The sequence below is a fragment of the Xanthomonas translucens pv. undulosa genome (assembly GCF_017301775.1).
GTDB lineage: Bacteria > Pseudomonadota > Gammaproteobacteria > Xanthomonadales > Xanthomonadaceae > Xanthomonas_A > Xanthomonas_A translucens.
On record NZ_CP063993.1, the window covers coordinates 401,804 to 516,647 of the forward strand.

Genomic DNA, 114,844 nt, shown 5'->3' on the forward strand with positions numbered 1-114,844 from the left:
TGTCCTGCTATGCGAATTTGGAGAAGCCGCGTCGGGACCAGAGACCTTAGTATCGAAGCGACGACGTTCTCTGAAAGAGGAATGCCTGATGGATCCCATTCGTTCTCGCACGCCAAGTCCTGCTCGCGAGCTTCAGGCCGGATCTCAGCCGGATGCGGTCCAGCCCATTGCGGATCGGTTGGTGTCTCCGCCTGCTGGCAGCCCGCTGGATGGCTTGCCCGCTCGGCGGACGATGTCCCGGACCCAGCTGCCGTCGCCCCCTGCAAGCGTGCCTGCGTTCTCAGCGGGCAGCTTCAGCGACCTGTTACGTCAGGTTGATTCGTCGCTTTTTGATGCATCGTTTTTTGATTCGATGCCTGCCTTCGGCGCTCATCATGCACAGGCTGCCACAGGCGAGTTGGATGAGGTGCAATCGGCTCTGCGTGCAGCCGATGACCCGCAGCCCCCCGTGCGCGTAGCTGTCACTGCCGCGCGGCCGCCGCGCGCCAAGCCGGCCCAGCGGCCACGGCGTGCTGCGCAAACCTCCGATGCTTCGCCTGCCGCGGATGTGGATCTAAGCACGTTCGGCTACAGCCAGCAGCAACAGGAGAAGATCAAACCGACGGTGCGTTCGACAGTGGCGCAGCACCACGCCGCATTGGTCGGCCATGGGTTTACACACGCGCACATCGTTGAGCTCAGCAAACACCCGGCAGCGTTAGGAACCATAGCGGCCAGGTATTCGGAGATGATTGCGGCATTGCCAGAGGCCGCACACGAAGACATCGTTGGCGTCGGCAAACAGTGGTCGGGCGCACGGGCCCTGGAGGCCTTGCTCATGGTGGCGGAAGAGTTGAGAGCTCCACCGTTACAGTTGGTCACAGGCCAACTCCTCAAGATTGCAAAACGTGGTGGCGTGACCGCGGTGGAGGCCGTGCATGCATCGCGCAATGCGCTGACTGGCGCCCCCCTGCACCTGACCCCGGACCAGGTGGTGGCCATCGTCAGCAATAATGGCGGCAAGCAGGCGCTGGAGACGGTGCAGCGGCTGTTGCCGGTGCTGTGTCAGCCCCCCTATAACCTGACCCCGGAGCAGGTGGTGGCCATCGCCAGCCACGATGGCGCCAAGCCGGCGCTGGAGACGGTGCAGCGGCTGTTGCCGGTGCTGTGCCAGCCCCCCTATGGCCTGACTCCGGAGCAGGTGGTGGCCATCGCCAGCAATGGCGGTGGCAAGCCGGCGCTGGAGGCGGTGCAGCGGCTGTTGCCGGTGCTGTGCAAGGAGTATGGCCTGACCCCGGAGCAGGTGGTGGCCATCGCCAGCCACGATGGCGCCAAGCAGGCGCTGGAAACGGTGCAGCGGCTGTTGCTGGTGCTGTGCCAGGAGTATGGCCTGACCCCGAACCAGGTGGTGGCCATCGCCAGCCACGATGGCGCCAAGCAGGCGCTGGAGACGGTGCAGCGGCTGTTGCCGGTGCTGTGCCAGCCCCCCTATGGCCTGACCCCGAACCAGGTGGTGGCCATCGCCAGCCATAATGGCGGCAAGCAGGCGTTGGAGACGGTGCAGCGGCTGTTGCCGGTGCTGTGCCAGCCCCCCTATGGCCTGACCCCGGAGCAGGTGGTGACCATCGCCAACAATTTTGGCGGCAAGCCGGCGCTGGAGACGGTGCAGCGGCTGTTGCCGGTGCTGTGCCAGCCCCCCTATGGCCTGACCCCGAACCAGGTGGTGGCCATCGCCAACAATATTGGCGCCAAGCCGGCGCTGGAGACGGTGCAGCGGCTGTTGCCGGTGCTGTGCCAGCCCCCCTATGGCCTGACCCCGGAGCAGGTGGTGACCATCGCCAACAATTTTGGCGGCAAGCCGGCGCTGGAGACGGTGCAGCGGCTGTTGCCGGTGCTGTGCCAGCCCCCCTATGGCCTGACCCCGAACCAGGTGGTGGCCATCGCCAGCCACGATGGCGCCAAGCAGGCGCTGGAGACGGTGCAGCGGCTGTTGCCGGTGCTGTGCAAGCCCCCCCATCCCCTGACCCCGAACCAGGTGGTGGCCATCGCCAGCCACGATGGCGCCAAGCAGGCGCTGGAGACGGTGCAGCGGCTGTTGCCAGTGCTGTGCAAGCCCCCCTATGGCCTGACCCCGGACCAGGTGGTGGCCATCGCCAGCCACGATGGCGCCAAGCAGGCGCTGGAGACGGTGCAGCGGCTATTGCCGGTGCTGTGCAAGCCCCCCTATGGCCTGACCCCGGACCAGGTGGTGGCCATCGCCAGCCATAATGGCGGCAAGCAGGCGCTGGAGACGGTGCAGCGGCTGTTGCCGGTGCTGTGCCAGCCCTCCTATGGCCTGACCCGGAACCAGGTGGTGGCCATCGCCAGCCATAATGGCGGTAAGCAGGCGCTGGAGACGGTGCAGCGGCTGTTGCCGGTGCTGTGCAAGGAGTATGGCCTGACCCCGGAGCAGGTGGTGGCCATCGCCAGCCACGATGGCGGCACGCAGGCGCTGGAAAGTATTTTTGCCCAGTTATCCAGCCCTGATCCGGCCTTGGCCGCGTTGACCAACGACCGCCTCGTCGCCTTGGCTTGCATCGGCGGACGTCCTGCGCTGGATGCGGTGAAAAAGGGATTGCCGCACGCGCCGGCATTGATCACAAGAGTCCATAACCGTGTTCCCGAAGGCACGGCCCATCTGGTTGCCGACCTCGCGCAAGTGGTTCGCGTGCTGAGTTTTTTCCAGTGCCACTCTCACCCAGCGCAAGCATTTGATGAAGCGATGAGGCAATTCGGGATGAGCAGGCACGGGTTGTTACAGCTATTTCGCCGTGTGGGCGTCACAGAACTCGAAGCCATCAGTGGAACGCTCCCCCCAGCCTCCCAGCGTTGGGACCGCATGCTTCAAGCATCAGGGAGGAAAGGGGCGAAACCGCCCTCTGCTTCGGCTCAAACTCAGGGCCAGGAGTCCTTGGATGCATTCGCCGATTCCCTGGAACGTGAACTGGACGCGCCCAGCCCAATGCACCAGGCAGGCCAGACTCTGGCAAGCAGCCGCAAACGGTCCCGATCAGAGAGTTCTGTCAACCGCTCCTCCGCACAGCAGGCTGCCGAGGTATTCGTTCCCGAACAGCGCGATGCACCGCCTTTGCTCCCCCTCAGTAGCTGGGGTGTAAAACGCCGGCGTACCAGGATCGGCGGCCTCCCGGATCCTGGCACGCCGACGCACGGCGACCTGGCAGCGTCCAGCGCTGCGTTCTTGGAGCAAGATGCGGACCCCTTCGCAGGCGCAGCGGAAGATTTCCCGGCATTCGACCAAGAGGAGATCGCATGGTTGAAGGAGCTATTGGCTCATTGAGGCTCAGTCGGAGACTACCTGATTGACGTGGAGCCGATCACGGAACCGTATGAGATTGAACTGGCGTTGGCGGTGTAGTTTTGTTGCCAAGAAATGCCCGATAAATCACTGATACAATAGATGAAATCCGATCTTGTGAGTCATTTTTACACGTCTGTCGACTGAACCCCGACAAGGCCTACGACATGGATCGGTGCCGGGACCACCTGAACCGCCCCGGGTTTCCCGGAGACCCCTTGGTTTGAGTCACGCCGACATGGCGGACTCATGGGAGTGAGAATAGTAGTTGGCCTCAGCCTCGGCCGGTGGGATATTCCCGATCGGCTCCAGCAATCGACGGTTGTTGAACCAGTCGATCCAGTTGAGCGTGGCCCACTCGACCTCCTCGCGCGTGCGCCAGGACGACGTGCGATGGATCACCTCGGCCTTGTAGAGGCCGTTGATGGTCTCGGCCAGCGCGTTGTCGTAGGAGTCCCCCACGCTGCCTACCGAGGGCTCCAGGCCGGCTTCCACGAGCCGCTCTGTGTAGCGGATCGACACGTACTGAACGCCTCGGTCGCTGTGGTGAATCAGGCGATCCGGGCCGACCGGCTTGCGCGCGTAGAGTGCCTGTTCGAGCGCGTCGAGCACCAAGTCCGTCTGCATCGAGGACGACGCCTTCCAGCCCACGATGCGACGGGCGAAGACGTCGATGACGAAGGCGACATAGACCCATCCTTGCCACGTCGAGACGTACGTGAAATCGCTGACCCACAGCGCGTTCGGCCGATCGGCCTTGAATCGCCGTTTCACATGATCCAGCGGGCACGGTGCCTTCGGGTCGCTCACCGTCGTCCGCACGGTCTTGCCTCGCATGACGCCGCGCAAGCCTTGCCGCTTCATCAACCGCTGCACGGTGCATCGCGCCACGTCGAACTATTCGCGTCGCAGTTGCCGCCAGACCTTGCGCACACCGTAGACCTTGAAGTTCTTGTCCCACACGCGCTGGACTTGCGCCGTCAACGCCTCGTCGGTCTTCGCGCGTGCGCAGCGCAACTGCGGATCGGCCATCCTGGCCGCGTGCGCGTGGTAGGTCGACGGGGAGATCGGCAGCACCGTGCAGATCGGCTCGACCCCGTGGACATCACGATGCTCATCGATGAACTGCTTCATCGCTTGAAGGGGCGGTCGAGCTCCGCCTGCGCAACATAGGCCGACGCCTTGCGCAGGATTTCGTTGACCTGACGCAGCTCGCGAACCTCGCGCTCAAGCGCCTTGATGCGCTCTTGCTCGGTGCTCGTCATCCCCTCGCGCTTGCCAACGTCGCGCTCGTGCTGCCTCACCCAACCCCGTAGCGTCTCGGCTGTGCAGCCCACCTTGGCCGACACCGACACCATCGCCGCCCATTGCCAGTCGTACTCGCCCTGGTGCTCCAGAACCATCTTCAGCGACCGTTCCCGGATCTCCGGGGAGAACTTGCTTGCTCTGCTCATGGCTCCATCTTCTCAAGTCATGGAGACTCCGGGATTCCCGGGGCGGTTCACTGTACCTGGCCGTGGTGCTGGATCTTTTCTCAAGGAAGATCGTGGGTTGGGCGATGCAATCAACGATGCACACCGACGTGGTGCTGCAAGCCTTGATGATGGCCGTATGGCGACGTAAGCCGCCTGCGGGGCTGCTAGTGCACTCGGATCAAGATACGCAATTCACTGGGCACGACTGGCAAGATTTCCTGAAAGCACATGGCCTGGTCAGCAGCATGAGCCGGCGCGGCAACTGTCACGACAACGCGGTCGCCGAGAGCTTCTTTCAGCCCCTCAAACGCGAGCGCATCAAGCGCAGGATTTACGTGACGCGGGAGGAAGCCAAGTCCGACGTCTTCAACTACATCGAGATGTTCTACAACACCAGACGACAGCACGGACACAACAACGGGCTGTCTCCGGTAGAGTTCGAAAAGCAACGATCAAAATGAGGCTTCGGGGTGTCTACAGAAGCCGGGGCGATTCAACAACGCAAACAGCACGTTCAACTGCGCGTCGTTCTTGGCCAGCCCCCGATAGCGCACCTTCCGGTGGCCGAACTGCCGCTTGATCACCCGGAACGGATGCTCCACCCGCGCCCGCACCTTGGCGATCAGGTGCTCGACGAATTCGCTTAGGGTCTTCAACTCGCCCTCCGGCAGCGCCCTGATCCGGCTCCGCCGCTCGGCAATGTTCCAGCACAGGCGCTTGCCCTTCAGTTCCTCGCGCTTGTCCGCCCCGGTATACCCGGCATCGGCGTAGACCTCGCGCTCCTGGCCGTGCAGCAGCTTCTGCGCCTGCGTCACATCGGCCACGTTCGCCGCGGTCGACACCACCGTGTGCACCAGGCCCGAGTCCCGATCCACCACGACGTGCGCCTTCATCCCGAAGAACCACTGCTGGCCTTTCTTGGTCTGGTGCATCGCCGGATCGCGCGTGCCGCTGCTGTTCTTCGTCGAACTCGGCGCCTCGATGAGCGTGGCGTCCATGATCGTTCCCTGTCGCAGCAACAATCCCTTGCCTTGAAGGTGCCGGTTCACCGCCTCCAGTAGCTTCGGCGCCAATCCATGCCGTTCCAGAAAATGCCGGAAGTTGAGGATCGTCGTCTCATCCGGTATCGCCTCCAGCAACGACACCCGTGCGAACTGACGCATCGAGGCGATCTCGTACAGCGCCTCCTCCATCGCCGGGTCGCTCAACGCATACCACTGCTGCAGGAAGTGGATGCGTAACATCGTCTCCAGCCCATACGGATGGCGGCCCCCACCGGCCTTCGGGTAGTGGGGCGCGATCTGCGACAGCAGCGCGCTCCACGGCACGACCTGGTCCATCTGCGCGAGGAACACCTCGCGGCGGGTTCGCTTGCGCTTACCGGCATGCTCGGCGTCGGAGAAGCTCAGCTGCGTCATGTCTCACGCCCTCGATCACATCCTGATAGTGTCGCCGATATGGGGAGGCTTGTTCAGAGCTTCCTTAGGCTTTTCGAGTCCCGAGTCCCGAGTCCCGAAAACCTTACCGCAACCCCGTCTCATTCCGCGCAATCACCAACCGCTGGATCTCCGAAGTGCCTTCATAGATCTCGGTGATCTTGGCATCGCGGAAGTAGCGCTCCAGCGGCATTTCCTTGGAATAGCCCATGCCGCCGTGGATCTGCACCGCCTGGTGGGTGATCCACATCGCCGCTTCGGAGGCGGTCAGCTTGGCCACCGCGGCCTCGGTGGTGAAGCGCTGGCCCTGCCCCTTCACCCATGCCGCACGCAGGGTCAGCAGCAGCGACGCGTCGAGCTTGCACTTCATGTCGGCGATCTTGGCCTGGGTCATCTGGAACGCGCCGATCGGCGAGCCGAACGCCTTGCGCTCCTTCACGTAGTCCAAGGTGGCCTGGTAGGCGGCGCGGGCGATGCCGATCGCCTGCGAGGCGATGCCGATGCGGCCGGCGTCGAGCACGCTCATCGCGATCTTGAAACCCTCGCCCGGCGCGCCAAGGACCTCGTCCGGGGTCGCCACGTAGTCCTGGAACTCGATCTCGCAAGTGGCCGAGGCGCGGATGCCGAGCTTGGGCTCGGTCTTGCCGCGATGGAAGCCGGGCTTGTCGGTGTCGATCACGAACGCGGTGATACCGCGCGAACCCTGCTCCGGATCGGTGACCGCGAACAGCACGATGTACTTGGCGACCGGGCCGGAGGTGATCCAGCTCTTCTTGCCGTTGATGACGAAGCTGCCGTCGTCCTGGCGCACCGCCCGGCACCGCATCGCGGTGGCGTCGGAGCCGGACTGCGGCTCGGTCAGCGCGAACGCGCCGATGTGGCTGCCGTCGGCGATCGCGCGCACGTACTTCTGCTTCTGCGCCTCGTCGCCGTTGTTCAGGATGCCGGCGCAGAACAGCGAGTTGTTGACCGACACGATGGTGGAATGGGCGGCGTCGCCAGCGGCGATCTCGACCATCGCCAGCACGTAGGCGATCGGATCCATGCCGGCGCCGCCATATTCCTCCGGCACCTCGATGCCCATCAAGCCGTTCTCGCCGAGCAGGCGGATGTTCTCCAGCGGGAACTCGCCGGTGCGGTCGTGATGCTCGGCGCTCGGGGCGATCCGTTCCTGGGCGATGCGTCGCGCCACGTCCTGGATCATCAATTGCTCTTCAGTAAAGCTGAAATCCACGTAGATCCCCTCCCAGGCTGTGTGATGCGCCATTGTAGCCACCCAGACCATACGCTGGCGTGCGCACGACTTGACCCGATCCAGCCTCGGGACCAGAATATCTCTATATCGCGATAGGAAGATATTATGGATCTGGAGGACTGGTCGACCCGGCTGAAGGTGTTCGCCGATGCGACCCGGGTTCGCCTGCTGGCGTTGCTGGAGCAGGAAGAGCTGACCGTGGCCGAGCTGTCGGCGATCACCCGGCTGGCGCAGCCGCGCGTTTCCACCCACCTGGCCAAACTGAAGGAGGCCGGGCTGGTGCGCGACCGCCGCGCCGGCGTGTCGGCCTACTACCGCTTCGACGAAGCGCAACTGGACCCGGCGCAGCGTGCGCTGTGGCTGGCGCTGAGCACCGGCAGCGACGATCCGCTGCTGCGCCAGGACGCCGAACGCGTGGCTGCGGTGCTGGCCAACCGCGCCGCCGACCAGAACTGGGCCGACTCGGTGGCCGGCGACATGGAACGCCACTATTCGCCCGGGCGCACCTGGGAAGCGCTGGCGCGCACCGCGCTGCCGCTGCTGGAGACAGGCGACGTGCTCGACATCGCCTCCGGCGACGGCGTGCTGGCCGAATTGGTGGCCCCGCATGCGCGCCGCTACGTGTGCATCGACACCAGCGCGCGGGTGGTGGCCGCGGCCAGCGAGCGCCTGCGCCGGCTGGGCAACGTGGAAGTGCGCGAAGGCGACATGCACGCGCTGCCGTTCGCCGACGCCAGCTTCGACCTGGTGGTGATGATGCACGCGCTGACCTACGCGGCCAAGCCGGCGCAGGCGGTGGCCGAATCGGCGCGGGTGCTGCGCCCCGGCGGGCGCCTGCTGCTGTGCAGCCTGGCCCGCCACGAGCACAAGGCCGCGGTGCAGGCCTACGGCCACCTCAACCTCGGCTTCGCCTCCAAGGAACTGCGCAAGTTCGTGCAGAAAGCGGGGCTGGACGTGTCCAGCCTGGAAACCGTGACCCGCGAGAAGCGGCCGCCGCATTTCGAGGTGGTGTCGTTGATTGCGGTGAAGCCGGGACTCGGGACTGGGGACTCGGGACTCGGAAAAGCCAGGGCCGAAGCAGGAGCAAGAGCATGAGTACATCCGCCTTTGACCGAGTCCCGAGTCCCGAGTCCCGAGTCCCGGGCCTGCCCTGGCTACACCCCCAGCGCACGCACAAACTCCTGCAGGCCCTGGCCGAACGCATCCTGATCATCGACGGCGCGATGGGCACCATGATCCAGCGCCACGACCTGCAGGAAGCCGACTACCGCGGCGCGCGCTTCGCCGCCGGCTACGACGGCGCGCACGTGCACGGACCCGGCTGCGACCACGCGCCGCAGGACCACGACCTGAAGGGCAACAACGACCTGCTGCTGCTGTCGCGGCCGGAGGTGATCGCCGGCATCCATCGCGCCTACCTCGACGCCGGTGCCGACCTGCTGGAAACCAACACCTTCAACGCCACCTCGATCAGCCAGGCCGACTACCATCTGGAACACCTGGTCTACGAACTCAACAAGGCCGGCGCGCAAGTCGCGCGCGACTGCTGCGACGCGGTCGAGGCGCTCACCCCGAATCAGCCGCGCTTCGTCATCGGCGTGCTCGGCCCGACCAGCCGCACCGCCTCGATCAGCCCCGACGTCAACGATCCCGGCTTCCGCAACACCAGCTTCGACGAACTGCGCGGCACCTACCGCGAAGCGGTCGAAGGCCTGATCGACGGCGGCGCCGACACGCTGATGGTGGAAACCATCTTCGACACGCTCAACGCCAAGGCGGCGCTGTACGCGATCGAGGAAGTGTTCGACGCGCGCGGCGCGCGCCTGCCGGTGATGATCTCCGGCACCATCACCGACGCTTCCGGGCGCACCCTGTCCGGGCAGACCGCCGAAGCGTTCTATGCTTCGGTGGCGCACGGCCGGCCGCTGTCGGTGGGGCTGAACTGCGCGCTCGGCGCCAGCGACCTGCGCCCGCACGTGGAGACCCTGGCGCGGATCGCCGACGGCTACGTCAGCGCGCATCCCAACGCCGGCCTGCCCAACGCCTTCGGCGAGTACGACGAGACCCCGGAGGAAATGGCCGCGACGCTGAAGGAGTTCGCCGAATCCGGCCTGCTCAACCTGGTCGGCGGCTGCTGCGGCACCACCCCGGCGCATATCCAGGCGATCGCCGAGGCGATGCGCGGGCTACGTCCGCGCACACCGCTGGCGGCGCAGGCACAGTCGGCCTGAGATGCGCGCGCATCCGCTGCCGCTTCCTGCATGCGCGCGCGGCGCGGCGAGCGCCGCCCCCGCCGCTGGCGCACGCGCGCCCACCGCAACGATCCTACAAGGCTGACCTATGTCCGTGCGCATTACCCGCCTGTCCGGCCTGGAGCCGCTGCTGCTGACCCCGGACCTGCTGTTCGTCAATGTCGGCGAACGCACTAACGTCACCGGCAGCGCGCAGTTCCGCAAGCTGGTCAAGGAAGAGCGCTACGAGGAAGCGGTGGAGGTGGCGCGCCAGCAGGTCGCTAGCGGCGCGCAGATCCTCGACGTCAACATGGACGAGGGCCTGATCGATTCGGAGAAGGCGATGACCCGCTTTCTCAACCTGATCATGTCCGAGCCGGACATCGCGCGCATCCCGATCATGGTCGATTCCTCCAAGTGGAGCGTGATCGAGGCCGGGCTGAAGTGCCTGCAGGGCAAGAGCGTGGTCAACTCGATCTCGCTGAAGGAAGGCGAGGCGGTGTTCGTCGAGCACGCGCGCAAGGTGCTGCGCTACGGCGCCGCCGCGGTGGTGATGGCGTTCGACGAGCAGGGCCAGGCCGACACCTGCGCGCGCAAGATGGAGATCTGCAGCCGCGCCTACCGGATCCTGACCGAGCAGGTCGGCTTCCCGCCGGAAGACATCATTTTCGACCCGAACATCTTCGCCGTGGCCACCGGCATCGAGGAACACGACAACTACGCGGTGGACTTCATCGAGGCCACCCGCATCATCCGCAAGACCCTGCCGCACTGCCACGTGTCCGGCGGCGTGTCCAACGTGTCGTTCTCGTTCCGCGGCAACGAAACCGTGCGCCAGGCGATCCACTCGGTGTTCCTGTACCACGCCATCGCCGCAGGCATGGACATGGGCATCGTCAACGCCGGCGGCATGCCGATCTACGACGACCTGGACCCGGACCTGCGCGAGCGCGTGGAGGACGTGATCCTCAACCGCCGCCGCGACGGCACCGAGCGCCTGCTGGAGATCGCCGAGCGCTACAAGGGCAAGAAGGGCCAGAGCAGCGTCGAGGACCTGAGCTGGCGCGAAAAGCCGGTACGCGCGCGGCTGGCGCACGCGCTGGTGCACGGCGTGGACGCCTATGTGGAACTGGACACGGAGGAAGCGCGGCAGCTGTCCACGCGCCCGCTGGACGTGATCGAAGGCCCGCTGATGGACGGCATGAACGTGGTCGGCGACCTGTTCGGCGCCGGCAAGATGTTCCTGCCGCAGGTGGTCAAGTCGGCGCGGGTGATGAAGAAGGCGGTGGCCTACCTGCTGCCGTACATCGAGGCGGACAAGCTGCGCACCGGCGACACCGGCAAGTCCAACGGCAAGATCATCATGGCCACGGTCAAGGGCGACGTGCACGACATCGGCAAGAACATCGTCGGCGTGGTCCTGGCCTGCAACAACTTCGACGTGATCGACCTGGGGGTGATGGTGCCGACCCAGACCATCCTCGACCGCGCGCGTGCCGAGAACGCCGACATCATCGGCCTGTCCGGGCTGATCACCCCATCGCTGGAGGAAATGAGCCACGTCGCCCGCGAGATGCAGCGGCAGGGCTTCTCGATGCCGCTGCTGATCGGCGGCGCCACCACCTCGCGCGCGCACACAGCGCTGAAGATCGATCCGCACTACGCCGCGCCGACAGTGTGGGTCAAGGACGCCTCGCGCGCGGTCGGCGTGGCGCAGTCGCTGATCTCCAAGGAGTTGCGCGCCGCGTTCGTGGCCGGCAACGACGCCGACTATGCCGAGATCCGCCAGCGTCACAAAAACCGCGGCGACGCCAAGCGCCTGGTCTCGCTGGAAAAGGCGCGCACGCAGCGCTTCGACGGCGGCTGGGACGCGTACACGCCGCCGGTGCCGAAACAGCCGGGCCTGCACGTGTTCGACGACTATCCGCTGCCCGAGCTGATCGACCTGATCGACTGGACCCCGTTCTTCCAGGCTTGGGAACTGGCCGGCAAGTTCCCGGCGATCCTCAGCGACGCGGTCGTCGGCCAGCAGGCCAGCGACCTGTACCGCGACGCGCGCGCGATGCTCAAGCGCATCGTCGGCGAGAAATGGCTGACTGCCAAGGCGGTGTTCGGGCTGTGGCCGGCGCAGGCGGTGGGGGATGATGTGGAGGTGTTGATGAGGCGGGACTCGGGACTCGGGACTCGGGACTCGGCAGACGCATCCGGTGCCAGTCCGGCCTTGCAGGCAAGCGCTTCCGAGTCCCGAGTCCCGAGTCCCGAGTCCCGACACCTCCTGCACTTCCTCCGCCAACAAGTCGACAAACCCGTCGAACGCCCCGATTTGTGCCTGGCCGATTTCATCGCGCCCAGGGACAGCGGCAAGCAGGACTGGATCGGGGCGTTCGCGGTCACCGCCGGCATCGGCATCGAGCCGCATGTGGCGCGCTTCGAGGCGGCGCACGACGATTACAACGCGATCCTGCTCAAGGCCCTGGCCGATCGCCTGGCCGAGGCCTTGGCCGAGCGCCTGCATCAGCGCGTGCGCCGCGAATTCTGGGGCTATGCGGACAACGAAGCGCTGGACAACGAGGCGCTGATCGCCGAGAAGTACCGCGGCATCCGCCCTGCCCCCGGCTATCCGGCCTGCCCCGAGCACAGCGAGAAGAAAACCTTGTTCGCGCTGCTAGACGCCGAACGCAACGCCGGCATGTCACTGACCGAAAGCTTCGCGATGCTGCCGACCGCGGCGGTATCCGGCTATTACTTCAGCCATCCGCAGAGCCAGTATTTCGTGGTCGGGCGGCTGACCAAGGAACAGGTCGCCGACTACGCGCGACGCAAGGGCGTGCCGCTGCTGCAGGCCGAGCGCTGGCTGGCCTCGAACCTGGACTACGATCCGGAGTGAGGGCGTCCTTCTCCCACCGGGACCATGGCCCCCTTTTTGGGGGAAGGTGGCGCGCAGCGCCGGATGAGGGGACGGGCGCAGCCTCGCGCACCCAAACTCCGCGAGACGCTTCGCGCCGGCCCCTTACCCCACCCCCTTTCTCAGCGGGAGAGGGGCTAACAGCAGCTCAGCGCAACAGCACCGACACGCCCAGCCCGCCCTGCCAATCCGAGGTCGGCGCGGACAGCCCGCGCAGCACCGACAGGTCCAGTTGCACACGCTGCGCGATCAACCAGGTCAGTCCGGTCCCGAGCGCGCGCATCTGGTCCTCGCCGCCGCCGATGCCGGCTTCGGCATAGGCGCTGAGGTTGCCCTGCGCGTAAAACGTATAGCTCGGCGACACGGTCCAGCCGTGGCCGTCATCGCTGTCGCTGAGGTTGGCGTACAACGCGACATTGCGCCCGCCGTCCAGGTCCCAACCGGCGCTGACGCCGAGGTCGTAGCGATGCCCGTCGTCGCCGTACGGCGCACGCCCCACCGGTAACGCGGCGGTACCGAGCAGCGCCCAGGAAAAGCTGTCGCGCGCGCTCGGCAGCGCCCATTTCAGGCCGACGCTGGCATCGCCGCCGCCGTGCCCGCGGAAATCCTCGCCGGTGCCGCGCACGCGCTGCCAGACCTGGCTGTCGAGGGCCAATTGCAGCTCCGCCTGCGCGCTCAGGCCGATCCGCAAGCGGCTGTCGGCCACGTACTCGGTGCTGCGCACGCCGCTGCTGCGGTCGTAGCTCACGTCCGACAGCGCCTGCTCCAAGGCGACGCTACCGGCCGGCAGGGTTTGCGAGGCGAAGCCGATGCCGGGACGATCGAAGGCCGGCGCGTCATCGGCGCAGGCGGCTCCGACCGCGCCCAGGCCACCAAACAGAACCAGCGCGTACCCCGCGCGCCGGATGCGAACGTTCGCTCGCTGCGGGCCAACAGGAATGGCTATGATCATCGTCCGACTCCGGGAAAGTGGGCGACGCCGCCGCTCACGGCGTCGCCCCCGATTGTGCCTGCAGCGCCTTGAAATGTGCGGTGAAGCTCGGCAACAACAGCCGATTGCCGTAGCCGCTGAGGTGATCGGCATCGAAGAACAGCGGATGCCCGTCGCGCATGCCGGCGCAACGCTGCGGCTCGCACAGCACTGGCAACGGATCCCAGACCGAGGCATGCGGCAGCCGCGCGGCGATCCGCTGCAGGCTCTGCAGTACCGGCGCGCGGTAGCGCTCCATCGTGTCGCGCGGGATCTGCGTGGCGCGCGCGCAGATCGCGTTGCCGCGGTTGAACCAGTCCGAACAGCGATACGGCGGCGCGCGCAACAGCGGCTTGGGCGCTTCGAACACGATGCGCACGCCGCGCTGCGCCAGCGGTTGCAGCAGCGCCACCGCCGCGTCCTCGCCAGCTGCGCGTACCGCCTGCGCCTGCGCGCTATCCTGCTCGGACATCACCGCCGCCTCGTCGAACAACTGGGTCTGCTCGGCAAGACGCAGCAGCCGCAGCGCGGGCAGGAACAGCACGTCGCCGGCGCGCGCCTGCGCCTGCACGTCGGCCAGGGTGCTGCGCTCGTACGCCTGACATCCAGCATGCGTCGCCTGCCAGGCCTGCAGGCCGCCGATCGGACACCCACCGACGCCGTACAGGCGCACCGCCACCCCGCTGCCCAAGGCGAAGCGGCGCAGCAGTTCGTTGTAGGCCAGCGCATGCGAATCGCCGGCGACGAACAGCTGCCCGCCATCGCGGTTATGCAAGTCGCAGTCGCCGCGCTCGAACAGCCTGGCGCTGCCGACCTGCAGCTCCGCCCGTCCGGTCTTCAGCGTGCAATGCGGGAACTCCTTGCGCATGCCCTTGGCATACGCGTACCAGTCCAGCCGATGCCGGCTCACCGTGCTCAGCGAGTAATAGCCCTGCGTGTCCAGCAGCAGCGCATGCATGCCGGCCGCGAGCAGGATCAGGCCCAGCCCGGCGGCGATGGTTCGTGCCGGGGTGCGCATCCTGCCGATGCGGCCGCTGCGCCACGGCAATTCCACCCAGCGGTACGAGGCGATCGCCAGCGCCGCCACCAGCAGCAGCGCCAGCGCTTTGGCCAACGCCGACTCCAGGCCCACGGTCCAGCGGAACAGCACGAAGACCGGCCAATGCCACAGGTACAGCGAATACGAGACGCGGCCGATCGCCACCGCCGCGCGCTGCGACAGCGCCCGCTTGATCCAGCCGGCCGGCGCACCGTGCAGCAGCGCCAGCAGGCCCAGCGTGCCGAGCACCGGCCACAGGCCGTCGGGCCACGGCGAGTACCCGGGGCGCGCGCGCCACAACCCGAAGCCGACCAGGCCCAGCGCCAACGCCAGCAACGGCGAACGCCAGTTCCAGGCCGCCCGCGGCGCTGGCGCAGCGCCGCCATCGAAACGCCCGCTCAGCGCCAGCGCCTGATACAGCAGCACGCCGCTGCCCAGTTGCCAGAAGCGCGCGGTGGTCAGATAGAACGCATCGCCGGCCTCGCCGCCGCCGCGGCTGCGCAGCAGCGCATACGCCAGCGAGCCGGCCGAGACCAGCGCCACCAGCAGCAGCGACCACACGCGGCCGCGGCCGCCGCGGTTCCAGGCCAGCAACAGCAGCGGGAACAGCAGGTAGAACTGCTCTTCCACGCCCAGCGACCAGGTATGCGTATACGGATTGAACTCGGCCTTCGGCGAAAAATAATCGCTGCCGGTAGCGGCCAGCACCCAGTTGCTGAGGCCGACGAAGGCCATCCGCCCGGTCTTGGCGCTGGTCTGGCTCAACCAGGAGTCGGGGATGAACAGGCCGCTGGCCAGCGCGGTGACCAGCAGGCAGGCCAGCAGCGCCGGCGCGATGCGGCGCATGCGCCGCGCGTAGAACTGCGCGAACACGCCGCAGCTGCCGGCCGCCGGCAAGCGCTGCAGCGAGGCGCTGACCACGAAACCGGAAATCACGAAGAACACATCGACGCCGGTGAACCCGCCCGGCAGCCAGGCAGGATCCAGGTGGTAGGCGATGACCGACAGCACTGCGAGCGCACGCAGTCCGTCGATATACGGCAGATAGCCGCCCACCGCGTGCACGGGCGATGGCGGGTGCAGGCGCTCGGTGCCTGCGCGCCCCATCCCTGGGAACGCCATGCTTACCAGACCAGATCGTCGGGGATCTGGTACTTCGGATCGGCGTAGGGATCTTCTTCGGCGGTGGCGTTCGGATCCACCCGCAGCGCCACCGACGCTGGGAAGATCGCCTCGGCCTGATCCAGCAGCGCCGCCGTCACCAGCAGATAGCGGCCGTTCTGCTGCAGCACGCCAAGCTCGCCGGCATTGAGCGCCTTGAGCTGTTCGGCGGTGACGTAGATGCGCTTGATCTTGCCGCCATAGGGGAAATGGCGGGCGATGTCGGCCTCGGCGTGGTTCAGCGCCTGGTCCTTGAGCAGGTCGTCGAGCTTGGCCCGCGCCTCGCGGCGCAGCCGTGCCTGTTCCTGCTTGAGCCGCTCGGCCTCGATGCGCTCGTCCTTCTCGCGCTGCGCACGGATCGCATAGGCCTTGGCCAGATCGATGTCCTCGCGCGAGCGCGGCGGCCGTGCCGATTGCGGCCGTGCCGGTTGCTGGCCAGGTGCGCCCTGCGGACGGCCCGCTCCCTGCGGACGGCCACGGCCGTCGCCTGCCGCGTGCGCACGCGCGGCACCGTCGCCACGCGGACGGCCGGCACCGTTATGCGCGCGCGCGCCACCAGGCTTGCCGGCGGCGTGCGGGCGTTCGCCACGCGCGCCTGACGGCTTGTGCGCCTGCCCCGGATGCTGGCCGGGCCGCCCCCGCGCCGGCTGCGCGGGCGTGGCATTGCGCTCTGGGCGTTCGGGTTTCGGCACAGGCTTGAAGCCCAGGCCCAGCAGCTGGTCGCGGAGGGTATCGCTCATCGTGGCAGGATCGGATCGGTATCAATAATGCGGAGGGGGTGGTTCGTCGGCGGCATCGGCATACAGCGTGCTGCGCACCTTGCCCAGGTCTTCGAGCAGGTGGCGCAGCAGCGTGGCGTTGCGCTGGCTTTCGGCTCGCGCCTCGGCCAACGCATCGCTGACTTCCGACAGCGCCTGTTCCTGGAAGGACAGGCGCGTCTCCAGCTCGATCAACCGGTTCTCCAGCAATCGATCCTGGGTGGAGAAGTCATGCTTCACTGATCGAACGCCCGCGGCCGATGCCATAGTAAGCCAGGCCGAAGGTCTCGATTTCCTGCGGATCGTAGAGATTGCGGCCGTCGAACACCACCGCGTCGCCGAGCAGTTCCTTGATCCGGGTGAAATCCGGGCTGCGGAACTGCTTCCATTCGGTGACCACGACCAGCGCATCGGCGCCTTCCAGCGCCGCGAAGGCGTCCTCGCAGAAGCTCAGGTCGCCGCGTTCGCCGAAGATGCGCTTGGCTTCCTCGGTGGCTTCCGGATCGTAGGCCCGCACCGTCGCCCCGGCCTCCCACAGCTGCGCCAGCAGGCGGCGGCTGGACGCGGCGCGCATGTCGTCGGTATTGGGCTTGAATGCCAGGCCCCACACCGCGAAGGTCTTGCCGGCCACGCTCTGGCCGCCGTAGTGGCGCTGGATCAGCTCGTACAGATGGCCCTTCTGCGCCTCGTTGACGGCTTCCACCGCGTCCAGCAGCTTGGCCTCGTGGCCGTACTGCTGCGCGGTGCGCGCCAGCGCCTGCACGTCCTTGGGGAAGCACGAGCCGCCGTAGCCGGCACCCGGGTAGATGAAGTGCCAGCCGATGCGCGGATCCGAACCGATGCCCTGGCGCACCTTCTCCACGTCGGCGCCGACCCGTTCGGCGATGTTGGCGATCTCGTTCATGAAACTGATCTTGGTCGCCAGCATCGCGTTGGCCGCGTACTTAGTCAACTCGGCCGAACGCACGTCCATCTCCACGATGCGGTCGTGGTTGCGGTTGAACGGCGCGTACAGGCGGCGCAGGCGCGCAGCGGTGCCCGGCTTGCTGCTGCCGATCACGATGCGGTCCGGACGCATGCAGTCGGCGACCGCGTCGCCTTCCTTCAGGAATTCCGGATTGGACACCACGTCGAACTCGATCGTCTCGCTGCGCTTGTCCAGCTCGGCGGCGATCGCCGCGCGCACCTTGTCGGCGGTCCCGACCGGCACCGTCGACTTGTTGACCACCACGGTCGGTCCCTGGATGTGCTGGCCGATGGTACGGGCCACCGCCAGCACGTACTGCAGATCGGCGCTACCGTCCTCGTCCGGCGGCGTGCCGACGGCGATGAACACGATATCTCCATGCGCGATGGCGCTGGCCGCATCTGTGGTGAAGAACAGCCTCCGTGCGGCGTGATTGGCCTTGACCATCGGCGAGAGGCCAGGCTCGTAGATCGGGACCACGCCCTTGTTGAGCCCATCCACTTTGGCTTGGTCGATGTCCACGCACACCACGTGATGGCCTACCTCGGCCAGACAGGTTCCGGTGACAAGCCCGACATAGCCGGTGCCGAATATCGCTACGCGCATGTAATCTCCCTTTCGGTTATTGAAGGATGCCCAACAGTTCCACGTCGAAGGTCAACATGGCATCCGGGCCAATCGGGCCGCCCGGCGTGCCCTGCGGGCCGTAGCCCAGGTTTGACGGAATCCAGAAACGGTATTTGGAACCGACCGGCATCAGCGCCACGCCCTCGCTCCAGCCCGGCACCACCTGGCTGAGCGAGAACTCGGCCGGCTGGCCGGTCTTGTACGAGCTGTCGAACACTTCGCCGTTGATCAGCTTGCCTTCGTAGTTCACCCGCACCTTGCTGGTCGGCATCGGCCGTTCGCCGCTGCCCTGGCGCAGCACCATGTACTGCAGGCCCGACGGCGTAGTGACCACGCCCTTCTGGGCCTTGTTCTGGGCCAGGAAGGCGTTGCCCTTCTCGCGGTTCTCGGTGGCCGCGGCGGCCTGCTTGGACGCGATGAACGCCTGCAGCGTGGCGGTCGCCTGCTCCTGGGTCAGCGCGGTGTCGCCCTTGGCGAACACGGTACGCACCGCGCCCATCAAGGTGGCCAGGTCGATCTCGTTCTGGATCCGCGCCAGCGACGGGCCGACCGCGCGGTCGCCCAGCATCAGGCCCACGTTCTGCTTGGACACCGGCGGCGGCTGGCTGCCCGGCGCTATGCCCGGCACCGGCTGCCCGCTGCGCGCGGCCATCTGCGTGCGCAATGCGGTGTCGGTGGCCTGCGCCTGCTCGTCGGACAGCAGCGGCTTGCCGCCCTTGAAGGCGTTCTCGATCGCGCGCTGCATGGCGTCCACATCGATGTCCTGGGCGATAGGCTCGAACGAGCGCGCCACGTCCATGCCCATCGCGTAGCTGACCTTCTGCTTCTCGCTGCCCAACGCCGCCGGCTTGGCCGCCGCCGGCGCCTGCGCGGACGCGCCACCGGCCACCACCGCCATCCCCATCAACAGCGACGCCACTGCGCCGCGCATTCCCATCTTCATTCGCTACGTTCCTGGAAGTGAACTAGAGGCGCCGCGATGGCGCAGAGGCCGCATTGTCGCATGCGCGGCAACGATATCGACCTGGATTCAATGTGATCCCGACGGCGCTTTCAGTTCGCGTTCGATGGCCGCACGCAACGCCGGATCGTCCGGCGCGATCTTGCTGGGGAACTGCGCGACCACGCGTCCGTCGCGCGCGATCAGATACTTGTGGAAGTTCCAGCCCGGCGCCACGCCGGTGGCCTTGGTCAGTTGCTGGTACAGCGGAGTCGCCTCGGCGCCGAGCACATGCACCTTCTCGAACATCGGGAACTTGACCCCGTAGGTCAGCTTGCAGAATTCCTGGATCTGCTGCTCCGAGCCGGGCTCCTGGCCCTTGAAGTCGCTGGACGGGAAACCGAGCACGCTGAAGCCCTGCGCGGCGTAGCGCTGCTGCAGCTGTTCCAGGCCGTCGTACTGCGGGGTGAAGCCGCACTTGCTGGCGGTATTGACCACCAGCAGCACCTTGCCGCCGTAGGCATTGTTCAGATTCACCTTGTCCTTGCCGGCCAGCGGACGGTAGTCCAGGTCCAGCAGCGACGCCGCCCAGGCACTGCCCACAGTGCCGGCAGCGGCCAGGATCGCGAGGAAAAACAAGCGTTTGGATAGTTTCATCAGGGCACCGTAAGGAAGCAAGGGAAACGCGCAGGCACTAGGCCATGCGTTGGGTGGTCGCTTGTTGACATCACGTGTGGCGGTGTTATACTTTAATACAACACCAATCACCCAGAGCAGGACAAACGATGAACCTCCAACGCATGCAGCGCAGCCTTCCGGCCATGGTCGTCGTCGGCGCCCTGTTCTCGGTGAGTTGGGTCGGCGCCCAAGGTAGCCAGGGACGGTCGCCCGATTATGGCGCCAGCGAGCCGCAGGAAGACAGCCACGCCCCTCCCGCCGCGCCTGCGCCGGTGCGGCGGATGCGTGCATCGCTGTCGATGCCCTATTTCTCCTTCGCGCACACGCTGCGCCCACGGAGCTGACCATGAGCGATATCCACTGGAGCGATGGCGCTCCGATCTACCGCCAGCTGAAGGATCGCGTGATCGCGATGATGCTGGACGGCATCATCAAGCCTGGCGACGCGCTGCCCTCGGTGCGCCAGGTCGCCGCCGAATACCAGCTCAACCCGATCACCGTGTCGCGCGCCTACCAGGAACTGGCCGACGAGGCCCTGGTCGAGAAGCGCCGCGGGCTGGGCATGTTCATGACCGAGGAAGCGGCCAGGAAGCTGCGCGGCAGCGAACGCGACCGCTTCCTCAACGAAGAGTGGCCTCTGGTACTGGAACGGATCCAGCGCCTGGGCCTGACATTGGAAGACTTGTTGCCACCGGGGAAAACACCATGACTGCCGCTGTCGCCGCATCCGAATCCGTCGTCTCCGCGCGCTCGCTGCGCAAGACCTACAACCACAAGCCGGCGCTGGCCGATATCTCCTTCGCGATCGCGCCGGGCCGGATCGTCGGCCTGATCGGTCCCAACGGCGCCGGCAAGACCACCGCCTTGAAAGCGGTGCTCGGCCTGACCGCGGTCGAGGGCGAACTGCGCGTGCTGGGCATGGACCCGCGCAAGCAGCGCAACGACCTGATGAACGACGTGTGCTTCATCGCCGACGTGGCGGTGCTGCCGCGCTGGATGCGGGTACGCGAGGCGATCGACTTTGTCGCCGGGGTGCATCCGCGCTTCGACCGCGCCAAGTGCGAGCGCTTCCTGGCCAACACCAAGCTCACCCCGAAGCTGCGCGTGCGCGAAATGTCCAAGGGCATGATCGTGCAGCTGCACCTGGCGCTGGTGATGGCCATCGACGCGCGCCTGCTGGTGCTCGACGAACCCACCCTGGGCCTGGACATCCTGTACCGCAAGGAGTTCTACCAGCGCCTGCTGGAAGACTACTTCGACGAACAGAAGACCATCATCATCACCACCCACCAGGTCGAGGAGATCGAGCACATCCTCACCGACGTGCTGTTCATCCGCGACGGCCGCATCGTGCTCAGCGCCGACATGGAGCACATGGCCACGCGCTACACCGAACTGCTGGTGCCGGCCGAACGCATCGACGCGGCGCGCGCGCTGCAGCCGATCGACGAGCGCGGCCTGCCGTTCGGCAAGACCGTGTTCCTGTACGACGGCGTGCCGCAGGCGCAATTGGCCGCGCTCGGCGAAACCCGCACTCCCGGCCTGGCCGACCTGTTCGTCGCCATCATGAAGGGGACCTACGCATGAACGCACCTGCCAAGCAGATTTCCGCGCTGACCAGCTTCAAGTGGCTGCTCAAGCGCGAGTTCTGGGAACACCGCGGCGGCTTCCTGTGGGCGCCGGTCATCGCCGGCAGCGTGATCACCGTGCTGTACGCGCTGCTCGCGCTGATCGGCACCGTGGCCGGTCGCGGCGACGACAACGGCTTCCATGTCGACGGCGGCCCGGAGAAGCTGCACGAGATCATCGGCGCGGTCGGCGACGGCACCATGCTGGCCGGCGTGGTCCTGGCCTGCGTCGTGCTCGGCTTCGTGGTGTTCTTCTACGCGCTGGGTTCGCTGTACGACGACCGCCGCGACCGCAGCGTGCTGTTCTGGAAATCGCTGCCGCTGTCGGATCTGAACACGGTGCTGTCCAAGGCCGCCTGGGCGCTGCTGCTGGCGCCGATCGTGGCGATCGGCATCGGCCTGCTGATCGGCCTCTGCCTGTGGCTGGTCACCGCGCTGACCCTGTCGGTCAACGGCATCAGCCAGAGCAGCGCGGTGTTCACCCACTCGCATCCGCTGCGCATCATCGGCGGGGTGCTGTCGAACCTGCCGATCTATGTGATGTGGTCGCTGCCGACCATCGGCTGGCTGATGTTCTGCTCGGCCTGGGCGCGCACCAAACCGTTCCTGTGGGCGGTGCTGATCCCGATCCTGGGCTGCGTGATGGCGAGCATGATGGGCATCCTGCCGATGCTGCACGTGAACCACAACGCGATCTGGTACACGGTGGTCTACCGCGGCCTGCTGAGCGTGCTGCCCGGCACCTGGCTGCCGGTGCTCAGCGAAAGCGCGCCGCCGGTGCAGATCGACGGCGCACAGGACCTGGCCAACGCGATCCAGCTCAGCGATGGCTGGCGCATCTTCCAGAGCGCCGACATCTGGATCGGCGCGGCGTTCGGCATGGCCTTCATCGTCGCGGCGATCTACCTGCGCCGCTGGCGCGACGAAGCCTGATCCGCACCGCCATCCCGTCGTCCCTTTCCCGATTCCCTCTTTGCATATGGAGTTCACGATGATGCGCAAGACCTCGCTGCTATCCGCACTGCTGCTGGTCCCTGCCCTCGCCCTGGCCGATGAATGCCGGCATTCCGAGCCGCGCAACCTGAAACTGGACCTGGCAAGCGCCAAGAATGTGATCTTCGATGCGCAGCAGAACAACCTCAAGCTCACCGGCGCTAGCAGTGCCGCATTCGAACTGCACGGCCGCGCCTGCGCCTCCGATGCGGACATGCTCAAGGAATTGACCGTGCGCCAGCGCCGCGAAGGCGACACGCTGATCGTGACCCTGCAGCACGACGGCAAGATCCACGGCATCAGTTCGGGCACCCGCTACGCCTACCTGGACCTGGCCGGCAGCGTGCCGAGTTCCCTGGCGGTGCAGTTGCGGCTGGGCTCCGGCGATGCCGACATCGGCGGCGTGGCCGCGCTCGACGCCACGGTCGGCTCCGGCGACCTGCATGCGCACGGCGTGCGCGGCGCGGTCAGCGTCACGGTGGGATCGGGCGACATCAAGCTGCGCGACATCGGCAGCCTCAGCCTGCCGACGCTGGGCTCGGGCGACGTCAAGGCCAGCCAGGTCGGCGGCGACGTCAAGATCGGCACGGTCGGCTCCGGCGACCTGACCGTGCACGGCGTGCGCGGCGCGCTGCAGATCGGCAGCATCGGCTCCGGCGATGCGCAGCTGAGCGACGTGAGCGGCAACGTGGCGCTGCAATCGATCGGCTCCGGCGACCTGGAAGTCAGCGGCGTCGGCGGCAACCTCAGCGTGGAGCGGGTCGGTAGCGGCGACATCCACCACAGCGGCGTGCGCGGCAGCGTCAACGTGCCCAAGCCGCGCTGAGCTGCGGCCTTCCCTTCTCGCTTCGATCGAGGACACACCCATGCAGCATCGTTCCCTGCCGTTGGCCGGCATTGCCCTGATCGCGCTGTTGGCCCTGGACGCCTGCCAGCCCTCGACGCCGCAGTCCGACCGGACGACCAGCAACACGCCCAGCGCGCGCAGCCTGAGCTTCGACAACGGCGACATCACCCTGAAGGTCTCCGGCCAGCCGCCGGCGACCATCACCCGTAGCGGCGACCTGCTGATCGACGGCAAGCAGGTCGCGCTCAGCGCCGAGCAGCACGCCTTGCTGGTGGCCTACCGCGCGCAGCTCGGCGCGGTCGGCATGCAGGGCCTGGAGGTCGGCAAGCAAGGCGCCGCGCTGGGCGTGAAAGCGGCAGGCGACGCGCTGGCCGGGGTCATCAGCGGCAACACCGAGCATGTCGGCGAGCACATCGAGGCGCAGGCCGAGAAGCTCAAGCAGGAAGCGCTGAAGATCTGCGCGCAGGTGGCGACGCTGCGCCAGGCACAGGACACGCTGGCGCAGCAGCTGCCGGCATTCCGCCCCTATGCCAGCCTCGATGCCAGCGACATCAGCGACTGCGACAAATCGGTCAAGTAATTGCGCCGTTCCCGGCCTAAAATGGCCGGGACCCTCCTGCTTTGAATCGATCAATGAAGAAGACGCTAGTCGCCTGGTTTTCCCTGATCGCGCTGTGCCTGCTGCTGGCGGCGTGCGGCGCGCGCGACGGCGCCGCCGCGTCCTCGCGCGCCGAGCGCGGCAAGCCGCGCGTGTCGGTGGACAGCATGAGCGTGATGCTGCGCCGCGCGCCGGCCGCCAACGCCTCGATCGGCCCCGACGGCAGCCTGCGCATCGACGACATCGAACTGCCGCTGCCGCAGGCGCAGCGCACCCAGCTGCAACAGCTGTTCATGCAATTGCAGATGCAGCGCCAACGCACCCTGGAAACCGCCGCGCCTGATCCGAACATGCGCTCGGTCGGCTTTGCCACCACGCCTGAAATCAGCGCCCTGCAGAGCGCGGTGCTGCACGATATCCCGTCGCTGCAGCCCTACCAGGAAAGCTTCGGCAACCTGCAGGCGGAGCGGCGCTGAAGTAGCTGGCGCCCGCCGCACACACGCCATCGGTCGCGACCTTGGCGGTGACGATGGACGTGCAACGCCGGATCCTGTCGCGGCTGAAGCCGCTCCTACGGTGAACCCGGACATTCCATTGCAGGCTCCCCGGTAGGAGCGGCTTCAGCCGCGACAAGCACGGCGACAAGGGTTCCGGCTTCGGATACCGTCGGGGCTCAAGCCCCTCCCACAGTGCATCTAGGTGGGCGATCCCATAGGGCAATTGTGGGAGCGACTTCAGCCGCGACGCGCGAAGCCATGAAGGTGTACGTTTCGGAACTGTGTTGCGGCTGACTGGCCGATCTGCCGGAAGCTCGTCCAGCGGCTCCGGTTTACGCCTCGGGCGACGGCCTGTCGGCTCCCTAGATCCGCTCCAAACGCGATACGCCTGCCGCGCATGGCACGGCACCGCCGCACCACGCCGGGGCACCACGCCTCAGCCGCCACCGCCCGCACCGGCGTGGATGCCGCCCTTGGTCAGCGCCGCCGGGTCGAGCAGCTTGCGCAGTTCGGCTTCGCCCAGGCCGCTGTCCTCCAGCGCGATCTCCAGCACCGGGCGGTTCTCCTTGTAGGCGCGCTTGGCGATCGCTGCGGCTTTCTCGTAGCCGATGATCGGATTCAGCGCGGTGACCAGGATCGGATTGCGGTGCAGGGTCTGGCGGACCCGATCCTCGCGCACCTTCAGCCCGGCGATCGCCGCATCGGCCAGCAGCCGCGACACGTTGGCCAGCAGCTTGATCGAATCCAGCAGGTTGGCCGCGATCAGCGGCAGCGCCACGTTCAACTGGAAGTTGCCGGTCTGCCCGGCCACGGTGATCGCGGTGTGGTGACCGATGACCTGCGCGCAGACCATCACCGTGGCCTCGGGAATCACCGGATTGACCTTGCCCGGCATGATCGAGCTGCCCGGCTGCAACGCCGGCAATTCGATCTCGCCGAGGCCGGCCAGCGGCCCGGCATTCATCCAGCGCAGGTCGTTGGCGATCTTGATCAGCGCCACCGCCAGTGCATTGAGCTGGCCGGACAGCTCCACCGCATCGTCCTGCGCGGCCAGGCCTTCGAACTTGTTGTCGGCGCTGCCGAACTTGCTGCCGGTCAGCGCCGACAGGGCCTTGGCCACCTTGCCGCCGAAGCGCGGATCGGCGTTGATCCCGGTGCCGATCGCGGTGCCGCCCAACGGCAGCCGGCGCAGCCGCTTGAGACTGTCCTGGAGCCGCTCCTGCGCCGAGGACAATTGCGCCGACCACGCCCCGAATTCCTGGCCGAAGGTCAGCGGCATCGCATCCATCAGGTGCGTGCGGCCGGTCTTGACCACCTTGTCCAGTTGCCTGGCGCGCTTGTCGATGACCTTGCGCAGGTGCTTCAACGCCGGCAGCAGCTGTTCCTGGGTGGCCAGCTGGGCGGAGACGCGGATCGCGGTCGGCACCACGTCGTTGGAACTCTGGCCCAGGTTGACGTGATCGTTCGGATGCACCGCCGGCGCGGCGGGCTTGGCCGCGCGCGAGGCCAGCGTGGCGATGACCTCGTTGGCATTCATGTTGGACGAGGTGCCCGAGCCGGTCTGGTAGACGTCGATCGGGAAGTGCGCGTCGTGCTTGCCGTCGGCCACCTCCAGTGCGGCCGCCTGCACCGCCTTGGCCACGGCCTTGGGCAGCAGTTCCAGGTCGGCATTGACCCCGGCCGCAGCGGCCTTGATCAGACCCAGCGCGCGGATGAAGCCGCGCGGCATCGGCTGCCCGGACACCGGGAAATTCTGCACCGCACGCTGGGTCTGGGCGCCCCACAGCGCCTCGGCCGGCACCTGCAACTCGCCCATGCTGTCGTGCTCGACCCTGAATGTGTCGCTCATTGCGCACTCTCCACATCTGCATAAAAGGAATTCACCCGGCCCTGTCGCGAGGGACGTCCGGGAAGGCAGGCTGGCGGAGCTGCGGCTGGCTTAGACATTATCCGCGGCACAGCGCCCGGCGTCAGCAGTGTGCGCCAAGGGTTGTTAGCAAGGCCTGGAGGGGCGGCGCAGCGCCCGACACGACATCGCCGCGCGGCCGGGTTCCCGATCCAGGCGCAACGGCGGCGGCGTTGCAGCCGGCCGCCGCGACCCGCGGTTACTGGCGGTTGCTCTGGAAGACCAGGTTGTTGTAGGTCTTCAGCAGCCGTCCCGGCGAGCCTTCCGGTGCCAGCGTCGGGTTGTCGAGCCAGCCCTGTTCCATGCGGCTGTACGGGGTCTTTTCGACGACCCGCTTGATCCGCGCCTTGCCTTCCTTGCGGAAGTTCTCCGCGGCGGTCTCGAAGCTGTTCCAGTCCAGCTTGCCCGGTTCCTGCTCGGCGACCTTGGCGTGGGCCTCGTCGGACAGCGTGTTGAAGCGGTCGAGCAAGGCGGTGGCCTTGGCCGTATCGAACGCGTCCTCCTGCAACAGGGCGACGATGTCCTTGGCCTCGAGCATCATCGACAGCCGGTAGAAGTCGCGGGTGCGGCCTTCGGCCTGCTCCATCGCCTTCAACTGCTCGCGCTGCGCGGCGTCGTTCTGCGCATCCAGTTCGGCGCTGAACGCATGGCTCGCCTCGGCGAACTCGGACAGGGCGGCCATCAGCGGCGCATGCAGCTGCTTGCCCTTGGCGAACCCGTCGTCCTGATAGTCCTCGCGCTCGTAGTAATCGCGCACCTGGTTGCCGAGCGGCTGCAGCGTCTTCAACGCAGCCAGATAACGCTTCGCGGCCGCATCCAGGGCCGGCAGCAGCGGTTTGGCGGCGGCTGCCTGCAGCATCGGCGCATCGCAGGCCTTCATGTCGTACTGGTCGATCTTGGCAGGCCCGTAGACGCTGGTTTCCTTGCCGGTCGGGCCGGCGGCGGGCTCCTTCATCCAGCCGACATAGGACTGGGCGCCGCGATGGATGTCCGCATCGACCTTGTTGAAGCACTCGATATATGCGTTGAGCTTGCTGGTCAGCGCCTCGTGCGGATCGCTCGCGGCCTGGTCGGCAGGCGCCTTGCCGTCGGCCGGGGCAGCTGGCGTGGCCGAGGGCTTGCCGCCGCAGGCGACCAGGAAAACGCAAACGGCAGCGGCCAGCGCAGCCAGGCGGAAGCGGGAAGTCATGCGAGTACGTCCTTGTTGAAAACGGTTACAGGCGCACAGTGTAGCAACTCGCGTTACTCCAGCGCCAGCGCGCCCACGGCCGCGCAACAGGGCTTCGGCGCGGCGCGGCGGTCGCGTCCACCTGCCCGTCTGCGCCGCTGCACGCCGACGTCCGGCGGCCGGCGGCACGGCATGGCCGGTGCGCGGCCGGCTAGAATAGCCGCCCCACCGCTGCCGCCCTGCCCCTGCCCATGTCGGATTCCGCCCTGCTCGCCCTGTCCCCGCTCGATGGCCGCTACACCGGCAAGGTCGATGCCCTGCGGCCGATCTTCTCCGAATACGGCCTGATCAAGGCGCGGGTGAAGGTGGAGATCGAATGGCTGCTGGCGCTGGGCGCCGAACCGGGCATCGCCGAGCTGCCCGCGTTTTCGGCCGCGGCCACGCAGCGGCTGCGCGCGCTGGCCGACGGTTTCGGCGTGGAGCACGCGGCGCGGGTCAAGCAGATCGAGCGCACCACCAACCACGACGTCAAGGCGGTGGAGTACTTCATCAAGGAGCAGCTCAAGGACGACGCCGAACTCGGCCCGGCGCTGGAATTCGTGCATTTCGCCTGCACCAGCGAGGACATCAACAACCTCAGCTACGGGCTGATGCTGGAGCAGGCACGGCGCGAGGTGCTGCTGCCGACGCTGGACGGCGTCATCGCCTCGCTGCGCGCGCTGGCGCATGCGCAGGCCGCACAGCCGATGCTGTCGCGCACCCACGGCCAGACCGCCTCGCCGACCACCCTGGGCAAGGAGATCGCCAATGTGGTCGCGCGCCTGCAGCGCCAGCGCCGGCAGATCGCCGCGGTCGAGCTGACCGGCAAGATCAACGGCGCGGTCGGCAACTACAACGCGCATGTCGCCAGCTATGCGGACGTGGACTGGCAGGCGTTCGCGCAGCGCTTCGTCGAGGGCCTGGGCCTGGTGTTCAATCCCTATACCACCCAGATCGAGCCGCACGACAACATCGCCGAACTCGGCGACGCCACGCGCCGCGCCAACACCATCCTGATCGACCTGGCCCGCGACATCTGGGGCTACATCTCGCTGGGCTACTTCAAGCAGAAGCTCAAGGAAGGCGAAGTCGGTTCCTCGACCATGCCGCACAAGGTCAACCCGATCGACTTCGAGAACGCCGAAGGCAACTTCGGCATCGCCAATGCGCTGTTCGAACATTTCAGCGCCAAACTGCCGATCAGCCGCTGGCAGCGCGACCTCACCGACTCCACCGTGCTGCGCGCGCTCGGCACCGCGTTCGGTCACAGCCAGGTGGCGCTGGATTCGCTGGCCAAGGGCCTGGGCAAGCTGACCGTCAATCCCGAGCGCCTGGACGGCGACCTCGACGCGGCCTGGGAAGTGCTGGCCGAAGCGGTGCAGACGGTGATGCGCCGCCACGGCCTGCCCAACCCGTACGAGCAGCTCAAGGCGCTGACCCGCGGCCAGGGCATCACCGCCGCCTCGATGCAGGCCTTCGTCGAAACCCTGGAATTGCCGGAGGACGCCAAGCGACGCCTGCGGGCGCTGACCCCGGGCGGCTACATCGGCCTGGCCGAGCGCCTGGCGCGCGCGATCTGAGCCAGACGCGCCGCCCCCTTCGCCGACGCGGCAACACCGCCTTCGAACCACGACAAGGAGAGATGCGATGACGCCGAATTTGTTTCTCTGCCTGCCGTTGCTAGCGTTGGCAGCCTGTACACAGCAGCCCTCGCCCTCCGGCAGCGATGCCGCCGTTGCGGCCACACCTGCAGCGGCCGCGCCTGCCGCCGCCACGCCCGCCGTGGCACCGATCGCGCCGGTGCCAGCAGTCCCCAGCATGTCGGCACAGGCGACGAGCGACGCGCAGGCCAACGGCCAGCCGGACGGCGAACGTCCGACGCTGATGGTGACCTCGACCAGCGGCACGATCGACTGCGACGGCCACAACCTGGACATCACCGGCCGCGATGCCAGGCTCGTGCTGCGCGGACAGTGCGGCATGATCGCGTTGCTGGGCGCGAACGGCACCTTGCAGATCGAGCACGCCGAAGGCGTGCGCGTGGTCGGCGACAACGTGCAGGTGGTCATGAGCAGCGACACCAAGAATGTCGAGCTGTTCGGCCGCCACGGCAACCTGCAGATGGGCCGCATCGAGACGCTGGCGGTACCGAGCGACGAAAACCAGCTGCGCGCGATCGCCATCGGCTCGGTGACCCTGCACGGCAGCAAGAACCAGCTCACCCAGCAAACCGGCACCGCGCAAGTCCAGGACTACAGCCGCGACAATCAGATCGCCGGCAACTGAGCGTGCCGACGCCACGCGGCCGGCCGCTCGCGGCCGGACCGCGTACCGCGCAGCGCGCACCGCGCTCAGGTTCTGACGAAGATCTCCACGCGCCGGTTCAACTGCCGTCCGGCGGGATTGTCCTGGCCTTGCAACTGGTTCGGCGCCACCGGACGCGATTCGCCGTACCCCTTGGCGGACGCCTGCAGCGCCAGTCCGCGTGCACGTAACGCCTTGGGCACCGCCGCGGCACGGCGTTCGGACAAGGCCTGGTTATAGTCGTCGCCGCCCTTGCTGTCGGTATGCCCGCCCACTTCCAGGTCGCGCGCCTGCACGGTGCCGAGCGCGGTAGCCAGCGTGTCGAGCACCGTTGCGGCATCGGCACGGATCTGCGACTTGTCGAAGTCGAACAGCACGCGGTCGTTCAAGGTGATCAGGTAGCCGCAGGGCGCGCCGGGCGGGGCGAACTTGCGCAACGACGGAAAGCGCCCGGCCGGCGGCACCTTAGGCAGCGGCGCCATCGCCACCTTGCGCCCGGGTGTGCCGATCATGCCGGTGCCGTCACCGTTGTTGCGAATCAAGCCTTGCTCGCCGTTCCAGGTCCCTGAGCCATCGGCATTGATGGTCAGCAGGCCTTCGCGGCCGTTCCAGGTGCCGCTGCCGTCGCCATTGTTCTGGATCAGGCCGCTGCCGCCGTTCCAGGTGCCTGCGCCCCGGCCGTCCAGCGTGATCAGGCCGACCGGGCCGTTGTAGCTGCCCGATCCATCCGCCTGCACGCGCACGATCTCGCCGTCGCCGACGCTGCCGTTGATGGTGCCGCTGCCGTCGGCGTTGATCTTGAACAGGCCGTTCTCACCGTTGCGCAGCAGATTGCCCTGCGCATCGACGCCGGTGATGCCGGCATCGTTGACCAGCACGCCATCTGTGCCGCAGCGCGCCGGCGCGATGCTGCCCCCCTGGATCGGATCCAGCGCGCCCTTCATCGAGGCTTCCAGCGCGCGCTGCGCAGGCGTCACCCCGAGGATTTCCGGGACCACGATCAGCGGAATGGCCGGGAACTCCGGCACGTCCGCCGCAGCGGCGACCGTGGTGTCGCGCGTGGCAGAGGCCTTGGCCGCGGCAACTGTCGGCGCGGACGGCGTACCCGGCGTGTCCGCGGCCCCACACCCTGCCAACAACAACGACGACAGCAAGATCGGCAGTGAACGCATTCCCTTCCCTCCTGGTCCTGAGGCGCGCACTTCAGCCTGCGCGCAGGCCGCTTGTCAAACCGGCGCCGCAGCGGCGGGCGAACTGCAACGGCACGGGCGCGTCGCCCGCCGCGCCCGCAAGCACGCCGCCGGAGCCGCCGCCATGCGCACGGACAACGCAGCGTGCGGCAGGCTAGGCGACAATGGCGGCCATTGCCGGCGCCAGCGTCGGCCTCGCCCCTGCCGGACCGCCCGCCATGAAGAAATTCACCCCGTTCCCGATCGACATCGACGCTACTCGGCAACTGCCGCTGGGCATGCCCGCCGCGCGCTTCCTGCGCGACTACTGGCACAAGCGCCCGCTGCTGATCCGCAACGCCTTCCCCGGCTTCGTCTCGCCAATCGAGCCGGGCGACCTGGCCGGGCTGGCCTGCGAGGAGGCCGCGTTGTCGCGGCTGATCGTGCACGACCGCGGCAACGACCGCTGGAGCGTGCGTACCGGTCCGTTCCAGGAAAGCGAATTCCCCGGCATGCCCGACCACGACTGGACCCTGCTGGTGCAGGACGTGGACAAATGGGACCCGGACATCCGCGCCCTGCTTGAGCAGTTCCGCTTCCTGCCGCGCTGGCGGGTGGACGATGTGATGGTCAGCTTCGCCGCCCCCGGCGGCTCGGTCGGCGCGCACGTGGACCACTACGACGTGTTCCTGCTGCAGGCGCACGGCCAGCGCCGCTGGCAGATCGACGCCAGCGCGTCGATGGGCCGCAAAGCGCCGCCGACCGACTTCCGCGAGGACGTCGAATTGAAACTATTGCGCAGCTTCAGCCCCACCCACGAGTGGGTGCTCGGCCCCGGCGACATGCTGTACCTGCCGCCGCTGGTGCCGCACCACGGCGTCGCCGAAGACGCCTGCCTGACCTTCTCGGTGGGTACGCGCGCGCCATCCTCGGCCGAACTGATCGGCGACTACCTGGACACCCTGATCGACGGCGCCGACGAGGCGCTGCGCTACCACGACGAGGATCTGCAGGTACCGGCCGATCCGTACGAGATCGACGCGGCGGCGATGGGCCGGGTGGTCGAGGCGCTGAACGCGCTGCGCATGAACGACCCCGACCGCCTCGGCGCCTGGTTCGGCCGCTTCATCACCACCTACCGCGCCGCCGGCGAGATCCTGCCGCCGGCCAACCCGCCGGCGCCGCAGGAAGTGGCCGCGGCACTGCAACAGGGCCTGGTCCTGCAGCGCCACCCATGGGCGCGGCCGGCCTGGCGCCGGGCCACGCGCGGCGCCATCCTATTCTGCAGCGGCCTGGAATTCGCCCTGCCGATCAAGGACGCGCGGCGCCTGGCCGCGGCCGAGCATCTCGACGGCAGCGACTACGCCGCGCTGTCCGCCGCAGGCCGCGACACCCTGCTGCAGCTGGTCGGGGCCGGCTTCTACCAGCCGCTGGACGCGGCCGAGCACGGCGACGAGGATGACGAGGCGCAGGACTGAGCGGCCCGCCATGCCGGCCGCCCCAGGCTTGCGCATCGAAACGCTGGACCCGGCCCGCCAGTCCGGAGAACTGCGTGCGCTGCGCGCGCAGGCCGGCCTGGCGACGCCTGCGGATGCGGCTGACCAGGCCCTGGATGCGCTGAGCTACCACGTGCTGGCGCGCGCCGGCGACGGCCAGGCGCTCGGCAGCGCCCGGCTCGGCACCGAGCCGCGCATCGACTGCATGGCGGTGCTGCCGGCCTGGCGCGGCCGTGGCGTCGGCAGCGCGCTGCTGGCCGCCTTGCTGCAGGAAGCGCGGCGCCGGCACTGGCCGCGGCTGGAACTGCAGGCGCCGCCGGCCGCGCTCGACTTCTATGCGCGGCACGGCTTCCTGCCGGTCGGCGCGCACGGTGCCGGCGCCGCTGGCGAAGCACAGCCGATGCAGCGGCTGCTGAATGGAGCCGCCGCGGTGGAGGACGCCGCCGCGGCGATCGCGGCCAGTACCGCGGTGGTCGCGCAGGCGCGGCGCCACTTGCTGATCTGCAGCCGCGCGCTGGATCCGGGCCTGCTGGACAGTGCGCCGCTGCTCGCGCAACTGCGCCGCTTCGCGGTGGCCGCGCACGACAAGCAGGTGCGCGTGCTGCTGCACGACGCGGCCGCCGCACAGCGCGCCGCCGCGCCGCTGCTGGCCCTGGCGCAGCGCCTGCCCAGCGTGTTCCGTTTCCGCGAAGTGGTCGATCCGGTCGATCGCGGCGATGCCACCGCCTACCTGGTCGACGATGGCGGCGGCTACTACTTCCGTGCGCTGGGGCACCGTTACGACGGCGAAACCGACCTGCTCGGCGGCGGCCGCGCGCGCCAGCTGCGCGACGCGTTCGCGCGGGTCTGGGAGCGTTCGCGCGACTGCACCGAGCTGCGCGCGCTGGGCTGGTAGCGCCGCGCCGCGGCGTCCAATGGCGCAGTGAATGAACCCGGCATCGCCCCTGTGTCTGCGAAATGCACACCCTGGCTACGTCATGGGGGTATAATTTTTCTGCTTGATTACGCCCGCGCGGGCGACGCCTCCGCCGGTTCCAGCCGTAAGCCAACCCACCAAAGCGACCCGACCCCACCATCGTGGACAATCTCCTAAAGCAGTTTGCGCAGTCATCGCAACTCGCCGGCGGCAATGCCGCCTATATCGAAGACCTGTACGAGCAGTACCTGGTCTCTCCCGACAGCATCGACCCCAAGTGGAAGACCTACTTCGACGGCTTCCAGGGCCGCGATGCCGGTGACGTTCCCCACTCCGCGGTCATCGCTCACATCGCCAGCGCAGCGCGGCAGGCCGCCAACAGCGGCACCAGCCCCGGCGGCGACGAGCGCGAACGCCATGTCGGCCGGCTGATCACCGCCTACCGCTCGCGTGGCCACCTTGGCGCGCGCCTGGACCCGCTGGGGCTGACCCCGCCGATCAATCCGCCGGACCTGGGCCTGCCGTTCCACAGCCTGTCGGAAAGCGACCTGGGCAGCGAGTTCAGCACCGGCGGCCTCGGCGGCCAGCCGCGCATGAAGCTGCGCGACCTGCTGGCACGGCTGAAGGCGACCTACACCGGGTCGATCGGCGCGGAATTCATGCACATCTCCGAATTCGAGCAGCGCCAGTGGATCTACCAGCGGCTGGAGAACGCTGGCGGCAACATCGCCGCCGATGCCGACAGCCGCCGCCGCACGCTGGAGCGGATCACCGCCGCCGAAGGCCTGGAGCGCTACCTGCACACCAAGTACGTCGGCCAGAAGCGCTTCTCGCTGGAAGGCGGCGATGCGCTGATCCCGATGATGGACGTGGTGGTGCGCCGCGCCGGCGCCGATGCGGTCAAGGACATCGTGGTCGGCATGGCCCACCGCGGCCGCCTCAACGTGCTGGTCAACACCCTGGGCAAGAACCCGCGCAAGCTGTTCGACGAGTTCGAGGGCAAGTTCGAGCACGCCCACGATGATCGCGCGCACACCGGCGACGTCAAATACCACATGGGCTTCTCCGCCGACGTGGCGGTGGCCGACGGCAACTCGGTGCACCTGGCGCTGGCGTTCAATCCCTCGCACCTGGAAATCGTCGACCCGGTCGTGGTCGGCAGCGTGCGCTCGCGCCAGGAACGTTACGGCGACGCCGCGCGCAAGACGGTGCTGCCGGTGGTGATCCACGGCGATGCCGCGTTCGCCGGCCAGGGCGTGGTGATGGAGCTGTTCCAGATGTCGCAGGCGCGCGGCTTTGCGGTCGGCGGCACCGTGCACATCGTCATCAACAACCAGATCGGCTTCACCACCAGCGCCCGCGACGACGCCCGCTCCACGCTGTACTGCACCGACGTGGCGAAGATGATCGGCGCGCCGGTGTTCCATGTGAACGGCGACGATCCGGACGCGGTGGCGTTCGTGGCCAACCTGGCCTACGACTTCCGCCAGCAGTTCAAGAAAGACGTGGTCATCGACCTGGTCTGCTACCGCCGCTGGGGCCACAACGAGGCCGACGAGCCGGCGGCGACGCAGCCGGTGATGTACCAGACCATCCGCAAGCACAAGACCACCCGAGAACTATATGCCGCGCAGCTGGAAAGCGAAGGCGTGATCCAGGCGGGCGAGGCGCAGGCGCTGGTCGACAGCTACCGCAACAAGCTCGATTCGGGCGAATACACCACCGAACTGGCGACCCGCAAGCCGGACGAGTTCGCCATCAACTGGTCCAACTACCTGTCCGGCAAGGTCACCGACAAGGTCGATACCACGGTCAAGCGCAAGACCCTGGACCACCTGGCCAAGATCATCACCACGATCCCGGCCGGCGTGGAACTGCATCCGCGCGTGGGCAAGATCTACGAGGACCGGGTGAAGATGGCCGCCGGCGACCTGCCCGGCGACTGGGGCTTCGCCGAGAACCTGGCCTACGCCACCCTGCTCGGCGAGGGCCACAAGCTGCGCCTGGTCGGCCAGGACGCCGGCCGCGGCACGTTCTTCCACCGTCACGCGATCCTGCACGACCAGAAGACCGACAGCTATTACCTGCCGCTGCGCCAACTGGTCGAAAACCCCGAAGACGCCACCGTGATCGACTCGCTGCTCAGCGAGGAAGCGGTGATGGGCTTCGAGTACGGCTACTCGACCACCGATCCCAACGCCCTGTGCATCTGGGAAGCGCAGTTCGGCGATTTCGCCAATGGCGCGCAGGTGGTGATCGACCAGTTCATCGCCGCCGGCGAAGCCAAGTGGGGCCGCATCAGCGGCCTGTCGCTGTTCCTGCCGCACGGCTACGAAGGGCAAGGCCCGGAGCACAGCTCCGCGCGCCTGGAGCGCTTCCTGCAGCTGTGCGCGCTGGAGAACATGCTGGTGTGCGTGCCGACCACGCCGGCGCAGTGCTTCCACATGATCCGCCGGCAGATGCGCATGACCACGCGCAAGCCGCTGGTGGTGATGACGCCCAAGTCGCTGCTGCGCCACAAGCTGGCGGTGTCAACGCTGGAGGAACTGGCCGACGGCGAGTTCCAGCACCTGATCCCGGATGCAAAGGCCGATCCGAAGCGGGTCAAGCGCGTGGTGGCCTGCTCGGGCAAGGTCTACTACGACCTGCTCGAGGATCAGACCAAGCGTGGCCAGGACGACGTCGCCATCCTGCGCGTGGAACAGCTGTACCCGTTCCCGCGCGAACTGCTGGCCGCGGAGCTGAAGCGCTACAGCAACGCCACCGACCTGGTCTGGTGCCAGGAAGAACCGCAGAACCAGGGCGCCTGGTACCAGATCAAGCACCACCTGCAGGCCTGCCTGGCCGACGGGCAGAGCCTGCACTACGCCGGCCGTCCGCGCTCGCCGTCTCCCGCTGCCGGGCATTTCGCCGAGCATCTGGAAGAGCAGCTGAAGCTGGTCGCCGACGCGCTATTGAATCCGTTCAACGACCAAGTCGCTGAATAACCCGCCTTTCCCTTCCAAAAGACCCCACTAGGACGCCCTCTGCAATGGCCACCGAAGTCAAAGTTCCGGTACTGCCCGAATCCGTATCCGATGCCACCATCGCCAGCTGGCACAAGAAAGCAGGCGACGCGGTCAAGCGCGACGAGAACCTGGTGGACCTGGAAACCGACAAGGTCGTGCTGGAAGTGCCCTCCCCGGTCGATGGCGTGCTGAAGGAGATCAAGTTCGAGGCCGGCGCCACCGTGACCAGCTCGCAGCTGCTGGCGATCATCGAGGAAGGCGCCACCGCCGCTGCGGCTCCGGCCGCGGCCAAGGTCGCCGACGCATCGGCGCCGGAAGCACCGAAAGCCGCTGCCGCCGAAGCGCCGAAGGCGGCCAAGGTCGAGTCGGCCAAGGCTGCCGGCGACGTCTCCACCCTGCCCCCGGGCGCGCGTTTCTCGGCGATCACCGAAGGCGTGGATCCGGCCCAGGTCGACGGCACCGGCCGGCGCGGCGCGGTGACCAAGGAAGACATCCTCAACTACGCCAAGAACGGCGGCGCCGGCAAGGCCGCCGGCGCGCGCCCGGAAGAGCGCGTGGCGATGACCCGAGTGCGCAAGCGCATCGCCGAGCGCCTGATGCAGTCGAAGAACTCGACCGCGATGCTGACCACCTTCAACGAGGTCAACCTGGCCAAGGTCTCGGCCGCGCGCAAGGAGCTGCAGGACGAGTTCCAGAAGGCCCACGGCATCAAGCTCGGCTTTATGAGCTTCTTCGTCAAGGCCGCCGCCAACGCGCTGCAGCGCTTCCCGCTGGTCAACGCCTCGATCGACGGCGAAGACATCATCTATCACGGTTACAGCGACATCTCGATCGCGGTCTCGACAGAGAAGGGCCTGGTCACGCCAGTGCTGCGCAACGTCGAGCGGCAGTCGTTCGCCGAGATCGAGAAGGGCATCGCCGACTACGCCAAGAAGGCGCGCGACGGCAAGCTGAGCCTGGAAGAACTGCAGGGCGGCACCTTCACCGTGACCAACGGCGGCACCTTCGGCTCGCTGCTGTCCACCCCGATCATCAACCCGCCGCAGAGCGCGATCCTGGGCATGCACGCGATCAAGGAGCGTCCGATCGCCGAGAACGGCCAGGTCGTGATCGCGCCGATGATGTTCCTGGCGCTGTCCTACGACCACCGCATCATCGACGGCAAGGACTCGGTGCAATTCCTGGTCGACATCAAGAACCAGCTGGAAAACCCGGGCCGGATGCTGTTCGGCCTGTAATCCAGCTGCCGGGACGCGGGACTCGGGACTCGGGACTCGGCAATGCAGATCAAGCAGGACGCGGGACATGCAGGCGATGGCTTTGCGGGTCCCGGGTCCCGAGTCCCGAGTCCCGCAAAAGCACAGGACTCCCGCAACATGTCAGAACAACATTTCGACGTCGTCGTCATCGGTGCAGGTCCGGCCGGTTATCACGCGGCAATCCGCGCCGCACAGCTGGGCATGAAGGTCGCCTGCATCGACGCGGCCCTGGGCAAGGACGGCAAGCCGGCGCTGGGCGGCACCTGCCTGCGCGTGGGCTGCATCCCGTCCAAGGCGCTGCTGGATTCCTCGCGCCAGTTCTGGAACATGGGCCACCTGTTCGGCGAGCACGGCATCAGCTTCAAGGACGCCAAGATCGACGTCGCGGCGATGGTGGGGCGCAAGGACAAGATCGTCAAGCAGTTCACCGGCGGCATCGCGATGTTGTTCAAGGCGAACAAGATCACCCCGTATTACGGCTTCGGTGAACTGCACGCAGGCAACGTGGTCAAGGTCAAGCAGCACGACGGCAGCATCGTCGAGCTCAAGGGCACCAACGTGATCCTCGCCGCCGGCTCGGATTCGATCGAGCTGCCGTTCGCCAAGTTCGACGGCGCCACCATCGTCGACAACGTCGGCGCGCTCGACTTCAGCGAAGTGCCCAAGCGTCTGGCGGTGATCGGCGCCGGCGTGATCGGCCTGGAGCTGGGCAGCGTGTGGAAGCGCCTGGGCGCCGAGGTCACCATTCTCGAGGCGTTGCCGAACTTCCTGGCCCTGGCCGATGCCGAAGTGGCCAAAACCGCGCTGAAGGAATTCAAGAAGCAGGGTCTGGACATCAAGCTGGGCGCCAAGGTCTCCAAGACCGAGCTCGCCGGCAAGGGCAAGAAGCAGGAGGTCGTCGTCACCTACACCGATGGCGAAGGCGAGAAGAGCCTGACCGTGGACAAGCTGCTGGTGGCCGTGGGCCGCCGCGCCGCCACAAAGGGCTTGCTGGCAGAAGGCACCGGGGTCAAGGTCAACGAGCGCGGCCAGATCGAAGTCGATGCGCATTGCCACACCGGCGTCGATGGCGTATGGGCGATCGGCGACTGCGTGCGCGGGCCGATGCTGGCGCACAAGGGCTTCGAGGAAGGCATCGCGGTCGCCGAGCTGATCGCCGGCCTGCCCGGCCACGTCAACTTCGACACGATCCCCTGGGTCATCTACACCGAGCCGGAAATCGCCTGGGTCGGCAAGACCGAGCAGCAGCTCAAGGCCGAGGACGTGCCGTACAAGACCGGCAGCTTCCCGTTCGCCGCCATCGGCCGCGCCGTGGCGATGGGCGAGCCGGCCGGCTTCGTCAAGGTCATCGCGCATGCCGAGACCGACCGCGTGCTCGGCCTGCACCTGGTCGGCGTCGGCGTCTCCGAACTGGTCCACGAAGGCGTGCTGGCGATGGAGTTCAACGGCTCGGCCGACGACTTGGCGCGCATCTGCCACGCCCACCCGACCCTGTCCGAGGCGATCCACGACGCCGCGATGGCGGTGAGCAAACGGGCGATCCATAAGGCCAATTGAGCCGGAACTCGGGCAGAGCCCTGGCCACTGACGAACGCCGGGCATCGCCCGGCGTTCTCTTTTCGAGACCATGATCCCCAGCCTGGTCCCTGGTCCCGAGTCGACCAAAGCATCCCATCCCTCTGATTCCCCTATCTCCATGAAAAGCATCTGCGTCTATTGCGGTTCCAACGCCGGCAACAAACCCGCCTACGCCGAGCGCGCTACCGCGCTGGGCACGCGCATCGCCGAGCAGGGCCTGCGCCTGGTCTACGGCGGCGGCAATGTCGGGCTGATGGGCACCGTGGCCAATGCGGTACTGGCCGCCGGCGGCCAGGTCACCGGGGTGATCCCCAAGCAACTGGCCGACTGGGAAGTGGCGCACCGCGGCCTGACCGAACTGGAAATCGTCGGCTCGATGCACGAGCGCAAGTCGCGCATGTTCGACCTGTCCGACGGCTTCATCGCTCTGCCCGGCGGCTTCGGCACGATGGAAGAGATCTTCGAGATGCTGACCTGGCGCCAGCTCGGCATCGGCAACAAACCCTGCGCATTCCTGGACGTGGAAGCGTTCTACGCACCGCTGATCGGCATGATCGACCGCATGGTCGCCGAGCGCTTCCTGCACCCGGACCAGCGCGCCGACCTGTGGTACGGCAACGACATCGACACCATGCTGGCGTGGATGCACGACTACACCCCGGCGCAGGCATCGAAGTGGATCGACGAAAAGCGCCGCAATGCGCTGCGCTGAAGCCCGCCGCTCTTAACAAGCCGTACCCCCAGGGCGCGTCGCAACGCACCCAGCATCCGCGGTAGAGGTTTCAGTCCCGAGAAGCCGCATAGTCCGCCGCATGCGGACGACGTCTGTCGCGGCTGAAGCCGTTCCTACAGGGACTTCGGAGCGCGGGGCGGTGCGCTATCGCGCACGCTCGCTCGCCATCAATCGTGCTGCGCAGGCCGTCCCAACAGATACCCCTGCCCGTAGTCGCAACCCAGCTCACGCAGCGTATCCAACTGCTGCTCGGTCTCGATGCCTTCACCGATGGTCTCGATGCCAAGCGTACTGGCCAACGCCAGAATGCTGCGCACCAGTGCATAACTGCCCGCACCGCTTTCGCCATGCAGCCCGGCGACGAAACTCTGATCGATCTTCAACGCCGAGATCGGGAACCGGTGCAGATACGACAGCGCCGAAAACCCCGTGCCGAAATCGTCCAGCTGCGCCACCACCCCGCGATCGCGCAGTGCCTGCAGGATCGTCAACGTACGCGGCGCATCGTCGAGCAGCGCCACCTCGGTGATCTCCACCCGCAAGCGCTGCGGATCGGCGCCGGCACTGTCGATCAGCCCGAACAGCCGTTCGGTGAAGTCCGGCGAACGGAAATGCCGCGGCGAGACGTTAACCGACACGTAACCGCTGCCGCCCTGGACCAGGCGCCGGATCACCTGCGCATACAGCAACCAGTCCACCTGCTCGATCAGCCCACTGTCCTGGCCCAGATCGATGAACTGGCTCGGCACCAGCAGGCCGCGGCTCTCATGGCGCCAGCGTAGCAGCGCCTCGTGGCCGACCACCTCGCCATCGACCAGGCGCACGATCGGCTGGTAGAACGGCTCGAAATCGCCGCTTTTGATCGCCCGCCGCAGATCCGCCTCCAGGTCCAGGCTGCGCAACGCCGCCTCGCGCATCGCCTCGTCGAACACCGCGCACCGGTCCTGAGTCTGCACCTTGGCCCGATACATCGCCGCGTCCGCATCGCGCAGTAGTTCTTCACCGCTGCTGTAGCGCGGATGCCAGGCGGCAATGCCCAGGCTGCCGGACGGGAACAGCTCGCGGCCGGCCACCCACATCGGCTGGCCGAGCACGCCGAGCAGGCGCTGCGCCAACTCGCGCACGCCCTCCAGCCCCTCTTCGCAGCTGACCAGGATCGCGAACTCGTCGCCGCCCAGGCGCGCGACCACATCGTCGCTGCGCAGCGTGGAGACGATGCGCTTGGCCACCTCCACCAGCATGTCGTCGCCAGCGGCGTGGCCGATGCTGTCATTGACCAGCTTGAACCGGTCCAGGTCCAGGAACAGCACCGCGAAGGACATGCCGTCGCCGTTGCGCGCGCGGTGGATCGCTTCGCCGAGCCGGTCCAGCAGATGCGAGCGGTTCGGCAGCCCGGTCAGCGCATCGTGCAGCGCCTGGTGGGTCAAGCGCTGCTCGGCGCGCCAGCGCTCGGCGATCTGCGCCAGCAACTGCTGGTTGACCTCGGCCAGTTCGCGGGTGCGCTCGGCCACCCGTTGCTCCAGTTCCGCATGCGCCAGCTGCAGCCGCTCCTGCGCGCGCTGCCGGGCCAGGCCGCCGCCGACGTTGTGCGCGACGAAGGTCAGCAGCCGCTGGTCGTATTCGGTGAAGCGCACCTGCGTGGTGTAGCTCTGCACCACGATCGCGCCGACCACCTCACCCTCGTCGAACAACGGCACGCCCAGCCAGCTGTGCGAGCGGCCGCCGTATTCCTGCACCTCGCCCTGCACCACAAGCGCCTCGATCTGCGCCAGTTCCAGCAGCATCGGCTGGCGTTTGCGCATCACGTACTCGGTCAGGCCCCTGCCCCGCCGCCGCAGCGGACGCCGCGGGCTGTGCTCGTCAACCGAGTAGACGAACTCCAGCATCTTGGCGTCGTCGGACAGCAGCGCGATGTACAGATTGCGCGCGTCGATCAGACCTCCGACGATGGCATGCACCTCGGCGTAGAACTGCTGCAGGCTCTCCGAGCGGATCGCCAGCTCGGCGATGCGGAACAAGGCCAGTTGCAGAGTTTCGGCACGTTTGCGCTCTTGTATCTCGTCCTGCAGGTCGTGGTTGGCGCGCTGCAGTTCCTGGGTGCGCAACTGCACGCGCCGCTCCAGCTGCACCTGCGCTTGACGACGGTCCATTGCGGTCAGCACGTGCTGGGCGACGTAGGCCAGCAGCGCGCGGTCGGCATCGGTGTAGTGCAGCGCGTGGTCGTAGTTCTGCACCACGATCGCGCCACAGACGCAGCCTTCGCGCAGCATCGGCACGCCCAGCCAATCCTTGCTCTCCGGGCCATGCAGGGCGTCGTAGTCCACCCGCAGGCGGTCGCGCACCTGCGGCGACGGGCCGCGCACCGCCTGGCCGTGGCGCAGCAGGGCGAAGGTCAGGCTGTTGGGCATGTCGCGCTGGAAATACAGCGTTTCCGGATCGGCGACGAAGTCGTCGTGGCGGTCGGAGAAGTACAGGAACCGCATGCTCTGCTGCTCTTCGTCGTACTCGACGATGTAGCAGTTCTCCGCATACATCAGTGAATCCAGCACCGAGTGCACGTGCTGCAGCATCTGCCCCATTTCCAGGTCCGCCCCGGCCAGATCGGCGATCTCGTATAGCGCCTGCTGCAGCTGCTTGGACTTCTCCAGGCCCTCGATGCGCGCATGCATCCGCTCCGTTTCCAGCAGCGCCAAGCCGAACGCGGCCGCCATCTCGCACCAGGCGGCGCGATGCGGCTCGGACAACGGGTGTTGCAGCCGGGCGGCCACCGCCACGCGGGCCCCGTCCGCCGTCTTCAGCACGTGCAGCAGCGTCTGCGCAGGCGCCGGCACGGTTTCGGCCAGGCAACGCCGCACCAGCACCGGCAGCCAGGCCGGCGCATCCGGCGTGGCGCCGAACAGGCGCCCGCCGACCGCGTCGTCGCCGCACGCGATGGCCACGTCGCTGCCAGGCGGCAGCAAGCCACACAGTGCCACTGCGGGGTGCGTGAAAGCGGGGCCGTCGGGTTGATCCTGGCGGACGATCGCGGACGGCTCGAACAACATCGACAACAACTCCTCCATGACGTCGGACCTGCCCTACGCCTCCCCCTTGGACGTCAGCATACCTTTTACGTGAACAGGCGCACATACGGTGACCCCATGCAGGCCGCTGGCGCGTTCACTATCTACGATGTCCGCGCCCCTCCCGCCCCTGCCCGCCGCCGCCGTGCACACGCCGCGCTATGCGCCGGCGCGGCGAACGCTTAGGCTTGCCGCCGTGGATGCCCTGGTCGAAACGAGCGACGAAGCCCTGATGCTGGCCTACGCGGCCGGCGACGCCAGCGCGTTCGAGACCCTGTACACGCGTCACCGCGGCCGCCTTTACCACTACCTGCTGCGCCAGCTGCGCGACGTGGCGCTGGCCGAGGAGATGTTCCAGGACGTGTGGCAACGGGTCATCGCCGCGCGCCAGGGCTGGCAGCCGCAGGCCGCATTCAGCACCTGGCTGCTGCGCATCGCCCACAATCGGCTCGGCGACCACTGGCGTGCCGCCAAGCACCGCCCGGCGGCGCCGGCCGACGCCGAACTGCGCACGGCCAGGGTGCCGGATCTGGATACCCCGGAGCGGCAGCTGTCCGCGTTCGAACAGCGGCGCCAACTGCAGTTGGCGCTGGACGACCTGCCGGAGGACCAACGCGAAGTGCTGCTGCTGCGCCTGGAACAGGAACTGAGCCTGGAGGAGATCGCACAGATCACCGGGGTCGGCCGCGAGACGGTCAAGTCGCGGCTGCGCTATGCGATGGACAAGCTGCGCGTGAGGCTGGGCGGATGAACGCCGACGAACCGCTGACCCCGGAAGAACGCGCCCTTGCCGAACGCCTGCGACAGGGCCGGAAGGCGCTGCCGTCGGCGGCGCTGGACGCATCGATCCTGGCCGCTGCGGCGGCCGCGGTCGCCGCGGTCGCCGCAGCGGACACGCCGCATCCGCACCCAGCCGCCAGCATGCCGGCGCCGCGCGCGGCAGCACCATTGGCGGCGGACGCGGCCGCTCCCATCACACGGCCGCGGCGCCGGGCGCGTTGGCCGGCTTGGAGCGGGCTGGCAGCATCGTTGACGCTGGCGGTCGGCATCGCCTGGCACCTGCGCCCCCCGGAACCCAGCGCTGCCGCAGCGACTGCCGACCAGGCCGCTGCCGAGCGACCGGCCGATCCGCAAGAGGCTGCAACGGCGTCGGCCGCAGCTACAGCCGACGCACCCCAAATCGCCACCGCGGTGACGCCGCCCGCACCGCCACCGTCAACACCTACGCCGAAGCGGGCGCCGGCGGTTGCCGGCCGCGACACGATCCGCGCCGCACCCGCACCCGCACCCGCGCCAGCGCCAGCGCCCGCGGACCTGCCCGCCGCGGCCGAACCGGCGCCGATGGTCGAGCCACTCCCCCCGGCCGCGCCGCCGGCCATGCCCGCCCCTGCGAAAGCGCTCGCGCCTGCGCAACCGCAGGCGCTGGCGAAGCAGGCAACGCGCTCGCGCGAAGCGGATGCCCCGCAGCGCGAAGACCGCCGCCTGCTGCAGCAACGCCGCCAGGACCGCGACGAGCGTGCGGGCAACGCCGCGGCGAGCACACAGGCATGGGAAGCGGAAGGCGACACCGCGCGTATCGAGGGCGACCTCAGCGCAGTGCCGGCACCGGCACCGCTCGCCGCGATACCGGACGCGCCTGTCGCAGCGGACGCGGCCGCAGACGCCTACGACGCCGATCCGGCGTTTGCGGCCGCCGTGGAGAGCGACGCAGGCCTGCCGCCACGACGCTGGCTGGCGCGTATCCGCGAACGCCGCGACGCCGGCGAGCACGCGGCCGCGCGCGCCAGCCTGCAACGGCTGCAGCGCGAGCACCCGCACACGCACATCCCCGAAGACCTGCGCGACCTGCTGGACCACTGAGTCGTATCCGCGCCCAACCCCGCTGGCGGCACTACGGACCGATTCGGCGCCGGTGATCGCGGAACAAAATCCGCCGCGCGCGTTCCTCGCACGCATGCGTCGCAACGCGAACCTGCCCACTGCCGTTTGCAACTGTGCGTACATCGGCGCAGTTGCCTGATTGCGCGCGATGCCGAATGGCGCAGCTCACCGGCATCGAAAGCAACGCTTGCCCCCCGCATCCGCGGTCGGCCGCGGCGCCTCGTCTAGAATGGCGCCGATGCCCGATACGCTTCCCCATCCCGTCAGCCACAGCGTGGACATCAAGCACAGCCGCTTTCTGGCGCGGGCTGAGCCGATCGCCGACGCCGGCGCGGCGCTGGCGTTCGTGCAGCGGATCGCGGTAGCCGATGCCACCCACAACTGCTGGGCCTACCGACACGGCGACGACTACCGCTCCAGCGACGATGGCGAACCGGCCGGCACCGCCGGCCGTCCGATCCTGGCGGCGATCGACGGCCAGGGCTTCGACCGCGTGGTGGTGGTGGTCACGCGCTGGTACGGCGGCATCAAGCTCGGCGCTGGCGGCCTGGTCCGCGCCTACGGCGGCACCGCCGCCGAGTGCCTGCGCCTGGCGCCACGGCAACCGCTGCTGGCCTTGCGCCTGATCACCCTGCACTGCGGCTTCGACGATCTGGGCACCGTGCACGCGGCGCTGAGCGCCTGTGCCGCCGAAAAACTCGATGAACGCTTCGACGCGGACGGCGCCGAACTGCAGCTGCGATTGCCCAGCGATCGCGTGGATGCCTTGAAAACGCGACTGCGCGACGCCACACGGAACAGGGTCCGCTGTTCGGAAACCTCCCCCGCATGAACGATCCGTCGGCCGACCAGGCCAAGTCGCTGCGCAAACTCGGCAGCCTGCGCACCCTGTGGCCGTTCGTGCAGCGCCAGCGTGGCCTGTTCGGCGCCTGGCTGTTGGCGCTGGCGGTGTCGTCCAGCGCGACGCTGAGCCTGCCGGTGGCGGTCCGGCAGATGATCGACCACGGTTTCAGCGACAGCAGCAGGATCAACCAGTCCTTCGCGCTGCTGTTCGCGGTGGCGGTGGTGCTGGCGATCGCCACCGCGCTGCGCTTCTACTTCGTGTCGTTGCTGGGCGAGAAGGTCGTCGCCGACCTGCGCGGGCGCCTGTACGCGCACCTGATCGGCCTGCATGCCGGCTTCCACGACCGCAACCGCAGCGGCGAGCTGGTGTCGCGGCTGTCGGCCGACAGCGAACTGCTGCGCGGGGTGATCGGCAGCACCATGTCGGTGGCGCTGCGCAGCACGGTCACGGCGATCGGCAGCATCGTGATGCTGTTCGTGACCAGCCCGCACCTGGCCGCCTACGCGCTGCTCGGCATCCCGCTGGCGGTGTTGCCGATCGTGCTCGGCGCGCGCCGCCTGCAGAAGATTTCGCGCGCCAGCCAGGACCGCGTCGCAGACGCCAACACCCTGGCCGCCGAAACCCTGGGCGCGGTGCGCACGGTGCAGGCGCACGCGCGCGAACCCTACGAGCGCAAACGCTTCGGCCAGGCGCTGGCGCTGTCGGTGGATGTGGCGCGGCGCCGGGTGCGTGCGCAGGCGCTGATCACCGCGGTGGCGATCGTGCTGGTGTTCGGTGCGATCGTGCTGGTGCTGTGGTCCGGCGCGCACGAAGTGGCGGCCGGCGAGCTGAGCGCCGGCGCGCTCGGCCAGTTCGTGCTGTATGCGATGTTCGGCGGCGGCTCGGTGGCCTCGCTGGCCGAAGTCTGGAACGACCTGCAACGCGCCGCCGGCGGCATGGGCCGCATCGCCGAACTGTTCGCCGAACGCCCCGAGGTGCTGGCGCCGGCGCAGCCGCGTGCGCTGCCGCAGCCGCTGCGCGGCGAGGTGCGCTTCGAGAACGTGGTATTCCGCTATCCGCAGCGCCCCGACCATCCCGCGCTGGACGGCTTCGATCTGCACGTGCGGCCCGGCGAGAGCGTGGCCCTGGTCGGCCCCTCAGGCGCCGGCAAGAGCACCGTGCTGTCGCTGCTGCTGCGCTTCCACGATCCGCAATCGGGCGTCGTGCGGGTGGACGGCGCCGACCTGCGCGAGCTGGACCCGGCGCAGCTGCGCGAAGGCATCGGCCTGGTGCCGCAGCATCCGACCCTGTTCGCGGCCAGCGCTGCCGACAACATCCGCTACGGCCGGCTCGCGGCCAGCGATGCCGAGGTCGAGGCCGCGGCGCGCGCCGCCGAAGCCGACACCTTCATCGGCCAGCTGCCGGACGGCTACGCCAGCGAACTGGGCGAGCGCGGCGCGCGCCTGTCCGGCGGCCAGCAGCAGCGCATCGCCATCGCCCGCGCCCTGCTCAAGGACGCGCCGATCCTGCTGCTGGACGAAGCTACCAGCGCGCTGGACGCGCAGAGCGAATACGCCGTGCAGCAGGCGTTGGAACGGCTGATGGCCGGGCGTACCACGCTGGTGATCGCGCACCGCCTGGCGACGGTGCTCAAGGCCGACCGCATCGTGGTGATGGACAACGGCCGCATCGTCGCCCAGGGTACCCATGCCGAACTGCTGGCGCAGGGCGGCCTGTACGCGGAACTGGCACGGCTGCAATTCATCGACTGAGCACACCGCGCTCACACCGGCGGGACTACGGTCCCGCTGCGCCCCACGCAACCGCTGCGGCGCAAGGCGCCGGCAGCGTTTCCGGCGCAATCCGGTTCGATGAATCGCCTTCGACAGGAGACACGTCATGTCCTTTCGCCAACTGCCCGCCCTCGGCCCCGACGGCGAGGCCTATCTGATCACCGAGTTCCAGGACGAAACCCAACGCCAGCAGCAGGCGCAGCACGACGCGCCGTCAAGGCCAACGCTGCGCTACGAACTGGCCGATGGCCGCAAGCTGATCCGCCGCGGCCAGCAGTTCACCAGCACCGGCGGCGAACTGACCCTGACCGCGGCGTGAGTGCGTGCACTGCCGCGCGGCGACGAGCGGTGGTGCGATAGCTCCGCCTGCTGCGCAATGCGCGCGGCGAGCCAGTGATTAATTATTGACCAAGCCTCTTGACACGCCCACTCAGCAAGGCGTGCAGACACTTATCCACATGTTTGCGCGCATTCCGTCCACACTGCCTGTGGATGAAGTGCGACGGCGGCAACCGGATGTACCTGCCTCCTTGTAGGAGCGGCTTCAGCCGCGACAGGCAGTACCGATCACGCGATTGCTTGTGGTCGGTGCGCAGCATGTTGCGCATGCATATCCGTGTCCAGATAGACCCGGTCGCGGCTGAAGCCGCTCCTACAGGGTTGGCTGTCTGCGTAGGACTAGCGCGGCAACACCCGGCCGATGCCGCTGGCGTCGATCTCCGCCGCTGCCGCGTCCAATGCCATCGCCACCGTGGCCGGATCGAAACCGATGCGGAAATGCAGCTCGCCGGCCGGCGTGCGCGAGGAATGGATCGATGCCAGGCTGACGCCGTGGCGCTCGAACACGTACAGCAAGCTGCGTAGCGATCCGGCGCGGTCTTCGGGCAGATAAACGCTGAGGGCCAGCTGTTCGGTCAGATCGGCGAGCAGATAACCGACCCGTTCGTAGCTGTAGTTGCCATGCGCGATCGCCGCCTCGCCCAGTGCCTGGCGGTTGGCGTCGAGGAACTCGGCGCGGAACTGCGCGCGCGCCGCATCGTCGCCGCAGCCGACCTGCGCGCGCAGCCGCGCCAGCTGCGCGATCAAGCCATCGAGCACGCCGCCGACATGCGGGTTGCCGAACTGGATGTCTTCGTAGATCGCCGGATTCAAGGCCAGGATGCGCGCGATGATCGCGGTGTCCAGTTCGAACGAGGCCGAGCGATACGGCATCAGCGCCTCCAGCGGTCCGAGCGTCGGCGCATGCGCGCGCAGCACGCCGGCCTGGGCCAGATGGCTGGCGTGCACCATCGCCTGCACCAAGGCCATCACCTGGTCGTGGTGGTCGGGCGTGCTGCGCACGCATTCGGCTTCCAGCGCCGTGCACAGCTGTTGCAGCCACGCGCTCCAACGGGACAGGCGCGCTTCGCAGACCACCAGCACGCGGCCCTTGAGCGTGGGCGACTTCGGCGGCGCGGTCATCGGATGCAGGCCGGCCACCTCGGCCTGCGAGGCCAGCATCGCCGCCACCGGCTCGCGCTTGACCGAGGTCACGTCCAGCCACAGCTGATCGCGTTCGCGCCCGGCGGCGCGGCGCACGTAGTCGCCGATCAGCGCCGGCGTGTGCCGGATCGGCGCGGAAAAGATCAGCACCTGCGCGCGCTGCAGCAAGGCGTCCGGATCCAGCGATTGCGGATCGGCCGGATCGTGGCCGACCACCTCCAGCTGCATGCGTTCGCGGAAGAACCGGCTCAGCCAGCGGCCATAGGCGCCGGCACTGCCGACGATGCCGACGACCGGGCGCAGGCTCACGCCAGGCGCTCGGCGGCGAAGCGCACCGGCGTGGCCAGCGCCGCCGGTGCGGCGGCGAGCACGTCCAGTTCCTCGTAGCCGCTGGCCAGGGTCGCTTCCAGCGCCGCATGCACGCCGGCGATGGCACGGCCGATCGCCAGCTCGAACGCGTCGCCGCGCAACAGGAACGCGACCAGCAACACCATCAGCACGTCGCCGGTGCCGGCCACGTCCACCGGCAACAGCGGCGAACACCAGCGGTAGACCGCCTCACGGCTCACCGCCAGGGTCACCAACTGGCCCGCATCGCCGCTGACGCTGTGCGCCAGCACCCACTGCGGCCCACGCGCCAGCAACACGCGCGCCGCGGCGATGGCATCGTCCTGGGCCAGTGCCGGCAGGCCAGTCAGGCAGCCGAGTTCGAACGCATTCGGCGTGACCAGCCAGGCATGCGGCAGCAAGCGTTCGGCGAACACGCGTTCCAGCCCCGGCTCGACGTAGGGCCCGGTATGCGTATCGCCGATCACCGGATCCAGGCAGTAGCGCAGCGCCGGGCACTGCGGCAGCGTGGTGTCGAGCCAGTCGGCGAACGCCGTGCCGTTACCGACGCTGCCGAAATAGCCGGACACCAGCATCCGCGCGCGCTGCGGCAGGCCACGCTCGCTGGCACCGAGCAAGAGATCGGCGAACCAGTCCGCCGGCAGCACCTTGCCGCGCAGCGTGGCGTAGAACGGCGCATTGCTCAGCAAGGTGGTCGGGATCTCGGCCACGCGCAGGCCCAGCGCACGCAGCGGCGGCACCGCCGCGCTGTTGCCGGCATGGCCGTAGACCAGTTGCGACTGCACGGAAATGACATCGACCGGAACCGGCCCATCGGGGCGCTGGCGACGGCCGTGGATCAGATGGCTTTCGGCGGGTGCGTTCATCGCCGTAGTTTAAAGGACTCGGGACTCGGGACTCGGGACTCGGGACTCGGGACTCGGGACTCGGGACTCGGGACTCGGGACTCGGGACTCGGGACTCGGGACTCCAGGATGGTGTCCCGGGGTAAATCGATGTCAAGCGATTTGATAAAAAAGTGCCGCTTTTTTTAAAGAAAAAGCGGCACTTTTTTGCGGCTCCGGCGAACCGTTTTTTTGTAGGAGGGGCTTCAGCCCCGACGCCTTATCGGTAACGCGTCGGGGCTGAAGCCCCTCCTACAGAAAAGCGCGGAAGCTGCGAACTTGCGAAAATCCCGAGCCCCGAGCCCCGAGCCCCGAGCCCCGAGCCCCGAGCCCCGAGCCCCGTCAAGACGTCATCCGGTCCCAGAACCCCTTGACCCCGTCGATGAAGGTCGCCGACTTCGGCGAATGCTTGCGCGCGTCCTCGCCGTTGAAAGTGGATTCGAACTGCTCCAGCAGCTTGCGCTGGTCGGCGGTGAGGTTGACTGGGGTTTCCACCACCACGCGGCAATACAGATCGCCTTCGCTGCGGCTGCGCACCGAGCGCACGCCCTTGCCACGCAACCGGAACAGCTTGCCGGTCTGGGTTTCGGCGGGAATGCGGATCTCCGCCTCGCCGCCCAGGGTGGCCACGCGCACGGTGTCGCCGAGCGCGGCCTGGGAGATGCGGATCGGCACTTCGCAGTGCAGGTCGTCGCCGTCGCGCTGGAAGATCGCGTGCTCGCGCACCCGCACTTCCACGTACAGGTCGCCAGGCGGGGTGCCGGCCGGACCAGCCTCGCCTTCGCCGGACAGGCGGATGCGGTCGCCGTTGTCCACGCCGGGCGGAATCTTCACAGACAGCACCTTGGTTTCCTCGACGCGGCCGGCGCCGTGGCAAGTGCCGCAAGGGTTCTGCACGATCTGACCGCGCCCGCCGCAATGCGGGCAGCTCTGCTGCATCGCAAAGATGCCGCGCTGGATCCGCACCTGGCCGCGGCCCTGGCAGGTGCTGCAGGTCTCGACCTTGCCGTCTTCCGAACCGCTGCCGTGACAGTGCTCGCATTCGCCCAGGGTCGGGATGTCGATGCGGCGCTCGGTCCCGGCCACCGCTTCTTCCAGGTCCAGTTCCAGCACGTAGCCGATGTCGGCGCCGCGCCGCGCCGCACGGGCGCCGCCGCCGGCACCGCCGAAGATGTTGCCGAAGATGTCGCCGAAGATGTCGCCCATGTCCGGGCCGCCAGGACCGCCACCGCCGCCCATGCCGCCCATGCCGTGCTCGAACGCGGCATGGCCATGCGCGTCGTACATGCGCCGCTTGTTGCCGTCGGACAGGACCTCGTAGGCCTCCTTGCACTCCTTGAACGCGGCCTCGGCGGCATGGTCGCCCGGATTGCGATCGGGGTGGTGCTTCATCGCGCAACGGCGATAGGCCTTCTTGAGCTCGTCTTCGCTGACGGTACGGGCCACGCCAAGCACTTCGTAGTAGTCGCGTTTGCTCATAGATCGGGACTCGGGACTCGGGACTCGGGACCCGGCAGGAAGGGGAAGTGATTCAAAGCTGCTACTCCAGGCGATAACGGCAGGACCGGAAAAAAATGGCAGGACCGGAAACCATCGGGACCCGGCAAGTCGCCTTGCCGAGTCCCGGGTCCCGAGCCCCGAGTCCCGGTCTTACTTCTTGTCGTCCTTGACCTCGGTGAACTCGGCGTCGACCACGTCGTCGCCGGCGGCCTGCGCGCCACCCGGGGCAGCACCCGGCTGCTGTTCGCCGGCGGCCGCAGCCGCGTACAGCGACTGGCCCGCTTCTTCCAGCGCCTTGGTCTTGGCCTCGATCTGGCCCTTGTCGTCGCCCTTCATCGCCGTTTCCAGGTCCGCCAGCGCCGACTCAACCTTGCCGATCACGTCGCCGCCGACCTTGCTGCCGTGCTCGGTGATCGCGCTGCGGGTGGCGTGGATCAGGCCGTCGGCCTGATTGCGCGCCTGCACCAGCTCGTGGAACTTCTTGTCTTCCTCGCGGTTGGCTTCCGCGTCGGCGACCATCCGCTGGATCTCGTCGTCCGACAGGCCGGAGCCGGCCTTGATCTCGACCTTCTGTTCCTTGTTGGTCTTCTTGTCCTTGGCCGACACGTGCAGGATGCCGTTGGCGTCGATGTCGAAGGACACCTCCACCTGCGGCAGGCCGCGCGGCGCCGGCTCGATCCCGGACAGGTCGAACTTGGCCAGCGACTTGTTATAGCGGGCCTGCTCGCGCTCGCCCTGCAGCACGTGCACGGTGACCGCGGACTGGTTGTCTTCGGCGGTTGAAAAGGTCTGCGAGGCCTTGGTCGGGATCGTGGTGTTCTTCTCGATGATCTTGGTGAACACGCCGCCCAGGGTCTCGATGCCCAGGCTCAGCGGGGTCACGTCGAGCAGCAGCACGTCCTTGACGTCGCCGGCCAGCACGCCGCCCTGGATCGCCGCGCCCAGCGCCACGGCCTCATCGGGGTTGACGTCCTTGCGCGGTTCCTTGCCGAAGAACTCGGACACCGCCTGCTGCACCTTCGGCATGCGGGTCTGGCCGCCGACCAGGATCACCTCGGTCACGTCGCTGGCGCGCAGGCCGGCGTCGTTGAGCGCGGTGCGGCACGGCTCGATGGTGCGCTTGACCAGGTCCTCGACCAGCGCCTCGAGCTTGGCCCGGGTCAGCTTGATGTTGAGGTGCTTAGGACCCGACGCGTCGGCGGTGACGTACGGCAGGTTGACTTCGGTCTGCTGCGAGGACGACAGCTCGATCTTGGCGCGCTCGGCCGCATCCTTCAGGCGCTGCAGCGCCAGCGGATCCTTGCGCAGGTCGATGCCCTGGTCCTTGTTGAATTCCTCGACCAGGTAGTCGATGACGCGCTTGTCGAAGTCTTCGCCGCCCAGGAAGGTGTCGCCGTTGGTGGCCAGCACTTCGAACTGCTTCTCGCCGTCGACGTTGGCGATCTCGATGATCGACACGTCGAAGGTGCCGCCGCCCAGGTCGTATACCGCGATCTTGCGGTCGCCGCCCTGGCCCTTGTCCAGGCCGTAGGCCAGCGCCGCGGCGGTGGGCTCGTTGATGATGCGCTTGACGTCAAGGCCGGCGATGCGGCCGGCGTCCTTGGTCGCCTGGCGCTGGCTGTCGTTGAAGTACGCCGGCACGGTGATAACCGCCTCGGTGACGGTCTCGCCCAGGAACGCCTCGGCGGTCTTCTTCATCTTCTCCAGCACCTGCGCGGAGATTTCCTGCGAGGCCAGCTTGCGGCCGTCGGCGGTGGCCACCCAGGCGTCGCCGTTGTCGTGCTGGACGATGCCGTACGGCACCAGGCCGATGTCCTTCTGCACTTCGGCGTCGGTGAACTTGCGGCCGATCAGGCGCTTCACCGCGTAGAAGGTGTTCTTCGGATTGGTGACCGCCTGGCGCTTGGCCGAGGCGCCCACCAGCACTTCGCCGTCCTTGGTGTAAGCGACGATCGAGGGCGTTGTGCGGTCACCCTCGGAATTTTCGATGACGCGGGCCTTGCCGCCGTCCATGATCGCCACGCACGAATTGGTCGTGCCCAGGTCGATACCGATGATCTTGCCCATTGGATGACTCCTGAAAATTTCTGGTGTCCGGCCGCTGCCGGGGTCTGGTTCGGATATAGGGATGGCCGCAGGTCATTCAAGCCATCACCGCAAATTAGCGTTGCGCCGCGGCAGCGCCCGATTCAGGCGCCGCGCACCGGCGGCACGCGTCAATCGTGCTTGGCCACCACCACGAGCGCCGGCCGCAGCAGGCGCTCGTTGAGCAGGTAGCCCTTCTGGAACACCTGGACCACATGGCCCGGGGCGATGCCGTCGGCCTCGGCCTGGCTGATCGCCTGGTGGTGCTCCGGGTTGAACGGCTGCCCGGTCGGGTCGAGCAGGGTCAGGCCGTTGTCGGCGGCGACCTTGAGCAGCTGCTTGTAGGTCAGCTCCAGGCCGTCGCGCAGCGGGCTGGGCTCGCTGCCCGCGGCGCTCAGGCCGGCGTCCAAGCTGTCGAACACCGGCAGTAGGTCGCCGAGCAGGCGCTCATTGGCGAACTTGCGCGCCTGCTCGACGTCGCGGGCGATGCGCTTGCGCTGGTTTTCCAGGTCGGCGCGCTCGCGCAGGGCGTCGGCCTTGACCAGCGCCAGCTCGCTGCGTAGCGTCTCGATCTCCGCCTGAAGCGGATCGGAGGCCGGCTGCTGTGCCTCGGAGAGGTGTTCAGAATCGAATTCGGGGTGATCTTGGTTCATTTCCGGTTCCCTGGCGGGAGATACACCCGCCCTACCGCACCACCTATGTGGGCGTGTGCGGCGGATTCAAGATGCTGTGTTGCGTGTTCGGGACTCGGGACCGGGAACTCGGGACCCGGGGGACACGCGGCCTGGGGATTGGCTGGCTGGCGGAAAGGCAGTGCCGACGCTGCCCTGTACGGGCGCGAAGCGGTCAGCGTTCGCTCGGTGGGGTCGGGTCCAGGGCCGCGCCGAGGACTTCGGCGGCGGTCTGCACCAGCGGGATCACCCGGTCGTAGTCCATGCGCTTGGGACCGATCACGCCCAGCACGCCCAGCACCTGGCCGCCGGCCATGTACGGCGCGGTGACCAGCGACACGCTCTCAAGCGGCACCACCCCGGTCTCCTCGCCGATGAAGATGCGCACCCCCGGCGCGCGGATAGTGCGCTCCAGCAGCTGCAGGATTTCGCGCTTGCTGGCGAAGATCTCGAACAGCTCGCGCAACCGCTCCAGGTCCGACAGGTCCTGCACCCCCATCAGCTTGGTCTGCCCGGCCAGCACCATGTCGTCGCCGACCGGGGCCAGCGCCTGCTCGGCCAGCTCCACGCTATGCGCCAGCAGCAGCTCCATCTCGTCGCGCGCATGGCGCAGGTCGCGCACCAGGCTGGCGCGGATGTCGGCCAGCGCGCGCCCGGCAAAATGCGCGTTCAGATAATTGGCCACCCGCTCCAGCTCGGCCGGCTCGTAGGCCTTGCGCGGTTCGATGACCCGGTTCTGCACCTCGTTGTCGGCGAACACCAGGATCGCCAGCACCCGGCGCGCGTCCAACGGCACGAAGTCGATGTGCCGGAACGCGAACTGCTCGCGCTTGGGGGCGCTGACCACGCCGACGAAATGGGTCATCGCCGACAGCAGCTCCGAGGCGCTGCCGAGCAGCGCCTGGGTGCCGGCGGCGTTGCTCATCTCCGCGCGCAGCCGCGCCACCTCGCCCTCGCCCGGCGGGCGCATCTGCACCAGGCTGTCGACGAACACCCGGTAGCCGGTGGCGGTGGGAATGCGCCCGGCCGAGGTGTGCGGCGAGCTGAGCAGACCGGCATCCTCCAGGTCGGCCAGGATGTTGCGGATCGTCGCCGGGCTCAGGTCCAGCCCGGCGTGGCGGGCCAGGGTCTGCGAGCCGACCGGCTCGCCGTCGCGGATATAGCGCGAGATCAGCGTGCGCAACAGCTGCCGGGCGCGTGGGTCGAGCGAGGAGTGGACCGGGTAGGCGCGCATGCAATCAATCCGTGAGACTGGACACTAGATAATGGCTGCATGCCGGCTTGGCAAGTGATTGGCCCACCTACGCGCGCGTGCTAGCGTTGCGCGGCCCCGGATTCCGACCCTCATGCTCACACATCTCTCGATCAAGGATTTCGCCGTCGTCCGCGGCACCGAACTGGAATTGGGCCCTGGCATGACCGTGGTGTCCGGCGAAACCGGCGCCGGCAAGTCGCTGATGGTGGACGCGCTCGGCTTCCTGTCCGGGCTGCGCGCCGACAGCGGCGTGGTCCGCCACGGTGCCGACCGCGCCGAACTGTCGGCAGAATTCGCCGTGCCCGAGGCCGCCCCGGCGCGCGCCTGGCTGCGCGAGAACGAACTCGACGACGACGACCAATGCCAGCTGCGCCGGGTGATCCGCGCCGACGGCGGCTCGCGCGCCTGGATCAACGGCCGCCCGGTGACCCTGTCGCAGCTGGCCGAACTGGCCGGCCACCTGGTCGAGATTCACGGCCAGCACGAACACCAGGCGCTGCTCTCGCGCGGCAGCCAGCTCGGCCTGCTCGACGCCTACGCCCGCAACGAGGCCGAACGCGCCGCGGTGCGCGCCGCTGCCGCGCGCTGGCAGGCGCTGCTGGCCGAGCGCGAAACGCTGCTGGCGCAGGGCGACGTGTCCGACCGGATCGGCTTCCTCGAGCACCAGCTGGCCGAGCTGCAGCGCGAGGACCTGGCGCCGGCGGCGATCGCCGCACTAGACGCCAACCATCGCCGCCAGGCCCATGCCGCGGCGCTGATCGGCGCCTGCGAAGGCGCGGCGCAGCGGCTCAACGGCGACGAGGCGCCGGCGGTGCTGGCCCTGCTGCAGCAGACCCGCCACGAGCTCGGCAAGGTCGGCGAGTACGAGCCGCGCCTGGCGGAGGTCGACGCGCTGATCGACAGCGCCACGATCCAGCTGGAAGAGGCGCTGGCGCTGGTGGACCGGGTGCGCGACGACCTCGACGCCGACCCGGCGCAGTTCGAGGACATGGAACGCAAGCTGGGCCGGCTGCACGACCTGGCACGCAAGCACCGGGTCACCCCGGACACGCTGGGCGAGCACCGCGACGCGCTGCTGGCCGAAGTCGAGGGCCTGCGCGGGGCCGGCGAACGGCTGGACGTGCTGGATGCGGAGATCGCCCGCGCCACCCAGGCCTGGCGCGAGGCTGCGGCCGCACTCAGCGGCACCCGCCAGCGCGGCGCGCAGGCGCTGTCGCGCGACACCACAGCATTGATCGGCGAGCTGGGCATGGGTGGCGGGCGCTTCGAGATCCAGCTCGAGCCGCACGAGGCCGAGCGCCCCGACCCGGCCGGCGCCGAGCGCGTCGAATTCCTGGTCGCGGCCAACGCCGGGCAGCCGCCGCGCGCGCTGCGCAAGGTCGCCTCCGGCGGCGAGCTGTCGCGCATCTCGCTGGCGATCGAGGTCGCCGCGCTGGGCCTGGACGCGGTGCCGACGATGGTGTTCGATGAAGTGGATTCGGGCATCGGCGGCGCGGTCGCCGACATCGTCGGCAAGAAGCTGCGCGCGCTCGGCGAGCAGCGCCAGGTGCTGTGCGTGACCCACTTGCCGCAGGTCGCGGCGCAGGGCCACGCCCACTACCGGGTCAGCAAGGCGCCGGTCGAGGGCATGACCCAGAGCTCGGTCGAACTGCTGGCGCCGCGCCAGCGCGAGGAAGAACTGGCGCGGATGCTGGGCGGGGTCGAGGTCAGCAAGGAAGCCCGCGCCGCGGCCAAGCGGCTGTTGCAGAGCGCTGGTTGAGGCGCTGTGCCGGGCTGCGCCGGGCTGGCGGGCTGCGCCTGGGGTTCGGTTCGACAATCGGAGCGCTACTGCGCGCATGTCGCTGGGTCGCCTCGAGCCATCAGGCGACTCGAGCCCTGTGATTCGAGCCGTCAGGCGATATGAAGCTGCAGGCTTCGGATGGTGTCGGGTCGGGGCTTAAGCCCCTACCAAAGTGCACCCAGCCGTTTCGTCGCGAGCCCCTGTAGGAGCGGTTTCAACCGCGACGAGCGGAGCCGTCCGACGAGCCGGAGGCGGAAGGCGTCGGGACTGAAGTCCCTCCCACAGTGCACCCAGCCGGCTCGCCGCAAGCCCCCTGTGGGAGCGACTTCAGTCGCGACGAACGGAGCCGGGAGATCAGTGACAGCTGGCAATCCGTAGAAACCGAAGCCACTGAGGCCCTTCCTCTCCCACGCGGTCCGCGGCGATGGCCCTGAGTCGCACGCGACCGCGCGCGTACGGGCGCCGGCTCAGCCCTTCTTGGCGCCCGGGCGCTTGCTGCGCACGTACAGCACCAGCGAATGCTCTTCCAGTTCGTAGCCATGCTCGGCGGCGATCTTGCGCTGCAGTTCCTCGATCTCGGCGCTCTCGAACTCGATGACGTTCCCGGTATCCACGTCCACCATGTGGTCGTGGTGGCCGCCACGGTCCAGCTCGTACACCGCCTGGCCGCCTTCGAAATTGTGCTTGAGCACCAGCCCGGCCGCCTCGAACTGGGTCAGTACCCGGTAGACCGTGGCCAGGCCGATCTCGTCGCCGTGGTCGAGCAGCTGGCGGTAGATCTCTTCGGCAGTCATGTGGTGACGCGCCGACTTCTGCTCAAGCAGCTCCAGGATGCGCATCCGGGGATGCGTGACCTTCAGGCCGACTTTGCGCAGATCGTGGGATTCCATGGTGGCTCCGTTCATAGCTGGTTTAACGCCAGCTGCCTCGGGGTGGGTCGCGGCGGTCGGCGGGAGTGTATCATCGACCCGATTTCCCTCAGTACTGTCCCCGATGCGCAATCTCTTGCTGGTCGCCGCTGTTGCCCTGTCCACCGCTGGCTGCGGAATCATCTACAAGCAGCCTATCTACCAAGGCAACCTGATCAAGCAGGCGGCCGTCGATCAGCTCAAGGTCGGCCAAAGCAAGCAGCAGGTCAACGCACTGCTCGGCACCCCGTCGATCCCGGATCCGTTCCATGCCCAGCGCTGGGACTACACCTCGACCGAGCGCCTCGACCGCCTGGGCAGGACCGAGATCAAGAATTTCGTCGTCTATTTCGACAACGACACGGTGACCCGCTGGGAAGGCGACTATTTCCCGGAGAACGATTCGGAGCTGGCCAAGAACAGCGTGCGCCAGTTCGGCCGCAACCTGGCCAAGGACAAGAAGAAACAGCGCCGCAGCGAGTAAGCGGGCGCAGTGGCGGCCGGTGCGGCGACGCTAGCGCGGTTTCGCGCGCCGCCGCCGGGCGTCCTTCGGATCGGCCAGCAATGGCCTGAGCAGTTCGACCCGGTCGCCGTCGTGCAACAGCTGGGTGGGTGCGACGACGCTGCCGTGGATCGCGCAAGGCATGCCCTGCTCGGCTTCGGCCAGTGCGGCCGCCGCCAGCGCATCGGCGACGGTGGCGCCTTCGGGTAACTGCAGCGTGCGCGCGACGAAGCGCTCCGGCCAGGCCAGCACCACCTCGACCCGCAGCCCGCTCATGCGTCTTCGCGGTCGGCCACGCGCACGAAATCATTGACCATGCGGTCGGCCAGGCTCTGGAACCCCAGCGCCAGCGCCGGTCCCAGCAGCCGCGAGGCCGGTTCGAAATCCAGCATCAGGCTGACCTTGCTGGCATGGTCGTTGAAACCATGGAACTCCCACTGCCCCTGCAGACGCTTGAACGGACCGTCGCGCAGCAGCATATCGATGCGGTCGGGGCGCTGCAGCCGGTTTTCAGTGGTGAACCAGGTCCGGAACGAGCCCAGGCCCAGGTCCAGCCGCGCCACCAAGTGCTGGTCGCTGTGTTCGAGCACATGCGCCGCATCGCACCAGGCGAAGCGGCGCGGGTAGGCGGCGACATCATTGACCAGATCGAACATGCGCGTTGCGGGGTGTTCGACCAGGGCGCTGCGGCGGATGATAGGCATTCGGTGCGGGGAAAGTGGACCAAGACGTTCGGGAGGCCCCGAATCGGAGACAATAGCAAGATGAGCAAGAAACCCGCCAAGGATAAAGCAAACGGCGCGACGGCCAACAAGACCATCGCGTTGAACAAGCGTGCGCGCCACGAATACCACCTGGAGGACCGCTACGAAGCCGGCCTGGCCCTGCAGGGCTGGGAGGTGAAGTCCATCCGCGCCGGCCGCGCCAACATCGGCGAGAGCTACGCGTTCGTGCGCCAGGGCGAACTGTTCCTGTTCGGCGCGCAGTTCACCCCGCTGATCCAGGCCTCCACCCATGTGGTCGCCGACGACCGCCGCACCCGCAAGCTGCTGTTGCACCGGAGCGAGATCGACAAGCTGATCGGCCGCGTCGAGCGCGACGGCTACACCCTGGTGCCCACCGCGATGTACTGGAGCAAAAACAAGATCAAGCTCGAGATCGCGCTTGCCAAGGGCAAGCAGGACCACGACAAGCGCGACGCCGCCAAGGACCGCGACTGGGCCCGCGACAAGCAGCGGATCATGCGGCGGCACAACAAGAACGCGTGAGGCCGGGATCTCGGGACTCGGGACTCGGGACTCGGGACTCGGGACTCGGGACTCGGGACTCGGGACTCGGGACTCGGGACTCGGGACTCGGGACTCGGGACTCGGGACTCGGGACTCGGGACGGCAGGATGATGTCCCGGGGTAAATCGATGTCAAGCGCTTTGATGCAAAAAGGGCCGATTTTTTTAAAAAAAGCGGCTTTTTTTGCAGCTCCGGCGCAGCCGCTTTTTTTTGTAGGAGGGGCTTCAGCCCCGACGCTTTACCGGTAACGCGTCGGGGCTGAAGCCTCTCCTACAGAAAAGCAGAAATGCGGCGAACTTGCGAAAATCCCGAGTCCCGAGTCCCGAGCCCCAGCAACACCCTCACGCCGCCCCCAGCATCCGCATCAGACTCGGCAAGCCCTGCCCCTGCATGTACGGATCGCGTTGCAGGTCCAGGCACTGGTCGAGCAGTAATTGCTTGACCCGGTCCGGGAAGCCGATGAACTCGCGGCGCACCGACAGGAACGCGGCGATCAGCCCGGACACGTGCGCGGCCGCCATACTGGTGCCGCTCATCTCCACCATCCAGGTGCCGGGGTCGTCGGCGGCGTAGCGGTGATGGGCCGAGACGATCTTCTCCCCCGGCGCCACCAGGTCCGGCTTGTGCCGGCCGTCGGCGGTCGGCCCGCGCGAGGAGAAATACGACACGCCATAGCTGTGCGGGCTGCTCTTGTGCACCGAGCCCACCGCCAGCGCTTCCTCCAGATTGGCCGGATCGCCGATGCTCAGGTCCAGGTTCAACGGATAGGCCTGCCCGTCGTTCTGCACCAGCCAGGCCAGGCCGTCGTTGCCGGCCGCGATGACCACCACCACACCCTGCCGCCATAGCCGGCGCAGTTCGTTGCACAGCGGGGTGAAGCCGCAGCCGTAGCTCTCCGCGTCGAAGTAGCCGCCCAGGCTCAGGTTGACCCCATGGATGACCAGCTCGCCGGCGCGTTCGTTGATCTCGGCGACCTGCTGCACACCCTTGATGATCCACGAATCGCGGCCGTTGCCGTCGTCGTCCAGCACCTTCAGCCCGTACAGCCGCGCCTGCGGCGCCATGCCGGCGAAGCGCAGCGGCGTGGCCGGCGCCCCCCCGGGCAACGGCGCCTCGCACTGCCCGGCGATGATCCCGGCCACGTGGGTGCCATGGCCGTTGCCATCCAGCGCGGCGAAGCCGTCACCGTCGCGGCGGCGCAGTTCGCGCGCGCGACCGCGCTGTGTGCAGTCCCATTGCACCAGCACCGTTTCGGCCAGACCGGGCTGCTGGAAATGCGGATGCGCCGCGGCGATGCCGCTGTCCAGCACCGCCCAGCCGATGCCGGCGCCGAGCGCACGGTACGCCACCTGCGCCGCGTCGGCCTGCACGGTGCTGCGCGACTGGTAGATCAGCGCGCGCTTGCCGGCATCGCGCCACAGCCGTTTCAGGCTCAGGCCGCGACAGCGATCGCGCAGGCTTTCGATCTCGAACCGGGTCAGGCGCGCCGACACGTAGCGCTGCAGCGTGTCCTCCAGCGCGATCGCCGCGTCCAGCGCGTCGCCCTTCAAACCGGTGGAAGCCTGGGTCAACGCGCGCAGCGCCGCGACCAGATCGCGCTTCAACTGCGCCGGCGCGCGGTCGCCCGGCAGGCGGTCCAGCTCGATCAGCACCTCGTGCCGATAGTCCGGCGCGCGCGCCTCCAACTGATCGGACAAGTCCTTGATCAGCACCGGATGCGCGATCGGCTGGTCGAAACCGACCCCCACCGCGCGCCGCAGCTCGGCGCGGACCTCGGGGATGGACAGATAGCCGGAAGCGGAATGCGGGTTGCGCTGCCAATCCGGATTGATCCGCGACCCGGCGATGGTGTGGAAACGCCCCTGCGCATCGGCGATGTCGTCGCTCAGGTCGTCGTCCAGCGCCACCGGATCGCGCCGCTCGGTGACGTTGACCCAACGCTTCACGCAAGCCGGAAACGGCAGCTTCGGCGTGCCGGTCCACTGCGTGAACATGCTGCGCACCACCGGCAGGCCCAGCGGCGAGCCCAGGGTCAGCAACAGCGACACCTCGCAGCCCTCGGCCTTGAATTCGCGCAGCACGTCGTAGGCGATCAGCGAGCCCTGGCTGTGCGCGACCACCACGAACGGACCGCCACCGGCGCGCAGGCGCTGCAGCAGGCTCTCGCGCATCTGCTCGCGCCGCGCCGGCACGAAGAAGAAATCGTGCACGTCCTGCAGCAGCGCCGCGGAGATCAGCTTCAGCAGCATCCGGTTCAGCACGTCGATCGGCCCCTGCGCGTGCAGGCCGGCAGCCTCCGGCGCGGCGGCCTGCACCTCATCCAGCAACTGCTGCAGACACGCACGCTCCGCGTCGCTGCCGGCCAGCGCATCGGCCAGTTGGCGCAGATCGGCCAGCTGCGGCACCACGCCCAACGCGCCGAGCACCCGCTGCTCGGCCTGGTTCAGCGCCGGGCCGCGGTCCTGGTCCTGGCAACCGCCCGTCTCCGGCGACGGATAGCGCTCGCGGCTGACCCAGTAGGCCATGCGCGTGCGCTCGCCCATCTCGCGACCGAACAGGGCGCGGTCCCACTGGCAGCGCAACACCTCGGCCGGCGGCTTGTTGCCAATACCATGCAGGTAGACGACCGTGCGCGCCGGCCCCTGCGCCAACGAGCCTTCGCCGGTGGCCTTGGGCAGGGTCGCGCGCGCAGGCGCCCGCGCGCGCGTGGCGCTGGCGGTGGCTGCGTCGCGATGAGAGGACGGCACGCGCCTGGGGGAAGCTTCCGGCTTGGCTGTCCCGGGCTTGGCTGTCTCGGACCTTGCTGTCTTGGACTTGGTCGCTTTGGGCGCGTCTGTCCTGGGTTTGTCGCCAGCCACTGTTTTCGCCGCGATGCGCCGCGTTGGCTTGCTCGGCCGCGCGGCTGCCGTTTCCGCGGTTTTCGCCTGGGCCGGCTGCGCAACCGCCTTCTTCGGCTTGGCCTGCTTCGCCGCAGCGGTCCGCCGCGCGGGCGGCGCCCGGCCGGCGTGCGCTGCTGCTTCAGGCGGTTTTGGCGCTGCCGTCGCGGCCGCGGCCGCTCGCTTCTGCGCCCGTCCGCCGGCGCGCGCACGCTGTTGCCTGGTTGCCATAGCGGTGCTCCATGCCTGGGGAGATCCGTCGGCACTGCCGGTAGCGGCCGCGCCGAGTGAAGCCAGCTTAAGCCGCCTTTGCCGCAAGGCTTGTGACTGCCCTCCCCGATCCCTACACTGTACCCGTCAGCGTTTTACGTTTTCCCCGGGGGTGCACTGGTTTCGACGGGGGTTGCAAAATCGCTTGGCGCATGCCGAGGGGGCCGCTTTCCTCGTAAATCCAGCAGCAAACTTATAGTTGCCAACGACGACAACTACGCACTGGCCGCTTAAGGCCTAGCCCCGAAATCGCTTGTGTCCGTGCTCGCGACGTAGGGTCATTATCACGGAATCGCCGGTGGTGGCTGCCTGTCAGCCATTGGCTAAATGAAGCAGGCTGGTCCCGGGATGCGCTCCGCACATCGTGCTGTTCCGGGATGAGATCCAACGATGAGCTAAGCATGTAGTGCCGGGGATGGAGTGCCTTCGGACGGCGGTTCGATTCCGCCCACCTCCACCATTCTCACCTGCAAAGCCAGCCTAAGCCGCTTGATTTTGCAAGGTTTATTGGTGATTCACGAGCCTCAAACGATACCCCTTCCAGGTATCGTTTGAGGTATCGTTTTGTATGAAGCGCACCAGTGGTGCTGCATGCCAGCGTTATTCTGCGCGCTGACTGCCCCCATTGACAGGTTACCGCTTGCTCATCCGCGCCCTGCACGGCCGGGGGCGACGCCGCCCAGGGCTGGACTGGCTTGCTTGCGTCGGCCGGAAGACGCTGGACACTAGTGGCGGTCGTGATGCGACCGAGGCGCCTGCTACTGGGTGGGTCAACGTGGTGTTCGGCAATCTCACACGTGCGATCGGCAGCGTGCTGCACGCCATCGCGCATCGCGCGAGGCGAATACGCAAGGCGTCTCTGCCAGGCGCCGCCTAGCGTTGCAAGCGCAGATCACATTTGCGCGGACTGCTTCCAGGACTTGCCACTGTCATGATGCGATGCAGGACTGACCGGAGCCGGATACAGCGCTCAATCGGTTTTGTTGGCAGCTCTCAATCATTTACAGAATCTTCGCGCGCTTCGTCCGGGATATGAAGCGCTATCTCGGGAAAGTGTTCGCGGTCTCTCGGATCTTCAAGAACCAGCATTTCGCGCACCTTCCACATCTGCACCGCTTTAGACAGATTGACTGCATTGATCTTGCTATCACAACGAAATATATTTTTATTATTCTCGTCACGGATGCCAAGATGTGAATTCTTCAGCGCCAGCCAATCGTTCGTAGCGGCCAGATAATCGCCTTGCGCTTCGGCACCGCTGCGGATAGGTGCACTTTCGCGCAACCTTTGCGCCATTCCATCCAATTTCTCGATAAATTCATTGGTTTTGCTTTCACTGAGCATCATGGCGATTGAGGATACCTCACCAAGCATGGTGGGAGTTCCAGGGCAGCGCTTTTCCGGAATGAAAAACGGAGCGTCCGCAACGAAGGGATTTCTTTCCTCCATCACCAGATGCAGCAGGGCGTACGCGGTGTCATCGATCCTCTTGTGCGCTTGCTGTTGCGTTTCACTGCTGCTGGACGTCGCGGCAGAAGAAGATGCACCCGTGGCCTCCTGGGCAGCCCTGGCAGCCCGGGCAGCCCGGGCAGCCTGGGCCACCCGAGCTGCCCAGGCCGCCAGGGCAGAAGTCGGCTCGGAGCGGATAGAGAGGATTCGGTCGAGTTCATGTTGCAGACGTGGTGAAACTAGGATCGTGCAATCCGCAGGTAGCCGAAAAATACTGACAGGCAGCCTTTGCAGATTGTCGCAGCCGCGCAGGTCGAGCTTCTGAAGTTGCGACAGTTTATGTATATCACGTGGCAACGAGCGCAGATTGCTACAGTCTCTCAGAATGATTTTCTTCAGCGGCGCTCGCGCTTGTGAAATAAGCGGGTATTCGCGCAACTCCGTGCAGCCACTCAGATCCAGTTGCTCCAGCTTGGGCAGGCCATGAATGCTGCTGTCGAGTTCGGCAAGTGGTGAATTGGCAATCTTTATTTCCTTCAACTCTTTCAAGCGTCGGAGGGACGGCGGGAGCGAGCGGATCCCGGTGTTCGACAGTTCAAGCTTCTGCAAGTTGACCAATCCTTCGCGCTCGCCGGATGCATTGCGGATCGCAAGATCCTCGGGGAGTTCGGACAATTCAGGGCAGGAGAGGACGGAGAGCGCTCGCAACTCCTTTAGCCTGGAGATGGACGCAGGCAGCGCGCTGATCGGATTTGCATCTAACTTCAATGTCCGCAGGCTGGTCAGGTCGCCGATGGACTCGGGAAGTTCCATCAGGCCAGTTCCTCTGATCGTCATATTTTGAAGATGCGAAAAGCGGAACGTCTGCTCCGGGAGCCGTGGCAGCGGGAGATATTCGATATCCAATGAGGTGACGTTGGGAGACGTTGCACGTGCCAGCATCCTTGCAGTGGCTTGTAGCGCGACGCGGGGATGGGACTCGATTCTATTTCTATGTGCCGGCGCGTAGATGGAGCTCGAGGCGCCTAACCAACTGGAGCTTTCAGCCTCGCATTGCTGGCGCCACTGCGATAGCACGCGCTCGTAAGATTGAATCGGTTCGCTGCGTTGCCGGAGCGGCTGGCGCTGCAGCGCTTGCGCAGGCGAAGGTGTCGCCAGGACGAGCGGAGAAGGTGCCGCCGCCGCTTGCATCGGATGGTGGAGCGCATCCGGGGTGGGTTGCTGGCCGGGCGCATCGCTGCGCCGCGATGGCGTTGACGGATGGCGCGCGCGCTGACGAGGAAAACGTCTGAACAGGCCGCTGAGCAGGCCAGAACTGGGTTGCGTTGCGCCAAGCGGCCGCGGCCGCTCGCCCGGTGCTGCGCTCGTACTCGATTCGGCGTGCTGCGGAATTTCCGCTGGCGTTTCTGGCGCGCGCACGCGGTTGATGCGTGGCATGGCAGTCCTCGTTCGCTGCATGGCGTATGCACAGCATGATCGATCTGAAGCGCAGCGGATAACGGGTTCGGGGCGAAACCCTGATCGGTGGGGCGAAGTCTAGGTGGGTGCGATGGTCGCCTGAATCCAAGGCCCACGCACAGAACCCGATCTTCCCCAAGCATCCGGGCAATTCGGTTTTTTCATCTGCCCATTGCAGCAATGGATTGCCAGGCAGGTTGTCGCAAGCATGGCCCGCCGCAACGGCCGGGCAACGCTTGAACGCAGCGCCATCCGGCAATGTCGGCAGCAGCAGGCATGAGATCTGCCGGTGCTTAATGAAAGTGGTCCAGCCGCGGATGCCTGCATCCTTGAAGCAGCCCCGAGCGTCGCCTTCGGCCGCACAGCTGGTAGGCGAATCATGCGCGTGCATCCGTTACGGCAGCGTCCTTGGGGCGTTGCGGAATGATGTCGGGGCCGTCGCGGTGGGGCAAGGAGACGGACCACGCCGACCACGTCGAGACAGCAATCCGGGGCACAGGACCGGCAACGCAGACACATGCGTTACTCGCCCACATGCCCATCACCGTCGGTCTGTACGGTAGGCGATGACCTTCAGATCAGGACGCCCCGCCATGTCATTGACCCAGGAACAACTGCGCATCCTGCAGGACATCCATGCCACCAGACCGGTCGGCGAAGCGGAGACGGCTTGGGCGGTGCGCGAGAATTATGCCGCGCAAGGCGAAGATGGCGATCTCGCGCTAAGCCAGAACGGGCTGCAAGCGATCGACGGCAGCGAAGCGTAATCCCAGGCGCCGTGTCGCCTTCGCCGCACCATGGCAGCGCCGCTGCGAGGCAATAGGGCACAGTGCTGCGGCCATCCCACCTGGACCCGGCTGGCGCCATTGTGGTGTGGTGATGATGCGCAACTTCTTCGTGGTCGTGTGCGGCGTCGGGGACGCTCGCGCCGTCAGTGTGCGACCGGCACAGGCAGCGGCGTTGCCAGCGCCACCTCCGGCGGCAACACCGCGTCCTGGCCCCAGCCGCCGAGCGCCTTGTACACCCGCACCACGCCGACATTGACCGAGGCCTCGGCATCGGCCAGGGCATCGTCGGCACTCAGCTTGGTGCGCTGGGCATCGAGCAGGGTCAGGAAATCCTCCGAACCGGCACGGTAGCGGATCTGCGCCAGCGCTTCGGCGCGGCCTGCCGCTTGCGCCTGTTCGACGACGATCGCCAACCGCGCTTGCTGCTTGGCGTAGGCGGTCAAGGCGTTCTCGGTGTCCTCCAGCGCGCCGAGCACCGCCTTCTCGTAGTCGGCGGCGGCGCCGTCGGCCTGCGCCTCGCTGGCGCGCAGCCGCGCGCGCACGGTGCCGAAGTCGAACGCCGCCCAGCTGATCGACGGGGTCAGCGACCAGGCCTTGCTGCTGCCCTGCAACAGCGCGCCGGCATCGCCGGACAGGAAGCCGACGAAGCCGCTGAGGCTCATCCGCGGGAACAGGTCGGCGGTGGCCACGCCGATCCGCGCCGTCGCCGCCGCCAGCCGGCGCTCGGCAATACGCACGTCGGGTCGCCGGCGCAGCAGCTGGGTGGTATCGCCCAGCGGTAGCGCGCGGGCGTAGGCGGGCGTGGCGCGCGGCGCCGGCAGGTCGTCCAGCGCGCCTGGCGGACCGCCCAGCAGCACCGCCAGCCGATGCCGGGCCTGCGCTTCGCTGACTTCCAGCAACGGGATGTCCGCCTCGATCGCCTTGAGACGGGCGCGGCTGCTCTGCACGTCCAGTTCGCTGCCGGCGCCCAGTTGCGAGCGGGTCTCGGTCAGGCGCTGGGTATCGCGCAGGTTGTCCAGGGTGGTGCGCGCCACCGCGATGCGTTTCTGCGCGCCGCGCAATTCGAAGTAGTTGCGCGCCACTTCCGCGGCCACGGTGACCTGCGCATCGGCCATGCCGGCCTGCTCGGCTTCCAGGTCGGCGCGCGCCGCCTCGCTGGCACGGCGCTGGCGTCCGAACAAATCCAGTTCCCAACCGGCATCGAAGCCCAGGCTGTAGCGCTCGGTCAGCACCCGTGCGCCGCCGGCGTCGGCATCCGGCGCCTTGCCGCGGCTGTAGTCGCCGTTGGCGGTGACGTGCGGCGCCTGGTCCAGGCGTCGTTCGGCGAACACCGCGCGCGCCTCGTGCACGCGCGCCAGGGCGATGCGCAAGTCGAGGTTGGCGACCAGGCTCTGGTGCACCAGCTGTTCCAGCACCGGGTCGTCGAACTGCGCCCACCACGACGCCACCGGCGAGGTGATCGCGAACACCGGTGCCGCCGCGCCCTGCAGCGTCACCGGCGCCGGGTCGGGCGCACGGTAGTTGGGGCCGACGCTGGCGCAGGCGCTGAGCAGCGCCAGCGCCAGCGCGCCGATCGCGGGCCGGATCACCATGGCAGCACCTGGCCCACATGGGTGTAGCTGCCGGTCGCGCCATCAGCATCGAGCAGCGCCATCATCACGCTGCTGCGCGCGCCGTCGGCCACGTCCAGCTCGCCCTCGCCCGAGTTCATGTCGGTCTTCACGTAGCCGGGATGGATGCTGTTGACCTTGATCGGGGTGTCGCGCAGTTCGTAGGCCAGTTGCACGGTCCACGCGTTCACCGCGCTCTTGGACACGTTGTAGGCCGGCACCTTGAAGTCGTAGATCGGCGAGCCCGGCTGGCTGTGCAGCGTGACCGAGCCGAGCACGCTGGACACATTGACGATGCGCGCGGCCGGCGCGGCGCGCAGCAGCGGCAGGAACGCCTGGGTCACCGCGATCAGGCCGAACACGTTGGTGTCGAAGGTGGTGCGCCAGGTCTCCAGGCTCTGCTGCCAGACCGCGAGTTTCATGTCATCGAGCATGATGCCGGCGTTGTTGACCAGGATGTCGAGCAGGCCATAGCGCGCCTGCACCGTCGCCACCGCGGCGGCGATGCTGGCGGCGTCGGTGACGTCCAGGGTCAGCGCCTCCACCGGCAAGCCCTCCCCTTGCAGTTCCAGCGCGGCGGCCGTGGCGCGGGTGGAATCGCGGCCGGCCAGCAGCGTGTGCACGCCGGCCTCGGCCAGCTGGCGCACGGTGTGCAGGCCGATGCCGCGGGTGGCGCCGGTGACGAGGGCGATTTTCTGAGTCGTGGTCATGCGGATTTCCTTGAAGGTGGGAATGGACGGATCAGGCGTGGGTCGGCGCATCGGCGGCGTGCGCCGGCGCATGCGACACCAGCGGACGCCCGGACAGCTTGCGCAGGGCGACATAGAACACCGGGGTGAGGAACAGGCCGAACAAGGTCACCCCGAGCATGCCGGCGAACACGGTGATGCCGGTGGCCGAGCGCACTTCCGCGCCGGCGCCGTGCGAGAACACCAGCGGCACGGTGCCGGCAATGAACGCGATCGAGGTCATCACGATCGGGCGCAGACGCAGGCGGCAGGCCTGCAGCGCCGATTCGACGATGCCCTTGCCCTGCAGCTCCAGTTCGCGGGCGAACTCGACGATCAGGATCGCGTTCTTGCACGCCAGGCCCATCAGCACTACCAGGCCGACCTGCACGAACACGTTGTTGTCGCCGCCGCTCAGCCACACCCCGAACAGCGCCGACAGCAGCGTCATCGGCACGATCAGGATCACCGCCAGCGGCAGCGTCCAGCTTTCGTACAGCGCAGCGAGCACCAGGAACGCCAGCATCACCGCCAGCGGGAACACCACCATCGCCGCCTTGCCCTGGCTCGCCTGCTGGTAGCTCAGGTCGGTCCATTCGATCTCCATGCCGTTGGGCAGCACCTGCTTGGCGATCTGGGTGAGCTTGGCCATCGCTTCGGCCGAGGACAGCATGCGCGCATCCGCCTCGCCGGCCAGATCGGCGGCCGGATAGCCGTTGTAGCGCAGCACCGGATCCGGACCGAAGGTCTGCTTGACCGTCACCATCGAGCCGATCGGCACCATTTCGCCGGCGGCGTTGCGGGTGCGCAGCCGCGCGATGTCCTCCACGCTCTCGCGGAACGGCGCGTCGGCCTGGGCGATCACCTGCCAGGTACGGCCGAACTGGTTGAAGTCGTTGACGTAGGTCGAGCCCAGGTAGGTCTGCAGCGTATCGAACAGATCGGTCAGGGCCACGCCCTGCGCCTTGGCCTTGACCCGGTCGACCTCGGCGTCCAGCTGCGGCACGTTGGCCTGGTAGGTGCCGATCGGGAAGCTCATGCCCGGGGTCTGCGACACCGCGCCCTGCATCGCGTTGACCGCGTTCTGCAGCGCGCCGTAGCCCAGGTTGGCGCGGTCCTCGATGAACAGCTGGTAGCCGTTGCCGTTGCCCAGGCCCAGGATCGGCGGCGGCATGAACGCGAATGCCATGCCTTCGCCCAGCTGCGAGATGCGCTGGTTGATTTCGGCGTTGATCTCCAGCGCGCTGCGATGGCGCTTGGCGAACGGCTTCAGGGTCAGGAACACCACGCCGGTATTGGGCGTATTGGTGAACTGCAGCGCGTTCAAACCGGGGAACGAGATCGCATGCTCGACGCCGTCGGTCTGCATGGCGATGTTGGTGACCTTGCGCAGCATCGCGTCGGTGCGTTCGAGCGAGGCGCCCTCCGGCAGCTTCACGCCGGCGATCAGGTACATCTTGTCCTGGGTCGGAATGAAGCCGGCCGGCACCGCCTTGAACATCACACCGGTGACCACCAGCAGGCCGAGATAGACCACGAACACCACGCCGCGCTTGCCGAGGATGCGCGACACACCGCCCTGGTAGCGTTCGGAGCTGCGGTTGAAGAAGCGATTGAACGGACGGAACAGCCAGCCGCCGAACAGGCGGTCCATCAGCCGCGACGCGGCGTCCTTGGGCGCGTCGTGGGACCGCAGCAGCAGCGCGGCCAGCGCCGGCGACAGGGTCAGCGAGTTGATCGCCGAGATCACCGTGGAAATGGCGATGGTCACCGCGAACTGCTTGTAGAACTGGCCGGTCACGCCGGACAGGAACGCCATCGGCACGAACACCGCGCACAGCACCAGCGCGATCGCCAGGATCGGGCCGGACACCTCGCGCATCGCCTGGTGCGCCGCGGCCAGCGGAGTCAGCCCTTCCTCGATGTTGCGCTCCACGTTCTCCACCACCACGATCGCATCGTCCACAACGATGCCGATCGCCAGCACCAGGCCGAACAGGGTCAGCGTGTTGATCGAGAAACCCAGCACGTACAGCGCGGCGAAAGTACCAACCACCGACACCGGGACCGCGATCAACGGAATGATCGAGGCGCGCCAGGTCTGCAGGAACAGGATCACCACCAGCACCACCAGCAACACCGCTTCCAGCAAGGTATGCACCACGGCGGTGATCGAGTCGCGCACGAAGATCGTGGTGTCGTACACCGCTTCGTACTTCACGTCGTCCGGGAACTGCTTGGTGAGCTGGTCCATCGTGGCGATCACCTGATCGCGGATCTCCAGCGCATTGGCGCCCGGCGCCTGGAAGATGCCGATGCCGACCGCGTTCTTGCCGTCCAGCTGCGAGCGCAGCGTGTAGTCGCCGGCCCCCAGTTCCAGACGCGCGACGTCGCCCAGGCGCACGGTTTCGCCGTCGGCGCCGACCTTGAGCACGATGTCGCCGAACTCTTTTTCGCTGCGCAGGCGGCCCTGCGCGTTGATCAGGGTCAGGAACTTGCTGTCGGGCATCGGCTCGGCGCCGAGCTGGCCTGCCGAGACCTGCACGTTCTGCTCGCGCATCGCTGCGACCACATCGCTGGCGGTGAGCCCGCGCGCGGCGATGCGTTCCGGATCCAGCCAGGCGCGCATCGCATAGTCGCCGCCGCCGAACACCTGCGCATCGCCCACGCCCTGGATCCGCGCCAGCGCGTCCTTGACGTGCAGGCGCGCGTAGTTGCGCAGATACAGCGTGTCGTACTTGCCCTTCGGCGAGGTCACGTGCACGACCATCAAAAAGGTCGGCGACTTCTTCTGCGTGGTCACGCCCTGCCGGCGCACGTCTTCGGGCAGGCGCGCCTGCGCCTGCGAGACGCGGTTCTGCACCTTGACCGCGGCGTCGTCGGCGTCGGTGCCTGGGCGGAAGGTGATGGTCATCTGCAGCACGCCGTCGGAGCCGGCCACCGACTTGATGTACATCATGCCCTCCACGCCGTTGATCGCCTCCTCCAACGGCGTGGCGACGGTCTCGGCGATGACCTTGGGATTGGCGCCCGGATACACCGTGCGCACGATCACCGACGGCGGTACCACTTCGGGGTACTCGCCGATGGGCAGCATCGGGATCGCGATCAATCCCGCGGCGAAGATGACGATCGACAGCACGGCCGCGAAGATCGGCCGGTCGATGAAGAATCTGGAAAAGTCCATGGGTGGTGGTCCTGGAAACTAAGGTGAAACGGATGGCCGAACAGGAATGCGGGCAAAGCGGCGGCAACGCCGGGCCACAACGGTGGCCCGGCCTGCAAACACCGGTCGCCAGCGCGGCCGGTCTACGACGCTGTGCGCGCCCCTGGCGTCAGTCGGGGACGACTCAGTCGAGGGCGACGGCCTTGCGTGCGGCCGCCGGCGAAGTCGTGGCCAGGGCCACGGTCTTGGCCTGCACCGGCATGCCCGGCATGAACACTTTCTGCACTCCGTCGACGATGACGCGGTCGCCGGCGTTGAGCCCGCCGAGCACGATGCGCAGGCCTTCGGCGCTGCGTCCCAGCTGCACGTCGCGACGCTGCGCCTTGCCGTCCTTGTCGACGACGTAGACGTACTTGCGGTCCTGGTCGGTCAGCACCGACCTGTCGTCGATCAGCAGCGCGTTGAAGCGGCCGCTGCCGAGCAGGCGCACGCGGGCGAACAGGCCCGGGGTGAAGCTGCGATCGGCGTTGTCGAGCAAGGCGCGCACGCGGATGGTGCCGGTGCTGCGGGTGATCTGGTTGTCGAGGAAATCGACCTTGCCGGCGTGCGGGAACCCGTCCTCGCCGACCAGGCCGACCTGCACCGGCAGCTGACCGTCGCGCTCGCTGGGCCGCTCGCCCTTGCGCGCCATCTGCGCATAACGCAGGAAGGTGCCTTCGTCGGCATCGAAATAGACATGCACCTTGTCCAGCAACACCAGCGTGGTCAGCACGCTGGCGCTGTCGCCGGCGCTGACCAGGTTGCCGGCGGTGACCAGGGCGCGGCCGGCGCGGCCGGCGATCGGCGCGCGCACCTGGGTCCATTCCAGATTAAGGCGCGCGGTATCCACCGCGGCCTGTGCGGCGAGCACGTCGGCCTCGGCCTGTTCGGCGGCGGCGTGGCGCTGCTCCCAGCTCTCGGTGGAGATGGCCTGCTGGTCGGACAGTTTCTTGGCGCGCGCCGCCTCGCTGCCGTTGAGCCTGGACTGGGTCCGCGCCCGCGCCAGCTCGGCGTTGGCGCGCGCCAGTTCGGCGCGGTAGCTGCGCGCGTCGATGGTGAACAGCACATCGCCCTTGTTCAGTTCCTGGCCTTCGACGTAATTGACCTTGTCGATGTAGCCGGACACGCGCGGACGCAGATCGACGCGCTCAACCGCCTCGACGCGGCCGCTGAACTCGTCCCACTGGCTGATTTCCTTCTGCAGCGCGGGCGCCACGCCGACCGCCGGCGGCGGCGGCGCGCCCTGCCCGTCGGCTTTGCTGCCGCAGGCGGCCAGGGCCGCGGCCAGCAGCGCGATCGCCAGCGGGCGCCAGGCGCGCGAGGGGCAATGGAAAAGCGGCATCGGAATCGGGTTCATGGAAAAACCTCGTGAGTGGAAGGAGAAAAATGCGCGGCGGTCATCAACGAGGTGCGTGGATGCGCGTAGTGGTGCTTGTCGATGTCGACGATGGCCTGGCCAGGCACGCCGCCGTCGGCCAGCAGCGCCACCGCGGCGCGGCCGACGCTGAGCGTGGTGAACCATTCCGGGCAGGCGTCGGCGCCGGCTTCGCTGCGGCAGACCGGATGGGTCAGCGACAGCAGTTGCACGCGCACGCCCAGCGGCTTGGCTTCTTCGTGCAGGACCTGGGCGAGCATGCGGATCGCCGCCGCGGCCACCGAGCTTTCGCCATGCCCGGCCCAGGCGCGCAACGCGCACGGGCTGCCGAGCAGGATGTAGCGGCCGCCGCGCTCGGCCTGCGCCAGCAGCGGCAGCAGGTGCCGGGCCGCGGCCAGATGCGGCAGCAGGTCGGCTTCCATGCGCCGGCGCAGCGCGGTCAGCGGCTGGTCCAGCAGGCGCCCGCAACGCAGCGGGCTGCCCAGGCTGGCGACCACCCCGGCCAACGGCCGCGGCCGCTGGTCCACGGCCGCGGCCAGGGTGGCGGCGGTGGCATCGTTGCAGACCGACCCCTGCAGCACGTCCAGCGCCGGTTCGTCGCTGTAGCGATCGCGCAAGGCGCGCAGCCGGCCTCGGTCGCGCGCCACCGCCAACACCGGACTGCCGGCTTCGAGCAAGGCGCGGACCACGCCCAGACCGATGTTGCCGGTGCCGCCGAGCACCAGCACCTCCGGATCCAGCGTCCCGCTCACGGGACTTTTACTCCCGCAAACGGGACAATCGCGATCCGACCGAGTCGGCCGCTGCCGCGCTGGCCCAGCTGCATCGCGCCGCCGGCCTGGCTGCGCGGCGGCGGGGTGAACTCGCGAAAGGCCTTGAGATAGCCGGTTTCCAGCGCGTCGATGGGCGTACCATCGCGTCGATTGGGGCAACGGACGCCTGCGAGAAACGGCAACAAAGTACGCAACGACATGAGCAAGTGGCCTGGGTGGCGGCGAATGCGCACAAATTAGGCGTCAAAGTCGCACTTGATTAGTCCGAATTAAGGGGAATAATCGTCCCGTCACCGGTCCAATCGTCCTCCCTCCTCAGGAACCCGCCATGACCCACGATCTGAACGACACGCTGATCTTCGTCAAGGTGGTCGAGCAAGGCAGCTTCATCGCCGCGGCCAACGCGCTTGGCCTGCCCAAGACCACCGTCAGTCGCAAGGTGCAGGATCTGGAGGCACGCCTGGGCGCGCGCCTGCTGCACCGGACCACGCGCCGCCTCGGCCTGACCGAAGCCGGCGCGGTCTATCACGAGCATTGCCAGCGCATCGCGCGCGAGCTTGAAGAAGCCGAGAGCGCGGTCGGGCAGCTGCAGGCCGGCCCGCGCGGCTGGCTGCGTTTCAGCGTGCCCTACTCGGCCGGCATTTCCTGGGTGGCACCGATCCTGGGCGAATTCCACAAACAGCATCCGGAAGTGCGCCTGGAAATGATCATGACCAGCGACAAGGTCGATCCGATCGCCGAGGGCGTGGATGTGGCCCTGCACATGGGCGCGCTGCTGGATTCGACCATGGTCGCGCGCAAGCTGGCCACCTTCCGCACCCAGGTGTTCGCCAGCCCCCACTACATCGAACGCCACGGCGAGCCGCTGCATCCGGACGACCTGCAACACCACCGCACGCTGGCGCTCAGCAATGGCCGCAACGGCGGCAACCGGCTCAGCTGGCCATTGCGCAACGGCAAGCAGAGCGGCGACTTCGCGATCCAGCCGATCCTGCTCGCCAACGACTCGGCCGCGCTGATCGGTGGGCTGGTCTGCGGCGAAGGCCTGGTGCTGGCCAGCGACGCGACGATCAAGCCGCTGATCGAGGCGGGCAAGGCGCGCCGCGTGCTCGGCGGCTGGGTCGGCCCGGACCTGGATTTCAACGCGGTGTTTCCCGGCGGGCGCATGCTGTCGCCGAAGGTGCGCGCCTTCGTCGATTTCCTGGTCGACAAGCTCAACTTCGACGTCAACTACATGCTGGCGCAGTGCCCGGCCAAGCTGGCCACGCAACACGCCGACAGCGGCGCCGAGTTCACCCTGTGCAGCGGCGTGGCGATGAATACCCAGACCCTGGCGTTGCCGCAGTTGGCCGAACTGCCATCGCTGCAAGAGGCGGAACCGGCGCCGGAGCTGGAGGAAGAAGCGCTGGTCTGAGCAGGCAGGCGCGTAGCGAGCGCGGCGGTTGGCGCTGGCTGCGTGCCCGGCGCCCGCGTCTACGCCGCGGCACACGGGTGACGCCACAACGCGAAACGGGCCGCATCAGCGGCCCGTTCGCGTTCCAGCCCGGCGGTCGCGGCTCAGGAGCGCAGCGGCACCACGCGGATTTCCACGCGGCGGTTCTGCGCACGGCCGGCCTCGGTGCTGTTGTCGGCGATCGGGTATTTCTTGCCTGCGCCCAGCGTCTCGATGCGCTCGCGTTGCACGCCCTGCGCGGTCAGGTACGCCGCCACCGAGGCGGCGCGCTGCTCGGACAGGCGCTGGTTGACCGCATCGCTGCCGACGCTGTCGGTATGCCCGACCACTTCGATCATGGTCTGGTTGTATTCGCCCAGGGTCGAGGCCACGCCGTTGAGCGCCGAATAGAACTGCGGCTTCAGCGTGGACTGGTTGAAGTCGAAGGTGATGCCGTCGGGCAGGTTCAAGGTGATGTTGTCGCCGTCGCGGCGCACGTCGATGCCGGTGTTGGCGGTGCGCTCGCGCAGCGCGCGCTCCTGGCGATCCTGGTAGTTGCCGATCGCCGCGCCGCTGAGCGCGCCGATGCCGGCGCCGATCATCGCGTGCTGGCGGCGCTCGGTGGCGCTGCTGCCGCTGAGCAGGCCGGCGGCGACGCCGACCGCGGTGCCGATCAGCGCGCCGCGGCCGGTGCGGTCGTTCTGCTGTTCGGTCTGGTTGCCGTACTGGTCGCGCTGCACGTAGGAGCCGCCGGTGGCGCAGGCGGACAACAGCAGCGCGCTGGCCAGCGTCACGGACATGCCTTGGATAGCGGTGCGTTTCATCGCGCTCTCTCCCGATTCTGAAATGAAGTGGGAGCCAGCATAAACAGTGGGCTGCGAGACGGGGATGAACGCTGCGCGCGCCGCACCGCGCCCCGTTCAGGAAGCCGGCAGCAACGCCTCCGCATCCACCGCGCGCAGCGGATGCTCCCAGTCGCCCATCAGCGCCAGGTACAGCAGCTTCTCGAATTCGGCGCCGATGCGGCGCATCACCGCATCCGGGTCGGGAATCAGCCGCGCATCGCCGATCAGGCCGAAATGCACGCGATGGTTGTAGCTCATGATCGACACGCCGACCCCGATCGAACCGGTCTGCGGCACCCAGAACATCATCTCGCGAACGCGGCTGCCGGCCAGGTACAGCGGCTGCTGCGGCCCCGGCACATTGGTCGCCACGGTGGTCGCCTTGCGGCTGAACAGGTCCAGCGCCAGCGACTGCAGCGCCGCCGGCGCCATGCCCACCGCCGCCAGCAGTCCGAACACCACCATCGCCTGCCGCGACTGCTTGAGCTGCTGCATCGAGGCGGCCACGCGCTGCACGCGCCGCACCGGATTGGCCTCGCCGACCGGCAGGTCCAGGAACACCAGCCCGAAATGGTTGCCGAGCTTGCGCGCATGTTCCAGCGGGCGCAGGTTGACCGGCACCGTGGCGCGCAGGGTCACCCCGTCCAGCGCTTCGCCGCGCTCGAGCATGTAGTCGCGCAGGGCGCCGGCCATGGTCGCCATCAGTACGTCGTTGACCGTGCAGTCGCAGGCGCGGCCGACCGCCTTCACTTCGTCCAGGTCCAACGGCGCAGCCCAGGCCACCCGCTTGCTGACCCCCAGGCGCCCGCGCAGCAGGGTCGGCGGATCGTCGGACAGCAGCAACGCATTGGCCAGTTCGCGGCCGATCAGGCCCCCTTCCTTGGCCAGCATCTGCGCCAGGTTCGGGTCCTGGTACATGGCACGGCCCTTGTCGAGCATGCGTCCGCCCAGTTTCAAATAACGGTCGATGGCGCCGACCCGGCGCACCACTTCTTTGCCGTCGTCCTTCAGCCAGGCGCGGCCGAGTTGCGCCGACGGCTCCGGCACGCGCTGCATATCGGTCAGCGACAGCAGTACCTGCACCAGCGCGATGCCGTCGGCGTAGCTGTGGTGGATGCGCGCCACCAGCGCCGAGCCGCCTTCGTAGCGTTCGATCAGATGGAACTGCCACAGCGGCTTGGTCTTGTCCAAGGGCGTGGACGCCATCTGCCCGGCGAAGCGCTCCAGCGCCTGCTTGCCGCCGCGCCCGGGCAGGGCCGACAGGCGCACGTGCCAGTCCAGGTCGAAGTCGTCGTCGTGTTGCCAGTGAGCGCCGGTCGCGGTGTCCACCGGCTTTTGCTGGAAGCGCGGAAACGACAGAAAGCGTTTGCGCACCAACTGCTTGAACTGCGGCAGCGACAACGCCTCGTCGAACATCAGCACGCCAGTGATCATCATCGGATTGGTCGGCCGCTCCATCCGCAACCAAGCGGTATCCACACGCGACATCGGTTCGCGCCGCGGCTTGCGGCGGGCTGTGCTGGTGGCCATGCATGCTCCTGTGCGTGGCCGGAGTGAATCATGGCGCAGCGAAGGGCGTCAATCGCAGCGCCCTGCCCTGCGCTGCCGCGGTTCACGCCGCAGCGCCGCTCGCGCGCACTGGGTTGGCCCGCGTCAGCCGCCGCCAGTCTCGCGATAGGCGGCAAGCGCGGCGTCGCGGCCGGCGGCCAGATCCACGATCGGCTGCCGCGGATAGTGCGGCGCGCTGGTGGCCAGGCGCTGCGGCGACAGCCACGGCGCGAAGCGCTCGGCCACTGGCAGCGCCGCCAGTTCCGGCACCCAGCGCGCGATGTAGCGGCCTTGCGGATCGAACTTCTGCGCCTGCGTCACCGGATTGAACACGCGGAAATACGGCGCGGCGTCGGCGCCGGTGCCGGCCACCCACTGCCAGCCGAGGGTGTTGTTGGCCAGGTCGGCATCGACCAGCGTGTCCCAGAACCAGCGCGCGCCTTCCGACCAGTGCACGCGCAGGTGTTTGCACAGGTAGCTGGCGACGATCATCCGCACCCGGTTGTGCATCCAGCCGGTGTGCCACAGTTCGCGCAGGCCGGCATCGACGATCGGCACGCCGGTGCGGCCGCGCTGCCAGGCCTGCAGCTGCGCCGGGTCCGGCGTGGCCCAGCGGAACCGGGCGAAGCGCGGATTAAGGTTGTGCTCGGGCGTGGCCGGGAAATGGTGCAGCAGGTGGTGGGCGAAGTCGCGCCAGCCGAGCTGGCGGATGTAGCCGTCGATCGCCGCGCCGGTGGCGGCGCTGCGCTGCTTTTCCAGTGCGGCGACGATCCGCCACGGCGCGATCTCGCCGAAATGCAGGTGCGGCGACAGCCGCGAGGTACCGACCTGGTCGGGACGGTCGCGGCCCTCGACGTAGCCGCGCAGGGCGCCGTCGACGAACACCTCCAGCGCCTCGTGCGCGCCCGCCTCGCCCGGTTGCCATACCTCCCAGAAGCCGCGGTCCCAGCCCAGCGCCGGCGCCAGCCCAAGCTGTTGCAGCGGCAGGCTGGGCAGGGCCGGTGGTGGTGGTGGCAGCGTCTTCGGCGCGGGCCGCAGCGCAGGTACCTGCCAATGGCTCAGGGCGCTGCGCCAGAACGGCGTGAACACCTTGTACGGCCCGCCCTGCTGGGTGGCCAGTTGCCACGGTTCGAACAGCAACGCGCTGTTGTAGCTGTGCACGTCCAGGCCCTGCTCGCGCAGTTCGCGCTTGAGCTTGGCGTCGCGCGGCTGCGTGGCCGGTTCGTAGCGGCGATTCCAGTACACCGCGACCGCGCCGCATGCTTGGATCAGCTCGCGCAGCACGGTCTCGGCCGGACCCTGGCGCAGGATCAAGCGCGATCCGCGCGCTTGCAGCTGCGCGTCGAGCGCGGCCAGCGCGCGCTGCAGCCAACTCAGCGAGGCCGCGCCGGCGGACCAGGCGCCTTCGTCGCCGGGACTGTGCACATAGACCGGCACCGGCGTGTGCCCGGCGGCCAGCGCCGCGTGCAGCGCGGGGTGATCGTGCAGGCGCAGGTCGCGCCGGAACCAGACGATGGCGTAGCTCATGCGCAGAACGGGCCGGAAAAGGACGCGCAAGGATACGCGTGGCCGGCGCGCAGCCGGCGTGAGCGCGCGCAATCGATGAAGGCGCGCGCCGACGCAAGACATCTCGCAACGCAGCTGGCGCTCGACCGCCAGCGCGGGCGCACGGCCCTATTCGAACGCGCCCACCGAATCGTGCGCCAGATTGTCGAAGCGGGTGTACTCGCCGAAGAACTTGAGCTTGCACGAACCGGTCGGGCCGCCGCGGTGCTTGCCGATGATGATCTCGGCCAGGCCCTTGTCCGGCGAATTTTCCTTGTTGTAGTAGTCGTCGCGGTAGATGAACACGATCATGTCCGCGTCCTGCTCGATCGCGCCGGATTCGCGCAGGTCGGCCATCACCGGGCGCTTGTCGGTGCGCGTTTCCAGCGAGCGGTTGAGCTGCGACAGCGCGATCACCGGCACGCCCAGTTCCTTGGCCAGGCCCTTGAGCGAGCGCGATATCTCGGAGATCTCGGTGGCGCGGTTCTCGCTGTTGCCCGGCACCGCCATCAGCTGCAGGTAGTCGATGACGATCAACCCCAGGTCGTGCTCGCGCTTGAGCCGGCGCGCCTTGGAGCGCAGGATTTCCGGCGACACGCCCGGCGTGTCGTCGATGAAGATCTTGGTCTCCTTCAGCATCTTGATCGCACCGGTGACCCGCGCCCAGTCCTCGTCCTCGAGCTGGCCCGTGCGCAGGCGCTGCGCATTGATCCGGCCGTTGGAGGAGATCAGGCGCATCGCCAGCTGCGAGGCCGACATTTCCATCGAGAACACCGCTACCGCCTTCTTCGACTTGATCGCCGCGTACTCGGCGATGTTCAGCGCCAGCGTGGTCTTGCCCATCGCCGGACGCGCGGCCAGGATGATCAGATCGGTCGGCTGCAGGCCGGCGGTCATCGCGTCGAAGTCGCTGTAGCCGGTGGGCAGGCCGGTGATGTTGCCGCCGCTCTCGAAGCGGCTGCGCAATTCCTCGAACGCGTCCTTCAACGCGCCGGGCATTGCCACGAAATCGCTGCGCCCGCGCGCGCCGGCCTCGGCGATCTTGAACACCGCCTTCTCGGCGCTGGCCAGCAGCTCGGCGCTCTCGCGCCCTTCCGGCTGGAAGCCATCGTTGACGATGCTGGTGCCGACCTCGATCAGCTGCCGCAGCACCGCCTTGTCGCGCACGATCTCGGCGTAGGCGGCGATGTTGGCCGCCGACGGCGTGGTGCTGGCCAGTTCGATCAGGTAGGCGCCGTCGCCGACCATCTCCAGCTTGCCCTGCGATTCGAACCACTCGCCCAGGGTCACCGCATCGAACGGGCGGCCCTTCTCGGCCAGCTCGCGGATCGCGCGGTAGATCAGCTGATGGTCGCGGCGGTAGAAATCGTTGTCGGTGAGCTGGTCGTTGACCCGGTCGTAGGCGTCGGGCGCCAGCATCAGGCCGCCGAGCACGGCCTGCTCGGCCTCGATCGAATGCGGCGGCACGCGCAACTGATCGATACGCGGCTCGCTGCGTTCGCCACGCTCGCTTTTGCGGTCGCCGCGGTAGCCGGGACGGGCGGACATGGGCTGGGTCTTCTCTCTACGGGACTGCGGGACACGGGCGGCGCGACGGCGCGGCACGGTCGGCCATCTTAGTCAGCGGCGCACGGCACGGCTAGGGACAAGTCTGTGGACAACCCGTTGAGAACTGTGCACAGGCCCCGCCACGCAAGGCGATCGCCGCAGCGCCGCGACACCTCGCGCCGGCTGCGACCGAACGCGCCGGACCCGACGCGCGGCCGCACGCGCTCAGGCCTGCAGTTCGTCCACCCAGGCGATGAACTTGTCGACGAAGCCCTGCAGGAACTTGCGCGTGTCGGCGTTGCCGATGCTGCCGTCGGTGTCGATCAGCCCGTCCTTGAACTGCAAGAACACCTCCGGCTGGCCCAGCACCGGCATGTCCAGGTAGGCCAGTACGTTGCGCAGGTGCTGCTGCGCCAGCGCCGTGCCGAGCGCGCCGGGCGAGACTCCGCACAGCGCCGCCGGCTTGCCGGCGAAAGCGCTGTCGCCGTATGGCCGCGAGCCCAGATCGATCGCGTTCTTGAGCACGCCCGGGATCGAGCGGTTGTATTCGGGGGTGACGAACAGCACCGCGTCGGCGTTGCTGACCTGCGCCTTCAGCCGCTTGCCCTGCTCCGGGTAATCCTGGTCGTGGTCCTGGTCGTACAGCGGCAGGTCGCCGATCTCCACATACTCGAAACGCGCGCGGTCGCCGACCAGCGTCTCCAGCGCCAGCGCCAGGCGCCGGTTGTACGACTCCTTGCGCAGACTGCCGACGAAAACCGCGATGCGGTACTGGCTCATGGCGTACTCCTGACCGATTTGGGGCTTGCAGCCTAGCCGCCGGCGCGGCGCCGCCAGGTGAATACGGCCCAAACGACCGCTGCCAGGCCGCTCAGCGCCACGCCTGACAGGCTGCGCGACCGCCCCCACACCTCCACCGCGTGCGCCTGCAGCGGCTCGGACAGCCGGTCATGGCGCAGGGCAGGTAGCACGCGCCCAGCTTGGCCGCCACCACTTTGGAATTGGCGTTCTCGGCGGCGAACGCTCATGCCCTCTCCCCCTCGTGCCGGTCGGTTGCGTCGGCGACCACGCCAGCGCCGCCAACCGATTCAGAACGCATTGATCCCGGTCAGCTCGCGGCCGACCACCAGTTGGTGCACGGTCTCGGTGCCTTCGTAGGTGATCACCGATTCCAGGTTCAAGGCATGGCGGATCGCGCCGTACTCGGTGGTGATGCCGGCAGCGCCGAGCAGGTCGCGGCAGTCGCGGGCGATGTCCAGCGCCATGCGCACATTGTTCCACTTCGCCAGCGACACCTGCGCCGGCTGCAGCGTGCCGGCATCCTTGAGCCGGCCCAGCTGCAGCGCCAACAGCTGCGCGCCGGCGATGCGCCGGGCCATGTCGGCCAGCTTGATCTGCGCGCTCTGCGTGGCCGCCAGCGGGCGACCGAACAGGATGCGTTCGCCGGCATAGGCCAGCGCCTCGCGCAGGCAGGCGATCGCCGCGCCGATCGCGCCCCAGCTGATGCCGTAGCGGGCCTGGGTCAGGCAGCCCAACGGGCCTTTCAGCCCGCGCACACCCGGCAACCGCTGGCTATCGGGCAGGCGCACCGCGTCCAGGAACAGCGCTGAGGTCACCGACGCGCGCAGGCTCATCTTGTTGGAGATGTCCTGCGTCGTGAAACCGGGCGTGCCGGCCTCGACCAGGAAGCCCTGCACGCCGTCCTCGGTCTGCGCCCACACGATCGCCACGTCGGCCAGGCTGCCGTTGGTGATCCACATCTTGCTGCCGCTCAGGCGCCAGCCGTCGCCATCGCGCACCGCGCGGGTCTGCATCGCCGCCGGGTCGGAACCGCCCTGCGCCTCGGTCAGGCCGAAGCAGCCGATCGCGCTGCCGGCGGCCATCGCCGGCAACCAACGCTGCCGCTGCGCCTGGCTGCCGTAGGCGTGGATCGGATACATGCACAGCGAGGACTGCACGCTGACGAAGCTGCGCAGGCCGCTGTCGCCGCGCTCCAGTTCCTGGCAGATCAGGCCGTAGCAGACCGCATTGAGGCCGGCGCCGCCAACGGCCGGCGGTAGCGTGGCGCCGAGCAGGCCCAGTTGCGCCAGCTCCGGTACCAGTTCGGCCGGAAACCGCGCCTGGTCGAATGCATCGCCGATGATCGGCAGCACCTTGGCATCGACGAAGCGCGCCACCGCATGCTGGATCGCGCGCTCCTCCTCGCTCAACAACGAGGCCACATCGAACAGATCGTCGCAGGGCAACGGCATGGCAAGACTCGGGGCGAAAACCGCAGTGTATCGGAGCGCGCGCGCCGCCAAAAAAACAGAGGCCGGCGCTGCGGCCGGCCTCGCTCACCACGCTACTGGCGTACGCCGCTTCAGCGCTGGCTGACCACGTCGCTGGCCGAGGCGGTCTGTGTGACCAGGCGCCCGTCGAGCACCGGCAGGCGGTCGCTGTTCGGCCTGTCGTCCATGCGCACGGTCTTCTCCTGGCCGTCGTAGCGGTAGGTGACCTCGTAGCCCTTGACCACGTCGTCCCTGCCCAGCGCGATGCGGCTGCCCGGCTTGCTGTCGGTGCGCATGGTGCCGGTGCTGCCATCGTCGTTGCGGTAGGTCACGTTGTAGCCGGTGATCCGCGACGACTCGGCGGTACTGTTCTCGGTGTGGCACTTGCGCTCGGTACGGTCGACCACGCGGCCGCCGACGTGGTTGCGGTCGACCTCGTTGCCGATGAAGCCGCCGGCCACCGCGCCGGCCGCGGTGGCCGCCTTGCGGCCATTGCCGTGGCCGACCTGGTTGCCGAGCAGGCCGCCAACCAGCGCACCGACCACGGTGCCGCCGACGTTGCCGTCACGCTCGGGCAGGCGCTCCTGCACCACCACGTCGTTGCACACTTGCCGCGGGGTGGTGGTGCTGGAGGTCTCGCGCAGCGGCTCGGTGCCGATCACCTCGGCGTAGCGCTGCTCCTGTTGAGTGATCGGATCGACCCGGACCACGTCGGCGTATTCCAGCTTGCCGCCGACGCCGTTGCTGGCGGCCGCGTCGCCGCTCGGGCTATTGTCCAGGGCCGGACGCACGTCGCCATTGCCGACGAATTCCTGCTTGTCGCGGTTGTTCATGAAGGCCGCGGTGGCCACACCGCCGACCAGCAATGCGCCAGCCGCGACCAGAATGGTTGTCGTATTGCTTTTCATCGTTGCTCTCCTGCGGTCTGGCCGCGTTGTCTACGATGCTGTGATTACCATGCCGAAGCTGAACCAATCCGCTCCCTATTCAGTAAAAATCCGCAGCGTGCTCTGGTGACACGCCTGGAAAGCAGCCATATCAAGAGTGTTAGCGTTTTCATCACTTCGCCGGAGGACCGTCCATGCCCAACCCGATCACGCTGCCTTTGCTGCGCTGGGCCGGCAAATTGCGCTACCCGACACTGTTCAAACTCACCGCCGGCCTGTTCGTGCTGAGCGTGCTGCTGCCCGACCCACTGCCCTTCATCGACGAGATCGTGTTCGGCCTGGGCACCTTGTTGCTGGCCAACTGGAAGACGCGCACGCCTGCGCCTGCCGAAGCGGAGCACATCGCGTCCAGCGCGCGGCGCGTGCGCCGCTGAGGCCCGATGCGGCTGATCGATAGCCACTGCCATCTGGACGCCGCCGAGTTCGACGGCGACCGCGCCGCGGTGATCGCGCGCGCGCAGGCCGCCGGCATCGCCGCGCAGGTGCTGCCGGCGGTGACGGCGGCGTCCTGGCCGAAGCTGCGCGAGGTCTGCACGATGGCCGACGGCCTGTCTCCGGCCTATGGCCTGCATCCGCTCTTCCTGGATGAGCACCACCCCGAGCATCTGCCTTTGCTCGGCGAGTGGATCGCACGCGAGCGCCCGTGCGCGATCGGCGAATGCGGGCTGGATTTGTTCGTCGAAGGACTGGATGAAGCCGAACAGCAACGCTACTTCCTCGGCCAGCTGCAGCTGGCGCGCGAGTTCGACCTGCCGCTGATCGTGCATGCGCGGCGCGCGGTGGACGCGGTGATCCTGGCGATCCGCAAGGTCGGGCGCCTGCGCGGCGTGGTGCACAGCTTTGCCGGCAGCACCGAGCAGGCGCAGCAGTTGCACAAGCTGGATTTCCTGATCGGCCTCGGCGGCCCGGTCACCTACGAACGCGCGCAGCGGCTGCGCCGGCTGGCGGCCGAATTGCCGCTGCAGCAACTGCTGCTGGAAACCGACGCCCCGGATCAGCCCGACGCGTTAATCCGCGGCCAACGCAACGAGCCGGCGCGGCTGCGCACGGTGCTGGACACCATCGCCATGCTGCGTGGCCAGCCCGCTGCGGAGATCGCCGAACAGACCACGCGCAACGCGCAGCAGTTGTTCGGCCTGCAGACGCCGGCTGCACAGCCTGCCTGACCCAAACCTGGTGGTTCGCGGCAGGTGCTGGCACGTCGGGTGCGTTGCCGTCTGTGGCAGCGCCCGCCGGTGGCCTCGGGCCATCCGTTGCGGCTGCACTCACGGTAACGCCCGTCGCGACTGAAGTCGCTCCCACAGTGGTTAAACAAGCGCGAACGCGTTGATTTCTGCAACGCACTTGGCCTCAGAGCGCATCGATTCTCGCCGCGTCGTCCGCCTGCACTGCGGCCGTTGCCACGCTCGCCTGCTCCCGCCTGGGCTTCAACAGCATCTCCAACGCCTTGCCGGCCGCGGCGAACGCGAACGCGCCGGTGATGTGGGTGGCCGCGCCCAGCCCGGCGCCGCAGTCCAGATTCAGTGCCGCATCGGGCCCCAGCGGCGGGCGCAGTCCGCAGACGCTGCCGTCGGCCTGCGGATAGCGCACGTTCTCCAGCGAGTATACCGCCGGCACGCCGAAGTAGCGCTGCGGGTTCTTGGGGAAATGGAATTCGCCACGCAGCTTCTTGCGGATCAGCGCCAGCATCGCGTCGTGCTCGGTGCGCGACACGTCGCGGATGCGCACCAGGGTCGGGTCGGTGCGCCCGCCGGCCGAGCCCACGGTCAGCAACGGCAGCTTGCGCCGGCGGCACCAGGCGATGGCCTCGACCTTGACCCGGAAGCTGTCGCAGGCGTCGATGACCAGGTCCAAGCCGCCGCCGAGCAGCTCGGCGATATTGGTCGGGGTCAGGAACGCCTCGACCGCGCTCACCGCGATCGCCGGATTGATCGCCACGCAGCGCTCGGCCATCGCCCGCGCCTTGTTGCGCCCGTACTGGCCTTGCAGCGCCGGCAACTGGCGGTTGGTGTTGGACACGCAGATGTCGTCGGCATCGATCAGGGTCAGATGGCCGACCGCCGACCGCGCCAAGGCCTCCACCACCCACGAGCCGACACCGCCCATACCCACCACCGCCACGCGGCATTGCGCCAAGCGCTCGATGGTCCCGCGCCCGTACAGCCGGTCGATGCCGGCGAAGCGCTCACGCAGTTGTTCGTTCATGCGCGCAGTTTATTTCATCGGCGACGCGGCGGCGGCGCCACGCAATCCCGGCGACGGGCGTACTATCGCGCTTTCGTCCTGCACGCCCGCCCGCCATGGCCAGCCCGCACGCCCCCGCTTCCAGCGCCTCGCGCTACCTGTTCGTGCTGCTCGCCGGCCTGCTGATCGGCCTGGTCGCGACGGTGATGGCGATGCGCGCATTGCAGGCGCGCCAGGATCCGTTCCCGCGCAGTCTGATGCAGGTGATGGACAAGCAACTGGCCCTGCTGCAACGCAGCCATGCCCAGAACCGCTGTAGCGCCGCCGACTTGCAAGCGCGGGTGCAGACGCTGCGCCTGCTCGGGAACGATCTGGAAACCGCGTTCCCCGGACTGGGCGACGACAGCCGCTTCCAGCAGCACGCCCGCACGCTGCGGGCCACCCTGGATGCGGCGCAGGCCACGCTACCGGCCAGCTGCGCCGCGCTCGACCAGCTCACCCATCGCCTCGACGACGGCTGCGCCGCCTGCCACCGCGATTTCCGCTGACCCGCGATCGCTCATGTCGATGAATTGCCCCTGACGCTGCAGCGCGTCAGCGCCGCACCCGCGTCTCGATTGGCGTTGCATTCACACACTGACGGACAGGATGCGTGCAAACGCGGATCTGCCGCGATCACCGTTCGTCGAGGAGAGCACATATGAAGATTCATCTACTGGCCACTGGCGCCGTCGCCGTTCTGGCATTGGCCGGCTGCGCCACATCCCCCGGCTATGGCGGTGGTGGTGGCGGCTATAGCCAGCCGTCGCGCGGCTATTCGGACAATCGCTGTGCGGACTGCGGCATCGTCACCCGCATCGATACCGTGGGTTCCGGCCGCACCGCGCCCACCGGCACCGGCGCGGTCCTGGGCGGCATCGTCGGCGCGATCGCCGGCCATGAGGTCTCCGACCATACCGGCGGCAGCAAGGGCAACCAGAACGTGTCGGCCGTGGCCGGCGCGGCGGCCGGCGCCCTGGCCGGCAACCAGATTCAGAACAACGTCACCAGCGACAGCTACGACGTGCACGTGCAGATGGACGATGGCCGGGTAATCGTGCTCAACCAGCGCGACCTGGCCGGGATCCGCGAAAACACCTATGTGCGCGTGGTCAACGGCCGCGTGGTGCCGCGCTAAGCACTGGCACGGCCCGCCGCAACGCAAAAAGGCCCGCGACTGCGGGCCTTTTTGCTGCGCGCGCCGGTTGCGCATGCGCTCGGCGTGCGCGCGCCGCGGTCAGACCGGCTGCACCGCATCGGCCTGCAGGCCCTTCTGGCCCTGCACCACGGTGAAGCTGACCCTCTGCCCTTCCTTCAGGCTCTTGAAGCCCTGGGTCTGGATGGCGCGGAAGTGCACGAACACGTCCTCGCCGTTCTCGCGGCTGATGAAACCGAAACCCTTGGCATCGTTGAACCACTTCACGGTGCCGTTTTCGCGATTGCCGTCAGTCATGGACTTACTCCTTGAAACAGTCTCAGAGGTGGGTACGCCGGGGGTTCGGCGGCTGGTTGCAAGGAGGAAGCGAGGTATAACGCTGTAGCGACGCACTGGATCTACCGCATCGGGCCACGATTCACGGTGACCTTTGCAAACGCAGCGGCTGAAAACTTACCGCGGCGAAAATGAAAATGCAATCCGCAAAACCACCCTCTCTGTCAAGCCCAAAATCGCCCCGGAGCAAACTGCGTGGATCCTACGTTCATCTACTACATGGTCGCCGGGCTGCTGGTCTTGCTAGGCCTGGCCGGGGTGGTGCTGCCGGCGCTGCCGGGCATGCCGCTGCTGTTCGCCGGGCTGCTGCTGGCGGCCTGGGCCGACGGTTTCCAGCGGGTGGGCTGGGTGATGCTGACGCTGCTCGGGGTGCTGACGCTGCTGTCGTTCCTGGTCGATTTCCTGGCCACCGTGTTCGGCGCCAAGCGCGTCGGCGCCAGCCGCAAGGCGCTATGGGGCTCGGTGCTGGGCAGCGTGGCGGGCCTGTTCTTCATGCCGATCGGCCTGTTCGTCGGCCCCTTCGTCGGCGCGCTGGCCGGCGAGTACTGGCATGGCCGGCAGCTGCAGCAGGCGACCAGGGTCGGCCTCGGCACCTGGCTGGGCATCGTGCTGGGCACCGCCGCCAAACTGGCCCTGGCGCTGGCGATGGTCGGCCTGTTCGCGGCGGCCTGGCTGTTCTGAGTCGTGGCGAAATGAACGTGTGATGACCCCGTTATAGCGGCTGCTGTATTTTCGCAGCCGGCTATTCACATCGGCAGCGCACTCCCCGCCCGCGCCGCCCATTTTCGAGAGAACCTGCATGATCCATCGCCCGGCCCGTCCCCTGTTGCTGCTGTCCTTCGCGGCAATGCCGCTGGCCCACGCCCAGGAAGTGAAACCCACCCCTGCCTCGCCCGAAGCCTGCGTCGCGATCACCAGCAACGCCGCGCGCCTGTCCTGCTACGACCAAGCATTGTCGCGCCGGGTCGCCGATCCGCAGGCCGCCGATGCGGCGGCGAAGATGGCCAGCCAGAACCAGAAGCAACAGCTGGATGCCGCGGTCCCGCAGGACGCCGGCCTGGCCGAGCGCACCCGCCAGCGCACCGCCACGCTGTTCAAGAACGACCTCTACGACGCCACCATCGCCAACGCCGGCAAGGGCTCGCTGCTGGACAGCCGCTGGGAGCTGGCCAAGGACTCCAAGCTGGGGACCTTCCAACTGCGCGCCTACAAGCCGGTGTACCTGCTGCCGGCGTTCTGGACCAGCAAGAAGAACGAGACGCCGTCCTCGCCGAACCCGAACGACACGGTGACCAGCCCCGAGTCGCTGGACAGCATCGAAGCCAAGTTCCAGCTCAGCTTCAAGACCAAGATCGTGGAGAACATCTTCGGCGACAACGGCGACCTGTGGGGCGCCTATACCCAGAGCTCGCGCTGGCAGGTCTACAACAGCGAGCAGTCGCGGCCGTTCCGCGAGACCAACTACGAGCCGGAACTGGCGCTGGTGTTCCGCAACAACTACAGCCTGTTCGGCTGGAAGGGGCGGATGACCGGGATCCAGCTCACCCACCAATCCAACGGCCGCAGCGATCCGTTCTCGCGCAGCTGGAACCGGGCGATCCTCAGCGTCGGCCTGGACCGCGAGAACTGGGCGCTGGTGCTGCGCCCGTGGTACCGGATCCCGGAGAACGAACGCCAGGACAACAACCCGGACATCGAGGACTACATGGGCCGCGGCGACGCCACCCTGACCTACAACCGCGGCGGCCACGAGATCTCGCTGATGGCGCGGCATTCGCTACGCAGCGGCGACCGCTCGCACGGCGCGCTGCAGCTGGACTGGGGCTTCCCGATCAGCAACCTGCTGCGCGGTCATGTTCAGGTGTTCGACGGTTACGGCGAGAGCATGATCGACTACAACCACCGCGCCACCTATGTGGGCCTGGGCGTGTCGCTGCTGGAGTGGTACTGAGCCTGCGGCACGCCTGAAACGCATGCGGCGTCCGCCTGGCGTGCGGATGCCGCATGCGCTGGGCGAACCATCGCCTGCGTCGAGCGCCCCCGTGCAGAGCTAGTCACTGCACGGCGCACTGGTGACCGACCACGAGATCCAAACGCGCGACGCGTCCGCCGCGCGCGCTCAGAACCGATAGTTTCCCTTCAGCCACAGGTTCCGGCCGGGTTCGGCGATCCGTACCGGGTCGGCCGGGAAGCCGAAATCGGCGCTGCCGGCCAGGTTGAGGTGCTCGCTGTAGCGCCGGTCGAAGACGTTGTCGACGCCGGCACTCAGGCGCAGCGCCTCGCTGACGCGGTAGCCGCCGCTCAGCCCCAATGTGGCGAAGCCGGCGCTGCGGCCAAGGTCGCGGCCAACTACGTTGCCCTGGTCCGGCGCCACCCTCCCCTGTCGCGCGACCGCCCGCAACAGTAGCCCGGCCGACCAACGCTGGCCTTCCCACTCCGCCCGCAGCCGCGACTCCAGCGGCGGCATCTGCGGCAACGGCGTGCCGTCGCTGCGGTTTTCGCCCCAGGCATAGGCCAGCGTGCCGCCGAGGGTCAGGCCCTGCAGCGGCTGCCAATCCAATCCAGCCTCGGCGCCGGCGATGCGCGCATCGACGTTGTCGACGCGGGTGGTGGTGCCCATCCTGCTGCTGTCGGCATAGGTGAACAGGATGAGGTCCTGCACCCGCCCGGCATAGGCCGAGACCCAGCCCTGCAGCGTGGCGCCGCGGTACTGCAGGCCGACGTCCAGTTGGGTGGTGCGCTCCGGGCGAACACCGGCGAAGGCATTGGCCGCGCCCATCGGGCCCATGTCGGCGGAGAACAGTTCCCAGTAGTCGGGCATGCGCGCGCTGTGGCCCAGGCCCGCGTACCAAACGGTGTTGGCGGACAGATCGCGCTCCACGCGCACGAAGCCGCTACCCAGGTGCTCGCGGCGGGTCTGCCCGGCGGTGGGATTGGGCATGCCCATCATGCCGATGCTGCTGCGGTTGTCCTCGGCCTGCGCGCGATCCAGGCGCAGGCCGGTGATCCAGCGCTGTGCGGTATCCGCGCCGAAGGTGGCTTCGGCGAAGGCGCCGAAGTTGTCGAAATGCGCATCGATGCGCCACGGCAACGTTCGGTACACGCCCTCGCCGCTGGCGCTGCGATCGCGATGGCGGCTGCGCTGGGTATCCACACCCGCCTGGACCGCGATCCGGTCCCAACGCCATTCCGCCTCCACCCGCCCGCCGCTGGTGCGCCGGTCCACGTTGGAGGCCATCGGCATCGGCATCGCCGACTGCGGATTGGGCCGGCGCAGCGTGTAGTTGTCCATGACATGGTCGGCGTCGTTGAGGTAGACGTTGGCGCGCAGCGCCTCCCAGGCGCCGGGCAGATCGGTGCGCTCGAATCGCGCGGCATAGCTGCGGCGGCGGAACTGGCTGCCGTCCATGCCGCGCCCTGCATAGCGGGCCAGACCGTCGCCGGTGCCGGCGGAGAATTCCAGCACCGTGTCCGGGTCCAGGGTCCAGCCGAGCGCGGCATCGGCATTCCACTTGCGCCAGCGCGACGGCACCACCGCCCCATCGCCGTCGCGGTAGTCGTCGGACTCGGAGCGGTTGGCGTCCAGTCGCGCGTAGCCGCCGCGGCTACCGCCGCGCAGATCCAGGTTCTGGTCGTTGCGGTTCCAGGAGCCGACCAGCGCGCTGGCCTCGCCTTCCAGGGTCGGCATGGCGTAATGCGGAGTATCGCGCTCGAAGCGCACGGTGCCTGCGGACGCGCCCGGCCCCCAGCGCACCGTCTGCGGACCCTTGACGATGGTGAGCCGGTCGAAGGTTTCCGGCGCGATGTAGGACAAGGCGTTGTCCATGCGCGCCGGACATGCGCCGACCAGGGCGCCATCGTTGCTGAGCACGTTGAGCCGCGAGCCGAACATGCCGCGCAGCACTGGATCGCCGTTGGTGCCGCCGTTGCGGATCGCGGCGAAGCCGGGCACGGTTTTCAGATAGTCGGCACCGTCGCTGGCCGGCACCGGCTGCCGCGGCAGCTTCGGATCGACCGTCCAGGTCAGTGGCGCGACGGGCGCAGTGGCGGTCACGACCATCCGGTCGAGGGTGATGGCATCGGATGCCTCGGCGCGGCCGAAGGCGGGAAACAGGCTGGCGAGGACGCAGCACGACAACGCCGCCCGCGTGGGCGACGGCAGCAACTGGGACATGGATCGGACTCCAGAAAAGAACGATGCCGGCGCGCCTAACGTGCCGGAAACAGGAGAGCGTTCTGGAGGACTGACGGTGGCCCGCGCGCGCAGTGGGCACGCCAGGGCACGCTGGCATGGACGCGGTGGCGCAGCGGCGTCGCCGCCGCCGGCACCGGCAACGTGGCGGCCAACAGCAGGACGATCGCCAGCCCCGGCAGAAGGCGCGCGGCGAGCAGGCAGTAGTCGCAAGCCGCATGCGCCGGGCCATGGTCGCGCTGCGCGTCCGACGCGTCTCCGTGCGCGGTGTGCGCGGCACTATGAAGCGACGGCGAGTCCAGTGCCGCCTGCAACCCGGCCGAGGTGCACAGCGGCACCCACAGCGCCTCGGCCTCAAGCAGACGGCTGGCCACCGGCGCGACCACCAGCAACAGCGTGGCCAGCAAGGCGGGCCAGCGCATCAGGCTGCGCAGTCGGGTTGGATGGCGGAAGGTGGACACCGCTCTATTCTAGTGGCACTGCCGGTCGCGGCCGGGGTGCGGCCGCGGGTGCGGGTGCGACAACGTGACGCAGCAAGCGCGCGCGCCCAGCGTCGGCCTTCCCACCGCAGGCAGCCGCGACTCCAGCGACGGCACCTGCGGCAAAACGGCGCGCGGTCGCTGCGGTTCTCGCCTCAAGCGTAAGCGAGGTGCCGCAGATCGACTGATTGCATCCAGGGAAGTGACTTGCCGAGGAACTGGCGAGCCTGACCTTCCATGCACGATCATCCGGCAAGTCGTCGCGGTGGCTCGCGCGACGTCCCCGCCGTATGAAGAACAACCTTACCGCCCGAGCGCTTCGGCACGGACCTACGGCCTGGCCGCGCTCGTCGCAGGACTGCTGCTGACGCCGCTGTCCTATGTGGCGATCGGCATGCTTGGCGAATTCTCCGCAGCGCTCGCCATCCTGTTCGTCCCGCCGTTGATCGTCTGCGAATGGCGACCGATTCGGTCAGCACCTGCCTGTCCAGGACCAGCGGAAGCCAGCGCCGATTATGGCCATGGCGCCGGCCCAAGGCCAGCGACCACGCGCGCACCGGCGACTGCGCCGGCGTGCGCCGCAAGGCCGATCAGGCCTCGACCACCACCGGAATCTTGCCGATGCGCGATTGCCATTCGCGCGGGCCGGTCTTGTGCACCGACTCGCCGCTGGAGTCCACCGCCACCGTGACCGGCATGTCCTTGACCTCGAATTCGTAGATCGCCTCCATGCCCAGGTCTTCGAACGCCAGCACGCGCGCGGCCTTGATCGCCTTGGACACCAGATAGGCTGAACCGCCGACCGCCATCAGGTACACCGCCTTGTTGTCGCGGATCGCATCGATCGCCGCGTCGCCGCGCTCGGACTTGCCGACCATGCCGAGCAGGCCGGTCTGTTCCAGCATCTGCCGGGTGAACTTGTCCATGCGCGTGGCGGTGGTCGGGCCGGCCGGACCCACCACTTCGTCGCGCACCGGATCGACCGGGCCGACGTAGTAGATGAAGCGGTTGCTGAAATCCACCGGCAGCGTCTCGCCGCGGTTGAGCATGTCGATCATGCGCTTGTGCGCGGCGTCGCGGCCGGTCAGCAGCTTGCCGTTGAGCAGCACCACCTCGCCCGGCTTGAAGCTGGCGACCTCTTCGCGGGTGATGCTATCCAGGTTCACCCGGCGCGCGTTGCTCGGGTTGTAAGTGAGCTTAGGCCAGTCTTCCAGCGACGGCGGCTCCAGCATCACCGGACCGCTGCCGTCCAGGGTGAAGTGCGCGTGGCGCGTGGCCGCGCAGTTCGGGATCAGCGCCACCGGCAGGTTGGCGGCGTGGGTCGGGTAGTCCTTGACCTTGATGTCCAGCACCGTGGTCAGGCCGCCCAGGCCCTGCGCGCCGATGCCCAGCGCGTTGACCTTTTCGTACAGTTCCAGGCGCAGTTCCTCGGCCCGGTTGGACGCGCCGCGCGCCTGCAGATCGACGATGTCGATCGGCTCCATCAGCGCTTCCTTGGCCAGCAGCATGGCCTTCTCGGCGGTGCCGCCGATGCCGATGCCGAGCATGCCCGGCGGGCACCAGCCGGCGCCCATGGTTGGCACGGTCTTGAGCACCCAGTCGACGATGGAATCGGACGGGTTGAGCATGGCGAACTTGCTCTTGGCTTCCGAGCCGCCGCCCTTGGCCGCGACGATCACTTCGACGTGCGCGCCCGGCACGATCTTGGTGTTGACCACCGCCGGGGTGTTGTCCTTGGTGTTGGCGCGCTTGCCGGCCGGATCGGCCAGCACGCTGGCGCGCAGCTTGTTGTCCGGATGGTTGTAGGCGCGGCGCACGCCCTCGTTGACCATGTCCTCCACGCCCATCGTGGCGTCGTCCCAGCGCACGTTCATGCCGATTTCCAGGAACACGGTGACGATGCCGGTGTCCTGGCAGATCGGGCGATGGCCCTCGGCGCACATGCGCGAGTTGATCAGGATCTGCGCGATCGCGTCCTTGGCCGCGGGCGACTGTTCGCGCTCGTAGGCGGCGGCCAGGTTCTTGATGTAATCGACCGGGTGGTAGTAGCTGATGTACTGCAGCGCGTCGGCGACGGACTGGATGAGGTCTTCCTGCTTGATCGAGGTCACGGCTGGCTCTACGGCTGGCGGGGGGAAACCCTGGCATTTTAGGGCAAAGTGAGCGCCTGGCCCGCTGTCACGCCGGCACCCGCTGTTCCGTCCTGGTCGCCATGAGCCCCGATCCCGCCTTCGAATCCCAACGCCCCCGGCTGTTCGGCCTGGCCTATCGCCTGCTCGGCAGCCGCAGCGACACCGAGGACGTGCTGCAGGACGCCTGGCTGCGCTGGCAGGCCAGCGACCGCGCCGCGATCCGCGATCCCGAGGCCTGGCTGGTGACTACCACCACCCGGCTCGGGCTGGACCGGTTGCGCGCGGTACGCAGCGCCCGCGTCCACTACACCGGGCCGTGGTTGCCCGAGCCGCTGGAGATCGCCGAGGACACCGATCCGGCCGCGCGCCACGTGCGCGCCGAGCAGGTGTCGGTGGCGTTCCTGGCGCTGCTGGAACGGCTGGGTCCGGACGAGCGCGCCGCGTTCCTGCTGAAGGAGGCGTTCGACTACGACTACGCGCAGATCGGCCAGTTGCTCGGGCATGCCGAAGCCAACTGCCGGCAGCTGGTGCATCGCGCGCGCGAACGGCTCAAGGCAGGCCGGCCGCGCTTCGCGGTGGCGCCGGAACGCCACCGGCAGCTGCTCGAACACTTCATGCATGCCTCGCAGCAAGGCGACCGCGGCGCGATCATGGCTCTGCTCGACGCCAACGCGCGGATGCGCTCCGACGGCGGCGGCAAGGTCACCGCCACGCTGCGCCCGCTGCTCGGCGCCGAGCGTATCGCCATGCTGTATTGGGCGGTGGCGCGGCGCGGCCTGGGCCTGCAGGCGCGGATCGGCACGGTCAACGGCGAACCGGCGATCCTGCGCTTCATCGGCACGCGACTGCATTCGGCGGTGCTGGTGGTGATCGACGGCGAGCGCATCGTCGAAGTGCTGACCCTGATGAATCCGGACAAGCTGCCGGCGCTGGCCGGCGCGGACGCTGCCGCGAGCGGCTGACGCGAACGCCTGATCTGCGACGGCACTGTCACGCCGCCGCGCGCTGCCGCGTCCTTGCTGCGAAGACGGCCATTGCGGCCATCATGGAGCAGGACACATGTACTTCCATCGCGTCGACTACACCCGCCACGAACCCGCCGCCTTCCGCGCCCTGCTGAGCGCCAGCCAGCAGGTGCACGAAGGCGTGCTCGGCCACGAACTGGCCGAACTGGTGTTCCTGCGCGTCTCCCAGCTCAACGGCTGCGCCTATTGCATCGACATGCACGCCACCGCGCTGCGCAAGGCCGGCATCGAACCGCGCAAGCTCGACACCCTCGCCGGCTGGCGCGAGAGCCGTTTCTTCGATCCCCGCGAACGGCTGGCGCTGGCCTGGGCCGAGGCGCTCACCACGCTGCCCTCCGGCGCGCCGCCGCAGGACGCCTACGACGCCCTGTCGGCGCACTTCGACGAGCACGGCATCAGCGCGCTCACCATGGCCATCGCCGTCATCAATGCCTGGAACCGGCTTGGCGTAGGCCTGCAACCGGCAATGCCGTAAGCGGCGCAGCGGCTTATGCCGTTACGCCACCCGCCTCTCAATCCCCAATCGCCGCTTTCAACAGCTCAATGGCGGGTCCTCCCGGCTTGCGTGACCGCAAACCGCAACACGACACCGCTAGCGTTTGCGCATCACCAACGCAGAGTGAGGCGTGCATGAGCGAGAAATTCCTGGCGGGTGGCGCGGCCGCGAACGACACCGACCTAGCGCTCGCCGAGCCGGAAATGCAGGCGTCCATCACTGCGCACGCAGGCCACCGCCTGCTGATGTGCGCGCCGCAGCACTTCGCCGTGGACTACGTGATCAACCCCTGGATGGAAGGCAACGTCCACGCCGCCAGCCGCGAGCGCGCCCAGGCGCAGTGGGATGCGTTGGTCGCGGCGGCCGAGGTGGCCGGCGCCCGGGTCGAGCGGATCGCCCCGGCCGCCGGGCTGCCGGACATGGTGTTCAGCGCCAACGCCGGCCTGGTGCTCGGCAACCGCTTCGTGCCCAGCCGCTTCCGCCATGCCGAGCGACGCGGCGAAGAAGCGCTGTTCGCCGACTGGTGCCGCCGCGCCGGCTTCCGCATCCGCGCGCTGCCCGAGGACGTGCGCTTCGAGGGCGCCGGCGACGCACTGCTGGAGCGCGGCGCACGCCGGCTGTGGATGGGCCACGGCCATCGCAGCGACCTGGTCGCCGCGCATGAACTGGCCGACTTGCTGGACATCGAGGTGATGCCGCTGCGCCTGGTCGATCCGCGCTTCTATCATCTGGACACCTGCTTCTGCCCGCTGCGCGACGGCTACCTGCTGTACTATCCGGCCGCCTTCGATGACGACGCCCAGCAGGCCATCGCCCGCCGCATTCCGCAGGCGCAGCGCATCGCGGTGAGCGAAGCCGACGCCCTCGCCTTCGCCTGCAACGCGGTGGACCTGGACCAGCACCTGCTGCTCAACCGCGCCTCGCCCGAGCTGTGCGCGGCTTTGGCCAAGATCGGCTACCGCGTGGTGCAGACCGCGCTGGACGAATTCCTCAAGGCCGGCGGCGCGGCCAAGTGTCTGACCCTGCGCCTGGACGAGTGAGACTGCAGCCCGAACTTTTTCCGGTGGGAACGGCGCCGATTGGCCTGGGGCTATCGGTCGCGACTCGGACACGGTCGGCGAGGCCCGTCGCGACTGAAGTGGCTCCCACAAAATAAGCCGGTAGCCGACCAACCAAGGCTTCGGCGATGGCCGGCGTTGCCCCGGATGCCGCCGTCCAGCGTCCGGCCTGTCAGCGTTTCTGTGGGAGCGACTTCGCGACGGCCTTACCGACCAAGCCCAATTCAGCGCATGCAGGAAGTTGCAGTGCTGGACAGGTCTTCACGCTTGCACCGATCGTGAGTCCTGCGCGCCAACACTCCCCGCGCACACCCGGCCCCGGCACAATGCGCAGATGGCCTCCCCTGCTTCTGTCCATGGCGCGCCGCGCCCTTCTCCCCGCACCGGTCCCAGCCTGCGCGAGCGCTTCGATGCGATGCGCAACCTGCCGCCGTTCCTGCGCCAGATCTGGCGGACCAGCCGCTGGCTGACCCTGACCAGCATCGGCCTGCGCATGCTGCGCGCGCTGATCCCGGTGGCCTCGCTGTACATCGGCAAGCTGATCATCGACGAGGCGATCCACCTGGTCGGGCAGTCGCCCGGCTTCACCTCGTTCGGCGAGGCGCTGGCCAGCGGGCGGCTGTCCCGGCTGCTGGAACTGCTGGCGCTGGAACTGGCGCTGGCGATCGGCTCGGACCTGCTCGGGCGGCTGGTCAGCTATGCCGACACGCTGCTGTCGGAACTGTTCAACAACGTCACCAGCGTGCAGTTGATGGAGCATGCCGCGCAGCTGGACCTGGAGGATTTCGAAGACCCCGAGCAACAGGACAAGCTCGACCGCGCGCGGCGCCAGACCATGGGCCGGATGAACCTGATGAGCCAGCTGTTCGGCCAGGTGCAGGACGCGATCACCGTGGTCAGCTTCGCGATCGGCCTGCTGGTCTATGCGCCATGGCTGATCCTGCTGCTGGCGCTGGCGCTGATCCCGGCGTTCGTCGGCGAGGCGCACTTCAACGCGCTGGGCTATTCGCTGAACTTCCAGTGGACCGCGGAGCGGCGCCAGCTCGACTACCTGCGCCAGGTCGGCGCCAGCGTCGAGACCGCCAAGGAAGTGAAGATCTTCAACCTGCACAGCTTCCTGATCGAGCGCTACCGCGCGCTGGCCGACCGCTTCTTCCAGGCCAACCGTGCGCTGGCGCGCAAGCGCATGCTGTGGGGCACGCTGCTGGCCGCGCTGGGCACGCTGGGCTATTACGCCGCCTATGGCTACATCGCCTGGCGCACGGTGCGCGGCGATTTCAGCATCGGCGACCTGACCTTCCTGGCCGGCAGCTTCCTGCGCCTGCGCCAGCTGCTGGAAGGGTTGCTGATCGGGTTTTCGCAGGTGGCCGGACAGGCGCTGTACCTGGACGACCTGTATTCGTTCTTCCGCATCGTGCCGGAGATCCGCACCCGCCCCGGCGCGGTGCCGGTGCCGCGGCCGATCGTGCGCGGCTTCGTGTTCGAGAACGTCGGCTTCCGCTATCCGGACGCCGAGCAATGGGCCGTACAGCACCTGGACTTCGAACTGCGCGCCGGCGAAGTGCTGGCGCTGGTCGGCGAGAACGGCGCCGGCAAGACCACCCTGGTCAAGCTGCTGGCGCGGCTGTACGACCCGGACGAGGGCCGCATCCTGCTCGACGGCCGCGACCTGCGCGACTACGACCTGGACGATCTGCGCGCCAACCTTGGGGTGATCTTCCAGGACTTCGTGCGCTACCACCTCAGCGCCGGCGAGAACATCGGCGTCGGCCGGGTCGATTCGATGGCCGATGCGGCGCGAATCCGCGCCGCCGCGCAGCGGGCGATGGCCAGCGAGCTGATCGAGGGCCTGCCGCACGGCTACGCGCAATTGATCGGACGCCGCTTCAAGACCGGCGTGGACCTGTCCGGCGGGCAATGGCAGAAGATCGCGATCGCGCGCGCCTACATGCGCGATGCGCAGCTGATGATCCTCGACGAGCCGACCGCGGCGCTGGACGCGCGCAGCGAGTTCGAGGTGTTCCAGCGCTTCAAGGAGCTGTCCGACAACCGCACCGCGGTGCTGATCTCGCACCGCTTCTCCAGCGTGCGCATGGCCGACCGCATCCTGGTCCTGGCCGGCGGCCAGATCGAGGCCAGCGGCACCCACGCCGAACTGATGGCGCAGGGCGGGCGCTACGCGGAGCTGTTCGAATTGCAGGCCGCTGGGTATCGTTGAGCTTCGCCTGTCCTTTGGATCCGCCAATGCTGCGACGCTTCCTGCCCTGCCTGCTTGCCGCCGTGGCGTTCCCCGCTGCCGCGGCCGACCCGCTTCCCGGCCCATCCGACTACGACGCCGCCAAGGCCCTGGCCGACCGCGACGAGGCCGCGCTGCCCGGCGCGCTGGCCGAGCGCCTGAAGGCGCTGCAACGCGCGGCGCTGGACGAGGGCGTGGCCAGCTGCGCCACGCCGCGCCCGGACACCTCGCCGTTCGTGGTCGTGGTCCAGCTGCAGGACGACGGCAGCGTCGGCGCCAGCTGGCGCAACGGCACCACGCCGCTGGCGCTGTGCCTGGAGCGCTTCCTGGGCAAGCGCCCGTTGCTGGTCCCGCCGCAGGCACCGCTGTACCTGTCCTATGAACTGTCGTTCGAGAAGTGACGTACGCCGGGATGCATCACCACAAATGAGATTCCCTCTCATTTGAGTTGACATGGGGTAGAATGGCGTCCGCTCCTTCCCCCTCACGATCAACGGCATGTCCTCTGCTTTTGGCCCCGAAACGGTGCTCGACGTCCGTCACTGGACGGACGACTACTTCAGCTTCACCACCACCCGCAACGAAGGCTTCCGCTTCGACAACGGCCAGTTCGTGATGATCGGCCTGGAGACGGAGACGCGGCCATTGCTGCGCGCCTACTCCATCGCCAGCGCCAACTGGGAAGAGCGGCTGGAGTTCTTCAGCATCAAGGTGCCGGACGGTCCGCTGACCTCGCGCCTGCAGCACATCCAGCCGGGCGATGCGGTCCTGGTCGGCAAGAAGCCCACCGGCACCTTGCTAATCAGCGACCTGCACCCGGGCCGGCACCTGTACCTGCTCGGCACCGGCACCGGCCTGGCGCCGTGGCTGTCGGTGATCAAGGATCCGGAGACCTACGAGCGCTTCGACAAGGTGATCCTGACCCACGGCGTGCGCTTCGAAAAAGACCTGGCCTACCGTGATTACTTCGAGAACCAATTGCCGCAGCACGAGTTCCTCGGCGAGACCATCCGCGAGAAACTGCTGTACTACCCGGCGGTGACCCGCGAGGACTTCCGCAACCGCGGCCGCCTCACCGAACTGCTGGACAGCGGGCGCATGCAGCAGACCCTGGGCCTGCCGCCGCTGGATCCGGAGTACGACCGGGCGATGATCTGCGGTAGCCCGCAGATGCTGGCCGACCTGCGCCAGACCCTGGACGCGCGCGGCTTCGTCGCCTCCTCGCGGATCGGCACACCGGGCCATTACGTGTTCGAGCGCGCCTTCGTCGAGAAGTGACGCGCAGCCGCATGCCTGCGCCAGCCAACCGCCACGCGTCACTGGAGTGACTTCCGTCGCGACGAGCGCAGCGGCGGGCCTTCCGGCTTCGGACGTTGTCGCGGCTGAAGCCGCTCTTACAGTGCACCCAGCCGGCGATCCGCAGGCCGTCGTAGGAGCGGCTTCAGCCGCGACAGCTGCTATCCGTAGAGCCTGTCGCGGCTGAAGCCGCTCCTACAGAACAGCAGGCCGCGTCGCGCATCAAGTCCGCTCAACCCAGCGCGCGCTCGATGTCCGCCGCCAGCGCTTCGGGCTTGTCGGTCGGCGCATAGCGCGCCAAAACGCGGCCGTCGCGGCCGACCAGGAACTTGCTGAAGTTCCACTTGATCGCGGCGATGCCGAGCAGTCCCGACTTCTGCTGCTTGAGCCATTGCCACAGCGGATGCGCGGCGTCGCCGTTGACCTGCACCTTGGCGAACATCGGGAAATCGATGGCGTAGGTCAGCGCGCAGAAGCGCTTGATCTCGTCCGAGTCGCCGGGCTCCTGGTGGCCGAACTGGTCGCAGGGAAATCCCAGCACCACCAGCCCGCGTTCGCGGTATTGCTGCCACAGCGCCTGCAGCCCGGCGTATTGCGGGGTGAAGCCGCACTTGGAAGCGACGTTGACGATCAGCAGCACCTTGCCGGTGTAGTCGGCGAGCGGCTGCGCGTGGCCATCCAGGTCGGTGGCGGTGAAGGCGTAGGCGGTGGTGGGGGTGTCCATGCGCTCAATCCTCGATGGTGGCGGTGCGCGCGGGCGCGGCGAAGGCGGCGATGCCCAGCGCCGCGTAGATCCCGCTGGGGTAGTGCGCGCTGCCCGGCTTCAGCGCCAGCGCGACCTTGCACAGGGGGGCGATGCCGCGGGTCGGGTCGGCAAAGATCGCTTTCATGGTGTCTCCCTGCGGCGGTCGGCCGTCTTCACGCAATGATGCAGTGGTCTGCCTCGGTCAGGCGCTATATGACGCCGCCGCGGCGGCGAAGGCAAGCGCGGTTGCCGCAGTCGCTGCGAAGCGGGGCAGACACCTGGCTGCAGTCACGGGCCGCATGCGCCACGTTGGGATAGCCCGCATGATCCAACCTCATCGCTGGATGCCGCTTGATGACCTCCCGCCTCGCCCTGGCGCTCGCCGCCACGCTCGGACTCGCCATGCCTGCCTATGCCAACCCCGCCACGCCCGCTGCCGCGCAAGCGGCGATGATCGACAAGGAACACAAGGCGGCCGGCAAGCCGAGCTTCACGCTCTCCGCCTGGGACTGGGCCTGCTACACCGAGAAGATGCGCCGGGCCAAGTACGACTTCGACGAGTCCCAGCTCAAGCCCTACTTCGAACTGAAGAATGTGCTGGAAAACGGCGTGTTCTACGCAGCCAACCAGGAATACGGGCTGACCTTCAAGCAGTGCAGCGACCTGCCGACCTACCGCGACGACCTGCTGGTCTACGACGTGTTCGACGCCGACGGCCAGCAGCTGGCGATCTTCATCGCCGACATGTACGCGCGCCAATCCAAGCGCGGCGGCGCCTGGATGAATTCCTACGTGTCGCAGTCGGCGCTGACCGGCTACAAGCCGGTGGTCGCCAATCACCTCAACATTCCCAAGCCGCCGGCCGGCCAGCCGACGCTGCTGACCTGGGACGAGGTCACCACCGTGTTCCACGAGTTCGGCCATGCGCTGCACGGCATGTTCTCCAACGTGAAGTACCCGTACTTCTCCGGCACCAGCGTGCCGCGCGAATTCGTCGAGTTCCCGTCGCAGGTCAACGAGATGTGGGCCAACGATCCGGCCATCCTCAAGCACTACGCCAAGCACTACCAGAGCGGCGTGCCGATGCCGCTGGCCTTGCTGGACAAGGTGGTGGTCGCGGCCAGGTTCAACCAGGGCTTCGCCACCACCGAATGCCTGGGCGCGGCGATCCTCGACCAGCGCTGGCACCAGCTCGGCGCCGGCCAGGTGCCGCCGGCCTCGGGGGTGATGGACTTCGAGGCCAAGGCGCTGGCCGCCGACGGCATCGCCTACGCGCCGGTGCCGCCGCGCTACTGCACGCCCTATTTCTCAGCCACATCATGGGCGGCTACGCGGCCGGCTACTACGCCTATATCTGGTCCGGGGTGCTCGACGCCAACACCCAGCAGTGGTTCAAGCAGCATGGCGGGCTCAGCCGCGCCAACGGCGACCGCTTCCGCCAGACCCTGCTCTGACGCGGCGGCAGCGTCGATGCGATGCAGCTGTTCCAGGACTTCGCCGGACAGGCAGCGAAGATCGAGCCGTTGCTGGAAAAACGCGGCCTGACCCCGGGCGGCGGCGGCGGTGCCTTGCCGCAGACGCCTGCAGACAAGGACTGATCGGCAGCATCGCGCATCACCCGACGCTGCCCGCATCCCGGGCGGCGTTTTCGTTTGCATCACTGCCGTAAGTGCCGCCGGCACGCGCGGACGCGGGGCGCTCAGCCGGCGCTGTCGATGCCGGCGAGCATCTTCTTCAGCAGCCTCTCCAGCTGCACCTGCTCGGCCTCGCCGAGGCCGGCGGTTTCCTCTTCCAGGAAACTGCAGACCTCCGGCAGCATGGCTTCGATCAGCGCGGTCCCGGCCGGCAGCAGGGTCATGCTGATCTTGCGCCTGTCCTCGGGGCTGGCCGAACGCAGGATCAAGCCCTTGCTGCACAGGCTGTCGGTGAGACGGGTGATGTTGGCCGGCTTCTCGCCCGCGGCCTCGGCCACTTCGGTCGGGGTGATGCACTCGCCGGGCGTGCCGTACAGCATCATCAGGATGTCGTACTCCGGCGGACTGATGCCGTAGGCCTTGAGCCGCACGCAGGCATTGGCGTGGATGCGCTTGTACAGATGCTTGACGAGCCTGATCACCACGGCAGGTTCGCGCGGGAAAGCATGGTAGCGCTCGCAGGTGAAGACGACGCGTCGCTCGGTCTGATCAAAACTTCCCATGGAGAATGCAATCGTTTGTGGGGGACGAAGCCGCTAATGCTACCGGCTGTTGTGCGGCGCAGACCAGCCACGGCCGTTCAGCACGGTGCGCGGTATCGTCTCGGTACACCTTCGGGCGACAGCAGCCGCTGCCACAGTCGCGCGCACGGCAGCGCAAGCTGGCCATCGACCGGCCGGATTGGAGCGCCACACGCGCCGGAAACGCCGCTCGTAGCGCTGCGCATGCAGCCGTGGCCAGGCAGGCCTCGCCGTTGTCGCGCCAGGCCTGCAGAGTGCGCTCGTGGTCGGCGCCGACGTTGTGCCAGTGCGCGAAGACGAAGCGGCCTTCCAGCGTCGCGGCCAGCTGCGCGACCGACGACAGCATCGAACTGGAGAATAGCTAGCGCGCGATCCACGAATCGGTGCGATGCCGCGACACGGTGCTGCCAATGGTGTGAAGCGGGAACAGCCCGTCGCCCGTCCGCGCGCGGCCGATACCGCAGCCGCTACGCCGCGAACAGCGCCGCGTATTCCGGCGCCACCAGGCCGCGCAATACGCTGGCCGGGACATCCACCGACTGCGTGCCATCGGAATAGGGTCCCACCTGGTAAGGCGGGAACACGAAGCGCAACGCCACGATCTTGCCGGCAGCGTCGACCAGCGGCTGGAACTGGCTGAAGTTCTGCGCCTGCGGCCCGGTACCTTCGGCGATCATCTTGTCGGCGCTACGGACCTGTTCGTCGTGGTCCTCCGGCGGCAGCTGCTCGGCATCCACCCGCGCCTGCACCGCCTGGCGCAACTGCGGGGCGACATAGCCAGCCACCTGCGCCCAGCCCTTGGGATCGGGGATCAGCGTGTCGGCGGTGAGCATGCGCTGCTGCTGCGGCAGCCACACGAAGCGCGCCACCAACGGTTCGCCATGGGCGCCGCCGGTGTAGCGGCTACCGTCGGCGGCCACCGCCACCAGCTCGGGCCGTTCCAGCAGCATCTCGAACTGCAGCGACAACTCGTAGGGTGCGCTAGGACGGTCGTTGCCGAGGCCGCCGACCGCCTGCATCAACTCGCCGCGCGCGGCCTGCGCGTAGCGGCCGACTGCCTGGGCCAGGCCCGGGTAGCGATTGAGCGCTGGCGGGAAGGTGATGCCAACCACGTAGCTGGGCGTGTGCTCGATCACGTCCTTCAGTTCCGTCGGCGCCGGGGCGGCCGGCGCTACTGCGGCAGTGGGGGCGGCGGCCGCCGGTGCCGGTGCGGCAGCGGGCGCAGCAGCCTCGCGCTTGCAGCCGGCCGTGGCCAGGCTCGCCGCCAACGCCAGCGCCGTCCACCGCCATGCCATGTGTTGCCCCGTTTGTGCGCTGTGCCTCACGTCCGCTCCCCTGTGTGCTGCCTGTGTGTGATGACCAATTATCGCGCCGTCGTCGCGTCGTGCGCACTCAACCGAGCACGTCGGCGTATTCGGGATGGCGCTGCACGAACAGCGCCGCATACGAACAGGCAGGGACCACCTTCAATCCCTGCGCGCGCGCATGCTCCAGTGCCGCGCTCACCAGGCGCGCCGCCAGCCCACGGCCGCCGATCGCGCCCGGCACGCCGGTATGGGTGACGACCAGGCGCCCGTCCTGCAGCAGGTAGTCCAGCTCGGCCTCGTGGCCGTCCAACTGCAGCGTGAAGCGCTGCCGCTGCGGATCGTGTTCGATCGGGGGAGGGGACGCTGCGCTCATGACCCGGCTCGTGCGACGGAATGCACAGTCTGGTCGCGCGCGCGCCGCGGCCATGTGAAGCCGCACGCCGCGCGGCGTCACCCGCTGACGCCACGCTGCGTCACTTCCGACCTGGGGCAGGCCGGCATTTAACCCGTGCCCCGCCCTGCGCGGCGCGCGAATTGTGCGCCGGGTTGTGAAACGGATCCTGCGGGCTAAAGCCACGCCGCAGGCAGCCGCTATCGATTCTGGATCACCGCACGAACCTGGCATGGGTTTTTGCGCAATCCATCACGATGTAATCGAAAAAGGGCAAGGCGCATGAGCGACAACGAACAGATCCAGGGCGACCACGACACGTCGTTGCTGGAAGGCTTGTTCCAACTGGTGGTGGATGGGCAGACCCAGGGCTGGGAATTCGAGCAGCTCAGCAGCGAGGTCTACGACCGGCTGAAGGAAACCTACGAGCACGCCGCCATTGGCAGCGCCAAGGTGCAGCTGCGCGGCAGCATGGCCGGCTGAGCGGCTGAGCCTAACGCTGCGGCCCGCGACACGGCGCGCAATCCTGTCAGTGGCGCCCGAGCCGCCGCCACGCGCGGCGCGCGCCGGCCGCATCTCCCGCACCTGCGTGTCCACCGCGCGCGTCGCTCGCTAGCCGCGGCCGAAGCGCGGTTGCGCCAGTTCGTCGAGAAAGTGCTGCAGCACCGACGGCTCCATGATCAGCAGGAACATCACCCCGAACGCGGCGCCGGCCAAGTGCGCGCTGTGGTTGATGTTGTCGCCGCCGCGGCGGTCCATCCAGATGCTGTAGCCCACGTAGAACAGCGCATACAGGATCGCCGGGATCGGGATCGGGATGAAGAAGAAGTAGATCCCGGTCCACGGCGCCAGCAGGATGTAGGCGAACAGCACCGCCGACACCGCGCCGGACGCGCCCAGGCTGAAATAGTTCGGGTTCTTCTGGTTCTTCAGGTAGCTGGGCAGGATCGCCACCACCAGCGCCGCCAGGTAGAACAGCGGATAGGTCAGCAGGCTGCCGGTCAGCCGCTCCATCAGCCGCTCGATCGGGCCGCCGAAGAAATACAGCGTGACCATGTTGAACAGCAGATGCGGGAAATCGGCATGAATGAAGCCGTGGGTCAGCAGCCGGTCGTACTGCTTGTGCCGGTCGATCGCCGGCGGCCACAGGATCAGCCGGTCGAGCAGCTTGCGGTTGTTGAACGCCGCCCACGACACCAGCACGGTGAGCACGATCAGGATCAGGTTGACGGGGGTGACGGACGGCATGCGGGGGCCTCAGGCGGTACGGTAATGATCGACCATGCGGTAACGGCGCGCGTACAGCCCGAACAACAGCGCGGCGACGCAGGCGAAGGCGGCGAAGAAGAACATCAGGAACGCGGTCTCGCTGAGCCCGGTACTGCCGATGTGCGCGGTGACGGTGGCGTTGCGCACCGCCGCGTTGGACAGCAGCACCCACAGGTTGCCGACCGTGGTGGTCAGATTCCAGAAACTCATCACCACGCTCTTCATCGATTGCGGCGCCTGGCTGTAGGCGAACTCCAGCCCGGTCGCCGAGACCAGCACCTCGCCGAAGGTCAGCAGCGCGTACGGCAGGATCTGCCAGGCGATGGACAGCGCGTCGCCGCCGTCCATGGCCACCTGCAGCGCGCCGACCACGATCCAGGCCAGGCCGCTGCAGGCGATGCCGGCGGTCATCCGCCGCAGCGCGGTCGGCTCGTAGCCGCCGCGGCGCAGCAGCGGGTACAGCACCAGGTTGTTGAACGGGATCAGCAGCATCACCAGCGCCGGATTCAATGCCTGCATCTGCGAGGCGCTGAACCAGTCGGGCATCTGCATCTGCTGGCCCTGCAGCACCCAGGTCGAGGCTTTCTGGTCGAATAGCGAGAAGAACGGCGTCGCCAGCGCGAACACCACCAGCACCCGCAGCACCGCGCGCACGCCGTCCACCGCCGCGTCCGGATGCACCGCGCGGGCGCGCTCCAGCTGCCACCAGGTGCCGCCGCCGATTCCGGCCAGCAACAGCACCAGCGCCAGACACAGGCAGATCACGATGCCCAGCGTCGGCAGCAGCGCGAAACTGGCCAGCGCCAGCGCCACCGCGATGGCGGCCAGGGCCAGGCCGGGACGCCCCTGCCCCGGCGCGCGCGACAGCAGCGCGCTGCGCACTACCTGGGCGAAGCCATGCGGATCGCGCGGCAGCAGCGGCTCGCGCACGTAGCGGCGGCGGCCGGCCCAGAACACCAGCGTGGCCACGAACATCAGGAGGCCGGGAATGCCGAATGCCCAGGCCGGGCCGAGGTTCTTCAGCGCCAGCGGGATCAGCAGCGAGGCGAACAGCGAACCGAAGTTGATGATCCAGTAGAACGCATCGAACACCAGCTTGGCCAGGTGCTTGTTGGATTGGTCGAACTGGTCGCCCATGAACGAGGCCACCAGCGGCTTGATCCCGCCGGCACCCAGCGCGATCAGCCCCAGGCCGACGAAGAACCCTTCGCGGCTGCCTTCGAACAGCGCCAGGCAGGCATGGCCCGCGCAATAGATCAGGCTGAACCACAGGATGGTGGTGTATTTGCCGAAGAAGCGGTCGGCCAGCCAGCCGCCGAGCAGCGGGAAGAAATACACGCCGACCATGAAGCTATGCATGATGTGCTTGGCCTCGGCCTCGCGGCCGGGCGCGGTCGCTTCCTGCAGCAACAACGAGGTGATCAGGAACTGCACCAGGATGTTGCGCATGCCGTAGAAGCTGAAACGCTCGCAGGCCTCGTTGCCGATGATGTACGGGATCTGCCGCGGCATCCGCGCGCCGGCCGCCGCGCTGGCCGCGCTCATCCAGCATTCCTCGTCGCTCGATCGTGCGTCACAGGCAGTGGTCCAGGCAAAATTTTCAGCAGGTTACCCGATCGTTCCGGGCGAATCGAACCGGCCGCGACGCGCGCGGCGGCATCCGGGTGCTTTCGCAATCGGCGCGCTGCACGCATCATGGGGGCCTATCGCGCGACGGAGCCGCAATGATCCGACCCTGGCTGGTCCCCTTCCTGCTGTCGATGCTGCTGTGCAGCATGCCATTGCTGGCCAGCGAGGCGGGCCTGTCCACGCAGGCCGAACGCAGCGGTTACGCGCGTACCGGCCGCTATGCGGAGACCATCGCATTGTGCGAGGCGTTCGCGCAGCGCTATCCGCAGGCGGTGCGCTGCTTTGAGTTCGGCACCACGCCCGAAGGCCGGCCGATGCAGGCGCTGGCGGTGTCCACCTCCGGCGCGCTGGATGCGGCCGCGGCGCAGGCGCGCAAACTGCCGGTGGTGCTGATCCAGGGCGGCATCCACGCCGGCGAGATCGACGGCAAGGACGCCGGCTTCCTGGCCCTGCGCCAGCTGCTCGACGGCCAGGCCGCGCGCGGCGCGCTGGACAAGCAGGTGTGGCTGTTCGTGCCGGTGTTCAACGTCGATGGCCACGAGCGCTTCGGCGCCTGGAATCGGCCCAATCAGCGCGGCCCGGAGCAGATGGGCTGGCGCACCACCGCGCAGAACCTCAACCTCAACCGCGACTACGTCAAGGCCGACGCGCCGGAGATGCAGGCGATGCTGCGCCTGGTCGAACAGTGGGATCCGCTGCTGTACGTGGACCTGCACGTCACCGACGGCGCGCAGTTCGAACACGACGTGTCGGTGCAGGTGGAACCGCTGCATGCCGGCGACGCCGCGCTGCGCGGCGACGGCCTGCGCCTGCGCGACGGCGTGCTCGCCGACCTGACGCGGCAGGGCTCGCTGCCGCTGCCCTACTACCCCTCGTTCGTGGTCAACGACGATCCGGCATCCGGCTTCGAGGACGGCGTGGCCACGCCGCGCTTCTCGCATGGCTATTTCCAGCTGCGCAACCGCTTCGGCATGCTGGTGGAAACGCATTCGTGGAAGCCGTATCCGCAGCGCGTGCGCATCACCCGCAACACCATCGTCTCCGTGCTGCAGCAGGTGGAGCGCAACGGCAGCAGCTGGCGCGCCGACGCGCTGGCAGCCGACGTGCGCGCGCAACGGCTGGGCGGGACGACGCTGGCGCTGGACTACCGCACCACCGAGCAGTCGCGGCTGGTGGAGTTCCGCGGCTACGCCTATACCCGCACGCTGTCGCCGGTGTCCGGCGCACTGATGACCCGCTACGACGAGCACACCCCGCAACTTTGGCGGGTACCGCTGCGCGATCACATCGTACCCAGCGTCGAAGTCGTGGCGCCGCGCGCCGGCTATCTGGTGCCGGCCGCGCAGGCCGCGCGGGTCGCCGCCAAATTGCGCCAGCACGGCATCGCCTTCCGCACCCTGGAGCGCGCCGCCACGCTGCCGGTGCAGACGTTCCATGCCGACGACGCCAGCTTCGCCGCGGGTTCCTCCGAAGGCCACCAGCGGCTCAGAGTGCAGGGCGCCTGGACACCGGAAACGCGCGCCATCGGCGCCGGCGCCTTGTTCGTGCCGATCGCCCAGCCCAAGGCGCGGCTGCTGATGGCGTTGCTGGAACCGCAGGCGCCGGACTCGCTGCTGCAATGGGGCGAATTCAACAGCGCCTTCGAACGCGCCGAATACATGGAAGACTACGTCGCCGAGGACGTGGCGCGGCAGATGCTGGCCAGCGACCCGGCGCTGCAGGCCGAGTTCGAGGCCAAGCTCGAGCACGACGCCGACTTCGCCAAGGATCCACACGCGCGGCTGGAATTCTTCTACCGCCGCCATTCCTCCTGGGACGCGCAGTACCGGTTGTATCCGGTGATGCGTAGCGACGAAGCGCCGTCCTAACGCCGTACCCGGCTGTTCGCTTCCCCCGCTTCCCCCGCTTCACCCTCCCCCACTCCCCGATGCGACTTTCCCTTCTGCTGCTGGAGAGGCCTCACGCCCTGCCATGAAAACGTTTTCAGGACTCCTCTGCCTGGCGCTCGCGCTGGCCTGGCCGGCCTTCGCCGCGCCTGCGCCCGCGACCGACAAGGACACCCCGACGCTCAGCGTGGTCACGCTGAACCTGTATCACGACAAGCTCGACTGGCCGAAGCGGCGCACCCAGATCGTGCAGACCCTGCGCGAACTGCACCCCGACGCGATCGCGCTGGAAGAAGTGCTGCAGCACGACGCCCTGCCCAACCAGGCGCAATGGCTGGCCGAGCAACTCGGCTACGCGTGGTACTTCACCAGCGTCGATCCGCCCGGCGCCGCGCAGCGCTACGGCAACGCGCTGCTGACCCGGCGCCCGATCCTGGCACGCGAACAGATCCGCCTGAAACGGCTCGACGACAGCCGCACGGCCGGACGCCTGCGCCTGGACGTGGACGGCCGCGCGGTCAATCTCTATGTCACCCACCTGCACTGGACGCAAGCCGGCGGTGCGCTGCGCGAACGCCAGCTGCAGGACCTGCTGGCCTGGGTCGAGAAGACCGCCGACGGCGCGCCGTCGCTGCTGGCCGGCGACTTCAACGCCAGCGCCGATGCGCCGCAACTGGCCGCGCTGCGCGCCGGCTTCGACGACAGCTACGGCAGCCTGAACGGCACCAAGGACCGCCGAGCCGACAGCACCTTGAACCCGAAGTTCAACCCGCCCAAACGCATCGACCATGTGTTCTTCCAGCGCGCGCGCTTCGAACCGGTGAGCAGCCGCATCCTGTTCCAGACGCCCGATGCCAACGGCATATGGGCCTCGGACCATTTCGGCCTGGTCAGTACCTTGCGCCTGGCGCCCAGCGCCAGCGCCGACGCGCAGCGCCCGTGGGCCGACCGCGCGCTGGCGCCGGACCGCCGCGCCGCGTTGCTGGTGCAGGCGATGACCCAGGACGAGAAATTCCAGATGCTGCACAGCTACTTCGGCCTGGGCAAGGACGGCGGTCCGCTGCCGCCCGGCGCGCTCGGCTCGGCCGGCTTCGTGCCGGCGATCGAACGCCTGGGCATCGCCGCGCAACAGCTGGCCGATGCCGGCGTCGGCGTGACCAACCCAGGCAACGTGCGCCACGGCGACCACGCCACCGCGCTGCCGTCCGGCCCGGCCACCGCCGCCACCTGGAACCGCGAACTGGCCTACGCCGGCGGCGCGACGATGGGCCGCGAAGCCTGGCAGCAGGGCTTCAACGTGCTGCTGGCCGGCAGCGTCAACCTGCAACGCGATCCGCGCAACGGCCGCAACTTCGAGTACGCCGGCGAAGATCCGCTGCTAGCCGGGGTGATGGTCGGCGAGTCGATCCGCGGCGTGCAGAGCCAGCACGTGGTGTCGACGATGAAGCACTTCGCGATGAACGACCTGGAGACCGGGCGCAACACCCACAGCGCCGACATCGGCGCGCAGGCCATGCACGAATCGGACCTGCTGGCGTTCGAGCTGGCGCTGCAGATCGGCGAGCCCGGCTCGGTGATGTGTTCCTACAACCGCATCAACGGCATCTACGGCTGCGAGCACGACTACCTGCTCAACCAGGTGCTGAAGCAGGAATGGAAATTCCCCGGCTACGTGATGTCCGACTGGGGCGGCGTGCACAGCGGCTCCAAGGCGGCGCTGGCCGGGCTGGACCAGCAATCGGCAGGCGAAGTGTTCGACAAGGCGGTGTACTTCGACCAACCGCTGCGCCTGGCGGTGGCCAGCGGCACGGTGCCGCAGGCGCGGCTGGACGACATGGTGCGGCGCATCCTGCGCGCGTTCATCGCCACCGGTAGCTTCGACCATCCGCCGCAGCGGCAGCCGATCGACGATGGCGCCGGCGGCGACGCGGTGCAGAAAGTGGTCGAGGAAGGCACGGTGCTGCTGCGCAACGAGCGCGACACGCTGCCGTTGCCGCGCACGCTGCGGCGCATCGCGGTGATCGGCGGGCATGCCGACAAGGGCGTGATCGGCGGCGGCGGCTCGTCGATGGTCGGCTTCACCGTCAACGGCGCCAACGCGGTGCCGGGGCTGGCCCCGACCACCTGGCCGGGCCCGGTGATGTTCCATCCGTCCTCGCCGCTGCAAGCGCTGCGCAAGGCCCTGCCGGAGGCGCAGATCGACTACGCCAGCGGCGACGATGTGGCCGCCGCGGCCAGGCTCGCGCGTGGCGCCGAGGCGGTGATCGTATTCGCCACGCAATGGTCGGCCGAATCGGTGGACCTGCCCGACATCACACTGCCCGGCAAGCAGGACGCGCTGATCGCGGCGATGGCCAAGGCCAACCCGCGCGCGGTGGTGGTGCTGGAAACCAACGGCCCGGTGGCGATGCCGTGGCTGCAGCAAGTGCCGGCGGTGCTGGAAGCCTGGTACCCGGGCATCCGTGGTGGCGAAGCGCTGGCGCGGCTGTTGCTGGGCGACGTCAATCCGTCCGGGCGCCTGCCGGTGACCTGGCTGCGCGACGTGGCGCAGCTGCCGCGGCCGTCGATCCCGGGGCTGGGCTTCAAACCGGCGCAACCGGCAGGCAGCAATGTCGACTACGCCATCGAGGGCGCCAACGTCGGCTACCGCTGGTTCGCCGCGCGCGGCCTGGAGCCGTTGTACGCGTTCGGCCACGGCCTGTCCTACACCCGTTTCGACTACGCCAACCTGAGCGTGCAGATGGACGGCAGCTGCGTGATCGCCAGCTTCGACGTGCGTAACAGCGGACCGCGCGAAGGCGCCGACGTGCCGCAGCTGTACCTGCGCCTGCCGCAGGGCCACCACACGCCGATCCGCCTGGTCGGCTGGGACAAGCTCACCCTCAAGCCCGGCGAGACCCGCCGCGTCAGCATCGTCGCCGAACCCAAGACCCTGGCCGACTACGACCCGGCGCAGCGCCAGTGGCGCATCGCCGCCGGCGACTACGAACTGGTGCTGGGCCGCTCGGCGACGCAGGCCGCGGCCAGCGCGCCCCTGCGTCTGGCGGAAAGCGTGCTGCCGCGCTAGGAACTGCAGCGCCGCGTGTCTGCGTACACGCGGCGCTGAAGCCGCACGCCCTAGCATGCGACGCATGACGGGCAATCCACGACGACGGCATCGCCTCGGCTGGCTGCTGCTGGCCCTGGTCGCGCATGCGGGCGCGCAAGCGCTGCCCGCCCGCTTGCCTGCGCCGCCGCCCCCGACCGCCGCGCTCAGCGTGGTCAGCCTCAATCTCGAGCAGGACCGCAACGACTGGCCGGCGCGCCGCGTGCGTATCGTCGAGACGCTGCAACGCCTGCAACCCGATGCGATCGCGCTGCAGGAAGTGCTGCAGACCAAGGCGTTGCCGAACCAGGCGCAATGGCTGGCCGCACAGCTCGGCTACCACTGCCATTTCATCAGCGCCGATCCGCCGAGCCGGCCGCAACGCCGCGGCAATGCGCTGCTGACCCGGCTGCCGGTACTGGAGGAAGCAGAAACCTTATTGCATCCGTTCGAGGACTACAGCGTGGCCGGGCTGGTACGCGTGGACCTGCGCGGGCAGCCGGTGAACCTGTACTTCACCCGCCTGCATGCCGAACGCGATGGCGGCGCCAGCCGCCGCGAGCAGGCCGACGACCTGATGGCGTGGATCGACGCCACCGCCGAGGGCGTACCCTCGCTGCTGGCCGGTGGCTTCTTCGCCGCCGCCGACGCGCCGGAGCTGGCGCCGCTGGCCGCACGCTTCGGCGACAGCGATGCGCGCCTGCGCGACGCACGCAACGACATCCAGCGCAACGGCCTGGATCCGCACCTGTTCGCACTGTCCGCGCAGGCCGACCATGTGTTCTTCGAACGCGACCGCTTCCGTCCGCTGCGCAGCGCGCGGCTGCTGCCGCGCACCCCGGG

Annotated in this window: 95 protein-coding genes, 1 other RNA gene, 3 pseudogenes and 1 other annotated feature (1 of these 100 only partly in view); of the genes and pseudogenes, 48 read left to right on the forward strand and 51 right to left on the reverse strand. The window is 68.1% G+C overall.

Annotated elements, in window-relative coordinates:
- The first annotated feature begins 88 nt into the window (after positions 1–88).
- Positions 89–3,316 (forward strand): type III secretion system effector avirulence protein AvrBs3, encoded by a 3,228-nt coding sequence (avrBs3, locus tag ISN38_RS01525; RefSeq protein ID WP_206712029.1) that lies wholly within the window; start codon positions 89–91, stop codon positions 3,314–3,316.
- 246 nt (positions 3,317–3,562) lie between these two features.
- Here avrBs3 and ISN38_RS01530 read toward each other — a convergent pair.
- A pseudogene (locus tag ISN38_RS01530) lies at positions 3,563–4,788 on the reverse strand (IS3 family transposase).
- Positions 4,394–4,510, reverse strand: a sequence feature (AL1L pseudoknot). (Overlaps the previous pseudogene by 117 nt.)
- A gap of 44 nt (positions 4,789–4,832) precedes the next feature.
- Between ISN38_RS01530 and ISN38_RS01535 the strand changes: the two are divergent.
- Positions 4,833–5,270 (forward strand): annotated as a pseudogene (locus ISN38_RS01535) (IS3 family transposase); the annotation flags it as partial.
- Here the strand turns inward: ISN38_RS01535 and ISN38_RS01540 are convergent.
- Together ISN38_RS01540 and ISN38_RS01545 are read right to left on the reverse strand one after the other, a co-directional pair.
- Complete coding sequence (locus ISN38_RS01540; protein ID WP_206712030.1) at positions 5,262–6,227, reverse strand: IS5 family transposase; 966 nt, start codon at positions 6,225–6,227, stop codon at positions 5,262–5,264. The pseudogene ISN38_RS01535 and the gene ISN38_RS01540 sit on opposite strands and share 9 nt — an antisense overlap.
- A 103-nt stretch (positions 6,228–6,330) precedes the next feature.
- On the reverse strand, positions 6,331–7,512 hold the full coding sequence (locus ISN38_RS01545) for an acyl-CoA dehydrogenase family protein (RefSeq protein WP_206712031.1): 1,182 nt from the start codon (positions 7,510–7,512) through the stop codon (positions 6,331–6,333).
- A gap of 93 nt (positions 7,513–7,605) precedes the next feature.
- Between ISN38_RS01545 and ISN38_RS01550 the strand changes: the two genes are divergently transcribed.
- The 3 genes from ISN38_RS01550 to metH all read left to right on the forward strand — a co-directional run bounded on the left by ISN38_RS01550 (position 7,606) and on the right by metH (position 12,618).
- Complete coding sequence (locus tag ISN38_RS01550) at positions 7,606–8,595, forward strand: ArsR/SmtB family transcription factor (protein ID WP_004426599.1); 990 nt, start codon at positions 7,606–7,608, stop codon at positions 8,593–8,595.
- Positions 8,592–9,731, forward strand: a complete 1,140-nt coding sequence (locus ISN38_RS01555) for a homocysteine S-methyltransferase family protein (RefSeq protein ID WP_058359002.1) — start codon at positions 8,592–8,594, stop codon at positions 9,729–9,731. Before ISN38_RS01550 ends, ISN38_RS01555 begins: the two co-directional genes overlap by 4 nt.
- A 109-nt stretch (positions 9,732–9,840) precedes the next feature.
- On the forward strand, positions 9,841–12,618 hold the full coding sequence (gene metH, locus ISN38_RS01560; RefSeq protein WP_047324851.1) for a methionine synthase: 2,778 nt from the start codon (positions 9,841–9,843) through the stop codon (positions 12,616–12,618).
- 166 nt (positions 12,619–12,784) lie between these two features.
- Here metH and ISN38_RS01565 read toward each other — a convergent pair whose 3' ends face one another.
- From ISN38_RS01565 to ISN38_RS01595, 7 genes are all read right to left on the reverse strand, one after another.
- Complete coding sequence (locus tag ISN38_RS01565) at positions 12,785–13,588, reverse strand: transporter (protein ID WP_004426593.1); 804 nt, start codon at positions 13,586–13,588, stop codon at positions 12,785–12,787.
- A gap of 34 nt (positions 13,589–13,622) precedes the next feature.
- Positions 13,623–15,767: an acyltransferase family protein gene (locus ISN38_RS01570; protein WP_038239706.1), complete on the reverse strand. Its 2,145-nt coding sequence runs from the start codon at positions 15,765–15,767 to the stop codon at positions 13,623–13,625.
- Positions 15,768–15,769: 2 nt separating this feature from the next.
- The gene (locus ISN38_RS01575; protein ID WP_058195619.1) at positions 15,770–16,546 is read right to left on the reverse strand and encodes a DUF2058 domain-containing protein; all 777 of its coding nucleotides are present in this window, start codon (positions 16,544–16,546) and stop codon (positions 15,770–15,772) included.
- 21 nt (positions 16,547–16,567) lie between these two features.
- Positions 16,568–16,804 (reverse strand): SlyX family protein, encoded by a 237-nt coding sequence (locus ISN38_RS01580; RefSeq protein ID WP_003481221.1) that lies wholly within the window; start codon positions 16,802–16,804, stop codon positions 16,568–16,570.
- Positions 16,794–18,137 (reverse strand): UDP-glucose dehydrogenase family protein, encoded by a 1,344-nt coding sequence (locus ISN38_RS01585; protein ID WP_004426585.1) that lies wholly within the window; start codon positions 18,135–18,137, stop codon positions 16,794–16,796. Before ISN38_RS01585 ends, ISN38_RS01580 begins: the two co-directional genes overlap by 11 nt.
- Before the next feature lie 16 nt (positions 18,138–18,153).
- Positions 18,154–19,101 carry an FKBP-type peptidyl-prolyl cis-trans isomerase gene (locus ISN38_RS01590; protein ID WP_004426584.1) on the reverse strand — a complete coding sequence of 316 codons (948 nt, stop codon included), beginning with the start codon at positions 19,099–19,101 and terminating at the stop codon, positions 18,154–18,156.
- 87 nt (positions 19,102–19,188) lie between these two features.
- Positions 19,189–19,755: a glutathione peroxidase gene (locus tag ISN38_RS01595; protein ID WP_038239700.1), complete on the reverse strand. Its 567-nt coding sequence runs from the start codon at positions 19,753–19,755 to the stop codon at positions 19,189–19,191.
- 128 nt (positions 19,756–19,883) lie between these two features.
- On the opposite strand from ISN38_RS01595, the gene ISN38_RS01600 reads away from it, so the two are divergent.
- Genes ISN38_RS01600 through ISN38_RS01630 form a run of 7 tightly spaced genes read left to right on the forward strand, consistent with a single transcriptional unit; the run spans position 19,884 to position 24,318 of the window.
- Entirely contained in the window at positions 19,884–20,120 is a 237-nt protein-coding gene (locus ISN38_RS01600) for a hypothetical protein (protein WP_004426582.1), read from the forward strand.
- A gap of 2 nt (positions 20,121–20,122) precedes the next feature.
- On the forward strand, positions 20,123–20,485 hold the full coding sequence (locus ISN38_RS01605; protein WP_003481213.1) for a GntR family transcriptional regulator: 363 nt from the start codon (positions 20,123–20,125) through the stop codon (positions 20,483–20,485).
- The gene (locus ISN38_RS01610) at positions 20,482–21,363 is read left to right on the forward strand and encodes an ABC transporter ATP-binding protein (RefSeq protein WP_003472442.1); all 882 of its coding nucleotides are present in this window, start codon (positions 20,482–20,484) and stop codon (positions 21,361–21,363) included. Before ISN38_RS01605 ends, ISN38_RS01610 begins: the two co-directional genes overlap by 4 nt.
- The gene (locus tag ISN38_RS01615; protein ID WP_003472441.1) at positions 21,360–22,337 is read left to right on the forward strand and encodes a hypothetical protein; all 978 of its coding nucleotides are present in this window, start codon (positions 21,360–21,362) and stop codon (positions 22,335–22,337) included. The genes ISN38_RS01610 and ISN38_RS01615 overlap by 4 nt, the downstream gene beginning before the upstream one ends.
- 58 nt (positions 22,338–22,395) lie before the next feature.
- Positions 22,396–23,223 (forward strand): GIN domain-containing protein, encoded by an 828-nt coding sequence (locus ISN38_RS01620; protein ID WP_038239742.1) that lies wholly within the window; start codon positions 22,396–22,398, stop codon positions 23,221–23,223.
- A 40-nt stretch (positions 23,224–23,263) separates the two neighbouring features.
- Entirely contained in the window at positions 23,264–23,824 is a 561-nt protein-coding gene (locus ISN38_RS01625) for a DUF2884 family protein (protein WP_003472439.1), read from the forward strand.
- 53 nt (positions 23,825–23,877) lie between these two features.
- The gene (locus ISN38_RS01630) at positions 23,878–24,318 is read left to right on the forward strand and encodes a hypothetical protein (RefSeq protein WP_058361307.1); all 441 of its coding nucleotides are present in this window, start codon (positions 23,878–23,880) and stop codon (positions 24,316–24,318) included.
- A 457-nt stretch (positions 24,319–24,775) separates the two neighbouring features.
- On the opposite strand, the gene ISN38_RS01635 is transcribed toward ISN38_RS01630, so the two are convergent.
- On the reverse strand, positions 24,776–26,188 hold the full coding sequence (locus ISN38_RS01635) for a class II fumarate hydratase (RefSeq protein ID WP_206712032.1): 1,413 nt from the start codon (positions 26,186–26,188) through the stop codon (positions 24,776–24,778).
- Between the two features lie 256 nt (positions 26,189–26,444).
- Positions 26,445–27,434 carry a YiiG family protein gene (locus ISN38_RS01640; protein ID WP_003472433.1) on the reverse strand — a complete coding sequence of 330 codons (990 nt, stop codon included), beginning with the start codon at positions 27,432–27,434 and terminating at the stop codon, positions 26,445–26,447.
- Positions 27,435–27,664: 230 nt separating this feature from the next.
- Between ISN38_RS01640 and purB the strand changes: the two genes are divergently transcribed.
- Both purB and ISN38_RS01650 read left to right on the forward strand, forming a co-directional pair.
- Complete coding sequence (gene purB, locus ISN38_RS01645; RefSeq protein ID WP_068873438.1) at positions 27,665–29,032, forward strand: adenylosuccinate lyase; 1,368 nt, start codon at positions 27,665–27,667, stop codon at positions 29,030–29,032.
- 67 nt (positions 29,033–29,099) lie between these two features.
- Entirely contained in the window at positions 29,100–29,738 is a 639-nt protein-coding gene (locus ISN38_RS01650; RefSeq protein WP_206712033.1) for a DUF3060 domain-containing protein, read from the forward strand.
- A gap of 65 nt (positions 29,739–29,803) precedes the next feature.
- On the opposite strand, the gene ISN38_RS01655 is transcribed toward ISN38_RS01650, so the two are convergent.
- Positions 29,804–30,928: an OmpA family protein gene (locus tag ISN38_RS01655; RefSeq protein WP_058362669.1), complete on the reverse strand. Its 1,125-nt coding sequence runs from the start codon at positions 30,926–30,928 to the stop codon at positions 29,804–29,806.
- A 236-nt stretch (positions 30,929–31,164) separates the two neighbouring features.
- On the opposite strand from ISN38_RS01655, the gene ISN38_RS01660 reads away from it, so the two are divergent.
- The 6 genes from ISN38_RS01660 to ISN38_RS01685 all read left to right on the forward strand — a co-directional run bounded on the left by ISN38_RS01660 (position 31,165) and on the right by ISN38_RS01685 (position 39,894).
- Positions 31,165–32,403: a ribosomal protein uL16 3-hydroxylase gene (locus ISN38_RS01660; protein ID WP_051036352.1), complete on the forward strand. Its 1,239-nt coding sequence runs from the start codon at positions 31,165–31,167 to the stop codon at positions 32,401–32,403.
- A gap of 10 nt (positions 32,404–32,413) precedes the next feature.
- A complete protein-coding gene (locus ISN38_RS01665; protein ID WP_047324844.1) occupies positions 32,414–33,316 on the forward strand; it encodes a GNAT family N-acetyltransferase in 903 nt (300 codons plus the stop codon).
- Positions 33,317–33,498: 182 nt separating this feature from the next.
- Positions 33,499–36,324 (forward strand): 2-oxoglutarate dehydrogenase E1 component, encoded by a 2,826-nt coding sequence (locus ISN38_RS01670; RefSeq protein ID WP_003472466.1) that lies wholly within the window; start codon positions 33,499–33,501, stop codon positions 36,322–36,324.
- A 44-nt stretch (positions 36,325–36,368) separates the two neighbouring features.
- Positions 36,369–37,583 (forward strand): dihydrolipoyllysine-residue succinyltransferase, encoded by a 1,215-nt coding sequence (gene sucB, locus ISN38_RS01675; RefSeq protein ID WP_003472464.1) that lies wholly within the window; start codon positions 36,369–36,371, stop codon positions 37,581–37,583.
- A gap of 138 nt (positions 37,584–37,721) precedes the next feature.
- Positions 37,722–39,161, forward strand: a complete 1,440-nt coding sequence (gene lpdA / locus ISN38_RS01680; RefSeq protein WP_058359010.1) for a dihydrolipoyl dehydrogenase — start codon at positions 37,722–37,724, stop codon at positions 39,159–39,161.
- Positions 39,162–39,300: 139 nt separating this feature from the next.
- On the forward strand, positions 39,301–39,894 hold the full coding sequence (locus tag ISN38_RS01685; RefSeq protein WP_003472459.1) for an LOG family protein: 594 nt from the start codon (positions 39,301–39,303) through the stop codon (positions 39,892–39,894).
- Positions 39,895–40,082: 188 nt separating this feature from the next.
- On the opposite strand, the gene ISN38_RS01690 is transcribed toward ISN38_RS01685, so the two are convergent.
- Positions 40,083–42,959: a bifunctional diguanylate cyclase/phosphodiesterase gene (locus ISN38_RS01690; RefSeq protein WP_038239790.1), complete on the reverse strand. Its 2,877-nt coding sequence runs from the start codon at positions 42,957–42,959 to the stop codon at positions 40,083–40,085.
- A 214-nt stretch (positions 42,960–43,173) separates the two neighbouring features.
- Here ISN38_RS01690 and ISN38_RS01695 point away from each other — a divergent pair, with 214 nt between their 5' ends.
- The 5 genes from ISN38_RS01695 (at position 43,174) to ISN38_RS01715 (ending at position 47,793) form a co-directional block, all read left to right on the forward strand.
- Positions 43,174–43,728, forward strand: a complete 555-nt coding sequence (locus tag ISN38_RS01695) for an RNA polymerase sigma factor (RefSeq protein ID WP_003472451.1) — start codon at positions 43,174–43,176, stop codon at positions 43,726–43,728.
- Positions 43,725–44,837, forward strand: coding sequence for a hypothetical protein (locus ISN38_RS01700; RefSeq protein WP_206712034.1), 1,113 nt, complete (start codon positions 43,725–43,727; stop codon positions 44,835–44,837). Before ISN38_RS01695 ends, ISN38_RS01700 begins: the two co-directional genes overlap by 4 nt.
- A gap of 259 nt (positions 44,838–45,096) precedes the next feature.
- Positions 45,097–45,690 carry an IMPACT family protein gene (locus ISN38_RS01705; RefSeq protein ID WP_038237467.1) on the forward strand — a complete coding sequence of 198 codons (594 nt, stop codon included), beginning with the start codon at positions 45,097–45,099 and terminating at the stop codon, positions 45,688–45,690.
- The gene (locus ISN38_RS01710; RefSeq protein WP_003468030.1) at positions 45,687–47,453 is read left to right on the forward strand and encodes an ABC transporter transmembrane domain-containing protein; all 1,767 of its coding nucleotides are present in this window, start codon (positions 45,687–45,689) and stop codon (positions 47,451–47,453) included. Before ISN38_RS01705 ends, ISN38_RS01710 begins: the two co-directional genes overlap by 4 nt.
- Before the next feature lie 127 nt (positions 47,454–47,580).
- On the forward strand, positions 47,581–47,793 hold the full coding sequence (locus ISN38_RS01715) for a hypothetical protein (protein ID WP_003468029.1): 213 nt from the start codon (positions 47,581–47,583) through the stop codon (positions 47,791–47,793).
- Positions 47,794–48,152: 359 nt separating this feature from the next.
- Here ISN38_RS01715 and ISN38_RS01720 read toward each other — a convergent pair whose 3' ends face one another.
- The 6 genes from ISN38_RS01720 to hrcA form a co-directional block, all read right to left on the reverse strand.
- Positions 48,153–49,265 carry a prephenate dehydrogenase gene (locus ISN38_RS01720; RefSeq protein ID WP_058361299.1) on the reverse strand — a complete coding sequence of 371 codons (1,113 nt, stop codon included), beginning with the start codon at positions 49,263–49,265 and terminating at the stop codon, positions 48,153–48,155.
- Positions 49,262–50,170: a pyridoxal kinase gene (gene pdxY, locus ISN38_RS01725; protein ID WP_058361298.1), complete on the reverse strand. Its 909-nt coding sequence runs from the start codon at positions 50,168–50,170 to the stop codon at positions 49,262–49,264. Before pdxY ends, ISN38_RS01720 begins: the two co-directional genes overlap by 4 nt.
- Before the next feature lie 360 nt (positions 50,171–50,530).
- Entirely contained in the window at positions 50,531–51,667 is a 1,137-nt protein-coding gene (dnaJ, locus tag ISN38_RS01730) for a molecular chaperone DnaJ (protein WP_047324842.1), read from the reverse strand.
- 171 nt (positions 51,668–51,838) lie between these two features.
- Positions 51,839–53,755 carry a molecular chaperone DnaK gene (gene dnaK, locus ISN38_RS01735; RefSeq protein ID WP_003468012.1) on the reverse strand — a complete coding sequence of 639 codons (1,917 nt, stop codon included), beginning with the start codon at positions 53,753–53,755 and terminating at the stop codon, positions 51,839–51,841.
- 149 nt (positions 53,756–53,904) lie between these two features.
- The gene (gene grpE / locus ISN38_RS01740; protein ID WP_047324841.1) at positions 53,905–54,426 is read right to left on the reverse strand and encodes a nucleotide exchange factor GrpE; all 522 of its coding nucleotides are present in this window, start codon (positions 54,424–54,426) and stop codon (positions 53,905–53,907) included.
- Between the two features lie 193 nt (positions 54,427–54,619).
- A complete protein-coding gene (hrcA, locus tag ISN38_RS01745; protein ID WP_058361297.1) occupies positions 54,620–55,678 on the reverse strand; it encodes a heat-inducible transcriptional repressor HrcA in 1,059 nt (352 codons plus the stop codon).
- A gap of 112 nt (positions 55,679–55,790) precedes the next feature.
- On the opposite strand from hrcA, the gene recN reads away from it, so the two are divergent.
- On the forward strand, positions 55,791–57,458 hold the full coding sequence (gene recN / locus ISN38_RS01750) for a DNA repair protein RecN (protein WP_058360411.1): 1,668 nt from the start codon (positions 55,791–55,793) through the stop codon (positions 57,456–57,458).
- Positions 57,459–57,946: 488 nt separating this feature from the next.
- Here recN and fur read toward each other — a convergent pair whose 3' ends face one another.
- Positions 57,947–58,369: a ferric iron uptake transcriptional regulator gene (gene fur / locus ISN38_RS01755; protein ID WP_003467994.1), complete on the reverse strand. Its 423-nt coding sequence runs from the start codon at positions 58,367–58,369 to the stop codon at positions 57,947–57,949.
- Positions 58,370–58,472: 103 nt separating this feature from the next.
- On the opposite strand from fur, the gene ISN38_RS01760 reads away from it, so the two are divergent.
- Complete coding sequence (locus tag ISN38_RS01760) at positions 58,473–58,871, forward strand: outer membrane protein assembly factor BamE (RefSeq protein ID WP_003467992.1); 399 nt, start codon at positions 58,473–58,475, stop codon at positions 58,869–58,871.
- 30 nt (positions 58,872–58,901) lie between these two features.
- Here the strand turns inward: ISN38_RS01760 and ISN38_RS01765 are convergent, their stop codons facing one another.
- A complete protein-coding gene (locus tag ISN38_RS01765) occupies positions 58,902–59,165 on the reverse strand; it encodes an RnfH family protein (RefSeq protein WP_003467990.1) in 264 nt (87 codons plus the stop codon).
- Entirely contained in the window at positions 59,162–59,593 is a 432-nt protein-coding gene (locus tag ISN38_RS01770) for a type II toxin-antitoxin system RatA family toxin (RefSeq protein WP_003467986.1), read from the reverse strand. Before ISN38_RS01770 ends, ISN38_RS01765 begins: the two co-directional genes overlap by 4 nt.
- Before the next feature lie 60 nt (positions 59,594–59,653).
- Between ISN38_RS01770 and smpB the strand changes: the two genes are divergently transcribed.
- Positions 59,654–60,157, forward strand: coding sequence for an SsrA-binding protein SmpB (smpB, locus tag ISN38_RS01775; RefSeq protein WP_003467984.1), 504 nt, complete (start codon positions 59,654–59,656; stop codon positions 60,155–60,157).
- 362 nt (positions 60,158–60,519) lie between these two features.
- Here smpB and ISN38_RS01780 read toward each other — a convergent pair whose 3' ends face one another.
- Entirely contained in the window at positions 60,520–62,925 is a 2,406-nt protein-coding gene (locus ISN38_RS01780) for a S8 family peptidase (RefSeq protein WP_003467982.1), read from the reverse strand.
- 507 nt (positions 62,926–63,432) lie between these two features.
- On the opposite strand from ISN38_RS01780, the gene ssrA reads away from it, so the two are divergent.
- Positions 63,433–63,784, forward strand: a transfer-messenger RNA (tmRNA) gene (ssrA, locus tag ISN38_RS01785).
- Between the two features lie 533 nt (positions 63,785–64,317).
- On the opposite strand, the gene xopL is transcribed toward ssrA, so the two are convergent.
- Positions 64,318–66,210, reverse strand: a complete 1,893-nt coding sequence (gene xopL, locus ISN38_RS01790) for a type III secretion system leucine-rich repeat domain-containing effector XopL (protein WP_206712035.1) — start codon at positions 66,208–66,210, stop codon at positions 64,318–64,320.
- A gap of 614 nt (positions 66,211–66,824) precedes the next feature.
- Between xopL and ISN38_RS01795 the strand changes: the two genes are divergently transcribed.
- A complete protein-coding gene (locus ISN38_RS01795; protein ID WP_003467978.1) occupies positions 66,825–66,998 on the forward strand; it encodes a hypothetical protein in 174 nt (57 codons plus the stop codon).
- Between the two features lie 164 nt (positions 66,999–67,162).
- On the opposite strand, the gene ISN38_RS01800 is transcribed toward ISN38_RS01795, so the two are convergent.
- The 6 genes from ISN38_RS01800 to ISN38_RS01825 all read right to left on the reverse strand — a co-directional run bounded on the left by ISN38_RS01800 (position 67,163) and on the right by ISN38_RS01825 (position 74,910).
- Positions 67,163–68,611, reverse strand: coding sequence for an efflux transporter outer membrane subunit (locus ISN38_RS01800; RefSeq protein ID WP_003467977.1), 1,449 nt, complete (start codon positions 68,609–68,611; stop codon positions 67,163–67,165).
- Positions 68,605–69,339: an SDR family oxidoreductase gene (locus tag ISN38_RS01805; RefSeq protein WP_058362163.1), complete on the reverse strand. Its 735-nt coding sequence runs from the start codon at positions 69,337–69,339 to the stop codon at positions 68,605–68,607. The genes ISN38_RS01800 and ISN38_RS01805 overlap by 7 nt, the downstream gene beginning before the upstream one ends.
- 31 nt (positions 69,340–69,370) lie before the next feature.
- Positions 69,371–72,544, reverse strand: a complete 3,174-nt coding sequence (locus ISN38_RS01810; protein ID WP_206712036.1) for an efflux RND transporter permease subunit — start codon at positions 72,542–72,544, stop codon at positions 69,371–69,373.
- Positions 72,545–72,707: 163 nt separating this feature from the next.
- Complete coding sequence (locus ISN38_RS01815; protein WP_206712193.1) at positions 72,708–73,904, reverse strand: efflux RND transporter periplasmic adaptor subunit; 1,197 nt, start codon at positions 73,902–73,904, stop codon at positions 72,708–72,710.
- Positions 73,905–73,915: 11 nt separating this feature from the next.
- Positions 73,916–74,689: an SDR family NAD(P)-dependent oxidoreductase gene (locus ISN38_RS01820; RefSeq protein ID WP_003467962.1), complete on the reverse strand. Its 774-nt coding sequence runs from the start codon at positions 74,687–74,689 to the stop codon at positions 73,916–73,918.
- Positions 74,686–74,910 carry a hypothetical protein gene (locus ISN38_RS01825; protein WP_058362046.1) on the reverse strand — a complete coding sequence of 75 codons (225 nt, stop codon included), beginning with the start codon at positions 74,908–74,910 and terminating at the stop codon, positions 74,686–74,688. Before ISN38_RS01825 ends, ISN38_RS01820 begins: the two co-directional genes overlap by 4 nt.
- A 128-nt stretch (positions 74,911–75,038) precedes the next feature.
- Here ISN38_RS01825 and ISN38_RS01830 point away from each other — a divergent pair, with 128 nt between their 5' ends.
- The gene (locus ISN38_RS01830; RefSeq protein ID WP_058362160.1) at positions 75,039–76,124 is read left to right on the forward strand and encodes a LysR family transcriptional regulator; all 1,086 of its coding nucleotides are present in this window, start codon (positions 75,039–75,041) and stop codon (positions 76,122–76,124) included.
- A gap of 143 nt (positions 76,125–76,267) precedes the next feature.
- Here the strand turns inward: ISN38_RS01830 and ISN38_RS01835 are convergent, their stop codons facing one another.
- The 7 genes from ISN38_RS01835 to ISN38_RS01865 all read right to left on the reverse strand — a co-directional run bounded on the left by ISN38_RS01835 (position 76,268) and on the right by ISN38_RS01865 (position 84,806).
- A complete protein-coding gene (locus ISN38_RS01835) occupies positions 76,268–76,966 on the reverse strand; it encodes a YiaD family glycine zipper/OmpA-like lipoprotein (RefSeq protein ID WP_003467956.1) in 699 nt (232 codons plus the stop codon).
- A gap of 96 nt (positions 76,967–77,062) precedes the next feature.
- Positions 77,063–78,517 (reverse strand): WS/DGAT/MGAT family O-acyltransferase, encoded by a 1,455-nt coding sequence (locus ISN38_RS01840; RefSeq protein WP_058358607.1) that lies wholly within the window; start codon positions 78,515–78,517, stop codon positions 77,063–77,065.
- 123 nt (positions 78,518–78,640) lie between these two features.
- A complete protein-coding gene (locus ISN38_RS01845; RefSeq protein WP_003467953.1) occupies positions 78,641–80,062 on the reverse strand; it encodes a cryptochrome/photolyase family protein in 1,422 nt (473 codons plus the stop codon).
- Positions 80,063–80,209: 147 nt separating this feature from the next.
- Complete coding sequence (locus tag ISN38_RS01850) at positions 80,210–81,628, reverse strand: replicative DNA helicase (protein ID WP_003467952.1); 1,419 nt, start codon at positions 81,626–81,628, stop codon at positions 80,210–80,212.
- 225 nt (positions 81,629–81,853) lie between these two features.
- Positions 81,854–82,408, reverse strand: a complete 555-nt coding sequence (locus tag ISN38_RS01855; RefSeq protein WP_003467950.1) for an NADPH-dependent FMN reductase — start codon at positions 82,406–82,408, stop codon at positions 81,854–81,856.
- A 308-nt stretch (positions 82,409–82,716) separates the two neighbouring features.
- Positions 82,717–83,880 (reverse strand): acyl-CoA dehydrogenase family protein, encoded by a 1,164-nt coding sequence (locus tag ISN38_RS01860; protein ID WP_003467948.1) that lies wholly within the window; start codon positions 83,878–83,880, stop codon positions 82,717–82,719.
- Between the two features lie 110 nt (positions 83,881–83,990).
- A complete protein-coding gene (locus ISN38_RS01865) occupies positions 83,991–84,806 on the reverse strand; it encodes a glycine zipper 2TM domain-containing protein (RefSeq protein WP_003467947.1) in 816 nt (271 codons plus the stop codon).
- Between the two features lie 173 nt (positions 84,807–84,979).
- Between ISN38_RS01865 and ISN38_RS01870 the strand changes: the two genes are divergently transcribed.
- Both ISN38_RS01870 and ISN38_RS01875 read left to right on the forward strand, forming a co-directional pair.
- On the forward strand, positions 84,980–85,219 hold the full coding sequence (locus tag ISN38_RS01870; RefSeq protein ID WP_003467945.1) for a DUF6116 family protein: 240 nt from the start codon (positions 84,980–84,982) through the stop codon (positions 85,217–85,219).
- 6 nt (positions 85,220–85,225) lie between these two features.
- The gene (locus ISN38_RS01875; RefSeq protein WP_003467943.1) at positions 85,226–86,011 is read left to right on the forward strand and encodes a TatD family hydrolase; all 786 of its coding nucleotides are present in this window, start codon (positions 85,226–85,228) and stop codon (positions 86,009–86,011) included.
- Between the two features lie 184 nt (positions 86,012–86,195).
- On the opposite strand, the gene ISN38_RS01880 is transcribed toward ISN38_RS01875, so the two are convergent.
- Entirely contained in the window at positions 86,196–87,050 is an 855-nt protein-coding gene (locus ISN38_RS01880) for a tRNA threonylcarbamoyladenosine dehydratase (protein ID WP_003467941.1), read from the reverse strand.
- A 95-nt stretch (positions 87,051–87,145) separates the two neighbouring features.
- Here ISN38_RS01880 and ISN38_RS01885 point away from each other — a divergent pair, with 95 nt between their 5' ends.
- On the forward strand, positions 87,146–87,577 hold the full coding sequence (locus ISN38_RS01885) for a hypothetical protein (protein WP_003467939.1): 432 nt from the start codon (positions 87,146–87,148) through the stop codon (positions 87,575–87,577).
- 152 nt (positions 87,578–87,729) lie between these two features.
- Complete coding sequence (locus tag ISN38_RS01890; RefSeq protein WP_003467937.1) at positions 87,730–88,206, forward strand: glycine zipper 2TM domain-containing protein; 477 nt, start codon at positions 87,730–87,732, stop codon at positions 88,204–88,206.
- 99 nt (positions 88,207–88,305) lie between these two features.
- Here ISN38_RS01890 and ISN38_RS01895 read toward each other — a convergent pair whose 3' ends face one another.
- Positions 88,306–88,521 carry a cold-shock protein gene (locus ISN38_RS01895; protein ID WP_003467936.1) on the reverse strand — a complete coding sequence of 72 codons (216 nt, stop codon included), beginning with the start codon at positions 88,519–88,521 and terminating at the stop codon, positions 88,306–88,308.
- 258 nt (positions 88,522–88,779) lie between these two features.
- On the opposite strand from ISN38_RS01895, the gene ISN38_RS01900 reads away from it, so the two are divergent.
- Complete coding sequence (locus ISN38_RS01900) at positions 88,780–89,241, forward strand: DUF456 domain-containing protein (protein ID WP_222936988.1); 462 nt, start codon at positions 88,780–88,782, stop codon at positions 89,239–89,241.
- A 118-nt stretch (positions 89,242–89,359) separates the two neighbouring features.
- Positions 89,360–90,511 carry a phospholipase A gene (locus ISN38_RS01905; RefSeq protein WP_003467932.1) on the forward strand — a complete coding sequence of 384 codons (1,152 nt, stop codon included), beginning with the start codon at positions 89,360–89,362 and terminating at the stop codon, positions 90,509–90,511.
- 168 nt (positions 90,512–90,679) lie between these two features.
- On the opposite strand, the gene ISN38_RS01910 is transcribed toward ISN38_RS01905, so the two are convergent.
- The 3 genes from ISN38_RS01910 to ISN38_RS01920 form a co-directional block, all read right to left on the reverse strand.
- A complete protein-coding gene (locus ISN38_RS01910) occupies positions 90,680–92,734 on the reverse strand; it encodes a TonB-dependent copper receptor (protein WP_003467930.1) in 2,055 nt (684 codons plus the stop codon).
- A gap of 35 nt (positions 92,735–92,769) precedes the next feature.
- Positions 92,770–93,174, reverse strand: a complete 405-nt coding sequence (locus ISN38_RS01915) for a DUF2946 family protein (RefSeq protein WP_038237428.1) — start codon at positions 93,172–93,174, stop codon at positions 92,770–92,772.
- A 647-nt stretch (positions 93,175–93,821) separates the two neighbouring features.
- Positions 93,822–95,342, reverse strand: a complete 1,521-nt coding sequence (locus ISN38_RS01920; RefSeq protein ID WP_003467927.1) for a fumarate hydratase — start codon at positions 95,340–95,342, stop codon at positions 93,822–93,824.
- Between the two features lie 101 nt (positions 95,343–95,443).
- On the opposite strand from ISN38_RS01920, the gene sigJ reads away from it, so the two are divergent.
- The 6 genes from sigJ to ISN38_RS01950 all read left to right on the forward strand — a co-directional run bounded on the left by sigJ (position 95,444) and on the right by ISN38_RS01950 (position 101,456).
- Positions 95,444–96,325, forward strand: a complete 882-nt coding sequence (gene sigJ, locus ISN38_RS01925) for an RNA polymerase sigma factor SigJ (protein ID WP_047324831.1) — start codon at positions 95,444–95,446, stop codon at positions 96,323–96,325.
- Between the two features lie 97 nt (positions 96,326–96,422).
- The gene (locus ISN38_RS01930) at positions 96,423–96,863 is read left to right on the forward strand and encodes a carboxymuconolactone decarboxylase family protein (protein ID WP_047324830.1); all 441 of its coding nucleotides are present in this window, start codon (positions 96,423–96,425) and stop codon (positions 96,861–96,863) included.
- A gap of 155 nt (positions 96,864–97,018) precedes the next feature.
- Positions 97,019–97,924: a dimethylarginine dimethylaminohydrolase family protein gene (locus ISN38_RS01935; protein ID WP_047324829.1), complete on the forward strand. Its 906-nt coding sequence runs from the start codon at positions 97,019–97,021 to the stop codon at positions 97,922–97,924.
- Between the two features lie 352 nt (positions 97,925–98,276).
- Positions 98,277–100,160 (forward strand): ABC transporter ATP-binding protein, encoded by a 1,884-nt coding sequence (locus ISN38_RS01940; protein WP_058364187.1) that lies wholly within the window; start codon positions 98,277–98,279, stop codon positions 100,158–100,160.
- Between the two features lie 26 nt (positions 100,161–100,186).
- Entirely contained in the window at positions 100,187–100,579 is a 393-nt protein-coding gene (locus ISN38_RS01945; RefSeq protein WP_003467918.1) for a hypothetical protein, read from the forward strand.
- Positions 100,580–100,676: 97 nt separating this feature from the next.
- Positions 100,677–101,456, forward strand: coding sequence for a ferredoxin--NADP reductase (locus tag ISN38_RS01950; RefSeq protein WP_003467916.1), 780 nt, complete (start codon positions 100,677–100,679; stop codon positions 101,454–101,456).
- A 250-nt stretch (positions 101,457–101,706) separates the two neighbouring features.
- Here ISN38_RS01950 and ISN38_RS01955 read toward each other — a convergent pair whose 3' ends face one another.
- Positions 101,707–102,198, reverse strand: coding sequence for a glutathione peroxidase (locus ISN38_RS01955; protein WP_003467915.1), 492 nt, complete (start codon positions 102,196–102,198; stop codon positions 101,707–101,709).
- Positions 102,199–102,202: 4 nt separating this feature from the next.
- A complete protein-coding gene (locus ISN38_RS01960) occupies positions 102,203–102,364 on the reverse strand; it encodes a hypothetical protein (RefSeq protein WP_164914640.1) in 162 nt (53 codons plus the stop codon).
- Between the two features lie 236 nt (positions 102,365–102,600).
- Here ISN38_RS01960 and ISN38_RS01965 point away from each other — a divergent pair.
- Positions 102,601–103,817 (forward strand): annotated as a pseudogene (locus ISN38_RS01965) (M3 family metallopeptidase); the annotation flags it as partial.
- Between the two features lie 101 nt (positions 103,818–103,918).
- Here the strand turns inward: ISN38_RS01965 and ISN38_RS01970 are convergent.
- The 4 genes from ISN38_RS01970 to ISN38_RS01985 form a co-directional block, all read right to left on the reverse strand.
- Positions 103,919–104,416, reverse strand: coding sequence for a MarR family winged helix-turn-helix transcriptional regulator (locus ISN38_RS01970; protein WP_003467913.1), 498 nt, complete (start codon positions 104,414–104,416; stop codon positions 103,919–103,921).
- A complete protein-coding gene (locus tag ISN38_RS01975) occupies positions 104,403–104,780 on the reverse strand; it encodes a hypothetical protein (protein WP_128809177.1) in 378 nt (125 codons plus the stop codon). Before ISN38_RS01975 ends, ISN38_RS01970 begins: the two co-directional genes overlap by 14 nt.
- Positions 104,781–104,901: 121 nt before the next feature.
- The gene (locus ISN38_RS01980; RefSeq protein WP_003467911.1) at positions 104,902–105,729 is read right to left on the reverse strand and encodes a DUF3298 and DUF4163 domain-containing protein; all 828 of its coding nucleotides are present in this window, start codon (positions 105,727–105,729) and stop codon (positions 104,902–104,904) included.
- 97 nt (positions 105,730–105,826) lie between these two features.
- Positions 105,827–106,114 carry a GNAT family N-acetyltransferase gene (locus tag ISN38_RS01985; protein ID WP_003467909.1) on the reverse strand — a complete coding sequence of 96 codons (288 nt, stop codon included), beginning with the start codon at positions 106,112–106,114 and terminating at the stop codon, positions 105,827–105,829.
- Between the two features lie 300 nt (positions 106,115–106,414).
- Here ISN38_RS01985 and ISN38_RS01990 point away from each other — a divergent pair, with 300 nt between their 5' ends.
- Positions 106,415–106,615 (forward strand): hypothetical protein, encoded by a 201-nt coding sequence (locus ISN38_RS01990; protein WP_003481046.1) that lies wholly within the window; start codon positions 106,415–106,417, stop codon positions 106,613–106,615.
- A gap of 129 nt (positions 106,616–106,744) precedes the next feature.
- On the opposite strand, the gene ISN38_RS01995 is transcribed toward ISN38_RS01990, so the two are convergent.
- Together ISN38_RS01995 and ISN38_RS02000 are read right to left on the reverse strand one after the other, a co-directional pair.
- The gene (locus ISN38_RS01995; protein ID WP_003467905.1) at positions 106,745–107,380 is read right to left on the reverse strand and encodes a rhomboid family intramembrane serine protease; all 636 of its coding nucleotides are present in this window, start codon (positions 107,378–107,380) and stop codon (positions 106,745–106,747) included.
- A gap of 9 nt (positions 107,381–107,389) precedes the next feature.
- Positions 107,390–108,946, reverse strand: a complete 1,557-nt coding sequence (locus ISN38_RS02000; protein ID WP_206712037.1) for a POT-type proton-dependent oligopeptide transporter — start codon at positions 108,944–108,946, stop codon at positions 107,390–107,392.
- A gap of 179 nt (positions 108,947–109,125) precedes the next feature.
- Between ISN38_RS02000 and ISN38_RS02005 the strand changes: the two genes are divergently transcribed.
- The 3 genes from ISN38_RS02005 to ISN38_RS02015 form a co-directional block, all read left to right on the forward strand.
- On the forward strand, positions 109,126–110,898 hold the full coding sequence (locus ISN38_RS02005) for a M14 family metallopeptidase (protein ID WP_003467901.1): 1,773 nt from the start codon (positions 109,126–109,128) through the stop codon (positions 110,896–110,898).
- Between the two features lie 103 nt (positions 110,899–111,001).
- Positions 111,002–113,983, forward strand: a complete 2,982-nt coding sequence (locus ISN38_RS02010) for a glycoside hydrolase family 3 C-terminal domain-containing protein (protein ID WP_081320419.1) — start codon at positions 111,002–111,004, stop codon at positions 113,981–113,983.
- A 55-nt stretch (positions 113,984–114,038) separates the two neighbouring features.
- On the forward strand, positions 114,039–114,844 hold the 5' portion of the coding sequence (locus tag ISN38_RS02015; RefSeq protein WP_241753978.1) for an endonuclease/exonuclease/phosphatase family protein. It continues 97 nt past the right edge of the window; 806 of the gene's 903 nt are visible here — the first part of the coding sequence; it begins with the start codon at positions 114,039–114,041; its stop codon lies off the right edge, out of view.

Bases quoted from the DNA above. Each gene is read 5' to 3' on its own strand.
- avrBs3 (WP_206712029.1), top strand. From the start codon at position 89: ATGGATCCCATTCGTTCTCGCACGCCAAGTCCTGCTCGCGAGCTTCAG.
- ISN38_RS01540 (WP_206712030.1), bottom strand. From the start codon at position 6,227: ATGACGCAGCTGAGCTTCTCCGACGCCGAGCATGCCGGTAAGCGCAAG.
- ISN38_RS01545 (WP_206712031.1), bottom strand. From the start codon at position 7,512: ATGGCGCATCACACAGCCTGGGAGGGGATCTACGTGGATTTCAGCTTT.
- ISN38_RS01550 (WP_004426599.1), top strand. From the start codon at position 7,606: ATGGATCTGGAGGACTGGTCGACCCGGCTGAAGGTGTTCGCCGATGCG.
- ISN38_RS01555 (WP_058359002.1), top strand. From the start codon at position 8,592: ATGAGTACATCCGCCTTTGACCGAGTCCCGAGTCCCGAGTCCCGAGTC.
- metH (WP_047324851.1), top strand. From the start codon at position 9,841: ATGTCCGTGCGCATTACCCGCCTGTCCGGCCTGGAGCCGCTGCTGCTG.
- ISN38_RS01565 (WP_004426593.1), bottom strand. From the start codon at position 13,588: ATGATCATAGCCATTCCTGTTGGCCCGCAGCGAGCGAACGTTCGCATC.
- ISN38_RS01570 (WP_038239706.1), bottom strand. From the start codon at position 15,767: ATGGCGTTCCCAGGGATGGGGCGCGCAGGCACCGAGCGCCTGCACCCG.
- ISN38_RS01575 (WP_058195619.1), bottom strand. From the start codon at position 16,546: ATGAGCGATACCCTCCGCGACCAGCTGCTGGGCCTGGGCTTCAAGCCT.
- ISN38_RS01585 (WP_004426585.1), bottom strand. From the start codon at position 18,137: ATGCGCGTAGCGATATTCGGCACCGGCTATGTCGGGCTTGTCACCGGA.
- ISN38_RS01590 (WP_004426584.1), bottom strand. From the start codon at position 19,101: ATGAAGATGGGAATGCGCGGCGCAGTGGCGTCGCTGTTGATGGGGATG.
- ISN38_RS01595 (WP_038239700.1), bottom strand. From the start codon at position 19,755: ATGAAACTATCCAAACGCTTGTTTTTCCTCGCGATCCTGGCCGCTGCC.
- ISN38_RS01600 (WP_004426582.1), top strand. From the start codon at position 19,884: ATGAACCTCCAACGCATGCAGCGCAGCCTTCCGGCCATGGTCGTCGTC.
- ISN38_RS01605 (WP_003481213.1), top strand. From the start codon at position 20,123: ATGAGCGATATCCACTGGAGCGATGGCGCTCCGATCTACCGCCAGCTG.
- ISN38_RS01610 (WP_003472442.1), top strand. From the start codon at position 20,482: ATGACTGCCGCTGTCGCCGCATCCGAATCCGTCGTCTCCGCGCGCTCG.
- ISN38_RS01615 (WP_003472441.1), top strand. From the start codon at position 21,360: ATGAACGCACCTGCCAAGCAGATTTCCGCGCTGACCAGCTTCAAGTGG.
- ISN38_RS01620 (WP_038239742.1), top strand. From the start codon at position 22,396: ATGATGCGCAAGACCTCGCTGCTATCCGCACTGCTGCTGGTCCCTGCC.
- ISN38_RS01625 (WP_003472439.1), top strand. From the start codon at position 23,264: ATGCAGCATCGTTCCCTGCCGTTGGCCGGCATTGCCCTGATCGCGCTG.
- ISN38_RS01630 (WP_058361307.1), top strand. From the start codon at position 23,878: ATGAAGAAGACGCTAGTCGCCTGGTTTTCCCTGATCGCGCTGTGCCTG.
- ISN38_RS01635 (WP_206712032.1), bottom strand. From the start codon at position 26,188: ATGAGCGACACATTCAGGGTCGAGCACGACAGCATGGGCGAGTTGCAG.
- ISN38_RS01640 (WP_003472433.1), bottom strand. From the start codon at position 27,434: ATGACTTCCCGCTTCCGCCTGGCTGCGCTGGCCGCTGCCGTTTGCGTT.
- purB (WP_068873438.1), top strand. From the start codon at position 27,665: ATGTCGGATTCCGCCCTGCTCGCCCTGTCCCCGCTCGATGGCCGCTAC.
- ISN38_RS01650 (WP_206712033.1), top strand. From the start codon at position 29,100: ATGACGCCGAATTTGTTTCTCTGCCTGCCGTTGCTAGCGTTGGCAGCC.
- ISN38_RS01655 (WP_058362669.1), bottom strand. From the start codon at position 30,928: ATGCGTTCACTGCCGATCTTGCTGTCGTCGTTGTTGTTGGCAGGGTGT.
- ISN38_RS01660 (WP_051036352.1), top strand. From the start codon at position 31,165: ATGAAGAAATTCACCCCGTTCCCGATCGACATCGACGCTACTCGGCAA.
- ISN38_RS01665 (WP_047324844.1), top strand. From the start codon at position 32,414: ATGCCGGCCGCCCCAGGCTTGCGCATCGAAACGCTGGACCCGGCCCGC.
- sucB (WP_003472464.1), top strand. From the start codon at position 36,369: ATGGCCACCGAAGTCAAAGTTCCGGTACTGCCCGAATCCGTATCCGAT.
- lpdA (WP_058359010.1), top strand. From the start codon at position 37,722: ATGTCAGAACAACATTTCGACGTCGTCGTCATCGGTGCAGGTCCGGCC.
- ISN38_RS01685 (WP_003472459.1), top strand. From the start codon at position 39,301: ATGAAAAGCATCTGCGTCTATTGCGGTTCCAACGCCGGCAACAAACCC.
- ISN38_RS01690 (WP_038239790.1), bottom strand. From the start codon at position 42,959: ATGTTGTTCGAGCCGTCCGCGATCGTCCGCCAGGATCAACCCGACGGC.
- ISN38_RS01700 (WP_206712034.1), top strand. From the start codon at position 43,725: ATGAACGCCGACGAACCGCTGACCCCGGAAGAACGCGCCCTTGCCGAA.
- ISN38_RS01705 (WP_038237467.1), top strand. From the start codon at position 45,097: ATGCCCGATACGCTTCCCCATCCCGTCAGCCACAGCGTGGACATCAAG.
- ISN38_RS01710 (WP_003468030.1), top strand. From the start codon at position 45,687: ATGAACGATCCGTCGGCCGACCAGGCCAAGTCGCTGCGCAAACTCGGC.
- ISN38_RS01715 (WP_003468029.1), top strand. From the start codon at position 47,581: ATGTCCTTTCGCCAACTGCCCGCCCTCGGCCCCGACGGCGAGGCCTAT.
- pdxY (WP_058361298.1), bottom strand. From the start codon at position 50,170: ATGAACGCACCCGCCGAAAGCCATCTGATCCACGGCCGTCGCCAGCGC.
- dnaJ (WP_047324842.1), bottom strand. From the start codon at position 51,667: ATGAGCAAACGCGACTACTACGAAGTGCTTGGCGTGGCCCGTACCGTC.
- dnaK (WP_003468012.1), bottom strand. From the start codon at position 53,755: ATGGGCAAGATCATCGGTATCGACCTGGGCACGACCAATTCGTGCGTG.
- grpE (WP_047324841.1), bottom strand. From the start codon at position 54,426: ATGAACCAAGATCACCCCGAATTCGATTCTGAACACCTCTCCGAGGCA.
- hrcA (WP_058361297.1), bottom strand. From the start codon at position 55,678: ATGCGCGCCTACCCGGTCCACTCCTCGCTCGACCCACGCGCCCGGCAG.
- recN (WP_058360411.1), top strand. From the start codon at position 55,791: ATGCTCACACATCTCTCGATCAAGGATTTCGCCGTCGTCCGCGGCACC.
- fur (WP_003467994.1), bottom strand. From the start codon at position 58,369: ATGGAATCCCACGATCTGCGCAAAGTCGGCCTGAAGGTCACGCATCCC.
- ISN38_RS01760 (WP_003467992.1), top strand. From the start codon at position 58,473: ATGCGCAATCTCTTGCTGGTCGCCGCTGTTGCCCTGTCCACCGCTGGC.
- ISN38_RS01765 (WP_003467990.1), bottom strand. From the start codon at position 59,165: ATGAGCGGGCTGCGGGTCGAGGTGGTGCTGGCCTGGCCGGAGCGCTTC.
- ISN38_RS01770 (WP_003467986.1), bottom strand. From the start codon at position 59,593: ATGCCTATCATCCGCCGCAGCGCCCTGGTCGAACACCCCGCAACGCGC.
- smpB (WP_003467984.1), top strand. From the start codon at position 59,654: ATGAGCAAGAAACCCGCCAAGGATAAAGCAAACGGCGCGACGGCCAAC.
- xopL (WP_206712035.1), bottom strand. From the start codon at position 66,210: ATGCCACGCATCAACCGCGTGCGCGCGCCAGAAACGCCAGCGGAAATT.
- ISN38_RS01795 (WP_003467978.1), top strand. From the start codon at position 66,825: ATGTCATTGACCCAGGAACAACTGCGCATCCTGCAGGACATCCATGCC.
- ISN38_RS01800 (WP_003467977.1), bottom strand. From the start codon at position 68,611: ATGGTGATCCGGCCCGCGATCGGCGCGCTGGCGCTGGCGCTGCTCAGC.
- ISN38_RS01805 (WP_058362163.1), bottom strand. From the start codon at position 69,339: ATGACCACGACTCAGAAAATCGCCCTCGTCACCGGCGCCACCCGCGGC.
- ISN38_RS01810 (WP_206712036.1), bottom strand. From the start codon at position 72,544: ATGGACTTTTCCAGATTCTTCATCGACCGGCCGATCTTCGCGGCCGTG.
- ISN38_RS01815 (WP_206712193.1), bottom strand. From the start codon at position 73,904: ATGCCGCTTTTCCATTGCCCCTCGCGCGCCTGGCGCCCGCTGGCGATC.
- ISN38_RS01825 (WP_058362046.1), bottom strand. From the start codon at position 74,910: ATGTCGTTGCGTACTTTGTTGCCGTTTCTCGCAGGCGTCCGTTGCCCC.
- ISN38_RS01830 (WP_058362160.1), top strand. From the start codon at position 75,039: ATGACCCACGATCTGAACGACACGCTGATCTTCGTCAAGGTGGTCGAG.
- ISN38_RS01835 (WP_003467956.1), bottom strand. From the start codon at position 76,966: ATGAAACGCACCGCTATCCAAGGCATGTCCGTGACGCTGGCCAGCGCG.
- ISN38_RS01840 (WP_058358607.1), bottom strand. From the start codon at position 78,517: ATGGCCACCAGCACAGCCCGCCGCAAGCCGCGGCGCGAACCGATGTCG.
- ISN38_RS01845 (WP_003467953.1), bottom strand. From the start codon at position 80,062: ATGAGCTACGCCATCGTCTGGTTCCGGCGCGACCTGCGCCTGCACGAT.
- ISN38_RS01850 (WP_003467952.1), bottom strand. From the start codon at position 81,628: ATGTCCGCCCGTCCCGGCTACCGCGGCGACCGCAAAAGCGAGCGTGGC.
- ISN38_RS01855 (WP_003467950.1), bottom strand. From the start codon at position 82,408: ATGAGCCAGTACCGCATCGCGGTTTTCGTCGGCAGTCTGCGCAAGGAG.
- ISN38_RS01860 (WP_003467948.1), bottom strand. From the start codon at position 83,880: ATGCCGTTGCCCTGCGACGATCTGTTCGATGTGGCCTCGTTGTTGAGC.
- ISN38_RS01865 (WP_003467947.1), bottom strand. From the start codon at position 84,806: ATGAAAAGCAATACGACAACCATTCTGGTCGCGGCTGGCGCATTGCTG.
- ISN38_RS01870 (WP_003467945.1), top strand. From the start codon at position 84,980: ATGCCCAACCCGATCACGCTGCCTTTGCTGCGCTGGGCCGGCAAATTG.
- ISN38_RS01875 (WP_003467943.1), top strand. From the start codon at position 85,226: ATGCGGCTGATCGATAGCCACTGCCATCTGGACGCCGCCGAGTTCGAC.
- ISN38_RS01880 (WP_003467941.1), bottom strand. From the start codon at position 87,050: ATGAACGAACAACTGCGTGAGCGCTTCGCCGGCATCGACCGGCTGTAC.
- ISN38_RS01885 (WP_003467939.1), top strand. From the start codon at position 87,146: ATGGCCAGCCCGCACGCCCCCGCTTCCAGCGCCTCGCGCTACCTGTTC.
- ISN38_RS01890 (WP_003467937.1), top strand. From the start codon at position 87,730: ATGAAGATTCATCTACTGGCCACTGGCGCCGTCGCCGTTCTGGCATTG.
- ISN38_RS01895 (WP_003467936.1), bottom strand. From the start codon at position 88,521: ATGACTGACGGCAATCGCGAAAACGGCACCGTGAAGTGGTTCAACGAT.
- ISN38_RS01900 (WP_222936988.1), top strand. From the start codon at position 88,780: ATGGTCGCCGGGCTGCTGGTCTTGCTAGGCCTGGCCGGGGTGGTGCTG.
- ISN38_RS01905 (WP_003467932.1), top strand. From the start codon at position 89,360: ATGATCCATCGCCCGGCCCGTCCCCTGTTGCTGCTGTCCTTCGCGGCA.
- ISN38_RS01910 (WP_003467930.1), bottom strand. From the start codon at position 92,734: ATGTCCCAGTTGCTGCCGTCGCCCACGCGGGCGGCGTTGTCGTGCTGC.
- ISN38_RS01915 (WP_038237428.1), bottom strand. From the start codon at position 93,174: ATGCGCTGGCCCGCCTTGCTGGCCACGCTGTTGCTGGTGGTCGCGCCG.
- sigJ (WP_047324831.1), top strand. From the start codon at position 95,444: ATGAGCCCCGATCCCGCCTTCGAATCCCAACGCCCCCGGCTGTTCGGC.
- ISN38_RS01930 (WP_047324830.1), top strand. From the start codon at position 96,423: ATGTACTTCCATCGCGTCGACTACACCCGCCACGAACCCGCCGCCTTC.
- ISN38_RS01935 (WP_047324829.1), top strand. From the start codon at position 97,019: ATGAGCGAGAAATTCCTGGCGGGTGGCGCGGCCGCGAACGACACCGAC.
- ISN38_RS01940 (WP_058364187.1), top strand. From the start codon at position 98,277: ATGGCCTCCCCTGCTTCTGTCCATGGCGCGCCGCGCCCTTCTCCCCGC.
- ISN38_RS01945 (WP_003467918.1), top strand. From the start codon at position 100,187: ATGCTGCGACGCTTCCTGCCCTGCCTGCTTGCCGCCGTGGCGTTCCCC.
- ISN38_RS01950 (WP_003467916.1), top strand. From the start codon at position 100,677: ATGTCCTCTGCTTTTGGCCCCGAAACGGTGCTCGACGTCCGTCACTGG.
- ISN38_RS01955 (WP_003467915.1), bottom strand. From the start codon at position 102,198: ATGGACACCCCCACCACCGCCTACGCCTTCACCGCCACCGACCTGGAT.
- ISN38_RS01960 (WP_164914640.1), bottom strand. From the start codon at position 102,364: ATGAAAGCGATCTTTGCCGACCCGACCCGCGGCATCGCCCCCCTGTGC.
- ISN38_RS01970 (WP_003467913.1), bottom strand. From the start codon at position 104,416: ATGGGAAGTTTTGATCAGACCGAGCGACGCGTCGTCTTCACCTGCGAG.
- ISN38_RS01975 (WP_128809177.1), bottom strand. From the start codon at position 104,780: ATGCTGTCGTCGGTCGCGCAGCTGGCCGCGACGCTGGAAGGCCGCTTC.
- ISN38_RS01980 (WP_003467911.1), bottom strand. From the start codon at position 105,729: ATGGCATGGCGGTGGACGGCGCTGGCGTTGGCGGCGAGCCTGGCCACG.
- ISN38_RS01985 (WP_003467909.1), bottom strand. From the start codon at position 106,114: ATGAGCGCAGCGTCCCCTCCCCCGATCGAACACGATCCGCAGCGGCAG.
- ISN38_RS01990 (WP_003481046.1), top strand. From the start codon at position 106,415: ATGAGCGACAACGAACAGATCCAGGGCGACCACGACACGTCGTTGCTG.
- ISN38_RS01995 (WP_003467905.1), bottom strand. From the start codon at position 107,380: ATGCCGTCCGTCACCCCCGTCAACCTGATCCTGATCGTGCTCACCGTG.
- ISN38_RS02000 (WP_206712037.1), bottom strand. From the start codon at position 108,946: ATGAGCGCGGCCAGCGCGGCGGCCGGCGCGCGGATGCCGCGGCAGATC.
- ISN38_RS02005 (WP_003467901.1), top strand. From the start codon at position 109,126: ATGATCCGACCCTGGCTGGTCCCCTTCCTGCTGTCGATGCTGCTGTGC.
- ISN38_RS02010 (WP_081320419.1), top strand. From the start codon at position 111,002: ATGAAAACGTTTTCAGGACTCCTCTGCCTGGCGCTCGCGCTGGCCTGG.